The sequence below is a fragment of the Chitinophaga sp. genome (genome assembly GCF_039596135.1).
GTDB lineage: Bacteria > Bacteroidota > Bacteroidia > Chitinophagales > Chitinophagaceae > Chitinophaga.
Window position 1 is genome coordinate 115344 of sequence record NZ_JBCNKH010000004.1, and the last position, 109741, is coordinate 225084.

The 109741-nt window shown below is 45.8% G+C and carries 88 protein-coding genes (1 of these 88 running past the window's edge); 29 read left to right on the forward strand and 59 right to left on the reverse strand.

Translation table 11 applies throughout. The annotated features are described in order from the left end of the window. A protein-coding gene (locus tag ABDW16_RS04790; protein WP_343668080.1) for a response regulator transcription factor crosses the window boundary here: on the forward strand, positions 1-513 show its 3' portion. Its footprint begins 165 nt before the window's first position; the window shows 513 of its 678 coding nt (coding positions 166-678); its start codon lies beyond the left edge, outside the window; it ends in the stop codon at positions 511-513. 14 nt (positions 514-527) lie between these two features. Here the strand turns inward: ABDW16_RS04790 and ABDW16_RS04795 are convergent, their stop codons facing one another. The 5 genes from ABDW16_RS04795 to kduI are packed head-to-tail and all read right to left on the reverse strand — an operon-like array spanning position 528 to position 5641. Further along, positions 528-1778, reverse strand: a complete 1251-nt coding sequence (locus tag ABDW16_RS04795) for a DUF2264 domain-containing protein (RefSeq protein ID WP_343668082.1) — start codon at positions 1776-1778, stop codon at positions 528-530. Continuing rightward, positions 1775-2923 (reverse strand): glucuronyl hydrolase, encoded by a 1149-nt coding sequence (locus tag ABDW16_RS04800; RefSeq protein ID WP_343668083.1) that lies wholly within the window; start codon positions 2921-2923, stop codon positions 1775-1777. The genes ABDW16_RS04795 and ABDW16_RS04800 overlap by 4 nt, the downstream gene beginning before the upstream one ends. 25 nt (positions 2924-2948) lie before the next feature. Next, complete coding sequence (locus ABDW16_RS04805; protein WP_343668084.1) at positions 2949-3998, reverse strand: LacI family DNA-binding transcriptional regulator; 1050 nt, start codon at positions 3996-3998, stop codon at positions 2949-2951. A gap of 20 nt (positions 3999-4018) precedes the next feature. After that, a complete protein-coding gene (locus ABDW16_RS04810; protein ID WP_343668201.1) occupies positions 4019-4783 on the reverse strand; it encodes an SDR family oxidoreductase in 765 nt (254 codons plus the stop codon). A 21-nt stretch (positions 4784-4804) separates the two neighbouring features. Continuing rightward, positions 4805-5641 (reverse strand): 5-dehydro-4-deoxy-D-glucuronate isomerase, encoded by an 837-nt coding sequence (kduI, locus tag ABDW16_RS04815; RefSeq protein WP_343668086.1) that lies wholly within the window; start codon positions 5639-5641, stop codon positions 4805-4807. A gap of 412 nt (positions 5642-6053) precedes the next feature. Here kduI and ABDW16_RS04820 point away from each other — a divergent pair, with 412 nt between their 5' ends. Continuing rightward, positions 6054-7700 carry an altronate dehydratase family protein gene (locus ABDW16_RS04820; protein WP_343668088.1) on the forward strand — a complete coding sequence of 549 codons (1647 nt, stop codon included), beginning with the start codon at positions 6054-6056 and terminating at the stop codon, positions 7698-7700. Between the two features lie 50 nt (positions 7701-7750). Here the strand turns inward: ABDW16_RS04820 and ABDW16_RS04825 are convergent, their stop codons facing one another. The 5 genes from ABDW16_RS04825 to ABDW16_RS04845 form a co-directional block, all read right to left on the reverse strand. Beyond that, positions 7751-9055: an MFS transporter gene (locus ABDW16_RS04825; RefSeq protein WP_343668090.1), complete on the reverse strand. Its 1305-nt coding sequence runs from the start codon at positions 9053-9055 to the stop codon at positions 7751-7753. A gap of 101 nt (positions 9056-9156) precedes the next feature. Beyond that, positions 9157-9816, reverse strand: coding sequence for a bifunctional 4-hydroxy-2-oxoglutarate aldolase/2-dehydro-3-deoxy-phosphogluconate aldolase (gene eda / locus ABDW16_RS04830; protein ID WP_343668091.1), 660 nt, complete (start codon positions 9814-9816; stop codon positions 9157-9159). A 1-nt stretch (position 9817) separates the two neighbouring features. Continuing rightward, positions 9818-10816: a sugar kinase gene (locus ABDW16_RS04835; protein WP_343668092.1), complete on the reverse strand. Its 999-nt coding sequence runs from the start codon at positions 10814-10816 to the stop codon at positions 9818-9820. 13 nt (positions 10817-10829) lie between these two features. Then, the gene (gene uxaC / locus ABDW16_RS04840; protein ID WP_343668093.1) at positions 10830-12224 is read right to left on the reverse strand and encodes a glucuronate isomerase; all 1395 of its coding nucleotides are present in this window, start codon (positions 12222-12224) and stop codon (positions 10830-10832) included. 8 nt (positions 12225-12232) lie between these two features. Continuing rightward, on the reverse strand, positions 12233-13693 hold the full coding sequence (locus ABDW16_RS04845) for a tagaturonate reductase (protein WP_343668095.1): 1461 nt from the start codon (positions 13691-13693) through the stop codon (positions 12233-12235). Positions 13694-13828: 135 nt separating this feature from the next. On the opposite strand from ABDW16_RS04845, the gene mnmA reads away from it, so the two are divergent. After that, the gene (gene mnmA, locus ABDW16_RS04850) at positions 13829-14923 is read left to right on the forward strand and encodes a tRNA 2-thiouridine(34) synthase MnmA (RefSeq protein ID WP_343668097.1); all 1095 of its coding nucleotides are present in this window, start codon (positions 13829-13831) and stop codon (positions 14921-14923) included. Positions 14924-15092: 169 nt separating this feature from the next. Here mnmA and ABDW16_RS04855 read toward each other — a convergent pair whose 3' ends face one another. The 3 genes from ABDW16_RS04855 to ABDW16_RS04865 form a co-directional block, all read right to left on the reverse strand. After that, positions 15093-16184 (reverse strand): Fmu (Sun) domain-containing protein, encoded by a 1092-nt coding sequence (locus tag ABDW16_RS04855; RefSeq protein ID WP_343668099.1) that lies wholly within the window; start codon positions 16182-16184, stop codon positions 15093-15095. An 83-nt stretch (positions 16185-16267) separates the two neighbouring features. Next, the gene (odhB, locus tag ABDW16_RS04860; protein ID WP_343668100.1) at positions 16268-17827 is read right to left on the reverse strand and encodes a 2-oxoglutarate dehydrogenase complex dihydrolipoyllysine-residue succinyltransferase; all 1560 of its coding nucleotides are present in this window, start codon (positions 17825-17827) and stop codon (positions 16268-16270) included. A gap of 60 nt (positions 17828-17887) precedes the next feature. Beyond that, positions 17888-20623 (reverse strand): 2-oxoglutarate dehydrogenase E1 component, encoded by a 2736-nt coding sequence (locus tag ABDW16_RS04865; RefSeq protein ID WP_343668102.1) that lies wholly within the window; start codon positions 20621-20623, stop codon positions 17888-17890. Between the two features lie 290 nt (positions 20624-20913). On the opposite strand from ABDW16_RS04865, the gene rpsT reads away from it, so the two are divergent. After that, positions 20914-21168 (forward strand): 30S ribosomal protein S20, encoded by a 255-nt coding sequence (gene rpsT / locus ABDW16_RS04870; protein ID WP_343668103.1) that lies wholly within the window; start codon positions 20914-20916, stop codon positions 21166-21168. A gap of 90 nt (positions 21169-21258) precedes the next feature. Next, positions 21259-22989, forward strand: a complete 1731-nt coding sequence (locus tag ABDW16_RS04875) for a M14 family zinc carboxypeptidase (RefSeq protein WP_343668104.1) — start codon at positions 21259-21261, stop codon at positions 22987-22989. On the opposite strand, the gene ABDW16_RS04880 is transcribed toward ABDW16_RS04875, so the two are convergent. From ABDW16_RS04880 to ABDW16_RS04925, 10 genes are all read right to left on the reverse strand, one after another. Continuing rightward, complete coding sequence (locus ABDW16_RS04880; protein ID WP_343668105.1) at positions 22950-23963, reverse strand: beta-ketoacyl synthase chain length factor; 1014 nt, start codon at positions 23961-23963, stop codon at positions 22950-22952. The genes ABDW16_RS04875 and ABDW16_RS04880 overlap by 40 nt on opposite strands. A 16-nt stretch (positions 23964-23979) precedes the next feature. Further along, entirely contained in the window at positions 23980-25194 is a 1215-nt protein-coding gene (locus tag ABDW16_RS04885) for a beta-ketoacyl-[acyl-carrier-protein] synthase family protein (protein WP_343668106.1), read from the reverse strand. A gap of 6 nt (positions 25195-25200) precedes the next feature. Beyond that, on the reverse strand, positions 25201-25458 hold the full coding sequence (locus tag ABDW16_RS04890; protein WP_343668107.1) for a phosphopantetheine-binding protein: 258 nt from the start codon (positions 25456-25458) through the stop codon (positions 25201-25203). Between the two features lie 107 nt (positions 25459-25565). Further along, on the reverse strand, positions 25566-26852 hold the full coding sequence (locus tag ABDW16_RS04895) for an ABC transporter permease (protein WP_343668109.1): 1287 nt from the start codon (positions 26850-26852) through the stop codon (positions 25566-25568). Positions 26853-26861: 9 nt separating this feature from the next. Then, positions 26862-27608, reverse strand: coding sequence for an ABC transporter ATP-binding protein (locus ABDW16_RS04900; RefSeq protein ID WP_343668111.1), 747 nt, complete (start codon positions 27606-27608; stop codon positions 26862-26864). Positions 27609-27616: 8 nt separating this feature from the next. Further along, positions 27617-28621, reverse strand: a complete 1005-nt coding sequence (locus ABDW16_RS04905) for a BtrH N-terminal domain-containing protein (protein ID WP_343668113.1) — start codon at positions 28619-28621, stop codon at positions 27617-27619. Positions 28622-28636: 15 nt separating this feature from the next. Continuing rightward, positions 28637-29038 carry a hypothetical protein gene (locus ABDW16_RS04910; RefSeq protein WP_343668114.1) on the reverse strand — a complete coding sequence of 134 codons (402 nt, stop codon included), beginning with the start codon at positions 29036-29038 and terminating at the stop codon, positions 28637-28639. Positions 29039-29120: 82 nt separating this feature from the next. Next, positions 29121-30257 carry a beta-ketoacyl-ACP synthase III gene (locus ABDW16_RS04915; RefSeq protein ID WP_343668115.1) on the reverse strand — a complete coding sequence of 379 codons (1137 nt, stop codon included), beginning with the start codon at positions 30255-30257 and terminating at the stop codon, positions 29121-29123. 331 nt (positions 30258-30588) lie between these two features. Beyond that, on the reverse strand, positions 30589-31509 hold the full coding sequence (locus ABDW16_RS04920; RefSeq protein WP_343668116.1) for a hypothetical protein: 921 nt from the start codon (positions 31507-31509) through the stop codon (positions 30589-30591). 325 nt (positions 31510-31834) lie between these two features. Beyond that, complete coding sequence (locus ABDW16_RS04925) at positions 31835-32554, reverse strand: DUF2807 domain-containing protein (protein WP_343668117.1); 720 nt, start codon at positions 32552-32554, stop codon at positions 31835-31837. Between the two features lie 98 nt (positions 32555-32652). Between ABDW16_RS04925 and guaA the strand changes: the two genes are divergently transcribed. The 11 genes from guaA to ABDW16_RS04980 all read left to right on the forward strand — a co-directional run bounded on the left by guaA (position 32653) and on the right by ABDW16_RS04980 (position 45251). Continuing rightward, positions 32653-34191 (forward strand): glutamine-hydrolyzing GMP synthase, encoded by a 1539-nt coding sequence (guaA, locus tag ABDW16_RS04930; RefSeq protein WP_343668118.1) that lies wholly within the window; start codon positions 32653-32655, stop codon positions 34189-34191. A 136-nt stretch (positions 34192-34327) separates the two neighbouring features. Continuing rightward, complete coding sequence (locus tag ABDW16_RS04935) at positions 34328-35623, forward strand: ABC transporter substrate-binding protein (protein ID WP_343668119.1); 1296 nt, start codon at positions 34328-34330, stop codon at positions 35621-35623. 66 nt (positions 35624-35689) lie between these two features. Then, the gene (locus ABDW16_RS04940; RefSeq protein ID WP_343668120.1) at positions 35690-36697 is read left to right on the forward strand and encodes a ligase-associated DNA damage response exonuclease; all 1008 of its coding nucleotides are present in this window, start codon (positions 35690-35692) and stop codon (positions 36695-36697) included. After that, positions 36694-38283 (forward strand): ATP-dependent DNA ligase, encoded by a 1590-nt coding sequence (locus tag ABDW16_RS04945; RefSeq protein ID WP_343668121.1) that lies wholly within the window; start codon positions 36694-36696, stop codon positions 38281-38283. Before ABDW16_RS04940 ends, ABDW16_RS04945 begins: the two co-directional genes overlap by 4 nt. A 60-nt stretch (positions 38284-38343) precedes the next feature. After that, positions 38344-38847 (forward strand): Lrp/AsnC family transcriptional regulator, encoded by a 504-nt coding sequence (locus ABDW16_RS04950; RefSeq protein WP_343668122.1) that lies wholly within the window; start codon positions 38344-38346, stop codon positions 38845-38847. Positions 38848-38856: 9 nt separating this feature from the next. After that, complete coding sequence (locus tag ABDW16_RS04955) at positions 38857-39723, forward strand: AraC family transcriptional regulator (protein ID WP_343668123.1); 867 nt, start codon at positions 38857-38859, stop codon at positions 39721-39723. A 62-nt stretch (positions 39724-39785) separates the two neighbouring features. Further along, entirely contained in the window at positions 39786-40166 is a 381-nt protein-coding gene (locus ABDW16_RS04960; protein WP_343668125.1) for an ester cyclase, read from the forward strand. A 16-nt stretch (positions 40167-40182) separates the two neighbouring features. Next, positions 40183-41217, forward strand: coding sequence for an LD-carboxypeptidase (locus ABDW16_RS04965; protein WP_343668127.1), 1035 nt, complete (start codon positions 40183-40185; stop codon positions 41215-41217). Continuing rightward, positions 41214-43676, forward strand: a complete 2463-nt coding sequence (locus tag ABDW16_RS04970; RefSeq protein WP_343668128.1) for a ligase-associated DNA damage response DEXH box helicase — start codon at positions 41214-41216, stop codon at positions 43674-43676. The genes ABDW16_RS04965 and ABDW16_RS04970 overlap by 4 nt, the downstream gene beginning before the upstream one ends. 12 nt (positions 43677-43688) lie before the next feature. Next, entirely contained in the window at positions 43689-44348 is a 660-nt protein-coding gene (gene pdeM / locus ABDW16_RS04975) for a ligase-associated DNA damage response endonuclease PdeM (protein ID WP_343668129.1), read from the forward strand. A 6-nt stretch (positions 44349-44354) separates the two neighbouring features. Continuing rightward, the gene (locus ABDW16_RS04980; RefSeq protein ID WP_343668131.1) at positions 44355-45251 is read left to right on the forward strand and encodes a histone deacetylase; all 897 of its coding nucleotides are present in this window, start codon (positions 44355-44357) and stop codon (positions 45249-45251) included. 22 nt (positions 45252-45273) lie between these two features. On the opposite strand, the gene ABDW16_RS04985 is transcribed toward ABDW16_RS04980, so the two are convergent. After that, the gene (locus ABDW16_RS04985) at positions 45274-45570 is read right to left on the reverse strand and encodes a cupin domain-containing protein (RefSeq protein WP_343668132.1); all 297 of its coding nucleotides are present in this window, start codon (positions 45568-45570) and stop codon (positions 45274-45276) included. Between the two features lie 218 nt (positions 45571-45788). Further along, positions 45789-46541 (reverse strand): LexA family transcriptional regulator, encoded by a 753-nt coding sequence (locus ABDW16_RS04990; RefSeq protein ID WP_343668134.1) that lies wholly within the window; start codon positions 46539-46541, stop codon positions 45789-45791. 113 nt (positions 46542-46654) lie between these two features. Here ABDW16_RS04990 and ABDW16_RS04995 point away from each other — a divergent pair, with 113 nt between their 5' ends. Then, positions 46655-47119: a hypothetical protein gene (locus tag ABDW16_RS04995; RefSeq protein WP_343668136.1), complete on the forward strand. Its 465-nt coding sequence runs from the start codon at positions 46655-46657 to the stop codon at positions 47117-47119. An 82-nt stretch (positions 47120-47201) separates the two neighbouring features. Here ABDW16_RS04995 and ABDW16_RS05000 read toward each other — a convergent pair whose 3' ends face one another. From ABDW16_RS05000 to trpS, 12 genes are all read right to left on the reverse strand, one after another. Further along, positions 47202-47876, reverse strand: a complete 675-nt coding sequence (locus ABDW16_RS05000; RefSeq protein ID WP_343668137.1) for an SdpI family protein — start codon at positions 47874-47876, stop codon at positions 47202-47204. Positions 47877-48127: 251 nt separating this feature from the next. Beyond that, a complete protein-coding gene (locus tag ABDW16_RS05005; protein ID WP_343668138.1) occupies positions 48128-49450 on the reverse strand; it encodes an aspartate kinase in 1323 nt (440 codons plus the stop codon). A 70-nt stretch (positions 49451-49520) separates the two neighbouring features. After that, on the reverse strand, positions 49521-50594 hold the full coding sequence (locus tag ABDW16_RS05010; RefSeq protein WP_343668140.1) for an Ldh family oxidoreductase: 1074 nt from the start codon (positions 50592-50594) through the stop codon (positions 49521-49523). 49 nt (positions 50595-50643) lie between these two features. After that, positions 50644-50958: a DUF3467 domain-containing protein gene (locus ABDW16_RS05015; protein WP_343668142.1), complete on the reverse strand. Its 315-nt coding sequence runs from the start codon at positions 50956-50958 to the stop codon at positions 50644-50646. Between the two features lie 164 nt (positions 50959-51122). Next, entirely contained in the window at positions 51123-52463 is a 1341-nt protein-coding gene (locus ABDW16_RS05020) for a SusD/RagB family nutrient-binding outer membrane lipoprotein (protein ID WP_343668144.1), read from the reverse strand. Positions 52464-52482: 19 nt separating this feature from the next. Further along, positions 52483-55713 (reverse strand): SusC/RagA family TonB-linked outer membrane protein, encoded by a 3231-nt coding sequence (locus tag ABDW16_RS05025; RefSeq protein ID WP_343668146.1) that lies wholly within the window; start codon positions 55711-55713, stop codon positions 52483-52485. Positions 55714-56051: 338 nt separating this feature from the next. Then, on the reverse strand, positions 56052-57488 hold the full coding sequence (locus tag ABDW16_RS05030) for a SusD/RagB family nutrient-binding outer membrane lipoprotein (protein WP_343668147.1): 1437 nt from the start codon (positions 57486-57488) through the stop codon (positions 56052-56054). Between the two features lie 39 nt (positions 57489-57527). Then, positions 57528-60725 (reverse strand): SusC/RagA family TonB-linked outer membrane protein, encoded by a 3198-nt coding sequence (locus tag ABDW16_RS05035; protein WP_343668148.1) that lies wholly within the window; start codon positions 60723-60725, stop codon positions 57528-57530. A gap of 628 nt (positions 60726-61353) precedes the next feature. Further along, positions 61354-62883 (reverse strand): helix-hairpin-helix domain-containing protein, encoded by a 1530-nt coding sequence (locus tag ABDW16_RS05040; RefSeq protein ID WP_343668149.1) that lies wholly within the window; start codon positions 62881-62883, stop codon positions 61354-61356. Positions 62884-62903: 20 nt separating this feature from the next. Beyond that, positions 62904-63662, reverse strand: a complete 759-nt coding sequence (locus tag ABDW16_RS05045) for a hypothetical protein (RefSeq protein WP_343668151.1) — start codon at positions 63660-63662, stop codon at positions 62904-62906. A gap of 102 nt (positions 63663-63764) precedes the next feature. Further along, on the reverse strand, positions 63765-64400 hold the full coding sequence (locus ABDW16_RS05050) for a deoxynucleoside kinase (RefSeq protein WP_343668152.1): 636 nt from the start codon (positions 64398-64400) through the stop codon (positions 63765-63767). 125 nt (positions 64401-64525) lie between these two features. Then, positions 64526-65524, reverse strand: a complete 999-nt coding sequence (gene trpS / locus ABDW16_RS05055) for a tryptophan--tRNA ligase (protein WP_343668153.1) — start codon at positions 65522-65524, stop codon at positions 64526-64528. Between the two features lie 177 nt (positions 65525-65701). Between trpS and gatC the strand changes: the two genes are divergently transcribed. Both gatC and ABDW16_RS05065 read left to right on the forward strand, forming a co-directional pair. Then, positions 65702-65992 (forward strand): Asp-tRNA(Asn)/Glu-tRNA(Gln) amidotransferase subunit GatC, encoded by a 291-nt coding sequence (gene gatC, locus ABDW16_RS05060; protein ID WP_343668154.1) that lies wholly within the window; start codon positions 65702-65704, stop codon positions 65990-65992. A 55-nt stretch (positions 65993-66047) separates the two neighbouring features. Then, positions 66048-66761, forward strand: coding sequence for an ABC transporter ATP-binding protein (locus ABDW16_RS05065; RefSeq protein WP_343668156.1), 714 nt, complete (start codon positions 66048-66050; stop codon positions 66759-66761). Here the strand turns inward: ABDW16_RS05065 and ABDW16_RS05070 are convergent. Further along, positions 66758-67321, reverse strand: a complete 564-nt coding sequence (locus ABDW16_RS05070) for a cob(I)yrinic acid a,c-diamide adenosyltransferase (protein ID WP_343668158.1) — start codon at positions 67319-67321, stop codon at positions 66758-66760. The two genes, ABDW16_RS05065 and ABDW16_RS05070, sit on opposite strands and share 4 nt — an antisense overlap. A gap of 11 nt (positions 67322-67332) precedes the next feature. Continuing rightward, complete coding sequence (locus ABDW16_RS05075; RefSeq protein ID WP_343668159.1) at positions 67333-67983, reverse strand: ABC transporter ATP-binding protein; 651 nt, start codon at positions 67981-67983, stop codon at positions 67333-67335. Between the two features lie 100 nt (positions 67984-68083). Between ABDW16_RS05075 and ABDW16_RS05080 the strand changes: the two genes are divergently transcribed. Beyond that, entirely contained in the window at positions 68084-68305 is a 222-nt protein-coding gene (locus ABDW16_RS05080; protein WP_012794455.1) for a DUF2795 domain-containing protein, read from the forward strand. A gap of 238 nt (positions 68306-68543) precedes the next feature. On the opposite strand, the gene ABDW16_RS05085 is transcribed toward ABDW16_RS05080, so the two are convergent. The 5 genes from ABDW16_RS05085 to ABDW16_RS05105 form a co-directional block, all read right to left on the reverse strand. Then, the gene (locus ABDW16_RS05085) at positions 68544-69356 is read right to left on the reverse strand and encodes an SDR family oxidoreductase (protein ID WP_343668160.1); all 813 of its coding nucleotides are present in this window, start codon (positions 69354-69356) and stop codon (positions 68544-68546) included. 156 nt (positions 69357-69512) lie between these two features. After that, positions 69513-71162 carry a DNA repair protein RecN gene (recN, locus tag ABDW16_RS05090; RefSeq protein WP_343668161.1) on the reverse strand — a complete coding sequence of 550 codons (1650 nt, stop codon included), beginning with the start codon at positions 71160-71162 and terminating at the stop codon, positions 69513-69515. Positions 71163-71224: 62 nt separating this feature from the next. Beyond that, a complete protein-coding gene (locus tag ABDW16_RS05095) occupies positions 71225-72712 on the reverse strand; it encodes a hypothetical protein (protein WP_343668163.1) in 1488 nt (495 codons plus the stop codon). A 125-nt stretch (positions 72713-72837) separates the two neighbouring features. Next, a complete protein-coding gene (locus ABDW16_RS05100; RefSeq protein WP_343668164.1) occupies positions 72838-73593 on the reverse strand; it encodes a C4-type zinc ribbon domain-containing protein in 756 nt (251 codons plus the stop codon). 9 nt (positions 73594-73602) lie between these two features. Next, entirely contained in the window at positions 73603-74697 is a 1095-nt protein-coding gene (locus ABDW16_RS05105; protein ID WP_343668165.1) for a Nif3-like dinuclear metal center hexameric protein, read from the reverse strand. Between the two features lie 50 nt (positions 74698-74747). Between ABDW16_RS05105 and ABDW16_RS05110 the strand changes: the two genes are divergently transcribed. Beyond that, positions 74748-76256 carry a carboxypeptidase M32 gene (locus ABDW16_RS05110; protein WP_343668167.1) on the forward strand — a complete coding sequence of 503 codons (1509 nt, stop codon included), beginning with the start codon at positions 74748-74750 and terminating at the stop codon, positions 76254-76256. A 127-nt stretch (positions 76257-76383) separates the two neighbouring features. Here the strand turns inward: ABDW16_RS05110 and ABDW16_RS05115 are convergent, their stop codons facing one another. Then, positions 76384-77010, reverse strand: a complete 627-nt coding sequence (locus tag ABDW16_RS05115) for a rhodanese-like domain-containing protein (protein ID WP_343668169.1) — start codon at positions 77008-77010, stop codon at positions 76384-76386. A gap of 246 nt (positions 77011-77256) precedes the next feature. On the opposite strand from ABDW16_RS05115, the gene ABDW16_RS05120 reads away from it, so the two are divergent. From ABDW16_RS05120 to ABDW16_RS05135, 4 genes are all read left to right on the forward strand, one after another. After that, the gene (locus ABDW16_RS05120; RefSeq protein WP_343668171.1) at positions 77257-82128 is read left to right on the forward strand and encodes a PKD domain-containing protein; all 4872 of its coding nucleotides are present in this window, start codon (positions 77257-77259) and stop codon (positions 82126-82128) included. Positions 82129-82165: 37 nt separating this feature from the next. Then, a complete protein-coding gene (locus ABDW16_RS05125) occupies positions 82166-83197 on the forward strand; it encodes a PorP/SprF family type IX secretion system membrane protein (protein WP_343668173.1) in 1032 nt (343 codons plus the stop codon). A gap of 49 nt (positions 83198-83246) precedes the next feature. Beyond that, a complete protein-coding gene (locus tag ABDW16_RS05130; RefSeq protein ID WP_343668174.1) occupies positions 83247-83717 on the forward strand; it encodes a redoxin domain-containing protein in 471 nt (156 codons plus the stop codon). A 213-nt stretch (positions 83718-83930) separates the two neighbouring features. Beyond that, positions 83931-84284 (forward strand): T9SS type A sorting domain-containing protein, encoded by a 354-nt coding sequence (locus tag ABDW16_RS05135; RefSeq protein ID WP_343668175.1) that lies wholly within the window; start codon positions 83931-83933, stop codon positions 84282-84284. A gap of 48 nt (positions 84285-84332) precedes the next feature. Here the strand turns inward: ABDW16_RS05135 and ABDW16_RS05140 are convergent, their stop codons facing one another. After that, on the reverse strand, positions 84333-85505 hold the full coding sequence (locus tag ABDW16_RS05140; RefSeq protein ID WP_343668176.1) for a class I SAM-dependent rRNA methyltransferase: 1173 nt from the start codon (positions 85503-85505) through the stop codon (positions 84333-84335). 310 nt (positions 85506-85815) lie between these two features. Between ABDW16_RS05140 and ABDW16_RS05145 the strand changes: the two genes are divergently transcribed. From ABDW16_RS05145 to ABDW16_RS05160, 4 genes are all read left to right on the forward strand, one after another. After that, entirely contained in the window at positions 85816-86373 is a 558-nt protein-coding gene (locus tag ABDW16_RS05145) for a nucleotide exchange factor GrpE (protein ID WP_343668178.1), read from the forward strand. A gap of 66 nt (positions 86374-86439) precedes the next feature. Next, complete coding sequence (gene dnaJ / locus ABDW16_RS05150; protein ID WP_343668180.1) at positions 86440-87600, forward strand: molecular chaperone DnaJ; 1161 nt, start codon at positions 86440-86442, stop codon at positions 87598-87600. Positions 87601-87690: 90 nt separating this feature from the next. Further along, positions 87691-88635: a class I SAM-dependent methyltransferase gene (locus tag ABDW16_RS05155; protein ID WP_343668181.1), complete on the forward strand. Its 945-nt coding sequence runs from the start codon at positions 87691-87693 to the stop codon at positions 88633-88635. After that, on the forward strand, positions 88632-89678 hold the full coding sequence (locus ABDW16_RS05160) for a glycosyltransferase (RefSeq protein ID WP_343668182.1): 1047 nt from the start codon (positions 88632-88634) through the stop codon (positions 89676-89678). The genes ABDW16_RS05155 and ABDW16_RS05160 overlap by 4 nt, the downstream gene beginning before the upstream one ends. 112 nt (positions 89679-89790) lie before the next feature. On the opposite strand, the gene ABDW16_RS05165 is transcribed toward ABDW16_RS05160, so the two are convergent. From ABDW16_RS05165 to ABDW16_RS05225, 13 genes are all read right to left on the reverse strand, one after another. Next, the gene (locus ABDW16_RS05165; RefSeq protein ID WP_343668184.1) at positions 89791-90912 is read right to left on the reverse strand and encodes a glycosyltransferase family 4 protein; all 1122 of its coding nucleotides are present in this window, start codon (positions 90910-90912) and stop codon (positions 89791-89793) included. A 188-nt stretch (positions 90913-91100) separates the two neighbouring features. Then, positions 91101-93062 (reverse strand): von Willebrand factor type A domain-containing protein, encoded by a 1962-nt coding sequence (locus ABDW16_RS05170; protein ID WP_343668186.1) that lies wholly within the window; start codon positions 93060-93062, stop codon positions 91101-91103. A 409-nt stretch (positions 93063-93471) separates the two neighbouring features. Then, complete coding sequence (gene hpt / locus ABDW16_RS05175) at positions 93472-94014, reverse strand: hypoxanthine phosphoribosyltransferase (protein WP_343668187.1); 543 nt, start codon at positions 94012-94014, stop codon at positions 93472-93474. 22 nt (positions 94015-94036) lie between these two features. Beyond that, positions 94037-95911: a glucosaminidase domain-containing protein gene (locus ABDW16_RS05180; RefSeq protein ID WP_343668188.1), complete on the reverse strand. Its 1875-nt coding sequence runs from the start codon at positions 95909-95911 to the stop codon at positions 94037-94039. A 134-nt stretch (positions 95912-96045) separates the two neighbouring features. After that, positions 96046-96690 carry an O-methyltransferase gene (locus ABDW16_RS05185; protein ID WP_343668189.1) on the reverse strand — a complete coding sequence of 215 codons (645 nt, stop codon included), beginning with the start codon at positions 96688-96690 and terminating at the stop codon, positions 96046-96048. 50 nt (positions 96691-96740) lie between these two features. Further along, positions 96741-97439, reverse strand: coding sequence for a TIGR00730 family Rossman fold protein (locus ABDW16_RS05190; RefSeq protein WP_343668190.1), 699 nt, complete (start codon positions 97437-97439; stop codon positions 96741-96743). A 997-nt stretch (positions 97440-98436) separates the two neighbouring features. Further along, positions 98437-99015, reverse strand: coding sequence for a hypothetical protein (locus ABDW16_RS05195; RefSeq protein ID WP_343668191.1), 579 nt, complete (start codon positions 99013-99015; stop codon positions 98437-98439). A gap of 491 nt (positions 99016-99506) precedes the next feature. Beyond that, entirely contained in the window at positions 99507-100529 is a 1023-nt protein-coding gene (locus ABDW16_RS05200; RefSeq protein WP_343668193.1) for a PorP/SprF family type IX secretion system membrane protein, read from the reverse strand. A gap of 5 nt (positions 100530-100534) precedes the next feature. Continuing rightward, positions 100535-104203, reverse strand: a complete 3669-nt coding sequence (locus ABDW16_RS05205) for a PKD domain-containing protein (RefSeq protein ID WP_343668195.1) — start codon at positions 104201-104203, stop codon at positions 100535-100537. Positions 104204-104500: 297 nt separating this feature from the next. Then, positions 104501-106618, reverse strand: a complete 2118-nt coding sequence (gene recG, locus ABDW16_RS05210; RefSeq protein ID WP_343668196.1) for an ATP-dependent DNA helicase RecG — start codon at positions 106616-106618, stop codon at positions 104501-104503. Between the two features lie 186 nt (positions 106619-106804). Beyond that, positions 106805-108124: a citrate (Si)-synthase, eukaryotic gene (locus tag ABDW16_RS05215; RefSeq protein ID WP_343668197.1), complete on the reverse strand. Its 1320-nt coding sequence runs from the start codon at positions 108122-108124 to the stop codon at positions 106805-106807. A gap of 196 nt (positions 108125-108320) precedes the next feature. Beyond that, positions 108321-109403 (reverse strand): LptF/LptG family permease, encoded by a 1083-nt coding sequence (locus ABDW16_RS05220; RefSeq protein WP_343668199.1) that lies wholly within the window; start codon positions 109401-109403, stop codon positions 108321-108323. 21 nt (positions 109404-109424) lie between these two features. Continuing rightward, a partial coding sequence (locus ABDW16_RS05225; RefSeq protein WP_343668200.1) for a tRNA-guanine transglycosylase occupies positions 109425-109741 on the reverse strand: 317 nt, incomplete at its 5' end.

Below are 109741 nucleotides of genomic sequence, written 5' to 3' on the forward strand. Positions count from 1 at the left end.
CAGCTTCCTGATATCCTCATTCTCGACGTGAATATGCCGGGTATGAACGGATATGAGACTGCCACCTGGATCAATAACCATTTTCCCCAGATCAAGGTATTGGCCCTCTCCATGCTGAACGATGAATCGGTGATTATTAAAATGCTGAAATCGGGTGCGAAAGGATACATTATGAAGAATGTAGAACCAGATGACCTGAAAGAAGCCTTTGATTCCATCATCAAAAAAGACTTCTACCTGCCCGATTATATCTCTGGCAAGGTGATTTCCGGTCTGCAAAAAGATGTACTGTCGCTCAGCGAAAAAATCGAACTCACGCCCAAGGAAAAAACCTTCCTGCAATACCTCTGTACAGAACTGTCTTACAAAGAAATTGCACAAAAGATGTTCGTGAGCCCGCGCACCATCGACGACTACAAAAGCAGCCTTTGCGATAAGCTGAAAGTAAAAACCAGGGTAGGTTTAGTGATCTTTGGCATCAGGTACGGCCTGATCGATATCAACACTGATTGATGATTCAATAACCATTATAAGGCATGGTCCTTCATGACCGGCTTCCCTTTCCAGGCTTTTTGCGCTGTCCATTCTTCCGGGGCCCCGGTCCAGAAAGTGTGTTCCGGAGGCAACCCTAATGCGAGAAATGCTACCGTACACAGGTAGGAACTACCTGTAGAGGTATACACATCTGCTATTTCCGGCTGATGGCCACAAAAGCCCAGTTGCATCCAGCCCTTTTGATCAAAGGTATCCGGCGCTTCGAAAATGCGCTTCTTAACCGCTGTCAATGCACACCGCACCTGTGCAGGTGTGAGACTGGCCGGCAGCTGATCGTATAGTGCCAGTTGTACAAGGGGCTGGAAACCTGCATTTCTATAAGCCATAGAACGACCTACTACAGGAAATGTACCTTCGGGAGAGATCAGTCTTTCCTGGATTACTGCATAGCGCTGCATGCGCTGCAGTGCCTGGTCGTATTCTGATTTACCGGCTTTGCCTTTGGCGACCAGTACTTTTAATATATCGACCAGCATGGGCTGTATCACAAAGCCATTGTAATAGTCAAAGTGAAAGTCAGCGCCATCGCCATACATGCCATCTCCTTTGTACCACTCCTGGTGTTTCTTTATGGCAAAGTCCACCCGCATGGGATCCCAGTCTTCGCCGAATTGCAGTAAGGCGGTTTCTATCATGGCAGCGAAGAGCAACCAGTTATTATAACCCGGTTTAATGCTGCGCAGGCTTTTGAATGCGGCTACCACCTGGTGTTTGACTTTGTCTGACAGGGGCTCCCACAGCTGTTTGGGTGCACGGATAAATCCATGGGCAAGGAAAGCTCCGTCTACCAAAGGCTGCCCATCGTACTTGCCGGTGAAGTTCATGTAGTCAGAGCCGGAAGGGTTCACAGCCTGTGCGGTAGCTAGCTGCGCCAATTTGATCATACGGCCCCGAATTTTGCCTTCTTCTGTTTTGTCAGCACCGAGTTCCAGCCAGGGGGCGATACCCGCCATAGTACGGCCAAAAGCCTCGAGGTAAGTGACTTTTTCTACCGGCTTGCTGTAGGCAGGGGCCACTTCCAAGGGCATTGTCTTTTTTAACTGTCCTTTGCTCAGGTTGTACAATACGGGCTCGGCGATGCGTACCATCAGCGAGGACCAGTATTCCCTGTCATTCAGGGTTGCTGTAGGGGTTGTAATGGATGAGGGTAACATATCACTTGCTTTTACGGCGGTGGCCAATCCGGCTAAGGGTACTGCCTGTATGAAACGCCGCCTGTTCATTTGTTATATTTTTTATAACGGAGTAATGCTTCTACAAAGTAATAATCTGCATAGGTCAGTGGCACGTCTACTTCTGAATTGGCGGGCAGGTGGCCTACGCTGTGTTTGAGTATAAAGTTATTGTTGGTGCCTGCTTTGGCCAGGTATTCGTCGCTGCAGAGTGTGTGTAAGATCTGTACTGCCGTTTGCCAATAAGCCTGGTTCTTTGTATACTGACTCAGTTCCAGCAATGCGGAGGCCATTACGGCACCTGCAGATGCATCACGTTTTGCATCTGGAATACCTGGTGCATCAAAATCCCAGTAAGGTACTTTATCTGCCGGCAGGTGAGGAATGATATAGTTTGCAATTTGCTTAGCCTGTTCCAGGTAGGCTTTATCTTTTGTTTCCCGGAACATCATGGTGTAGCCATATAAGCCCCATGCCTGACCACGTGCCCATGCAGAACTGTCTGCAAATCCCTGTGCAGTGTTTTTTGCCACGACGGCACCTGTTTCGGGATCGTACCCGATTACATGATAAGAGCTGTAATCAGGTCTGAAGTGGTTTTTCATGGTGGTGTTTGCATGTGTGCGGGCGATGTGTGCAAAGGAGGTATCACCTGTTTCTTTAGTGGCCCAGGTGAGCAGTTCCAGGTTCATCATATTGTCGATGATGACAGGGAATTTCCATTTACCATGATCCCATGATTTGATGCAACCTACTACCGGGTTGAAACGGGTAGTGAGGGTACGGGCACTGGTAATAAGGACCTGTTTATCTTTTGGATTTTTAGTGAGGCGATATGCATTGCCAAAGCTGCAATACATCATGAATCCAAGGTCGTGGGTCGTTTTGTTATATTGCTCTTTTTCCACCTCAGTGGTGCGTTTGCGCGCTTCTTTGAGGATGGTTTTATCTTTTGAATATTCATAAAGGTACCACAGTGTACCGGGGTAAAATCCGGATGTCCACCAGTCGGTGCCGGCGGTGACCAGTTTACCTGTTTTATTGTCGGTCGTGCGGGGCAGCAGGCTATCCGGCACGTGGGTCATCATTTGTTTGTATTGCTGAATAGCCAGATTCAGGGCTTTGTCTGCCGGTACCTGGGCACTTACGGGAATTATGAGCAGTACGCTGCCCAAAAGGAAGAGTAATCTTTTCATACGTGACTAACTTTCTTTTATACTATTAACTCTTTTTTCGCCTTGTTGCTTTTACTTCGGATGAAGCACGTTTGATTAACTGAATAGGTACCATCTCAGCGGCATGTCGCTGAGGGGTTCGCCTGGGTTGTTGCATCAGATCCAGCAGTGCTGCGGCTACCCGTTCTCCCATCATAGCGGGGAACTGGTCTACTGATGTGATGCCCGGGTTGATAATCTCTGCTCTCGGGTCGTTGGAGTAGCCGACTATCTTCAGGTCTTCCGGCACCCTGACATTGATCATCCTGCAATATTCCAGGATGGTAATAGCAGTTGTATCGTTGGCAGCAAAGATGCCGTCCGGGTAAGGTCTTTGTGCAAAGATCTTTTCGCATGCCTGCCATGCATTGTCACGGGTTAACTCCTGGTAAAAAATCCTTGATTTCTTAAAAGGAATTTTGTGTTGCTTTAAGGCATGTTTGAACCCCGCTACTCTTTCCACATACAAGCTGCAGGTAAGCGGGCCGGAGATGTGCACAATATCTTTACAACCCTGTTCGATCAGGTGCCGGGTCACGGTCAGTCCACCCAGGTAATCGTCGCCTTTTACTACGGTGACATCGTAGTCCTTTGGCACCCTGTCGAAGAATACCAATGGTATATTGTTATCCTTGAAGATATCGAAGTGAGAGAAATCGGTGGTATATAATGTAGTGGATACCGCCAGTGCATCTATTCTTGCTGAATACAGGGTATTGGTCAGGGCGACTTCCTGTTCATAAGAATCGTTGGACTGACAGATGATCACATTATAACCATGTTCCTGTAGTTTGTTTTGTACAACGGTACTGATAGTAGCAGGGAAGAACATGGAGATACGCGGCACGAGTAAACCGATGGTTTTACTCCGGTTGTTGCGCAGACCAGCAGCCATCGCATTTGGGCGGTAGCCCAGTTTGCGTGCCATCTTCTTCACTTTCTCTTTGGTGCGTGCGCTGATATTGGGGTGGTCATTCAATGCCCTGGACACAGTAGACACGGAGAGTCCCAGTTCTTCCGCAATATCAACGATCGTTTTTTCTGTTCTTTTACTCATATATCAGTATGTAGCCAATACTATCGCCCCATCCAACCTCCATCTACAGTCAGGATGGTACCATGCACATAGTCCGAAGCCGCGGAGGCCAGGAATACGGCGGGTCCCTGAAAGTCTTCAGGAGTGCCCCAACGGCCGGCGGGGATACGTGATAAGATAGCCGTACTGCGTTCTTCATCTGCACGGAGGGCGGCGGTATTGTCTGTAGCGATGTACCCTGGGGCAATGGCATTGACATGTATCCCTTTTCCTGCCCATTCGTTGGCAAATGCTTTCACCAGTGATCCTACGGCGCCTTTGCTGGCAGCATATCCCGGCACATTGATGCCTCCCTGGAAGGTGAGCAGCGATGCTGTAAAGATAATCTTTCCACGGCCCCGTGAAAGCATCTGTTTACCAATTTCGCGGGTGAGTATAAATGGTGCATCGAGGTTAATGCCCAGTACTTCGTCCCAATATTCATCCGGATGCGTGGCTGCCGGTGCACGGAGGATGGTACCTGCATTGTTGACCAATATATCAATAACTGGAAAACGGGTGGTGACTTCTTTGATAAATGTATAGAGCGATTCCCGGTTCCCCATATCGCAGGTGTAGCCATAGAATTTTTTGCCTGCTGCCTGCACTGCTTTTTCCACTTCGCTACCAGTAGGTTCCAGGGAGGCAGATACACCTATTATATCTGCCCCAGCTTCGGCCAGTGCTACGGCAATACCTTTGCCAATGCCTCGTTTGGCACCGGTTACCAATGCCACCTTGCCTGTGAGATCAAATGATTGCAGTATCATAATGAGTTATTTTTCTGGTTAACGTAAATCGGGTACTGCACATACATCCATGTCTCCATAGTCAAGGTTTTCACCGGCCATGCCCCAGATAAATGTATAGTTGCTGGTACCGGCGCCGGAGTGAATAGACCAGGGTGGTGATATCACCGCCTGTTCATTCTGCATCCAGATATGGCGGGTTTCCTGTGGCTGGCCCCAGAAGTGACAAACGGATTGGCCCTCGGGTACTTCAAAATAGAAGTATACTTCCATACGCCTGTCGTGCGTATGTGCAGGAATGGTATTCCAGATACTACCTGTTTTGAGCTCGGTCATGCCCATCTGCAACTGGCAGGTAGGCAATACGGAGGCCACGAGCAGTTTATTGATAGTACGGTGATTGGCGGTTTCGGGGCTACCCAGGGTAACTATTTCTGCCTCCTTCTTAGTGACCAGGCGGGTAGGATAGGTTTGGTGAGCCGGGGTAGAGTTGATATAAAACTTAGCCGGCTGTTCGCTGTCGTTGCTGCTGAACAGTACTGCCTGTTTACCTCTGCCTATATATAATGCTTCTTTGAAGCCTACTTCAAATATCTCTCCGTCTATCTGAACTTTGCCGGGAGCGCCTACATTGATAATACCCAGTTCTCTGCGTTCCAGGAAGTAAGTTGCTTTCAGCTGATCGGGAGCTTCCAGTTTCACAGTTTTATTCACAGGCATGATTCCACCTGTGATAAAGCGATCATAATGACTATAGACCAATACTGCATCGTCGGCAATGAAGAGTTTTTCAATGAGCAGTTCTGTCCTGGTTTCGTCTGTCGTCCAGCGCAACACGGAGGATGGGCTGGTGGCATATCTCGTTTCGGCAGTCATATGGCTGACAATTAGTTTTTAGAAATGATAATAAATAGAGGGTGATGCGTATCAGTGCATCTTTTCATAACTGAATGGAAAGATAGTGCTTAATGGCCAAAAATGCAAACGTTTGCATAACCTACATACTGATACTTTTTTAGCACCAACCACTTGTTTTTTGGCCAATCAGCCTAATTCAGGGTGTTTGGGGGGTGTTAACAGCGTTATATCACATTATAAATATTTGCATTAACAGAGGAGTGACTATCTTTGGGTTCCCTTTTCTGACAAGGATTTGGGAGGCACAGGTTGGCTAAAAGGTTTTAGCCAACCTGTCAAGTGATTTAGCATCATTCTAAAGTCAAAATCGCATCAATGATTAAGATTTTAGTATTAACAGGGGGTAAGGGAATTTTATACTTTAGCTTATATGAATAAGTATCTGCAAATACATCCCGGCGACAACGTACTTGTTGCTTTACAAGACCTTCAACAAGGTACGGAAATCGGGTTCAATGGTTCCACTATAACCTTATTAAAAGATGTTCCCGCTAAACATAAATTCATGATCGCTGATGTTCAGGAAGGCGATCCTATCACTATGTATGGTGTACTGGTTGGTAAAGCCAATGCCGCTATTGCCAGGGGAGAACTGATTACTATTACAAATGTAAAACACGATGCCAGCTCTTTCCACGAAAAAGAAGGGACCATAGAATGGAAACAGCCTGATGTGAGTAAGTGGGCGAACCGTACCTTTATGGGATATCCCCGTAATGATGGCCAGGTAGGTACCCGTAATTACTGGCTGGTAATTCCGATGGTGTTTTGCGAGAACCGTAATGTGAGTGTAATCAAGACTGCCTTTGAAAAAGGATTGGGGTTTGCACCGGCAGAAGTATATAATGAGCAGGTGCAGGATCTCGTGTCTTTATATAAGAAGGGAGATCTGAATGCGATCAGGACTTACACGGCAGAGGCAGTAACACTGAGTAATAAACGTCATACCGTATTTAACAATATAGATGGTATCAAGTTTTTGATGCACGAAGGTGGTTGTGGTGGTACAAGGCAGGATTCTGATGCACTGTGTGCACTGCTGGCTGGTTACATTCACCATCCGAATGTAGCAGGGGCTACTGTACTGAGTCTGGGTTGTCAGCATGCGCAGGTATCCATTCTGCAGGAAGCATTAAAGAAACTGAACCCAGATTTTAATAAACCAGTGTTGGTGTATGAACAGCAGAAGAGCGCTTCTGAATTCTCTATGCTGTCTACTGCTATTAAAGATACTTTCCTGGCGCTGATTGAGGCGGATAAGGAAGAGCGTAAGCCTAGTCCGCTTTCCAAGCTGGTGATTGGTTTGGAGTGCGGTGGTTCTGATGGGTTCTCTGGTATTTCTGCAAATCCGGCGGTGGGTCATACTTCTGATTTGCTGGTGGCACTGGGTGGTACTTCTATCCTGTCTGAGTTCCCGGAATTGTGCGGAGTGGAGCAGGAGTTGATTAACCGTTGTGTAGAGAAAGACGTGTCTGATAAGTTCATTCGTATTATGCGTGCGTATGAGAGCCAGGCAGAGTCTGTTGGTTCTGGTTTTTATATGAACCCTTCTCCGGGGAATATTAAAGATGGTTTGATTACAGATGCGATCAAGTCAGCAGGTGCGGCGAAGAAAGGCGGAATTTCTCCGGTGCGGGATGTGCTGGATTATACGGAGTATGTGAAGAAACCGGGGTTGAACTTGCTGTGTACACCGGGGAATGATGTGGAGTCTACCTCGGCAGAAGTCGGGTCGGGTGCGAATATCGTGTTGTTCACGACTGGCTTGGGTACGCCGACAGGGAACCCGATTGCGCCGGTGGTGAAACTGGCAACGAATACAAAGCTGGCTCAGAGAATGCCGGATATTATTGATATTAATACGGGTACAATTATTAGTGGAGAGGTGAGTATCGAAGAGATGGGTGAAGAGATATTAGAGTATGTGATAAAGGCAGCGAGTGGGGAGGTGCATACGAAGGCAGAGTTGTTGCACCAGGATGATTTTATACCGTGGAAGAGAGGAGTTAGTTTATAAATAAAACAAAAACGCTTTTGCCTTCGGCAAAAGCGTTTTTGTTTTGGGTGTTATTCGAAGGTAACCCGTTCCATTTTGGGGGCGAAGATGTGCATCATCAGCCAGGCTACGAGGTAGATACAACCACATATAACAAAGAGGATGTTATAACCCACTGTGATGTTGCCCATTAGTTTATAATGATCTAATAAATATCCTACTATAAAGGGGAAGAAACTCCCTCCTACTGATCCCGCCATTCCTCCTAATCCAACTACAGAACTCACTGCATACTTCGGGAACATGTCAGATGCTGTTGTAAAGATATTGGCAGACCATGCCTGGTGTGCCGCGGCTGCGAGTGCAATGAGGCCCACTACTACCCATATACTGGTGGCATATTGTATAAAAATAATCGGTGTAACTGCTACCGCGAAGATGAACATGGATGTCTTCCTCGCTTTGAATACAGGCCAACCACTTTTTATCAGCCATGAAGACAAATAACCTCCGCCTATACTACCTATTGTAGTAGCGGTATATATCAGCATCAGCTGCGGATTAGGCTTGGTAAAATCAAGATGATAGGTGTCTGCAAAATAAGAAGGTAACCAGAAGAGGAAGAACCACCATATAGGGTCTGTGAGCAGCTTTCCGAATACAAATGCCCAGGTCTGACGTATTCTTAACAGCTTACCCCAGGATACACTTTTAGGATGAGGATCTACATCTTTCACGGGTGCTTCTACAGCATCGTCGCTATGAATGTAATCGTACTCTGCCTGCGTGAGTTGTTTGTGACGTGCAGGAATTTCATACATAATCACCCAGAAGATGAGCCATATAAAACCAATCACCCCTGTCCATATAAATGCCTGTTGCCAGCCATACCTACCATTTAACCAGGGTACTACTATGGGTGCTAATACCGCACCGATATTGGCTCCCGAATTGAAGATACCAGTAGCCAGCGCCCTTTCTTTTTTAGGGAACCACTCTGCCACTGTTTTGATGGCTACGGGGAAGTTGCCGGATTCTCCCAATCCCAGGAAAACCCTTGCAAAGCCGAAGCCCAGCGTTGTTTTGGCCAGTGCGTGTAAGATGGCAGCTATACTCCATACTACAATGGAAAGAATGTACCCCATCTTTGTTCCAATCTTATCTACCAGGCGGCCAAAGAACAACAATCCTACAGCATAGGCAGCAGAAAAGGCGGTCATGATATGGGCAAAGTCAGTTTCAGTCCAGTTAAAAGACGCAGATAATGTGGGCTTGAGCAGACCAATCACCTGACGGTCTATATAGTTGATAGTGGTAGCAAAAAACAATAACGCACAAATGCGCCAGCGATACCTACCTATTGTTGTGGAATCCATGCCTGTTATTTTGGAATTTATAAAGTGGACTTAAGATACAAAACCGGCGCGAATAATGCAAACGTTTGCACAAAATTGACGGTAATTTAGCCGATGCCTGGTTACAGGCTTTTTACGATGTCGACTACTTTGGACAACTGGGCTTTCAGTCCGTCCCAATCCTTTTTCGCGATCAGGTCTTTGTTCAATAAGTTTGAACCCATGCCTACACATACCACGCCTGCATTCAGCCAGGTTTGTATACTTTCTTTGGTAGGTGCTACACCACCTGTTGGCATAAACTTCATGTCAGGGAAAAGAGGCTTGATGGTGGTAACATAATCAGGGCCCAGCAGGCTACCTGGAAACAGCTTTACAAAACGCGCCCCTGTTTTTTCTGCGGTAGCTATTTCGGAAGGTGTCATACAACCCGGCACCCATACAATATCTTCCGCCTTGCAGGCATCTGCAATACTGACATCAGTAATGGGACTGATAATAAAATCAGCGCCGGCGCCGGCAAATGTCTTTGCATCTTCTGCATTCTTGATAGTACCAATGCCCAGGTACAGATCAGGCATATCTACCAGCTTCCTGTCGCGCATGGTGGCAAAGTTGCGACGGGCATGCGCTCCCCTGTTGGTGAACTCGAACACCCTGATGCCAGCGGCATAACAGGCGGCCATGACCTGGCAACAAACTTCTTCATCATCATGATAAAAAACCGGGATGATTTTGCTTTTCTCGAAAGCTGAGACGATGGTAGATGCGGCTATTGCCATATTAAATCAGTTTTAGGATATCTGCTTTGTCTGTTAAATTGAAATCTCCTTTCAGGAAGAGTTTTGACCATGCTGCAGCTGCTGCAAATGAAATGGTTTCCTGTGCACCCATACCACTCAGGCGGGCATGAATCAACCCTGCCATAAAACTATCTCCACTACCGACCCTGTCTACCACTGCGTTGGTTTCATATTGTTTGGATACACTCAGCGTACCATTCTCATACCAGGTAGCGTAGTAAAGATTATGGGTAGGGGCATGTGAGAAACGGTAGGTAAATGCCACCTGCCTGCAACGGGGAAACTTCTCTGTAATTTCCATGGCGACTGCATGGGCCTGTTGCAGGTATGCTTCCCTGGTGTTGGCTTCGAGCGCTACGGTATCCAGGTTTGTATCCAGCATGGTATGTGCCGCCCAGATATTGCCCATTACCAGGTCGCAATGTGCCACCAGTTCAGGCATTACAGCAAAGGGTTGTTTACCATATTGCCATAGCCTGCTGCGATAGTTGAGATCTGTGGAGATGAACAATCCTTTGCGGGTAGCTGCTTCCAGTACTTCTTTGCAGATGATGGCCGTATCTTCATTCAGTGCCGGTGTGAGGGCACTCCAGTGGAACCATTCTGCATCGCCCAAGAGGCTATCCCAATCTACCGTTCCCGGCTGTAACTGGCTGAAGGAAGAATATTTACGGTCATATACGACGCCTGCATTTTTCAGGTCCTTGCCCTGTTCCAGGTAATAGATACCAATGCGATCCCCACCTCTTAACATACGATCGGTGGTGACACCTAATGATTGCAATTGTTGTTCTACTTCGTGTGCAATACCATTGTCTGGCATACAGCTGATATATGCTACAGGTGTGCCCCATTTGGCCAGGGCTGCTGCTACATTGGCTTCCGCACCGCCCACATAAAGAGCAGTGTTGTGCTGTTCCCATTGTGGTGACAGGCGGAGCAATATTTCTCCAAAGGAAATGACTTTAACTGGTTTCATATTGTTCGGTTAACTAAAATCCAAAATACGTCCTGGCATTGTTATAACAAATATCCTGCACCATTTTTCCTAACCAGTTGATATCGCCGGGCAACTCTCCATTTTCCACATCATCGCCCAGAAGGTTGCACAAAATACGGCGAAAATATTCATGTCGTGACCAGGAGAGGAAACTTCTTGAATCCGTAAGCATACCTACGAAACGACTCAGCAGGCCCATATTGCTCAGGGTGTTCATTTGTTTTTCCATACCATCTTTCTGATCCAGGAACCACCAGCCGGAGCCAAATTGCATTTTTCCGGGCACAGTGCCATCCTGGAAGTTGCCGGCCATGGTAGCAAACACTTCATTATAAGAAGGGTTCAGGTTGTATACGACGGTTTTAGCCAATTTATTTTTCTTATCAAGGCCATCCAGGAAACCAGACATTGCGATCGCTACCTGCCAGTCGCCGATGGAATCCACACCTGCATCTGCCCCAATTTGCTGTAAGAGACGGCTGTTGTTGTTACGGATAGCGCCTACGTGAAATTGCTGCACCCAACCTTTTTCATGATTCCATTCACAGATTAAATGAAGGGTACCGGTTTTGAACTGCAGGGCTTCTTCTGTGGTGATTTCTTTGCCAGCCCGCAGTTTGGCGTAGATAGTTTCAAGACCAGTGGCGGTAAATGCTGCGCTGTAGAAGGTACTGATACCATGATCAGACAAGCGCCCGCCGGCTTCATGAAAATAATCATGCCTGCTGCGCAATGCCTCCATAAACTGTTGATAGCTGCCTGTGGGCATATTAGCCACCATTCCCAGCTTATCTGCATATGCATTGAATGCTTGCGTATCTTCAACTGCTATCGCCTTATCGGGGCGGAAAGTAGGCAATACGCGGATATCGAAACCAGATTGCCTGATAGCTGCATGATGTTCCAGGTTATCGCAGGGATCATCGGTGGTGCAGAGGGTCGTTACTTTAAAATGTTTGAGCAGGGTCTGCGTACGCCAGTGCGGCAATTGTTCATTGCAGTGGTTGTACACCCAGTCAGCATTGGAGGCATCCAGTAACTGCTTTACGCCAAACGGGTTTTGTAGCTCCATATGCGTCCAGTGGTACAAAGGATTGCGCATGGTATAGGGTACTGTTGCTGCCCAATGTCTGAATTTGGTCAGGTCATCTGCATCGCCGGTCACGAATTGCTCTGCCACGCCATTGGCGCGCATGGCTCTCCATTTGTAATGATCGCCTTTCAGCCAGATGGCTGTCAGGTTTTCAAACTGCCGGTTATTTGCTATTTCATCGGGTGGTAAGTGATTATGATAATCGATGATAGGCATCTCTTTTGCATAATCGTGGAATAACCGCTTAGCTGTTTCCGTTTTCAACAGGAAATCAGCATCCATAAAAGCCTTCATAACTTGAATTACTTAATTAACGCTGCTTGATTCTCCAACATTTCCTGTAAATGCCCTGCCACAGTTGCTGTGAACCCGGACAATGCTGACAGGTCAGCTTCCCATAATGTGGTATCGGCACTGATGGCTTTTACCAGTTGTGGTATATCCCTATACTGTTCCCAATAGCCGGCAAAGATGGCGGCGCGGTCATCGGTAATAGGGTATAATTCTGTACCTCTTGCGCCAAAGTACTGGCCATTTTCATTTTTCACAGGGCGCAGGAACAGGATCATGGCGGCAAAGCCCTGGCACATGGCGGGGGGAACTTTGCCTTGCTGTTCATAATACCTTACAAAGGTGCGCACATTGCGGGCATTCATCTTGCTGCTCTCCTGGAAGGTAATGCTCAGGAGCTTATGTGCAATGGATGGATTGGCAAACCTGTCCAGTACATCTTCTGCAAATGAGGGTGCCTGCGGGCATGTGTCCTTAATAGTAGGCAGAATCTCGTCGATGACTACAGTTCTAAAGAATGCACGCATGTAAGGGTCTTCCATACATTCATATACGGTATTCAGGCCTCTCAGGTAACCTAGCGGCACAGATGCTGTGTGACTACCATTGAGGATGCGCAGCTTCTGTTCCCGGTAAGGCGTGATATCCGGGGTAATGAGCATGCGGGCATCGGTCTTGTGGAAGTTCAGGACCTTGCTGATTTGCTCATCGCCTTCAATGGCCCAGAGCAGGAAAGGTTCTGCATTGATCCAGAGCTGATCGGTGTACCCGGCAGGTGGCAGTTCCTTTGGTTTGCCAGGAACGATTCTGTCTACCAGGGAGTTGCAGAATGTGTTATCCTGTGAGATCCAGGTCTGGAATTCAGCCGGCATGTCGTTGTAAGCAGCCAGTTTCAGGACGGTTTCTTTTAATAAGTTTCCATTGTTCACCACGAGTTCGGTAGGTACGATAACAAAACCGGTATGGGAGGCACCTTTGAAACAGCGGTAGCGTTCCCAGAGTACGGCGAGTAACTTGCCAGGATAGGATACGGGGACAACGCCTTCAATCTTTTCAGGAACGTACTGAATGCCTACTTCGGTGGTATTGGAGATAATGATCTGTAATGCAGGCTGGTGGACGGTTTTGAGCACTTCGCTCCACTCTGCATTCGATTGCAAAACGCGACTAATAGAAGCGTTTATTAGCTGTTGATCCACCAATTCCCCCTGGGCTACGCCCTTGATGTGGGTAGTGAAGAGATTGTCCTGGGAGGTAAATTCGGTAGTTTCTCCATCCGTGGATTTTACGACTACGATTCTTCCTTCGAACTGACCGGCTTTGTTGGCTTTGTCAACAAGGTAGTCGACAAGGCCACGCAGCAGTACGCCGGTACCGAACTGGAGGATTTTCTCCGGGAAGGTAAAGTAGCGTTCGGTGACACCCAGCTCGGGGTGTTGCAGCAGATATGCTTTATTTAATGTTGGTAACATGTTTAAATTTAGCTAAATCCGGGAATTTGTTTTAATTTTTTTACATAACTGAGACAGGTAATTTACAAATCGAAAAAATTCGATCTATCAGGTCCCCCTCTTTTTCTGTAATTTTGCATTCTTAAATTAACAAAAATGAGCAGACATGGCAAAGTGCTGGTAGCAATGAGCGGCGGTATTGATAGTACTGTGACCGCGCTGATGCTGCACGAGCAGGGTTATGAAGTGGTGGGGATCACCATGAAGACCTGGGATTACGCTTCTGCCGGCTCCAGTAAGAAAGAAACCGGGTGTTGTAACCTGGATTCTTTTAATGACGCACGGGCTGCGGCTGTACATCACGGCTTCCCCCATTTCGTCCTGGACATCCGGGAAGAATTTGGCGACTTCGTAATTAACAACTTCGTCGAGGAATATATGGCTGGGCGCACACCAAATCCGTGCGTGCTGTGCAATACGCATATTAAATGGCGGGCGCTTATGAAACGGGCGGATGCGATGGATTGCGCTTTTATTGCTACGGGGCATTATGCACAGATTCGTGAAGAGAATAGCCGGTGGGTGTTGAGTAAGGGGCTGGATGAGCTGAAGGACCAGAGTTATGTGCTGTGGGGGTTGGAGCAGGATGTGTTGGCACGTACTATTTTGCCTTTAGGCAGATACAGGAAGACGGAGATTCGGAAGATGGCGGAGGATTTTGGGTATCCTGAGCTGGCGAAGAAGGCGGAGAGTTATGAGATTTGTTTTGTACCGGATAATGATTATCGGGGGTTTTTGAAGCGGAGAGTGGAGGGATTGGAAGAGCAGGTGAATGGGGGGAATTTTGTGTTGAGTGATGGGACGATTGTGGGGCATCATAAGGGGTATCCTTTTTATACGATTGGACAGCGGAAGGGTTTGGATATTGCGCTGGGAAGGCCGATTTATGTGACGGAGATTATACCTGAAACTAATACGGTTGTGTTGGGGGATGAGGAGGAGTTGAATAGGACGGAGACGACGGTAGCGGGGATTAATTTTATTAAATACGATCATATTCCCGAGGGGATGGAGGCGATTACTAAGATTAGGTATAAGGATAAAGGGGCGTTGAGTAATTTGTATAATGTGGAGGGGAAGGTGAAGGTGAATTTTTATGGGAATGTGAAGGGGATAGCGCCGGGGCAGTCGGCGGTGTTTTATGAGGGGGATGATGTGATTGCAGGAGGGATTATACAGAGGAGTATATAATTTTTTAAAAAAGGGTTTTGCCTGGTGGCAAAACCCTTTTTTATTTAAGCGAAGTTGGCCTGCGGCAGCAAGGAAGAATTTTTCTTTTTTTGGCTGGCGCCATTGGGACGGGATTTTGGATGGCGCTATTGTTTTTCTTGGAACGGCGCCATTGGGATGTCTTTTAGCCTTAGGCCATTCTTACTGCGAACATACTGTCTGCACCTTTTTCGTAGCCGGGGATTATGCCTCCCTCCTGCTTTTTTAAGCTGGTTGTATTCTCTAAATGAGCGACTACGTCTTCATTTTCCCCACGAAATACGGAGCAGGTAATATAAATTAAGGACCCACCTGGCTTCAATAGCTTTACTACATTGCCGGCAATGGTTTGCTGTAAATATTGGTATTCTTTGATCTGCTCTTCTTTGAAGAAAGAGAGGTTTTCCGGCGTACGGCCCCAGGTACCAGCGCCAGAGCAGGGTGCATCTAAAATGATATTATCAAAGCGACGCTCAAGGGCAATAGGCGCAGTCAGGTCCATGACCATACTGGTGTAGTCCCTGATGCCTGCTTCCTTAAAACGCATGTGCAGATTAGAGATGATAGATGGACGAACATCACTGACAAGGAGTTTTACCTTTGGTTCCTTGTCCAATAGCAAGATAGATTTTCCCCCGCTGGCAGCACAACTATCCCACCACTGTTCTCCTGGTTTAGGATTGAACAAATTACCTACCTGCTGGGAAGAAGCATCCTGAATTTCGTACCAGCTCTTATCTGTTACGATGGTATCGATCTTCGTACTATTGGGCAATGCGAGTGTGGTTGGGCCCCACTCTTCGAAAGTGATTTCTGCACGCTGCAGGAGTTTTTTGATCGCTTCCTGCTTGCCTTTGCGGGTACGAATAAATAAGTAGGGTTGCCTGAGGAATGATTGTGAAAAACTAATGGGATCTATTTCATCTGATAAGTATTTTTTAAAAGGGAAAATACTATCCAATGGTATTTCTTCAGGAGGGGTTATTGCAAAATTCTCCGCTTCTTCTGCTTTGCACAAATAGCTGCCTAACAGGATACGTTCCTGCACGGATTTTTCTTCTTTATACAGGTACCCCAACCGGTAATAGGAATACACCAGCTGCGAAATATGCCGCCTATCCCGGCTTCCCATATACGGGTGCTGCTTAAAAAAACCTTTCAGGAAATGATGCAAAGGCAAACCGCCATCATATTCCGCTATTACTTTTTCTGCAGCCGCTAAATAATTCTCCCATCGGGTCATATCACATTATGTAAAAAAGCAAAACGCTCAATGCCCTTAAAAGCAGCATTGAGCGTTGAGCCAAAGGTTTATTAAAAATCTGATTAGAGTTTCAGTAATGCTTTCAGCGGATCTTTACCGAACAGCAGTTGCTCAGGATTTTCCAGCATTTCCTTTACACGCACCAGGAAGCTTACAGACTCACGACCATCGATGATACGGTGATCGTAGCTCAGCGCAATGTACATCATCGGACGGATTACTACCTGACCGTTTACTGCCATTGGACGATCCTGGATCTTGTGCATACCCAGGATGGCAGACTGAGGAATGTTGATGATTGGTGTAGACATCAGGGAGCCAAACACACCACCATTGGTGATGGTGAAAGTACCACCGGTCATTTCATCCATTGTCAGTTTGCTGTCGCGGGCTTTGGTAGCCAGTTCCACTACTTTCTTCTCAATCTGCGCCATATCCAGGCTCTCTGCATTGCGGATCACCGGTACTACCAGGCCCTTAGGTGCAGATACCGCGATAGAGATATCACAGTATTCGTGGTACACCAGCTCTTCCCCATCGATGTAAGCATTTACAGCAGGGAATTCTTTCAGTGCAAAGCAACAAGCTTTGGTGAAGAAGCTCATAAAGCCCAGGTTCACCTCATGTTGTTTCTTGAACACTTCTTTGTATTTAGCACGCAGCTCCATGATATTGGTCATGTCCACTTCGTTGAAAGTGGTGAGCATAGCGGTGGTATTCTTAGCTTCTACCAGGCGGCGGGAAACTGTTTTGCGCAGGTTGCTCATCTTTTCACGACGCTCGCCGCGGGTGAAGAGTTCCTGGTCCAGTGCTACGCCCGGGTTTTGTAATGCAGCCAGTACATCGCCTTTTTTGATCTTGCCATGAGCGCCGGTACCCTTGATGGTAGCCGGATCTACATGTGTGTCTGCAATAACAGCGGCAGCTACAGGTGTAGTTTTCACATCGTTAGGAATAGCGGTTACAGGTGCATTCTGCACCTGTGGGGCGGCTTTAGGTGCTGGTGTAGCAGCAGCTGGTTGTGCTTTGCCTGCAGGGCGGCCTACGCTGGTATCGATTTTAGCGATTGGATCGCCTACTTTCAGCACATCGCCTTCTTTGCCCAGGGTGATCAGCGCACCTGCTTCTTCTGCATTCAGTTCGAAAGTAGCTTTCTCTGATTCCAGTTCGCAGATCACTTCATCCCGCTCTACATATTCACCTTCTTTCTTTATCCATTTGATCAAAGTAACCTCACTGATAGATTCTCCCACAGTTGGCACCTTCATCTCAATCGTTCCTTTATTTACAGCCGGAGCAGCAGGTGCAGCTTCCGCTACAGGTGCCGCAGGGGCTTCAGGAGCCGGCGCTGCCGCAGCAGCTGGTGCAGTGGCCGCAGGGGCAGCTGCATCTGTATCAATTGTACAGGCCACATCTCCAATTTTTAATGTAGCACCTTCAGGAGCAGCTATCTTCAGGATACCTGCCTTCTCTGCGTTTAATTCAAAGGTGGCTTTTTCAGATTCCATTTCACAGATCACCTCATCCTGTTGCACATAATCTCCGTCTTTCTTCAACCACTTTGCAATTGTTACCTCGCTAATAGATTCTCCTACCGTAGGAACTTTGATTTCGATAGCCATATTTCTAATTTCTGTGTGCGATTTGTATAAAGTGGATTTCTCCACTTGTTCTAAACTTCCCTATATGTTAAATGCTGTTTCAATTATCTCGAGCTGTTCGCGGGCATGCACCTTTGCATAACCAGTAGCGGTAGCAGCGCTTGGATTGCGGCTGATCACGCCATAGTTGATCTGCTTCAGGTTCATTTGCAGGTAAGAAGCAGCACCCATGTTCAGTGGCTCTTCCTGTACCCAGAACCAGGTAGCAGCTTTGTACTTCTGGTTCAATGCTTCCAGCTGAATTGCTGGCAGCGGATACAATTGTTCCAGGCGAACGATCGCTACATCTTTACGGTTATCTTTCGCCTGCTTTTCAGCCAGTTCGAAGTAGATTTTACCGGTACACAGCAATACTTTCTTCACTTTTGATGCATCGTCTACATATTCATCGTCCAGTACTTCCTTAAAACCACCTTCTGTAAATGCGGAGATTGGGGAGTAAGAACCTACGTGCCTCAGGTTAGCTTTTGGTGAGAAGTTCACCAGTGGCTTGCGGAACGGCCAGGTCAGCTGACGGCGCAGCGCATGGAAGAAGTTTGCCGCAGTAGTGATATTGGTAACGATGATGTTGTATTCAGCACATGACTGCAGGAAACGCTCAGGACGTGCATTGGAGTGGTCTGGTCCACCGCCCTCATAACCATGAGGCAGCAACATGACCATACCATTCTGGTTTGTCCATTTTTGCTCTGCGCTGGTGATATACTGGTCGATTACAGTTTGCGCACCGTTGGCAAAGTCACCATATTGCGCTTCCCAGATAACCAGTGATTTTGGATTGGCCATTGCGTAGCCATATTCAAATCCCAGTACAGCAAATTCGCTCAGCAGGGAGTTATAGATACGGAATTGACCCTGTTTTTCCTGTAAGTCACCCAGGCGGCTGTAAGTAGCGTTGGTATTCTCGTCGAACAGGATGGCATGACGGTGAGAGAATGTACCTCTCTTCACGTCTTCACCGCTCATACGCACGTCTTTACCTTCGCTCAGCAGCGAGGCGTATGCCAGCAATTCGCCGGTTGCCCAGTCTACCTTACCTTCTGTTTCATACAGTTTGATCTTATCCTGCAGCAGTTTTTCTACTTTACGCAGTGGCACAAACTCTTTTGGCCAGGTCATGAGGCGGCCGATCAGCCTTCTCACATCTTCTTCTTTTACTGCTGTAACCGGTGAAGCCTCGAAGTCTTCCGGTTTGGATTTGCGGAGTTCCTGCCACCATTGTTCAGGTGTCTGGTAAGTGTAAGGCAGCGGGTTCTGTCTTACCTCGTCCAGGCGTTCCTGCAATTGTGCCCAGAAAGTCTTTTCCATTTCCTTTGCCAGGTCCTGTACTTCAGATTCTCCGTTTTGCAGGAGGTACTGGGTGTACACTTCGCGGGGGTTAGGATGCTTATCGATCAGTGCATACAGGCTTGGCTGGGTAAACTTAGGCTCATCGCCTTCGTTATGGCCATGCCTGCGGTAGCACAACAGGTCTATGAAAATATCGGAATTGAACTCCTGACGGTAGCGGGCAGCAATTTCTGCTACTTTCACCACAGCTTCTGCATCGTCTCCATTCACGTGGAATACAGGAGCCTGTACGGTAGCAGCGATAGAAGTACAGTAGTCAGAAGAGCGGGCATCGTCAAAGTCGGTAGTGAAACCAATCTGGTTGTTGATAACCAGGTGCATGGTACCACCGGTATAATACCCTTTCAGGTTGCTCATCTGGATGAGCTCATATATAACACCCTGACCAGCTACCGCAGCATCGCCGTGGATGAGGATAGGCAGGATCTTGTCATAATCGCTGTTGTAAATTACATCTGCCTTACTACGGGCGAAACCTGTTACCAGCGGGTCTACCACTTCCAGGTGAGAAGGGTTGGGCAGCAACTGCAGGTTTACCTTTGCACCACCCGGGGTGTCCACGATGGAGCGGAAGCCCAGGTGGTACTTCACGTCGCCGCTGCCCATGGTCAGATCTGGTACGGCATGGCCTTCAAACTCGTTGAAGATCTGCTCATACGTTTTACCTAAGATATTGGCCAGTACATTCAAACGGCCCCTGTGTGCCATACCGATCACTGCTTCCTGAACACCTTCGCCGGCAGCAGTATTGATGATGGCATCCAGTGCAGGGATGGTGTTTTCACCACCTTCCAGACCGAAACGCTTTTGACCTATGTATTTTGTATGAAGGAATTTTTCGAAGATAACGCCCTGGTTCAGCTTGTTGAGAACGCGTTTGCGCTGTTCCAGTGTGAGGGTTCTTTGCAGGGTGGTTTCCATTTCACGCTGTAACCACTCTACTTTTTTTGCATCATTAACGTAAGCATATTCCAGGCCTACTGCCGCAGTATAGACCTGTTTTAACCGGCTGACAATATTTTCAAGGCTGGTTTTTCCCAAACCTAATTCCTGGCCGATGTAGAATTCAGTCTTCAGGTCGGCTTCGGTGAGTCCGAAAAAAGAGATGTCTAAGTTGGCCTGACGATCTTTGCGCTCCCGGATCGGATTAGTTTTCGAAATAAGGTGACCTTTTTTGCGATACGCCTGTATCAGCCTGTAAACGTTCAGCTCTTTTGTTAACTGATCACTGCTAACCGGTGCCCCGGCACCTGCCGCCTTACCATTTACATTGTTTACCGCGAAGTCAAACCCCTCAAAAAACTTGCCCCATTCCGGGTCAACAGCACCAGGGTCTTTTCGGTAATCCTGGTATAAAGATTCAATGTAGGCAGGATGTGAGTTGGTAACAAATGAGAAGTCCTTCATTTACAACGAGTTTTGCTAAAGCTTCGATTCAAATTGCTATTCTGTTGAATGCACCCATATATAATATATGGGTTTGCAAATATCGTTCTTCTTTTGTGAAAAAAAATGGAAAAATGATATACGTAAGAAAGAATAATGAAGCAACGGAACTACCTTTGGCGGGTGCCCCTCCGGGGGCTCTCCGGAGCAGGAACGGAAATTCATTTTGAATTAAAAAGATTCATTTCGAATTATTTTGTTTGTAAAAAAGTAATCCCTACCTTTGCAGTCCGAAACTTGAAATTAGAAAAATGGCAAACCATAAAGCAACGAAAAAAGACGTTCGTCAGAGCAAAGCGAGAAATGAGCGTAACCGTTACTACGGTAAGACTACCCGTAACGCGATCCGTGATCTGAAGAAATTGACTGACAAGGCTGCTGCTGGCGAGAAACTGTCTGACGTGATCTCTATGATCGACAAGTTGGCTAAACGCAATATTATTCACAAAAATAAAGCAGCCAACCTGAAGAGCAAACTTTCTAAGAAAGTGAATACACTGGCTTAAGCTTCTTCAGATTAAAATATTCATGAACAGCTCTTCCTGCAAACAGGAAGGGCTGTTTGTTTTGCATTCAAGTCAACCAAAGTCGTCCTTATGAGAATAATCCTTGCCCTGATGGCCATGATCTGGGCTTCTCCCCTTTCTGCCCAGGATCTTACCTCCCGCTATGAACGTACCCAGGGAAAAGAAACTGCCACCTACACGGAGTGCATTGCCTATTATAAACAGCTGGATAAGCGTTATCCACAGATTAGTATGCTGGAAATGGGGCATACAGATGCCGGATTTCCGCTTCATCTGGTGATTTACTCTACCGATGGCGACTTCAATTTTCCCAGCCTGCATCGAAAAAACAAGCGTATTATATTGATTAATAATGGAATACATCCCGGCGAGCCGGATGGCGTGGATGCCAGTATGCTGCTGCTAAGAGACCTGGCCCAGGGAAAAAAGAAACTACCTGCCAATGTTGTACTCGCTGTTATTCCGCTTTATAATATTGGCGGCGCGCTAAACCGTAGTGAATATTTCAGGGTAGACCAGAATGGGCCCGATGCCTTTGGCTCACGTGGTAATGCCCGGAACCTGGACCTGAACAGGGATTTTATTAAAACTGATTCTAAGAACAGCTTCACCTTCCAGACTATTTACCAGCTGACCGATCCGGATGTGTTTATTGACAACCATGTGAGTAATGGCGCAGATTACCAGCATATCATGACATTGCTCAGTACAGAGTATAATAAACTGGGTGGCCCGATGGGTGAGTTTATGCACAATACCTTTGAACCTGGGTTGTACAAACTGATGCAGGAAAAAGGGTATGACCTGGTGCCTTATGTGAACCATTTTGGAGAAACACCTGAAAATGGCTGGATGACTTTTGCAGATGTGCCCCGGTTTTCCAGTGGGTATACTACCCTCTTTTCCACATTTGGGTTTGTGCCGGAAACACATATGCTGAAACCTTATCCGCAGCGGGTAGCGGCGACTTATGCACTGATGGAATCTTTTATCAGTTTTGTGGGTGCACATGGTGAGGAAATTCATTTGCTAAGGGAAAAAACCAAGGAGTCAGTAAAAACGCAACAAGCGTTTGCACTGGAATGGAATGTGGATACAACCCGGTTTTCTTATATCAATTTCAAGGGATACGAGGCTGGTCATAAATCCAGTGGGGTTTCCGGCTTGCCAAGATTGTATTATGATCGCTCTAAGCCTTTTGAAAAACAGGTGAAGTTCTACAACTACATGACTGCCGGCAACTTTGTGAATAAGCCGACGGCTTATATCATACCGCAGGGTTGGTGGAATGTGCTGAATATTTTGAAGAACAATAAAGTCATCATGCACCCGCTTGTACATGATACGACTATTGATGTGGAGGTTTATCACATTGCTGATTTCAAAACTGCATTAAGACCTTTCGAAGGGCATTACCTGCACAACCATGTGCAGGTAACAACTACACATGATAGCATTCATTTCAGGAAAGGAGATTACTTTATTCCTATGAACCAATCTGCCAATCGTTACCTGATAGAAACATTAGAACCTACAGGTGGTGATTCTTTCTTTGCATGGAATTTCTTTGATGCGATTCTCACACCCAAGGAGGGTTATTCTGCTTATGTGTTTGAAGATACTGCGGCAGCTTATGTGCAAAGACATCCGGAATTGCGGGCTATGATTGATGAAAAGAAAAAAGCAGACAGCACATTTGCCAACAGTGCAGACGCGCAATTACATTTTGTATATGAACATTCGATTTATGGGGAACCGGGTTATTTGAGATACCCGGTATTCAGGGTCAGCAACATGTAAACATGTTGCTCGCCAAAGAAGTGATTGTAAATAAGAATATTCTTATAAGGTCCGGTCGGCACCTGCATCATGGGAAACCATTGTGCTGGTATCTGCTGGGCCTTTAATATTTGTGCGCCCAGCCAGAGTGCAAATGCGCCAGCGGTATCGTATTCTCCGCAGAGATGTTTGAATGGCAGCTCTTTGGGCAGACCTTCGTAATAATGATCGAAATTGCTGTCTCCATTACGCCCGCTGATCACCAGATCAATATCTTCGAGGCGTACATCATGAGCTGCTAAAAACTTTTGGAGGTAAGATTCCTTAGGTTTATACACCATCTTCAGTCCTGCTAATTGCACAGCACCGGGTGTATCAGACAAGACAAAGAATGTAGCTCCTTCGCCTGATATTGTACCCGGTGTAGAATGTTTATACAGTTCATTGCTGGAGATCTTTTCTTTCTTCCAGAAACCTATTCTGCTTTTGATATAAAAATGCTCCGCCGTAATTTCTTCAAATGCACCCACCAGTATATCCTTATTACCTTCTGCTATTAACAACATAGCATCGAGTAGTGCATTCTCAAATGAAAAACCACGGTGTACAAATGTATTGTTGTACTGCGTACATTTTTGTTGCAATGCGATCAATCCATTTACTGCATTGTAAGTAGACTGTATGAATGGCGTTGCATTCAATGCAGTTTCCTGGTACTCCCTGATCTCTTTCAGGAAACGTTCTGTATCAGACAGACTTCCTTTTCCAGTACCCGTTACAATCGCGCCAGGCACGGTGATACCTGCGTTCTGCATGCATTGCAGCGCAGCTGTTAATCCTACTTTCAATATACGCGTCATGCGGCGTATACTATTTGGTGGCATGTAAGCACGATAATCTGGCTCTACACAGGCAAATACATTCTCCTGCACCGTTACCAGTGGCTGAGAAAATATATCCTCTCCAAAAGAGTGTTGCGGCGAAATAGCCGACATGCCTTGTATGTAGTATTTACCCTTCATATTTGCTGATGAGCAGGGAAGCATTGTTGCCTCCGAAACCGAATGAGTTGGAAATAACGTTGGATACCGGTACTCCTTCTTTCAACTGAGTTTCCGGTGTGATATACAATTCCTCCATTTTCTCTGAGAAATGAAGGTTGGGAAAAATTGTAGCATGCTGAATAGCCAGTACCGCATAGATGGCCTCAATACCACCAGCTGCCGCCAAAGCATGTCCTGTAAAGGGTTTCGTGCTACTGAACGGGGGTACTTTATTGCCAAACAGTCTTTGCAGGGCATGGCCTTCAGCGAGATCATTGCTCAGGGTAGCGGTACCATGTACATTCACGTATTGCACATTCTCTGGCGCGACGCCCCCCATGGCCAATGCCTGCTGCATGGCAGCAAAAGCACCATCCCCTTCCGGCGAAGGCGCTGTAGGGTGGAAAGCTTCGTTGGTATTGGCATACCCTTTCAGCTCTGCTTTTACACCCGCGTTGCGTTCTTTGACAAGTGACTCACTTTCGAGTACCAAATAGGCGGCTCCTTCGCCCAGGTTTAGCCCACTACGCTGCTGATCGAAAGGACGGCAATGTTGCCTGTCAATATTCTTGAGTGAATTGAAACCATTCAGGGTAAAGCGGGTCAGGGCTTCTGTACCCCCACATATTACACGACGTACCAGCCCTGCTTTGATGAGGCGTGCGCCAAACATCAGTGCATTGGCAGAGGAAGAACAGGCAGTACTGATGGTAGCGATGTATTCACTGATACCAACAGCGTCTGCTATGCGCTGTGTACAATCTGCACAATCCAGCGTATCGATATACTGTAAAAAGTCTCCTTCTTTTTCAGGATTGATTACATCGAAATATACTTTTTCTGTATCACACATCCCGCCTACGGTCGACGCATTGATAAAACCGGTTGGTTCATTGCCGGCATCTGCAATGCCTGCGTCTGCCAGTGCTTCGCGCATTGCGATCAGGCCCAGCAGGGTAGTACGGGTATACCCTTCCTTACCTGCCATACCTGCCATTTGCTGCAAGGTCGCTGTTGAATGCTTTACCTCTGCTGCTGGCAGCACATCCTTGTAAATAGTGTCTATATGTTGTGTAAAACCAACACCACTCCGCTGCATGCGCAGGCTTTCCAGGTTGCCCGCTACATCATCGCCAATGGCTGTCACCATTCCAAGGCCCGTTATCAATACGCGTTCTGCCATACCTGCTTACGCCGGTTGTTTGGATTGAATGAATTCAGCCATAGATTGTACAGACTGCAGAATTTTTCTGCCTTCACGTGGATCTTCCACCTTGATGTGATAGTATCTTTCCAGCAATACCATCAGCTCCAGTGAATCAATACTGTCCAGTCCCAAACCCTCTCCGAACAATGGTGCATTGTCATCAATATCTTCAGGATGGGTATCCTGCAGGTTCAGTGCCTCAATAATCTGTACTTTCAATTTCTGTTTTAAATCTTCCATAGTAGTCGTAGGTTTATACTCTCTATTTTATTGGGAAAGCTAAGCCTCTAAAGCAATTTTGTTGCCAAGTGGCCGTAAAAATACTGTTTTACATTTAATTATCGCCATCAGCTCATCCTTCTTTGCTCCACACCTGCTGCTATACACAGCATGAGCACGGCGCAACCAACCAGTTTGCCTACATGTAACCAGATGTGTTGTACACCACGATTACGCAGGTAGATATCATTGATGGCATCCAATCCCCAACTGAGCGGAGATAAATGCCCGATCAGCTGCATTTTTGCAGGCATGATTTCCAGTGGGATCCAGATGCCGCCTATTGCTGATAAAATTACAATAGAGATAGCGCCGAAATTCAGTGCCTGGTTAGGTGTTTTAAACACTGTACCTACCAGTATACCATATGCAGTGGCGGCCAGACCAATGCTCACTGCGATGATGAAGGTAGCCAGGTAGCTATTGCCCAGCGCCAGTTTTGGTAATCCCAATAGTGGCAGTAAATAAATACCTACCATCATCATCAGGTAAAACTGCACCACGGTCACTGCCATAAAGAACAGCAGTTTACCAGCCAGGATATCCAGGAACGAGCCAGATATGAGCCGGACACGTACCAGGCTTCCTTCTTCCCGCTCGCGTATCATATGCCCACCTATTGGTATGGCGATAAAGAACATGGCGAAAATGCTCCATGCCGGCACATTGTGCTGCACAGAATTCGAGATCACATCCAGTTGTTGCGAAGGCCCTGTGAGCTGCTCTTTCAGCCCTACCGCCTTCAGCTGAATCACCATCGAATCCTGTTGGGGAAGATCTTTATTTTTCAATTGCTGTTTGATCCGTTCTAACAGCAAATCTGTTTCTACCTGTGTGAGAAAGTTATCGATGGCCTGGTGGATGGCGCCCTTGAATGCCTTCTTGGAAGCAGGGTCAAAATATACCAATACATTCAGTGAATCTTTGCGCTGGCTCACCGGTAGTATAGCAGGTACCCCCATTCTTTTGGACAGGTCATTTACTATACGATTGGCGTTGCTTACAATTGCACCGGTAGCCCCCTGTGGTATGATGATACAGATTTTATAATCACCTGCATTCACCATTTCGAGTGCCTGTGTTTCCTGCACCGGTTGTCCTTTCAAGGTATCGATAATGTTGAACTGCCCGGTATACTCCAGGCCTTCCCTGATATATTTGCCTAAGCGGCCATGATCGTTATCTACTGTCAGTACATCGAACTTCAGTTCCTGGTAGTCTCTGAAGGGGGCATCTTCTATCAGGGCCATTACCGTAATGAGCACTACAGGCATGGCAAATAGCAGGGTCAAACCTGTTCTGTCACGCAGCAGCAACAGCCATTCTTTCTTTATGGTAGCTAATAGCCTTAACATCAAATTCTATTAATCTCTTACCGCATGACCGGTATAATGTAAAAAAACATCTTCCAGGTGCTGACAATTGGTGTGTTGTGCCACCAGGTGTGCTGGTGTTCCCTGTACAATCAGCCTGCCTTCGTCGATGATTGCCACTTCCTGGCAGATGGTCTGTGCTTCATCCAGCAGGTGCGAGGTATATACTATGCTTGCACCCTGTGCATTGAAGTCGCGCAGGAATTGCAGGATCATGCTTCTCGACTGTACATCCACACCGGCAGTCGGTTCATCGAGTATCAGCAGTTGTGGCTGATGCAGGATGGATGCGATGATGTTGGCACGTCTTTTCATACCACCGGAATAGCGGTGTACGGCTTTGTTTCCGTTCTGTTCGAGGCCGAAGATCTGGAGGTATTCATCGATACGGTTGCGCAGCGGTTTTCCTTTCATTCCATACAGGTTACCGAAGTATTCCAGGTTTTCAATAGCTGTTAGTTGGGGAAACAGGGCAATCTGCTGTGGTACGATACCGATTAGTTTCTTTATCTCCTCTCTGTGGGCAGCAGTCTGGGGCAGATCGAAGATCTTAACCAGTCCGCTGTCAGCACTTACCAGTCCGCATAATATTGAGATGGTCGTTGTTTTGCCGGCACCATTAGGGCCTAAGAGGCCGGTGATCATACCTTTTTCAAAGCTGAATGATAACCCTTTCAATGATGGTTCCAACGCACCTTTATAGGTTTTATGCAGATCCTGTACAAGTATGCTGGTCATAATTTCAATTAAAGTTTCAAGGCCGCCAGTTTCCTGAAAAACACTTCTTCCGAGGCCGCACATTGCATCATCAGGTCACTCAGTTCGGCATAGCCATTGCCGCTGGAAGTTCTGCTTTTACACACTCTGCCGGCAGTAAAGGCAAAGTTTCTCCAGATGTCGCCTACAGCAGTCAGTTCCTGTGCCAGCTGGCCCAGGTCATCTCTTTTCAGAATGTCTGCTGCCTCCTGCAGGAAAGCAGCGTACATGAACCGGAAGCCGGCGCCACCGGTACCGATTTCTTCCTGCATACGAATGATGTTTCCGAGGTACAGTGTGGCTCTTCTATCGCCTACTTTCTCCGGATAATGACGCAATCTTTTTGCCAGGAAGCGAATGCCTTTTACTCCAAACCAGGGCAAAGGTATATTGAGCATATCGCTGCAGGTTTGTTTGATACCTGCTTTGATGGGGGCTGCAAAGTCTACCTCCCCGGGTATTACCACTGGGTAATACATTTTTCCTTTTGGCGCCGGAAAGCCTTTTGCAAAGCGGGCTTCTGCCAGGCTGGCCGGATCTATTTCCGTTACGTGTTCCATGATAGGATCGCTTACGAGATAGTTCCCGTCTTTTTTTCCATAGATCACGAGGTTATGTGCATTGAAATGAAAACGGTAGGATGGAGGAAAGTAGGGCAGGTAATATACGCTGCTCTGCAAGCCTACGGGCATGCCTTTCTCCAATACCCTATCCAGTTCAGCCGTTGCTTTTTCCACGCTGGAAAAAGTATGTGATTCCATTTTCACACCCAGTCTTTTACATACTCTGCTGAAGATGGCGCCGGGCACTACGCGGTAAGTGGTACCGGGTACACCGTTTACCTTTACGAAAGGCAGGTGTCCGAAAAAGAGGCCGGCACCGATGCCCAGTGCCATGGGTTCACTGATTTCGAGACCATAGAACCTGAAAATATTTGAAATCACCCCACACTCACAATGTGCTGTCTGCACGTGATTGAACTGAATGTCGCTCATGTTGTTTGGTATATATTACTTGCCAGCCTTTTTAAGTTCTTCAAGACTGATTTTGAAAGCAGCTGCGTATCTTCTTAAAGTATCGTCACCCAGTTTCCTGAATACGGAGGGTTTAAGGTGACGTTTCACCTGCCATTGGAACTTATTCACATAACTGGCTAAAAGGGGCAGATCCATAATAGTCTTTTCCATATAGTACAAAATAGGGCTGGCCTCTCCAGCCTGCATACGCTTGCGGGCGTCTTCTATTTTTGCATTCACTTCGTCCCATGCCTGTTGCATGGCAATGTTTTCGGGTTCCCAGCCTACGCTGGTTACTGGTACATATGCGCCTGCATCATCTGTTGCGTAAAAAAGCTGTTTGAATTTCCCATCATGCATGTTATTGCCATCCTGGGGAACTTCTTCTTTTTTCATTTGACAGGTGTTTGATTATTGAAAAAATCGCTTCTGCCGCTGGCGGAAGCGATTTTTTCAATGGCTTTTATGAAAATGAAATTTAAACAACAGTCAGGTGCGCATATGCATAAGAGAATCGCGCACTCTCCGGCACCATCATCACGATTGTCTGTCCTTTTTTCAGCATGCCGGTGTTCATCAGTTCTTCCAGCATGAAGTAAGGAGAAGCGGTACCTACGTTTCCTACTTTCACCAGGTTGGTAAACCATTTTTCCTGTGGAATAGGTACGCCCAGACGGGTAATTTCTTCATCTATTTTAAAGCGGAAAAATTCAGAAGACAGGTGAGGCAGGAAGTAATCCAGCTTATCCAGGTCTAAATTGTATTTTTCCACCAGTTCTTTCCACATTTGTGCACCGGATGGTACGATGTTTTTACCCAGCAGGCGGGTATCCTGTTTGAAGGAGAACACGCTATCCTGGGCCCATTCTTCAGGCGTCATATCGATCCAGCCTTTGGTAGTACCGTCTTCGTTTTTAACAGCCCCTGCATACATACAGGTTTCCAGTTCATTTGCGTAAGAAGCAATCTCCACCCAGTCTACGCGAAGGGAGAGGCCGGTTTCATTCGGTTTGTTCTGGAACAGGGCAGCACTGGCACCATCGGAGAGCATCCAGCGGAGGAAGTCCTTTTCAAATGCGATGATCGGGTTATCTTCCAGCAGTTTTACGCGGTCAGTTTCAGGCTCGAATTTCTCTGCCAGCATCCAGCTGGAGAATTTTTCGGAACCGGTGCTCACAGCGTTTGCACTGTTGCCACATTTAATGGACATCCAGGCATATTTGAAGGCCTGCATACCGGCAGCACAAGCGCCAGTAGCAGCGATCAGTTCTACCGGCTGACATTTGAGCAGGCCATGTACCATGGCAGCATGGTTAGGCAGCAGCTGGTCAGGAGAGGTAGTACCACAAGCTAACAGTTGCAGCTTGCCGATCGGAAATTTATCATCAAAAAGACCTTTTACAGCTTCGGCCGTCATTTCAGCGTTGGAATGGGTCGATTTACCATCCTTATCCAACGAATAGTAACGGGTTTTGATTTTGTTATTCCCCAGGATTCTCAGTCTGGCACGGGAAGGCTTTCCATCCACCAGGCCCAGAATGCTTTCCATTTCATCATTCCCAACAGGCTCATTCGGCAGAAATTTAGAGAGCCTTGTAATATAAACTTCGTTCATTTGAAATATGGTTCCTGTTTTTTGTTATAAGTTGATGACCTTCCGTCTCTGACGGCAGGTATTGTGTACCTCCTGGCTTGCAGTCATTGCTCTCTTTCTTGTCCCATTTTTCGCTTGCTATATGCTCAAAGACAAATAAAAGCGCCCGTAAATATAGAATATAAAATGCTATGCTATTGCTTATCCCTGATTGAAAATAGTATCTGCCTGTGGCAGAAGACTTTCCGGGGGAGGACCTGCAGCCTGTTGCCTGCAAGCTTATTTGTTAAACAAACACAATAACAATGCCTTTTATTCTGATTATCCGGTATTTAGCTGTTATTCCCCCCTTTTAGCGCAGGTGTATGCCTTTATAATATTCCACCCTTTCGGCCAGTTCCTTTTTCTTAAAAGTCAGCTTGATTAGTGAAGAAATCTTGGCGATAGGCGATAAAACGAATATTCCTATTAGCAGCAATCCCCTGTACATGCTCACCCTACCCTGACGCTCAGGAGCACCTGGCCCCCCTTTGGCACTGATAAATTTAGACCAGTAGCGGAAGGCTTTAATCCCCCTGTCTTCCAGCAGAATGAGAGCGGGTACTAATTCCACAGCTTTCAGGTCAATCAGTTCCGGTTGCAGTGCATCCCAGGAACGGGAAGTTAACACTTTACGGATTGGGTTAGCAAATCTTGCTGATGCCACGATGTCTGCTTCCTGTACGCCGGCTGGTGGCAGTAAGGCTGTCGCTTCCTTTTTACCTTTGAACTGCCAGCGCAGTACAGTAATCAGGGCTATCAGGTTCGGTGATTTGTCTACCAATACGATATTTCCTACCAGGTGCGCGCCCGCAGCCTGTAAGTAGCCTTTTACGGTTTCCTGGGCACTCAGCCACATGTTGCGGCAGCCCATCAGGGTAATTACCGGTTTGCCACTGAGCAACCGTTTTCCCTGCTCGCTTTGCAGAAAAGCCGCTGTAGGCTGGGATGGAGACAGGAACCAGGGTTGATAAGCCAGTACTACCAGGTCAAAATGCGCATTCACATCCACATTCAGGGCCTGTATAGCTCTGGGCCTGCCTAATACAGTCTCCGGCATTGTATCATAGAAGGTTTGCTTCTTCCAGGGGAATGCAAATGGCTGCACAGGTTTCAATTCTTCGTATACTATATCTGCCGTATCCTGCAATGGGCCAATTACAGTATCTACTATCCGCTTTAGTTGTCCGGTCTGCGTAAAATATATAACCAGGATTTTAGGTCTTTCGTTCATATTCAGGAATAGGAGTTAGAACAATTGAAATCGTAAACTTACGAAAAACAACCGTAGAGTAAAGATATATTTTTATTATATGACGGGAAAGGGGAAAGAGAGGGGGGATGTAATTGTGCCTTAGCCAGGTACTGCCATAACCTCTGCATTTGTTTACAGCAGTACCGTGGCCAAAGGACTTAATGAGTTGTTTTACAGGTGCAAATATGAGGTAAGTACTATAAAGAAAGTGTTAAATACTACTTAAATTTTTTAACGTCGCCCATACAAACGTTCTCCTACTCACGTCAGCAGCGGCTTTCGGTAGTTAATTTGTTTGTTTCAATTAATCTCTTTTATGTACGGAACCTGAACCGGACGTGCTGGAATTTACCTGTGGGTTACCATGGTAATCTACACTGCCGGAACCTGCTACATGTACATCCAGTTTTACACTGGCATGCACCTTTGCATCGCCGCTACCGCCTACATGTACATTTGTAGTTTCTGTGTGCAGGTTATAGCCGTCGAACGAGCCGCTGCCTGCGATATCCACATTCAGGTCTTTGGTTTCACCTTTCAGTTTTACATCGCCGGATCCTGCTATGGCTACGCTCACCTGGGGGCTGTTTACAGCACCAATTACATCGCCGCTACCGGTCAGGGATAACTTCACCGGGTCATCCTGCTCCCAGTCATTCATGAGGCGAATGGTGCCGGAGCCGGAAAGACTCAGTTCTTCTACATCGGGAGCAGTCACCTTTACCTTTATTTTTTTATGCAGGTTAATAGAGGTATTTGATTTCTGCTTCACGATAAGCTCCCCCTCCTTCACTTCTGTGACAATCAGGGGCAGGATATTGTCTTCTGCTTCTATGACTACGTCTTCGGCCGGGCCGTCGGTATACTCAATATCCATAGAGCCACGTAAGGATACTGCATGAAAATCGCCCAGTTTCCTGGATTCTGAACTGAGGGTACCACTCCCGTTTATTCCATGATGGTCACATCCGGTGTGGGTAAGCACTAACAAGACAAGGGCTGCGGAGCCAAGAATTTGTTTCATAAGGTAATTGTTTAAATGGCGGAATTATCAATTGGGTTCTGAACGAAAATACCATAATAACTTGGGATTTGCTCCAAGCCCTTTATCTTTGCACCACCATGACAGAAAAGATTCTTATCCTCGACTTCGGTTCCCAGTATACGCAACTGATCGCGCGCAGCATCAGGGAACTGAATATTTATTGTGAAATCAAACCTTGTCTGCAACCAGTACAATGGGATGATACAGTTAAAGGCATTATTCTTTCCGGCAGCCCGTTTTCAGTAAACGAGCCAAACGCACCATCCGTAGATATCGCTGCCATGGCGGCAAAGGTGCCTGTGCTCGGTGTTTGCTACGGCGCCCAGCTGATGGCTAAGAACTTTGGTGGTGAAGTAGCTAAAAGTAACATCCGGGAATATGGCCGTGCCTTTATGGTACACGATAATAAAGAAGAAAAGGCCCTCTTCGACATCTCAGGCCGCAGCCAGGTATGGATGAGCCACTCTGATACTATCGTACGTATGCCAGAAGGCTTCCAGGTCATTGCACAGACAGACAGCATCCCGGTAGCCGCTTTTAAATGCGACACCAGGACCCCGTTCCCCATGGTAGGGTTCCAGTTCCACCCTGAAGTAACCCACTCCCTGGAGGGTAAGACAATGCTCCGCAACTTCCTCGTACACATTTGCGGTTGCAAACAGGATTGGACACCTGCGGCTTTTGTACATGAAACTGTAGAAAAAATCAAGGCACAGGTAGGTGATAAAAAAGTGGTAATGGCCCTCAGCGGTGGGGTTGACTCCACTGTAGCTGCAGAGCTGATTCATAAAGCGATTGGCAGCAACCTCTACTGCATTTTCGTAGATAATGGTTTGCTCCGCAAAGACGAGTTTGAAACCGTACTGGATTCATATAAACATATGGGCCTCAACGTGAAGGGGGTGAATGCAAAAGACCTCTTCTACGGCGAACTGGCAGGTGTAACTGATCCTGAAAAGAAACGTAAGATCATCGGTCGTCTCTTCATCGAAGTATTCCAGCAGGAAGCTACCCTGTTGCAGAACATCTCCTTCCTTGGTCAGGGTACCATTTATCCTGATGTGATTGAGTCTGTATCTGTAAACGGGCCTTCTGTGACCATTAAGTCGCACCACAACGTAGGTGGTCTGCCTGAGAAGATGAATATGGGCCTGGTTGAACCCCTCCGTTTCCTTTTCAAAGACGAAGTAAGACGTGTAGGACGTGAAATTGGTATCAGTGAGATCTTCCTGGGTCGTCATCCTTTCCCGGGTCCTGGTCTGGCTATCCGTATTCTCGGTGATATCACCGCCGATAAAGTAGCTATGCTGCAGGAAGCTGATGCTATTTATATTGAAGGTCTGCGTGAACATGGGCTCTACGACAAAGTATGGCAGGCAGGTACCATCCTCCTTCCGGTACAGAGTGTAGGTGTAATGGGTGATGAAAGAACTTACGAATTCACCGTGGCCCTGAGGGCAGTCACCTCCGTGGATGGTATGACTGCAGATTGGGCACACCTCCCTTACGAATTCCTGGCTCAAATGTCTAACGACATCATTAATAAGGTAAAAGGTATCAACCGCGTGGTATACGACATCAGTTCCAAGCCGCCGGCTACCATCGAATGGGAATAATTCCAGGCAGGCTGTAAGTGTAATACTATTTTAACTTACAGCCTGTTCCTTTTTTAGGAGGGCTGACCAACATCATTTGCCATAGGAACCATATCTCCTGGTGCATTTGCATGATTTTTGTATTTTAACGATCGCTATGAGTAAATCCATTCTATGCAGGCCATTGATCACTGCATCCATCGTGGTTATACTGCTGTCTGCCTGTACTACTTCTAAGAAGAGTAGTTCAAAGACGGCTACACCACCGCCAACAACTGCGAAACCTGTAAAAGACGAAAAACCTAAGGATGACGCTAAATCTCCCAGGGAAATTCCGTTTAATGTACCAGCTTTTGCCCGGGAAATAAAAAAGGACACCTATAATATAGCGTTGTATGCCCCACTTTACCTGGATTCGGTTAGTACAGATATGCCCACCCGCTCCCTGCCCCGCTATATTCTGCCGGGCCTGGATTTCTATGAAGGTGCGCAACTGGCACTGGACAGCCTGCAGAACCAGGGTGTAAAACTGAATGTAACTGTCTATGACAGTAAGAATAAGCAGAACCTGTCGGGTGCAAACCTGATTAATACAGACCTGATCATAGCTGCCGTAGGTACGCCGGAGATCAAGGACCTGAGCGATATAGCCAAAAACAAACAGATTAACCTGGTGTCGGCTACTTATCCAAATGATGCTGGTGTAAGCGGCAACCCGTTTTTCATCATCACCAACAGTTTGCTGAAAACACATAGCGAAGCCCTACAGCGCTACCTGCAGGAAGGCTTTGCGACCAAGAATATCCTTGTGATCCACCGCGATACCCCTTTCGAAAAACGTATTGCTGCAGATATCAAGGCTGAATATGAAAAGATGCAGAGCAGTAAAAAGACCAGACCTAAAGATGTAGTATGGGATGATAATATCACTGACCTGGCACTTTCTCAGTACCTGCTGAATGACCGTCCGAACCTGGTGATCGTGACTTCGCTGGATGAAGCGAATGCAAAGGCCATCATCCGCAGGCTGAGCACTCAGATGGCTACTTATCCTATCCAGGTGTATGGCATGCCTACATGGGATGTGATGAAGTTTAAAGAACCTGAATTCAAAGGACTACCTATTTATTATACCACTCCTTACTTTAATGATAAGACGGATGCTTACAGCCGTTATATTACAGATTACTGGAAACGTATCTATAAGTCGCGTCCGTCTGACATGGCGTTCAAAGGATTTGAGCTGACCTGGTACTTTGTGAAACAACTGAGCACAAATGGTGTGTACTTTAACAAGGATATCAATGATCCGAATAAGAAAGTATTCAGCAGCTTCAATTACCAGCCTATTTACCTGAAGGAAGGGGATAAGGAACCTGATTATTTCGAAAACAAGAATATTTATATCATACAGAAGGGAGATTCGAGTGATATAAAAATGAATTTTCAATAAGTTTTAAAAAGCCTTGCATGAGCGCAAGGCTTTTTTTCTGTGCATGATAATTGTACATACTCTTTCATGCAGTTACTTCAATTCACAGATAAGGGCATTTATTGTCCGGCAGGCGATTTCTACATAGACCCCTGGCTGCCTGTGCAAAAGGCTGTTATTACCCATGCACATTCCGACCATGCCCGCGGGGGCAACCAATCTTACCTTTGTCATCATGATAGTGTACCTATATTGAAACTCCGGCTGGGAGCAGATATCAGTGTGCAGGGAGTGGGGTATGGAGAAAAGGTGCTCCTGAATGGGGTGACGATTTCCCTGCATCCTGCCGGGCATGTGATTGGTTCTGCACAGGTTAGAGTAGAGCATGCCGGTGCCGTATGGGTAGTGAGCGGAGATTATAAAACTGAGCATGATGGCATCTCTGCCCCTTTTGAACCAGTGCCTTGTCAAACTTTTATTACGGAGTGTACTTTCGGCCTGCCTATTTATAACTGGCAACCCCAGCAAGTTGTATTTGATAACATCCGGAAATGGGTATATGAAAACCAGCAGGCAGGCAAAACAAGTGTACTGTTAGGTTATAGCCTGGGAAAAGCACAACGGTTATTGTATCATTTAAGGGATATCAGTACTGAGATCTGGGCGCATGGCGCGATCTATATTACCAATCAGCTATTGCGGGATAATGGATGGGACTTGCCTGAATTGCACCGTATTACACCTGATACACCCCATAGCGTGTTTAAAAACAATTTAGTGATTGGCCCTCCCTCTGCTGCAGATACCACGTGGATGCGACGGTTCAATCCTTATTCACTAGGTGTGTGTAGTGGCTGGATGCAGGTGCGGGGACATATGCGAAGAAGGAATGCAGATGCAGGATTTATTTTGTCGGACCATGCAGACTGGAATGGATTGTTAGCTGCCGTGAAAGCGACAGGCGCGGAAAAAGTGTATGCAACGCATGGTTTCAGTAGTGCATTTGCACGATACCTGCAGGAGAACGGCATTCCTGCAGAAGAAGTAAAAACTGAATATGGTGCCACCGAAGAAGAAGAAATGAATCCATCATGAAAGCATTTGCAGACCTGGTAAAATTGCTGGCCAACAGCACGAAAACGAATGAAAAACTGGATGCGCTGAGTCAATACTTTGCAAGTGCAGATCCAAAGGATAGTATATGGGTGCTGGCATTGTTTACCGGCCGGCGGCCAAAGAGAACGGTGAATGCCACACAACTGGCTACGTGGTGTTTGCAGATGACTCATTTGCCGGGGTGGTTGTTTGAAGAATGTTATCATACGGTAGGTGACCTGGCAGAGACGATTGCACTGTTATTGCCACCGGGGAAAAATGTTGCTACGCATCCCCTGCATTATTGGCTGGAACAGTTGATAGGGTTGGAAAAAGCACCTGAAGAGGAGAAGCAAAAATTCATTCTCAATGCATGGGATGAACTGGATACCAGCGAGCGGTTTGTGTTTAATAAACTGATAACGGGTAGTTTCAGGATTGGGGTATCGCAAAAGATGATGGTGAATGCATTGGCAAATACCCATGCTATTCCGGCCCCTACCCTGTCGCATATGATCAGTGGGAACTGGGATCCCAGGCTGATCACACTGGATACGTTATTGAATGAAGATGTGACGGGGGCGGACGCGTCGAAGCCTTTTCCTTTTTATCTCGCCTATCCATTGGAGACAGCGCCGGATGTACTTGGAAAACCGGAAGAATGGCAGGCAGAGTGGAAATGGGATGGCATACGCGGGCAGGTTATAAAGCGACAGGGACAATTGTTTGTGTGGTCGAGAGGAGAAGAACTGATTACAGAAAAGTTTCCGGAATATGGGCCTTTGCTGGACCATCTGCCCGAAGGGATGGTGATTGATGGGGAGATACTGACTTATGCGAATGATTTTCCGTTACCTTTTCAGACTTTGCAGACAAGGATCGGGAGGAAGAATGTGACGAAGAAACAATTGCAGGAGGCCCCGGTGGTGTTTTTGAGTTATGATTTGCTGGAATGGGAAGGAAAGGATATCAGGACTGCTCCTTTGTCTGAACGGCGGCAGTTGTTAGAACAGGTAGTGGAGCAGGTGAACCACCCTGCATTGAGATTATCGCCGGTGATTACTTTTCATAGCTGGTCAGCGTTGATTGAGTTCAGAACGCAATCGCGTGAAATGGGGAGTGAAGGCTTAATGCTGAAAAGGCGGGATTCCCCCTACCAGGTGGGCCGAAAAAGGGGCGATTGGTGGAAATGGAAGATAGATCCATTTACAATAGATGCGGTGATGATTTATGCGCAAAAAGGACATGGCCGGCGATCAAATTTGTATACTGATTACACATTTGCGGTCAGGGATGGGGATCAGTTGGTATCGTTTACCAAAGCGTATTCCGGGTTGACGGATAAGGAGATCAATGAAGTGGATAACTGGGTGAAAAGGAACAGTATAGAAAAATTCGGGCCTGTGCGGACAGTGAAGCCGGAACTGGTATTTGAGATTGCTTTTGAGGGCATTGCGGCTTCTAACAGGCATAAGTCAGGGGTGGCATTACGCTTTCCCCGGATTAACAGGTGGAGGAAGGACAAGCCCCCTGAGGAGATTAATACCCTGGAAGATCTTCAATTATTATTAAAAATGCATCGGTAGGGAAAATTTAGTATATTGTACTTATTTTCGTAGGTTAATTGGAATATTATTCTATACAATATGAACCCGGGTAACAACACAATTAAAAAAGATATCGCAACCGAAATTGCGCTGGACGAAAAAGACATCGCCATCCTCCAACTGCTGGAAGAAGATGCCAAGATGACCATCCGCGACCTGGCAGCGCGTCTTAACCTGAGCGCTACCCCGGTTTACGAACGCATCCGTAAGATGGAACAGGCCGGCGTTATTCGTCAGTATGCTGCCATCGTAGACCCCAGTAAGATCGATAAGGGCCTTACCGTATTATGCTACATCTCTCTCAAAGAACATGGTAAAAAAGCGGGTAGCAAATTCATCAAGGAAATCACTTCCTTTCCGGAGGTGCTGGAATGCCTGAATATCTCCGGCCAGTTTGACTTTATGCTGAAAGTACAGGTAAAAGATATGATCGCTTACCACGACTTCAATGTGAACAAACTGGGTGAGCTGGATAATATCGGCCACATGGAAAGCGTGTTCGTAATGTCTGTGATTAAAGCAACGCATCGTGTTGTATATTAATTCAGCACCATGATTATCCGTTATCCGGAATATACTAAAGACTTTAACTGGACTGTATTACAATCCGATACTTACACCTATGCCAAATACAAGAAGGCGATTGGTGCACATAAGCGGATCATCTTCCTAAAAGAACATACTATTCTGTTTGCGCTTGCGGGAAATAAAAATATCTTTCTTGGAGATGAAGTGCTGCATGTAAATCCATCCAGTATTGTTCTGTTGAAACGGGGCCTCTATGGTATGACAGAGGTGGTGCCGGACGGGTTTGAATACGAAGCCCTGCTTCTCTTCTTCCCGGATAATATTCTGCAAAATTTTCTTCGTCAGCACCAGCTACAACCTGATAAAGTTATCTCCGATCCACGATCGTATGTAATGCTGCCTACCAGCGATCTGCTGCATAGTTTCAGAGAGCAATATATGCTGTTCTTTCAGCATCGTGCGGAGAACATGGAGGCCATTTTACAACTGAAAATACAGGAAGCGTTTTTATTGTTGCTGGCGGGAGAGCACAGAAATACCATCCTGAATTTCTTTCACAGCATCACGCATGCACAGCCTGCAAATATAGAATACATCGTTAATACCCACCTGTTACAGCCCCTTACATTAGCAGAACTGGCGCAGCTTTCAGGCCGTAGCCTCGCCTCTTTCAAGCGTGATTTCCAGCAATATTTCAATTGCTCCCCCAAGAAATGGATCAATGAAAAAAGATTGGCCCATGCCCGTATGCTACTGCTCAATGATGATATGAATGTATCCGAAGTAGCATTGGCCTGTGGCTTTGAAAATGTACCGCATTTTATAAAGATCTTCAAACAGGAATTTGGAGATACCCCACACTCCCTCCGAGCTAAAAAAGCAATAATCTGAGCTTTTAACGTTATTCCTTCCCTCCTCTTCCGGACTAATTTTGCTGATATAAATTAAACATTATGTCAAAAGCAGTCGTATTAAGATTCAATGAAGAAGTCCTTGTAAAAGGCAATATGCAGGTATTTGAAGAAATAGTGTCTCCGTCATTTACCAATCATACCGCTCCTGCAGGTACAGACAAAGGGAAAGCCGGTCTGCTGGCTTTTTATCACAATGTGATGAAGCCTGCATTTCCAGATATGACGATAGAGATTCATGAGATGTTTGAAGAAGGTGATACCGTTATTACAAGAAAAACTATTCGCGGCACGCTGGGTATTCCTTTTATGGGTTTTGAAGCTGGTAAAAAAGTAGAGATGCCGACTATCGATATTGTGAAAATAAAGAATGGTCAATATGTAGACCATTGGGCAGAAAGGCATATTCAAATTGCAGATTAATGCTTACATTAATAACATGAATCGTAAGCATTTTCTTTCTTCTCTTGCCATCACATCGCTGGGGCTTTCCGCATTTTCTCATCTTCCTGCTGCTGTTGAGGAAGATGAGAATCTTACTATACTGCCACCCTATCTCAAACCCGGTGATACTATTGGTATTACCTGCCCGGCGGGGCACATTACGCAGGAAGAAATTATACCTGCTATCCGCATTATGCAAAGCTGGGGGTTCAAAATCCGGATAGGAAATACGGTTGGGAAAAGTGATTTTAGTTTTGGTGGTACAGATGCGGAGCGGTTACAGGATTTGCAGGAGATGCTGGATGATTCTTCCATCCACGCGATCATGTGTGCGAGAGGTGGGTATGGCTGCGCCCGTATTATCGACCAGGTTAATTTTAATAATTTCCGGCAGCATCCAAAATGGGTGATTGGATTTAGTGATATCACTGTATTGCACTGCCATATCAATCGCCTGTTTGGTATTGCATCTTTGCATTCTAAAATGTGTAATAGTTTTCCCGATGATTTTGCAAAGGCAGAAGCTGTGGTACAGGAAACGATTCTTTCTATTCAGCAGGCGCTTACAGGTAAACCTATGCAATACCTGACACCTGCGGATGCGAATAATCGCATTGGTACAGCAAAAGGGGTGCTGATTGGCGGCAATCTATCTATGCTGGCAAGTGTATTGGGGACCAATTCAGAGCCCAATACGATTGGTAAAATTCTCTTTGTGGAAGAGGTGAGTGAATACCTCTATTCCATTGACCGTTATTTCAATAGTTTGCAGCGTGCGCATAAGTTGGATAACCTGGCAGGGCTTGTTATCGGTGGATTTAATAAGCTAAAGCCGGATGATCCGGGAGAGGAATTTGGGAGAACTGTATATGATATTGTGAAAGAGAAGGTGAAGGATTTTCCTTATCCTGTTTGCTTCAATTTTCCGGTAGGGCATCAAAGAGGGAATTATGCGTTGAAGTGTGGGGTGATGCATCAATTGGAGGTACAGAATAACCGGGTATCTTTGAAGGAGATTGTTAGTGCATGAAAAATACAACGAGTGGATGGAAAGTGATTACAGACTGGCTCGCCGCCAGAGACCGGCAGCCTTTTGCTTTCCAGGAAGAAGCCTGGACTTATTACCTGCAAGGCAAATCCGGCCTTGTCAACGCCCCTACCGGCTACGGTAAAACATTTTCTCTTTTCCTGGGTGTGGTGATCGACTGGATCAACCGCCACCCGAAAGACTACTCATCCAAATCTAAAAACGGGCTGCAACTACTATGGATCACGCCGCTACGGGCGCTGGCCAAAGACATTGCGCGTGCTATGGAAGAGGTTTTACAGGAGCTGAACATACCCTGGCAGGTAGGTATCCGGAGCGGTGATACACCTGTATCTGCCCGCGCTGCTCAGAAAAAGAATATGCCTGAAGTACTGCTGATCACCCCTGAAAGCCTGCATTTGCTGATGGGACAAAAAGAATATCCAAAAGTCTTTACCTCCCTCACTACTGTGGTGGCAGATGAATGGCATGAATTGCTGGGCAGCAAACGTGGCGTGATGATAGAATTAGGTCTCAGCCGGTTGAAAGGATTAGCGAAAAAAGAAGGACGTGGGCCATTGAGGATCTGGGGTATTTCGGCCACTATTGGTAACCTGGAAGAAGCCATGGATGTGCTGCTCGGTACGCCTGATCCGGAGGCGGTCATTGTACGCGCAAAACTGGGTAAGAAAATAGAGCTGCAAAGTATTCTCCCCGATGAGATAGAGAAATATCCCTGGGCAGGGCATTTGGGTACCAGGCTGCTCTACAAGGCACTGCCCATTGTCAATGAGAGCCGTACTACTCTGATCTTTACAAACGTACGTTCACAAACGGAGATCTGGTACCAGGAGATATTGCGACAATGTCCTGATCTCGCTGGTGCACTGGCACTTCATCATGGCTCTATTGACATGGAGTTGCGTATCTGGGTAGAAGAAGCTCTTCATACGGGTACGCTCAAAGCTGTGGTATGTACTTCCAGCCTGGATTTAGGAGTAGACTTTCGGCCTGTAGATACGGTGATCCAGGTAGGAAGCCCCAAAGGCGTAGCCCGCTTTTTACAACGCGCAGGCCGTAGCGGACACCAACCCGGTGCTACCAGCAAAATATGGTTTCTACCCACACATAGCCTTGAGCTGGTAGAAGCTGCAGCCCTTAAGTCAGCCATCGCACAACAGGTGGTAGAAAGCCGAATGCCTGTTATTCTTGCCTACGATGTATTGCTACAATACCTGATGACGCTGGCTATTTCTGACGGCTTCCATGCGCCTGAAATATGGGAAGAAGTGACGGGCACCTTTTGTTTTCGGGATATTACGGCGGATGAGTGGGAATGGATCCTGGCATTTTTGAATACTGGTGGTGAAGCGCTTTACAGTTATGACGAGTTTAAAAAACTGGATAGAGAGGGTGACTTTTTTATTTGTCGTAGTCGTATGCAGGCCATGCGTCACCGTTTACATATTGGGGTCATCGTCAGCGATGCTATGTTGAAAGTAAAGTTCATGGGTGGCGGGTTTATTGGCATGATTGAGGAATGGTTTATTGCACGCCTTACGGCCGGCGATACTTTCAGTTTGGGTGGGCGTATCCTGGAGTTTGTTATGATCAAGGATATGACTGTATTGGTACGCAAGTCCAATGCGAAAAAAGCAATTGTACCCAGCTGGATGGGAGGACGACTGCCCCTTTCGCCCAGCCTGGGGAAAATATTGCGGGAAACTTTTAACGAAGCACTTTCTGGTAATACAACTGAGCCTGAATTACAGGTATTACAACCCCTTTTCAATCTACAGGAATATCTCTCACATGTGCCCAGGGCCAATGAGCTGCTGATAGAAATGATTCATACAAAAGATGGTTATCATCTGTTCGCCTATCCGTTTGAAGGAAGACTGGTGAATGAGGTAATGGCTACATTGCTGGCTTACAGGCTGAGTAAACGTACCCCGATTACTTTTTCCATTGCTATGAATGATTATGGTTTTGAATTATTGTCTGACCAGCCTATCCCTCTTACTCCGGATGATGTATATGAATTGTTTTCGTTAGATAACCTGAACATCGATTTGCAGGCCAGCGTGAACTCTACCGAGATGGCCCGTCGCAAATTCAGGGATATTGCGGTGATAGCAGGACTAATATTCCAGGGGTACCCGGGCAAACATAAACAAAGCCGGCATCTGCAATCGTCGGCTTCTTTGCTGTTCAATGTATTTACGGAATACGATCCACAGAACCTCTTGCTGAGACAGGCTTTCAATGAAGCCTTTTTTTACCAGATGGAAGAAGCCCGATTAAGAGAATGCCTCGACAGGATAAATAACAGTAAAATTGTGATCACTTACCCGGAAGAGCTGACGCCTTTTTGTTTTCCAATAAAGGTGGATAGTTTGCGTGAACAACTGACCAGTGAAAAACTGGAAGACAGGATAAAAAAAATGCGCCCGGAATTTTAATAAAATCGGAACTTGCAAAGATCTATGGACGAAGTGATTTATAATTTCAGGAATCAGACGTGGCTGTTATCGGCCCACCGCGCTGTTTTCTGGAAAGAAGAGCGGGCTTTGATCGTATCAGATCTGCACCTTGGTAAGTCCGCACATTTCAGGAAGGCAGGTATTGCCGTTCCTTCCAATATCGGGCAGGAGGACCTGTACCGTTTACAAAAACTCATTACTGTTTATCATCCTGCACAGGTGATTATTGTGGGCGATATGTTTCACAGTAGTCATAATAACGATGTGCCTTTGTTCAAGTTGTGGAGACAGCAGTTTCCGCATATCCGGTTTAAGCTGGTGAAAGGGAATCACGATATCATGGCGGAGCAGGTGTATACAGATATTGATGTGGAGGTGTATGATGAATTGCAGATCAATGAAATTCATTTTGCGCATGAGCCATGTGCGGAAGGAGATGATTCGAAATATACTTTTTCCGGTCACATTCATCCGGGTGTGGCGGTGTCAGGTGCTGGCAGGCAACGGCTCCGTTTGCCTTGTTTTTATTTTGGGCGTAATTGCAGTATTCTGCCTGCATTCGGGCGGTTCACAGGCTTAGCAATGCTGGATGCGGAGGAGGCTGATGCTGTATTTGTTATTGCCAATAACAGTGTTCTAAAGATTAGTTAAAACAACATGCTGATTGCTTACGATCCCATATTTGCACACCCATTACCTGAAGGCCACCGTTTTCCTATGGCAAAGTATGAACTGATTCCTGCACAGTTGTTGCGCGAAGGTGTTGTTACTGCAGGTCAGTTTCATCAACCTGCGCCTGTGAGTGAAGAGACGATCCTTTTAACACATACTGCTGCATACTGGGATAAGTTGAAAAATCAGCGATTGAGTGAAAAAGAAGTACGTCGTATAGGTTTGCCGCAATCACCGGAGCTCGTGATGCGGGAGCGGGTGATTTGCCAGGGAACGATTGACTGTGCACTGCATGCGCTGGATCATGGCATTGGTCTGAATGTGGCGGGTGGTACGCATCATGCATTTGCGGATCATGGAGAAGGATTTTGCCTGATGAATGATTTTGCGGTAGCTGCCAACTACCTGTTACATCACAAACTGGCAGGTTATGTGATGATCATAGACCTCGATGTACACCAGGGGAATGGCACTGCTGCTATATTTAAGGGCAATAAAAGGGTGTTTACATTTAGTATGCATGGCGAGCATAATTATCCATTTCATAAAGAAGAATCTGTATGGGATGTAGGGTTGCCTGACGGCACTACAGATGAAATATATCTTCGAAAATTGGCTGATTGTTTGTCATTTTTATTCGCCAGAGAAAGGCCTGATTTTGTTTTTTATTTATCTGGTGTGGATATCCTGGCGACGGACCGTTATGGCAGGATGAAAGTAACCGAAGATGGATGCCGCTGCAGAGATGAATTGGTCTTAAATACGGTAAAACATTATGGAATTCCCTGTGCGGTTGCAATGGGGGGAGGGTATTCACCGCAGCTGAGGCATATTGTAAATGCGCATTGTAATACATTCAAAACAGCGGCAGCCATCTTCTGATATTCTCTAAGAACGGCGGTATTTAGCTTACGATCTTCCAAAGCATAAAGTCCTGGGTGGCGTTGATGAACCTATGCCACGTTCCTGCGGGTACAAAGAGATAATCACCTGAGTCGATGTCTATGACGCTATCCTTGTACTGTACTTCTGCACATCCTGACATGACGATGTACGTTTCATTTTGTGAATCCGCCTCCTGTGTGTAAACATCCTCAGGCGATAACAATACTACCCTCATTGTATTGTGTTCCCATAGGGTCACAGCTGCTTCTCCACTGTTTTCCAGTTGGCGCAATGCGTCAACGAATGCTATACGCATAGTTCAATCTTTGAGATAATTAAGAAAAGGGGGTTGGAGTAAGTAGTTATTTAAAATTCTTTACCTGGTTATTTTGATATCCTTTTTAAGTTGATTGGATTGGATTTGCTTTGTTAGTTTGATTCATTTGGCAGCGACATGCGTCTTCCTGTGCATAGCCTTCCCAATGCTTAGAAGTCTATGCATGTTATTTTTGAAAAAGTAAATAGCGGTTGTAATTAATTCCGGGCCTTTTTCTTCAGCAAGTTCACCTGGTCCTGGAGATGGCTCACCATATCTGCGAGGTGGTTCACGCTCAGCCGGCTTTGTGGAGCGGCTTTGCTGATCACTGCGTCGGACTGCCAGAGTTCCAGCACTTCTTCCATTCCTACGGAATAGGGTTCAAATTGCGGGTTATCAGATACCAATGTCAGTTTGCCTTTATTGCGGTTGCTCTTCAACAAACGTTTATACACAATTCCTTCCCTGCTTGTCACCACAATATAGGCTTCATTGTTACGGATATCTTCCCAACCGTCTACTTTGTGGCATACGATAACGGATCCGGAGGGTGTAGGTAACATAGAGTCACCAGCGATTTCGAAAGCCCTGTAGCTACCGGCGCCCATCATAGGGAGGGTAAAGGTGTTCAGTTCTTCGATGAATTCATCATCATTATACCCCGCCAGGTAACCGGCTGCTGCTTTTACAGGTACAAATTCAATGACCTGGCGGCTATTGCCCAGTTTTTGCTGGCGGCGCTTTTCGAGGAATGTATCTTTTTGGGAGCCAACATCACGGCGGAGCAGATCGTCAATAGACACCCGGAACATATCGCTGACCAGTTCCAGCACTTCTGTACGGGGCTCTGCACGCTCTTCTTCATAAGCTCCCAGGAGGGAACGTTTGATCCCTAATTTATCAGCAAACTCCTGCTGCGTCCATCCTTTCTGCTTACGCAGAAACTTTAAATTGCGGCATACAACTGACATAATCTAAATTATTTAGTAGAATTACTAACAAATTTAGTATATAATTTTTGGAATAACCAAATAAATCCGGTGATTCTCACTTATTTTTGTCAGGAAAATCCAACTCAAGATTTATGTATACCACATTGCTGATTATTCACTCGCTGTTAAGGTGGGCAATTTTACTGGCTGGCATTTGGGCCGTGTTCCGTTCATGGAAGGGCGTTAGTGGCAAAACACCTTTTACAGGTGCCGACAATAAGGCTGGTTTATTTTTTATGATTTTCTTTGATTTGCAGTTACTGGTAGGTCTCGTGCTGTATTTTGCAGCCAGTCCGCTGGTGAAAACGGCCCTTTCTAACATGGGTGCTGCAATGAAAGACAGTGTTCTTCGCTTTTATGCTGTTGAGCACATTACCATGGGAATATTAGCATTTGTGCTGGTACACATTGGTCGTGCAAAAGTAAAGAAAGCATCAACTGATGCACAGAAACACAAGAAAGGATTGATCTTCTTTGGTATCGTGCTGGTTTTGGTATTGCTCCTTACTCCATGGCCTTTCCGCCAGGTATTCACAGGTCAGGGATGGTTGTATTAACCGATACGATTCTTTCAAAAAATACAGAGGGGCTGATGTGATTACATCAGCCCCTTTTACTTTCGTCGTTTTTTCATCATTGTCACCCCTGATCCGTATGATATAAACGGAATGAATAGATATACGGCAATGCTGCCAGTATAGCTCCTATAAAAAGCAATAAAAATACCCCCGTTACGACAGGTAAAAAGAACCCCATCCCGAAGGTGGCGATACCCGTCCACATCCATAGATTGCCCGCCATCAGATGCGTTTGCTGCCATATTTCCGTGTTTTGCAGCGTCCACGGTGTACGTACCCCCACAAAATAATTCGGTTGTAATCTGCGTAAATAGACCCCAATTATGGCGATTAATATACCCACTCCTGTAAACACCCAACGCTCCATTATAAATGACCTGCCCTGGCTGACCATCCAGATAATTGCTCCGGTGAATACTGCGAGGTATATGTGAATAGAGAAGCGGATACGATAGTATTGTTGTCGCTGCAGGCGCTCATTTGCTTCAGGAAAATCTGCATGATCCACGTGGGGTAAATAACGAAATAGGAAGTATAACATGAGATTGGTGAGGAAAAGGAAGGTCATCAGCAACAAGAAATCACTTTTAGATCCTAGCCGTTCCGGTACGCCTGTGATGCTGTAGTTGTTAGGAAAGAAGTCTGGCAATGAGGGCCAGATGATTCCCAGGTATGCCATCGGCATCAATAGTAAGAGTAACAATAATAGTTCCTGTCCTAAATCCGTCTTTTTCATAACAACATGGATTTGGTGTAAATGAAATGCGACAAATACTATACCGTTGACATATATATTACAACTGTAAAGAGCGATTGTTGTATTTGCTGTTGAAAAACTCATTCGCTTTCGGCAAATGAGTTTTTCAACAGGACGGAGCTCCTGCGGAGACCTGAATTTACCACCGGGGCTTTCCCCTCACAATCACCATAAAAAAAGGTCGTCCCCTTGGCTGGAGACGACCTGTTCCTTTATAATTCTTTCTAAGACTATTCCAGATCAAACAAACCTTTGTTCAGCAATTGGAGTGTTTTCTCCTTATGCTGACCACCAATCAGGATCGAAATATTATGACGGCTACCGCCATAAGATATCATTCTCAAAGGCACTTCATTCAGCGCTTCGAACAGTCTCTTCAGGATAGAAGGCGTTGCTGCTACTTCATTACCCACGATAGAAACGATGGTCTGATGGTGATCCAGTTCCACAGAACCAAACGGCTGCAGTTCTTTCAGCAGCTGATCCAGCTGTGGTGTATTTTCTATAGTAAGGGAAACTGCTACCTCTGAAGTGGTGATCATATCAATAGGTACACGGTATTTCTCAAATACTTCGAAGATTTTACGCAGGAAACCATATGCCAGCAGCATGCGGCTGGATTTGATCTTGATCGCGATGATACCATCCTTGGCTGCTACCGCTTTCACCCCATCGCCACTTGGTAACTCGGTGATGATAGTACCATGTGCCTCTGGCTGCATAGTGTTCAGCAACTTCACCGGAATGTTGAAGTGCTGTGCAGGCCAGATGGAGGCAGGATGCAGAATCTTGGCGCCAAAGTATGCCAGCTCCGCAGCCTCGTCAAATGACAGCTGATCGATCGGGAAAGTTTTCTTTACTACACGTGGGTCGTTATTGTGCATACCGTCGATATCTGTCCAGATCTGTACTTCTTCTGCCTGAATAGCAGCACCGATCAAAGATGCAGAATAGTCACTACCACCACGTTTCAGGTTATCTATCTCCCCTCTGTGATTACGGCAGATATAACCCTGTGTAACGAATACCTTTTCTCCTTTATATTTATCCAACAGGTTGCCCAGGCGGATCTTGATCTTTGGAATTTCCGGCTCTTCATACTCGTCAATACTCATGAAATCCAGCGCTGGCAGCAATACGGATTGAATACCCGCTTCTTCCAGATATACACTGAACAGTTTGGTAGAGAGTAATTCACCCTGCGCCAGGATATCCTTATTCAAAGCCTCGTTGAAGCTAATCTTCAGGATGATGTTCAGGAACTCAAAATGCTCGTCAATAACAGCACCAGCCTTTGCGCGTGCTTCAGGCTGCTTCACCAGCGCCTCAATAAATGAGCGGTAGTGAGCTTCCAGCTTATCTATCTGCCCCTTAGCCTGCTCCTTTTTACCTTCAGACAAGGATTGTCCTATCTCAACCAAGGAATTGGTGGTACCGGATAATGCAGACAACACCACGATTTTGGGAGCGTCATCAGCAGTCACCAGTTGGGCCACGGCATGCATGCGTTCAGGTTTACCTACCGACGTGCCGCCAAATTTTAAGATCTTCATTACTGTTGTATTGTTATGTGTTTGACGTAACTCTTATAAAAAAGCGCAAGTTCGCGCTTAATTCCTGACTTTAAAAGCTCAATTTAAATTTCCCCCCAACTTCTCTCAGATCTTTTACCACCGGATCCAGCAATGGAATACCTCCCTGGCGGCGATGTGCTTCCATTTCACGTTCAGGATCGCCAGGAATCAATACCTGCTCTCCTGCTACCGGTTTTGCATTTCTGAAGCGGGTAATCCACTTGTCCATATGCTCCTTGAACTCGTCTGCAGGCCGGAATGCGTCGATGCGCATGGCCCCCAGGAAGTGGCCCAGCCCCTCTCCTACAGGATCAGGTGCCAGTGGCAGGAAACTTACGAACGGTGGCGCCCAGGGACCATAATTGGCACCTGACAGCACTGCTGAAAATATATCTACGATTGCTCCCAGGCAATATCCCTTATGGCTACCGTGTTCACGGTCGCCCCCCAGTGGCAGCAGGGCACCGCCATCTTTGAGTTCATGTGGATTGGTGCTGGAATGACCTTCTTTGTCCTGGATCCATCCGGTTGGTGCCTCCTGGCTTTTGCGTTGCAAAATTTCCAGTTTGCCATTGGCTGCCGTAGTAGTGGCGAAATCCGCTACAAAGGCAGGCTGAGTTTTGGCAGGGATCGCCACGGCGATAGGGTTGGTACCCAGCATACGCTCTGTGGCAAAAGTTGGCGCTACCAATGGACTGGCATTGGTCATAGCCATGCCAATCATATCTTTATCCAGCGCCATCATGGCATGCTGGCCGGCGATGCCGAAATGGTTGGAGTTTTTTACGCTCACCCAGCCACTACCCACATTGGCAGCTTTGGCAATCGCTACTTCCATGGCGTAAGGGGCTACGACCAGGCCAAGGCCACGGTCGCCATCAACTACAGCGGTACTGGGGGTTTCATGCACTACCCGGATGTTTGGAGTAGCATTTACACGACCATTTTCCCATAGGCGTACATAACCGATCAGGCGTGCTACCCCATGAGAGTCAATCCCCCTGAGATCTGCTGACAATAAAACTTCACTGGCTGTAGCTGCATGTTCGTCTGAACAGCCCATGCGTTTAAAAACTTCCTGGGTAAATTCCCTTAAATGAGGATAGGAGAAAATCTGGCTCATGATGGATTTCCGTGCTATTGATTTTTGTATCAGTTGACCTGGTCCTGTTTTATGCCTGGGCGGTAGGGCCTCCAAAGTTCATAGGGAGGGATACCGGCTCCTGGTCCTGGATAGGGCCGTGAATCGATTCGTATTTCTTGATATTATCCAACATTGCCTTCATAAAGCGTTTTGCGTGCTGAGGGGTAAGGATAATGCGGGATTTTACCTTTGCCTTGGGCATTCCGGGCATTACATTCACAAAATCGACTACAAATTCCGCATTGGAGTGGGTGATGATCGCCAGGTTTGCGTATACACCTTCTGCAATTTCCTCGGTCAATTCTATGTTGAGCTGGGCTTGTTCGTCCTGCTGATTTTCCATGTTCAGTTAAATTTTCGGTACAAATGTAAAAAAGAGGATGTAAAATAAATTCTAAAAAAGAAATTGGCCGGGGAGGTGGCCTGCGGCAGCACGGATTTCTCTAACAAAAAAACCGGTGACTACCGTTCGGTAGCCACCGGTTTTGCCAGATAATTATTTCCCAATTACTGTGCATCCCACCAGACTCTCCTCGTCAAAGTCGTATTGGATGGGGTATTTGTATTATACCTCACCTCACTGCTCGGATAAAACAGTGACCTTGGCAGTGCGCCATTCAGCACATTCCCGGTAGGGGCAGTCAGCGCAGGATAACCGGTTCTGCGCCAATCTGTCCAGGTTTCGGGGCTTAAGAACAATGCAATGTACTTTTGTACCATAATATCCTGCAGGGTAATATTTGCAGCTGTCTTTTGCACATTTGCCAGATAATCTGTACTATCTACCGTTCTCAACAGGTTTGCTGCCACCGCATCATTGTAAGCCGTAGCTGCGGCGGCCTTGTTGCCATTACGGAATTGTGCCTCCGCCTCGATGAACTTCAACTCATCATATGACATAAAATACACAGGAGAACTCTCAGAACCATATAGTGCCCCCAACAACGTACTGTCTGATGTATCAAAATACACCCCATACCTGTCGTCTTCCGCGGCATACATGAGATCATTCAGGTAACCATCAAATGTGATATCCGCACGCTGGTCATTGAACTGAAACCAGGGACTCTGTGTCGTTACCGCATTACTACCCACAAATGTGATATTGGCCCCCTCACCTGCCGCAAAACCACTAGAGATCTGCGCCAGGCAATTAGTCAGCGCTGATGTATTCACTTTTACCGTATGCAGGTAAAACTTTGCTTTCAGTGAATGCGCGAATTTAACCCACAAAGTCAGATCACCTTCATACATCAGGTCATCCGATTTGCTGGGTTGAAATTCTGAACCATCGTCTGCACTTAAATAGGTGATGGCCCTGTCCAGCAAACTCTGAAGCGTATCATACAGCTGCTGCTGTGAATCGTATTTAGGTGAGGTATTACTCAATCCCTTAAACGCCTCCGTATAAGGTACATCTCCCCAGAAATCAGTTACCTGGCCCAGATTCACTGCCATCATGATCATCCCGATTCCTGCATAGTGCAATTGCCCATCTGTCAGCGCAATTTTGATCAGGGTATCAGTATTCGACATGATACTAGCATAAAATCCTGCGTTCCACATATTGTCCACATCATCTGGTGTCAGGTTGTAAAGACTGTAATTCGCAGATTGGTTGGCGGCACCTGTCGTTTGCTGCATAAAGAGAGAAGCAAACCTGGAAGGATCGCCGCCCCAGTTATACGCGGAGGCCAGTTCCACACCCGCTAAAATGGAAGAAGGGGTGGGATCGTGCAGCTGGGAAGGATCTTCATTGATTCCATTATAAAAATATGCCCGTTTACAGCCTCCCGCCACTATTATCAATATCAATGCAGGTATGATAAAGTTTATTGTACGTAACATGATCTTACTTTTTTTCGGTTTAGAAATGGAACTTCAAATTCAGACCAAAACTGGCTGTACCAGGCATATTGAAGTAATCAATACCCTGTGCATTTGTAGCACCTGTCAAACTTGTTTCCGGGTCAATTCCCTTATAGGGTGTCCATAAAATGATGTTACGTGCAAACGTACTTACCGTGATACCCCTGATAAATTTCGATTCCCTGAATCCTTTGAAATCATAGGATAAGGTCACTTCGCGCAGTTTTACATAAGAACCGTCATCGATGAAGGTTTCTGTCTGTGCACCGAATCCACCGCCATTCCCCAGGTACCAGTTTTGATCCAGTGGTACAGCTGTGGTATTGACTGCACCTGCACCCGCTACCTCTGAACCACCTTCTGTATGCACTAATTCACCTGCATCATTCAGGTGGCCCATCACGCCGCCAAATGTATGTTCAGTCTCCCTGTTCAAGGTATATTTGGATGTGCCTATTGCCATGAGTGATCCACGGGTACCGTCCCAAATGTCACCCTTGCATTTCCAGTCAATCAGGGTATACAGTGTAAATCCTTTATAGCTGAAGGTATTGCCCCACCCCATCAGGAATTTAGGGTTAGGATTACCGACTGCCTTTTGTTCTGTAGATACTACCGGGTAACCGAAGTCATCACTCTTATCGCTGATTACCACACGTCCCTGGCTATCCCTGAGCCATCCATATGCATAGATGATACCTGCAGGTTGATCAGGCAGGTGTGCGATCACGGTACCGGTAAAACCATTGACGGTTATCTGGCTGATGCCGGGCGCCAGTTTCAGTACTTTACTCCGGTTCATGGAGTAGTTAATGTTCATATCCCAGGTAAAGGGCCTGTCTGCAAGGATCTTACCGTTTAATGTAACTTCCACTCCATTGTTCCGGATACTGCCCGCATTCAGGGTCACGAACTGGAAACCGGAGGTACCTGCAATCGGTGATTGTACAATCAGGTCAGTACCTTTTGAATAATAATAGGTCGCATCCAGCCCCAACCTGTTGTGGAAAAACTGCAATTGTAAACCAGCTTCGTAGGATGTTGTTTTCTCTGGCTTCAGATCTGGGTTGCCCAATACATTGTCAAGGAAGAAACTACCTTTACTATCATAGGGGAAAGAGATACCTGATGTATAACCATCTGCAAATGTAGTAGGTGCAAAGAACGACCGGGTACGGAACTCACCGGGGTCTTTACCTACCTGCGCTACTGATACACGGACCTTACCAAAATTCAATACATCATTATCCTTCAGCCCTTCCAGCTCTGTGAATACCCAACCTAAGCTGGCAGAGGGATAGAAGAAGGAATTACTATTTTTGGGCAATGTAGAAGACCAGTCATTACGTCCTGTTATTTCCAGGAACAACATAGATTTGTAATCCAGGTTGATATCAAAATAACCGGAGACCCTTCTATAGGGCGTCACGAAATTATATGACTTCTGTACGGTGGCATTGCTGATATTGTCATACCCCGGGGCTGTCAGCCCATCGCCTTGTGTATACAACTCATCCAGCTTACGGGAGTAATAGTTGTTACCCAGCTTTACATCGAGCCTGAAGTCTTTGGAGAGTTGTTTTGCCCATGTCAGGATCGCATCTGAGTTCACACTCCTGTAAGTATACCTGTCGTCAAATACACGACCGCCGGAATAGGCACCAGATTGTATTTCATAATACTGGTGACGGTTATCCTGGTATACGTCCGTACCTACCCTATAAGTAAGAGAGAGGTCTTTCCAGATATTCCAGTCTACCTGTGTACTACCTATGAGACGATTGACTGATGTGGTATATGGGTTTTTATTGATGGTCCAGTATGGATTATCATATATGCCATTCCTATATGATCTGACTAACCCGTTTGACAATAAATAGGTCTTAGGATCATCCGCTTTTAGTCCGCCATTGGAGTTATCAAAATCGATAGGTGTTCTGGTCAGACCCAGCATAATACCAGAGGTGTTACTACCGTTCTGTGGCATATTACCCCCATCGTTTGTGTAGTTCAGGTTGCCGGATACTTTCACCCTGTCAGATATCTTCAAAGTACCTGCCATGGCGATGGAAGTACGGGAATAGCTTTGGACTGGCACGATAGAATTCTGGTACATGTGAGAAACAGACATGCGGTAAGTAGCTGCATCTGTACCACCTGTAAAGGAAAGCGAATTGTTGTAAGTCGCCCCCGTACGCCAGAAATCTTTGGTATTATCATAAGGCACGAACTTCGTTTTTGCAGCAGCATTAGATGCACCTACCACATTACCATGTCTATCAAATTCGTTTGCATTACCATCCCAGAAAAGTGTATCGATATTGGCGCCCCAGGAATAACGGGTGGAAGAAGAGAACGGTGCAATGGCGCCACTTAATCCTTTTACATATTGCTTTTGAATACCCGGCAGGCGGTTCACTACATCAAAGGAAACCCCTGTGCTGAAATCAACCTGCATCCTGCCGGCCTTTCCTTTTTTAGTAGTGATGATAATAGCACCGTTCGCTGCATCTATACCATACAAGGCAGCAGCGGCAGGACCTTTCAGCACAGAGATGCTTTCGATATCTTCAGGGTTGATATCTGCACCACGGTTCGTATTGGTAGCACCCTGCAATAGATTGTTTGTACCGTCAGACGGGTCACCGGAATAGTTTTGCCCGTTATCCACAGGAATACCATCTACTACAAAGAGTGGTTGGTTGTTACCTGTGAGGGAGTTTGTACCTCTTAGTTTGATGAAGGTAGCGGCGCCGGGTGTACCACCAGAACCGATGACCTGCATACCGGCTACTTTGCCTGACATTGCCCTGAGTGCGTCACCCTGGCTGGCTTTGGTGAGTTCATCTCCTTTTACATCCTGTACAGCATAGCCGAGTGCTTTCTTTTCACGCCTGATGCCGAGACCTGTAACGACTACTTCCTGCAGATTCTGATTGTCCTGTGCCAGGGAAACGTTGATGACCCCGCCACTACCTGCGGGAACTTCTTTCGAGGAATAGCCGACGCTTCTTATTTGAAGTATCGCATTGTCCGTGTTGAGGGTTAACCTGAAATTACCTGACTGGTCGGCGGTAGTCCCCTGGTTGGTTCCCTTTACCTGGATGGTGGCAAAGGGGACGGGGCCTCCATCAGGACCGGTGATTTTACCGGTTACCACACGTTGTTGTGCATGCAGTCCTGTGGTGAGAGAAAAAATAATGAACAAGGTCAGTAAGTGTTTTAACATAACGATGCAGATTTATTATGTTCACCATATGGCATGAAGAGGACGCATACCGCATAGCGGTATGGGTTCACACGGTATGGCCTAATGAAAAACTTACAAGTACAAGTACAAATAGAAGTATCCTGACGGCTTTGTATCAGAATATGGTCGTTCCTTTAGATTTTTAGTTTCCGTAAAGCATTAAATTACTATTATAACATACGGTAATTATAAATGGTTCAATTGCGGGGATTGCCGGGTCGGTTGAGGAGATGATTTGCCTGGGGCAGGGCGCTTTAAGCAAAAAAAGGTTACCGGTAAAAACCGGCAACCTTTTCTTATTATTAGGGTATTGCTTATTAATATAAATCCCAGAACAACTTCGTCTCAACCACATCACCACCAATGGCAGAAGCTGCCTGGTTATAGTTCGTGGTGTTCAGGTTCTGCTCTGCAATCGGATATGTGAAACGCACAGGATATCCGGACTGTGCCTTTGGCGGAGGATTCAGTTGCGGGTAATCCAGGTGACGCTGTGCAGTCCATGCATCGAACCCACGATTGTACAATGCAATCCATTCCTGCATACCAATCTTCTGCTTCCAGTCACCCGCAGCAGTCAGATAATTTACGTCTGTTCTTAACAGGTAGGTCGTAGCATCCTCTTCTGTACCACCCCAGTAAAGGATAGAATTGGTAATCGCATTGTTATAATGTGTAATTGCGGTGCCACCCACAGCCCAGCCTCTTTCCACAGCTTCTGCCCGGATGAATTCTACCTCTGAGTAATCAATGAATACACCAGGCAGATCTTTCTTTTCCATCAGCTCACCGGGATGTGAATAGTTTGCATAAGGGCTCTTCACACCATTGGTACCCCCTTTATAAATACCACCAATTGTAGTGAAATAGAATGGTCTTCTTGGATCTTCTACTGAGTTGATATAATCAACAAAGGTATTTGAACCTACGAAGTCCTGACGTCCGCTCTGCACCAGGTCTTCCCACAGTGGGTTGGTATTTGGGGGAACCGTTGAATAAGGGAATTTTGCATATTCACCCTGTGTATCAAATGCACCTGCAGATGCTGCTGTTACAACAGTCTGTGCTGTAGCAGGATCGATATCTGCCAGCAAAATACCCAGGCGTAGTTTCAATGAGTTTGTAAACTTTTTCCAGTTTGCAATCTCATCGCTGCTGAACAGCATATTAGATGTACCCATACCTTCTGCACTTTCATCGAAAGCAGCCAAATCTGCATCCAGACGGGCTAACAGGTCAGTATAGATGGTATGTGCATCATCGTATTTGTTGAAAATATTATCAGAGTTCAGTGATTCTGAATAAGGCACATTACCAAATGTATTTACCAACACCGAAGTACCATATACTGACATCACATCAATCTGTGCCAGCATATTTTTCTTCACGGCAGCATCGGTACTTTCATCAGCTTCCAGGATAGTTTTGGCTTCTTTCAGATCCATGAGTGCATCTGTGTAGAAAGCATCCCAGAAGTTATCAGGAATGGTCCTGGTTACAAGGTTATAGTTACTCTCATCGATGTAAGTCGTTTCTGTCCATTGCTGCACAATCAGCCTGAAGATGCCCAGGTTTACGTTTGTGCTGGTGATCGCATCTGCCATTTCTTTGGTCGCACTGGCATACAGGGCAGATGCACTCACGGTGCTGGGTTTATTTGGGTTTGTATTTAAGTCGGTAATGTTCTTTGTACAGGATACCGTAGACAGTATACCCATTGCAGCAAAGGAACCGTATATGATATATTTTTTCATGATTGCTTTTTTACTTTTTTTAAACATCTGATCTCACTGTTAGAAACGTAATCTCAGGTTAGCACCAAAAGTTCTTACAGAAGGGTAGCTACCCACCATAAAGCCCTGTGCGTTACCGGAGCTCATTGCATCATCAGGATCTGCGTAAGGCATGTTCTTGTGGATAATCCACAGGTTACGACCTGTCAGTGAAAGATCTACTCCTTTGAAAGGATTGATGTGCCTGATTACAGATGTTGGTAAAGAGTATGTCAGCGATACTTCACGCAGTTTTACATAGCTCGCGTCGTATACGAATGCTTTGTCAGGATTGTAGTAGTAACCATAAGTACCGTATTCGTTTGCAATACGTGTAGCATTTGGTTTACCATCTTCAGTTACACCAGGCAGGATCACACCACCACCTTCGCTGAGTGGTGCTCTCGACTCATTGCCCAGATCGTTGAGTTGTGCGGTTTCAGGAAAGAGACCTGTAGCCAGACCGTAGTACATATCCATATTGAACATGTCGCCACCATGACGTACATCTATCAGGAAGCTCAGTGCTATATTCTTATACTTGAGTGTGTTGGAGATACTACCAATCCAGTCAGGGTTTACGTTACCGATGGTGTGGTTGGACGTACCAGTTATTTCATAGTAACCATCTGCATCTACTACCTTCTGACCATCTTTGTAAATGAAGTCAGAACCAGTGATGGTACCGTAAGGTTGACCTACTACTGCATTCACAGTAATACCGCCCTGGAAGTCACCCAGCTGCAGCTTGTCAATACCAGGCAATGATACCACCTTGTTGCGGTTGCGGGACCAGTTTACATTAACTGTCCAGGAGAAGTCTTTTGTTTTTACAGGTGTACCGAATACAGACAATTCAATACCCTGGTTCTGGATGTCGCCGGCGTTGATTACTTTATAATCATAACCAGTAGATGTGGATACTGGTAATGGTACGATCTGGTCAACAGTATTTTGTTTATAGTATGTTGCATCGAAACCTAAACGGTTATTCAGGAAAGACATTTCCAGACCGGCTTCGAAGCTCCTTGTTTTTTCTGGTTTCAGATCAGGATTGTACTTGGTACCACCTACTGAACCTAATGCTACCCCATCGATACCGGTTGGTACGTCGTAATAGTTTTTAGTATACAGTGGAGGTGCGGTGTTACCCACTTCTGCCCAGTTTACCCTCACTTTACCATTGGATAACCAGGTAGCTTCAGGGATCAGCTTGGAGAATACAAAACCAAGAGAGGCAGAGGGATAATAGTAACTGTTGTTGCCTTTAGGGAGTGTGGAAGACTGGTCTCTTCTCAGTGTCAGATCCAGAAATAATAATTCTTTCAGACCGAAGTTAGCCGCAGCATAAATACCATCTACTTCTTCCCTGGTAGAGATTTCGGTAGGTGCTTCCATCGGGTTAGCAGTATTCAGCAGGGCATACAGACGAGGGATGAGGAGACCGCCGTTAGTAGAAGATAAGATAGAGCTGATATTAGTCTGTCTTACGTTTCCACCCAATATACCTTTGAAGGTCAGGTCCTGGGTGATATTTTTATTAAAGTTCAGCATCAGGTCGTAGTTATACTCGCTGAATGTACGTTTGAATTCGCTGAATTTGGATACGTCGATAGAACCGATGGCAGATCTTTCTTCCTGGTGTTCATTGTAGTTATCCAGTGATACACGACCAACGATGTCTAACCAGTCAGCTGCTTTATAGTTCAGACTGATGTTGCCGAAGTTACGGGTACGACCATCAGTTTCATAGTTTTCATACCTGGTCCAGTAAGGGTTATCCCAGAAGATAGGATTCAGCGCACCTACATCTGCCTGGTTCCAGGTGATGTTGCGCTTTTCAATAAAGTACATGTCTTTTTGTTCCTTCACATCTACGTTGGTTTCCCACCATTCCCTCACGTTTGTCATCAGGTTTTTGGAATCATAACCTGTACCGTAGCGGCCCAGACCATCGATGATAGAAGAGTTGACAGAAGCGCTGGCGGTTAACTTGTTGGAGATGTTGTAAGATGCACCGAAGTTGATGAGATCTTTTGCGATACGGCTATTAGGCATAATACCTTTGTCTATGAATTTGGTATAGCCGAGTTTGAAATAACCTTTATCGCTGGCACCATCTACAGTGATACTGTTGTTAGTACCTACTGCTGTTTCGAACAGTGCGCTTGGATTGTTGCTGGCAGCAACCCATGGACGGGTCTGCATGTAGTAAGGAGACTTGTTATAGAAAGCATCCCAGTGGTACACCTGTAAGTTCGGATCGAACTTACCACCATAGGAAGCATCTTCTGTAACGGGTACTACGCGGTCATCTACACCATCACCGTTTACATCGGTGTAGTAGAAGTAACCATCAGGAGAACCGTAACCAGAGCCATAACCCGCACCATATTTATTTTGATATTTTGCAAAAGTAGAAGGGTCGTATTTGCCTATATTCACCCCACTGTTGAGGGTGACACCCAATCCTCTTGTACCTTTTTTGGTAGTGATCATTACCACACCATTTGATGCACGGGAACCGTACAATGCAGTAGCAGCAGCACCTTTCAGTACGCTCACTGATTCTACGTCGTCAGGGTTGATGTCTGCAGCAGCGTTACCATAGTCATAACCACCAGCACCTTCTTTCTGATCGGTAGTGTTGGTATTAGAGTTATCGACAGGTACACCGTCTACCACGAAGAGGGCCTGGTTGTTGCCCGTAAGGGATTTGGCGCCACGCAGTACGATATTGGTGGAACCGCCCAGGGTGTTATTTTTACGGATTTCAAGACCTGAAACTTTACCTGCCAAGGAGGTGGTAATGTTTACATCTCTTGTCCTGTTTAATTCTTCAGGAGCAACTGTCTGTGCAGAGTAAGGCAGTTCGTTTTTGTTTCTCTTTACGTTGAGGGCGGTTACTACTACTTCCTGGAGGTTCTGGTCATCAGATTTCAATGCGACGTTGACAGTACCGGATGAACCTACCGGAATGTTCTGTGCTACATACCCTACGCTGCGCACAATCAATACGGCATCTGGTTTTGCGTTCAGTTTGAAAAATCCATCCTGATCTGTAGTTGTCCCAGTGTTTGTTCCTTTGATTTGTACAGTAGCAAAAGGTACAGGTGAACCGTCCGGGCCGGTGACTTTTCCTGTAACCTGGCGCTGTTGCGCATACGTCAGGGTTACACTCACCATGAGCATGGTGAAAAAGAGTAACGCTCTTTTCATAAACGATTTAGATTTTAGTTGACAATAAAATTTTTATATAGGTACCCCTAGTTCAATGAGTTTTTCAAATCAATAAGTTTTTTCAGAATACAGTTTAGCTGTTGTTATTACGATTTAGTTGTTATTACGATTTAGTTTTTGTTTTAAAAATACCATCCGGGATGAAGGCGGCAAGAACCTGGATGGTAGTTTGAAGCGTAGCGATCAGATTATCCTTGTTTCATAAGCAAAAGCGTACTGTCGTATGCTATACCACTGTACACAGGTTGACAAATTATTCTCAAAATATAAACAGGATAAAGAGTTACTGGCCTCTTTCATGATTACGATTTAGATTTTGGTTGAAGAGCACAATTTAGAGAAAATTTTTACTCACCACCAAGAAAAATTTAACCTTTTTTTAAGAGGGTAATTTTTTTTCATATGTATACAAATTATTTGCAATATTCTATAGACGAAAATTTAACATTCAATAACACTTCTGTTTCTGCAATATTTTAGCGTTTTAATGCAAATTTTTTGATTTTATAATCAGATTTTGGTCGTTTTTTAAAACATTATGAAACTTTTTCCTTGATAAGAAGGTGATATCTTTTTGTTCTCACCAGATGATATATGTCATGTTATACTATACAGTATAGACAACCTGTATAGTCACAGGCCCCTTTATTTCAATTCTTGCCCATGCCTGCCAATGTTTCTTTTGTTTCCACCTGATTGTACAACTTTGCTTCGCTCCTTTGCCATATAGTTGTGATAAATTAAAATCGTATAGCACGCTTCTGTCAGGAATGTAAAAACGGGTAGCTGTACCTCCGGTGCTGTACCAGGTGTAATTCAGTGTGCAGCGTAGTGGCCATTGGGGTAGTTGCCAGATCATTTCCTGCTGATAGAGTCCTCCATACTGGTTACCGCTATCATCCTGCCAGGTGTTTGCTTCTATGCGTGTTTTCCAGGTCCAGCCTTTGGCTGGAGACAGGGAGAGTTGAAAACGGTAGTTTTCATGGCGGGTTTGAATCATGGGGGGAATAAATGCATCGCCTTTGGATTGCTGATATTTTTGTTTGTATTGGTACCTGAAGAAGAGTCGTGTTTCTTTGTCAGGCGTATATGTCAGGGATGCAAATAATTCCTGTCCATCTGCTGATGCGGTGGTTTTATATTGCAACCAGGGAAAGTGGAAGATGTCTGCATAGGCATCCAGTTGCCAATGTTTTATAGTATGGATGCTGATGCCTGTGTATAGTCCTTCTTCATTGACAGGGTTTGAGTTTTCGCCCATGGCACTGGCGTGAATGGATTGATAGGCAGTGTTGTATTTTCTGTAAAACAGGGCAAGGTCTGCGATCTTACCAACACTTGCCAGCATGCCAAGGATTGTAGATGTGCTGTGATTGATAGCAAGCTCGCCGAATAGATGATAGTTACGCAAAGAAATGGCATAATCCATGCCGATATTATGATTTAACCAATTAATACCAACGTGGGCTTGTGGCAAAACGTAAGATATATTTCCGCCATGCTGCTGTAAAGAAAGGATAGCTGTGGTTTCCCAATGGCCTTGTTGCAAAGTAATAGCCGCACCTCTGTTGTCAGTAACAGAGGTGGATGGCCTGATTATTTCTCCTTCTCTTTTGATGTGTGTAATCAGGCTGCTTTTGCCTGGTGCGTAGGCTTGCCAGTTAATCAATCCCTGCCCCATGTTTATAGTGAAGTCACCAATAGCTAATGCTTTTATTTTTTTATAATTCTTAATGAAATAGTAAGCACCATAACTATCTTTTTTCACCTGTATGCCTATGGTGGAACTACGGTATCGCAACAGATCATTTCTTACTAAGCATGTCATTGAACTTTTGTCTGTCTGGCTGCTTTCCGCTACCGTTATATAAGGTAATATCAGCTGAATAGTCGCTTCATCAAACCCAGGCACCGCCTGCAATTCATAGATACTTAACAACTTCCCGAATTGCTTTTTATAATTGATCAACTCATCAATTTGCAGGGTCGTCAACAACCCTAATGAAGTCAGTTGAGCTACATCTGCATTGTTCAATGACAAAGGATGTTTTCGGTATACTTCCAGCTGCTGCCACTGCATATCATCATTCACAATATCATCTTCCTGTCTTGCATATATTGACAATGGTATGCACATTAATATCAATGTAATTATTTTCACACTTGCCATATGATCGTTGTTCCGGGTGAAAAACCTAATTGCGGATGATGGGCTGCATATACTTTTACAAATAGTTTCTTTAGTTCAAATGACACTGCCATATTCCTTTGCATGGGGTCACTACACCAGTCTAATTCCATCAGGAACCGGGGGATAAACGCGTACTCGCACATTACCTTCAATGCAGGTGGTAGTCCATTCTGTTGGATCATAGCCGTGCTTAGTAAGAAGCTTTCACTGGCTTCATAGCCTAATCCTGCGGAGAAGATGACAGGTACATCAGGTGTATTGACCGGGTTAAATGCATGGAGCCCTAAAAATAACCGGGGCATAATTTGCAGCAATGTACCTGTTTCTGCCGTCAGCGCGTGGGTACTGCCATAACCCATCGTCGTAGTATTCAGGTAATTCACCTGCATCCCTACACTACACTTCTCTCCCATATTGTGACTGTAAGCCAGGCCGAATAATTGTTCATGATAAGCACGAAATCCGGTCTGCTTCAGCATGCCTGCAAAGGTGCCGGAATGGGTAGGCCACGCGCCAGCGAGCGTGTGAATACTGAGTGCATTTAGTAAAAAACGCCTTTCCGTATTCACCCCGATAGCAGCGCCCTTCAGCCAGGTAAGCCCCGCCTGGTTTTGTAGTGCTGTAAAGAGTTGTTGATGGTGTTTACTATAAGTACCTGCAATAGGTTGGGCACAAATGGTGAGCATGCACCAGGTGCAAACAATGGTAACAACAATGGATTTCATATATAGAAGTTACAAAAAAAATGTCTCACACTTTCGGTATGAGACATTTTTTTTTGCAAAGCCCGCGGTGCTGAAATTGTAAATCAGCCTGCAGCTTTCTTATCAAAACAGCCCGTGTAGCTGTGAATCTATCTTTGATATAATCTCTCCTAAATCTTCATCACTCTCCGGAAACTTATTCTTATCGATATCAATGATCAACAAAGGTCCTTCGGTATATCTCTCTATCCAGTTATTATAATATTCATTTAGTCGCTTCAGATAGTCCAGCCGGATATTCTCCTCATATTCCCTACCTCTCTTTTGAATCTGGGCTACCAGGGTAGGTACAGAAGCTTTGAGATAGATCAGCAAATCTGGTGGTTTCACCATCGATTTCAGCGTCTCGAAGAAATTAAAATAGTTGTCAAAGTCGCGCTTTGTCATCAATCCCATTTCATAAAGGTTAGGGGCAAAGATGTGCGCATCTTCATATATGGTACGATCCTGGATCACAATGTTATTGCCATTCTGAATATCCAGTAGTTGTTTCAATCTTCCGTGCAGAAAATATACCTGCAGGTTGAAGGACCAGCGGGGCATATCTTCATAGAAATCATTAAGATATGGATTATGCTCTACATCTTCAAACTGGGGGTCCCATTTGTAGTGCTTTGCCAGCATTTCAGTAAGTGTGGTCTTACCGGCACCAATGTTCCCGGCTATCGCTATGTGTTTGAGCTTGTTATTTTTTGCCATGATGTATCGAGGTCACTAATCATTTATTTGAAGGCAGCGAGCAGCAACTACCATTAGATGATATCCCATTAATTTACAATTTTATCCGGTTATCACCCTAAAAATGTTGCCGTTCCTTCTTTTGATCAGTAGTAGTTAATGCCGATGAGTTTTCTCGCTTGCTGCAAAGTCTGTGCCGCACTTTCTCTTGCCTTCTCAGCTCCATGGCGCATAATTTTGTTCAGATAGGCCGAATCGTCCTGCAATGATTTAGCTTTTTCGCGGATGGGAGCTATAAATTTCACCATATCCTCGCCCAATTGCTTTTTCATGTCGCCGTAACGGATGCTGCCATCCTCGAATGTTTTCTTAAAGTGCTCGATTACGTCCGGGGTAGATACCTGCTGCATAAGGTCGAAAAGGTTTTTCACGGCTTCCGGCATGCCTTCTCCTTCATTTGCACCAGTGGCTGACTTGGCCGCCTTTAGTTTCTTCATGATCAGCTCATCGCTGTCAGACAGGTACAAAGTAGCCATCTGGTTCTCGCTCTTACTCATTTTACCATTGCCATCCAGGCTTGGGATCCTGATCAGGTCATCGCCGAAGTTAAATGGAAACGGCTCAGGGAATAGCTGGCCATAGCGTTTGTTAAAACGCTGTGCATAATTGCGGGCCATTTCCAGGTGTTGCTCCTGATCTTTGCCCACAGGTACCTTTACAGCGCGATGTACGAGGATATCGGCACTCATGAGCACAGGGTAAGTGAGCAGGCCGGCATTGACGTTGTCCGGGTTCAAACGTACCTTATCTTTGAATGTAGGTACTTTTTCCAGCTCGCCTTTGTAGGCCAACATATTGAGCAGCAGGTATAATTCTGCAATCTCAGGGATATCGCTCTGTACATAGAGCGCTACCTTTTCCGGGTCGAGGCCCGAAGCTATATTTTCAGCCAGTACGCGGTAAACGTTGCCACGCAGGTCTTTGGGATCAGGATGGGTGGTCAGGGAGTGCCAGTCTGCTACGAAAAAATAACAGTTATAGGCTTCCTGCATCTTTACATAATTGCGGATCGCGCCGAAATAATTACCTAAGTGTAAAAAACCGGTAGAGCGGATTCCGCTTACTACTATCTCTTTGTTTGCCATAATGGGGTGCAATTTAGGAAATTCTTAGGAGCTACCTTGCCCGGGAATCGCATTTTTCGAGGTGGGAATGGACCTGCGGCCGGCTTAAAGTGACCGATAGCAATACTCTCTTCAGTATTTAGTAACTTTAACGCCGGTTTAATAAATATTTTATTATCTTTTCATCTAATTTGACTTATGGAAGTGAACGAACAACTGGTAGATCAGTTAGCAGACCTGGCAAGACTTGAATTTACCCCGGCGGAAAAAACATCCATCCAGGGAGATCTTCAGAGAATGATCACCTTCGTGGAAAAACTGAATGAACTGGACACCACCGAGGTCAAGCCATTATTGCACATGACTGCCGACCGTAATGTGTACCGGGAGGATAAAGTTGTTGCTTCCATTTCCAGGGAAGAAGGCTTACAAAACGCACCTGCTGCTAATGATCAATACTTTAAAGTTCCTAAAGTGATCAAAAAGTAATCCTTATACCAGACCTGCAGAAAGGCATTCACCTTGTTTTTAATACTGTTTGCGTATGCGCCCACAATCCGTCATCCATTTAGAAGAAATCCGTAAAAGCTATTTCATTGGAGCCAATGAATTGCCTGTGCTGAAAGGTATTAATATGGACATTTTAAAAAATGAATATGTAGCCCTCATGGGGCCTTCCGGCTCCGGAAAGTCTACGCTCATGAATATGCTGGGGGCATTGGATACCCCTACCAGCGGAAAATATATTCTGAATGGCCATGATGTGAGCACGATGGAAGATGACGACCTGGCCAGGGTGCGGAACAAAGAAATAGGCTTCGTATTCCAGCAGTTTAACCTTATGCCCCGCCTCACTGCCTATGAAAACGTGGCTGTGCCACTGATCTATGCAGGTATCGGCAAAAAGGAAAGAGAGGAAAAAGCCATATATATGCTGGAAAAAGTAGGGCTGGGCCAGCGCTACAAACATAAACCCAACGAGCTCTCCGGTGGTCAGTGCCAGCGTGTGGCTATTGCCCGCGCCCTGGTAAATGATCCCTCCCTGATCCTGGCGGATGAGCCTACTGGTAACCTTGATACCAAAACCTCTGTGGAAATCATGGAGATTTTCGGGCAGATTCATGCCTCCGGCAATACGGTTGTACTCGTCACCCACGAAGAAGACATCGCCGCTCACGCTAAGAGAATTATCCGCCTCAGGGATGGCCTGATCGAGTCAGACAGGACTGTAGAAGAAAGTGTATTGGTAAAAGCCTAAACCCTCGGCGTCCACTTAATCTCCTCCACCTTCAACCGGTGACCTATCCATCTTGTCAATACGAAAAGATGATCGCTCAGCCGGTTCAGATATTGTAGCACCAATGGTGCTATAAATTCCTCGTTTTCCTGCAATCCCACACATAACCGTTCTGCCCTGCGGCATACACAACGGGCCACATGTGTCGTAGAAACCGCCACATGCCCTCCCGGCAGAATAAAGGACTTCATTTCGGGCAGCTCTTCGTTCATAGTATCAATGCTGGTTTCCAGGGCCTGCACGTCTTTTTCATACAGGTCCGGAATACGCATTTTTATATCCTTTTCGGGATCACAGGCCAGCGAAGCACCGATGGTAAACAAACGATCCTGTATTTCGCGCATAAAAGCGACCATATTTCCATCGAAGGTAAGGTGATCACTCACCAGGCCAATGTAAGAATTGAGCTCGTCTACAGTGCCATACGCATCTATGCGCAGGCTGCTTTTGGATACTTTAGTCCCCCCTATCAGGGAGGTCTGTCCTTTGTCGCCGGTTTTGGTGTAAATCTTAAATGACATAAGATGGGGTTTTAGAGCATCTTCCCGTCTTTCATGACCAGCTGCCTGTCACTCAATGGCGCCAGCTCTTCATTGTGGGTAACGATGATAAACGTTTGCTTAAACTGGTCCCTTAACTGGAAAAACAGCTGGTGTAGCTCCCGGGCATTGTGCGAATCCAGGTTACCGGTTGGCTCATCGGCCATCACGATATCCGGGTTATTGATCAGCGCCCTGGCTACTGCCACCCTTTGCTGTTCCCCGCCCGACAATTCGTTGGGTTTATGATCCATCCTCTCGGCAAGGCCCAAAGTTTCCAGCAAAAAAGCGGCCCTCTTTTTGACCTCGTTTTTATTGTGACCGGCTATAAAACCCGGTACACAAACATTTTCTATCGCGGTAAATTCCGGTAAAAGATGGTGGAACTGGAAAATAAAGCCCATGTGCCGGTTACGGAAATCAGCCAGTGCATTGCCTTTGAGTGCTGTCAGGTTCACGTCCTTCAGCCATACCTCCCCGGAGGTAGGCGTATCCAGGGTACCCAGAATGTGCAGCAGGGTGCTTTTCCCGGCTCCGGAAGATCCTACTATGGTAACGATCTCCCCTTTGTTCACAGTTACATCCACTCCCTTCAAAACGGGTAAGTTGGAATAATTTTTGGTAAGATTGCGTGCGGTCAGCATACTTGAATAAAAGTAATTCACCGTTAAGATAGTAATAGTTGTTTATTTCAAATTAAATAATACTTTTGCCAAAATTTAAGACAGTAAAAATTTCAATAACATGTACTGGACCTTAGAATTAGCTTCATACCTGGAGGATGCTCCATGGCCAGCTACTAAAGACGAATTAATTGATTACGCCATCCGTTCCGGTGCACCGATTGAAGTGATAGAGAATCTTCAGGAACTGGAAGACGAAGGTGAAATTTATGAGGGAATAGAAGATATCTGGTCTGATTATCCGTCTCAGGATGATTTCTTCTTTAATGAAGACGAATATTAGCGCATAGATATTCCATTATTGTTGCCTCAGCAAATTTGCCTATGCTAAAAAATTTCAAGCCGCTCCTTCACTGAAGGACCGGCTTTTTTTGTGTAAAACTTCCGGAAAAAATCGGCGCAAACCCACGCCAGTTAAAGCAAATGATATTTTTGTGGGATACCCCTGCCGAAAATGGAAAGCCGTGAAAATGAATAGTTAATATTCACTTTCACGGCTAATTATTTTGGATTGTACGATCTTATTTTTCCATCTGCAGCATCACGTCCATTGTTACACCGGTAGATGAGAAACCACCGTCATGGAACAGGTTCTGCATAGTCACCATTCTTGTCAGGTCAGAGAACAGGGTTACTGTATAATCAGCACATTGTTTTGCACTTGCATTGCCCAATGGACTCATTTTCTCAGCGTAGTTGATGAAACCATCAAAACCTTTCACACCGCTACCGGCAGTGGTACGGGTAGGTGACTGAGAGATCGTGTTGATACGTACTTTCTTGCTGACACCATAGTGGTAACCGAAGCTGCGCGCTACTGATTCAAGCAGTGCTTTTGCATCGGCCATTTCGCTGTAGTCAGGAAATACACGCTGTGCGGCGATGTAAGTGAGTGCTACTACTGATGCCCACTCATTCAGTGCATCCAGTTTGTAAGCTGTTTGCAACACACGGTGAAGAGACATCGCTGAGATATCGAAAGTTTTATGGGAGAAGTCGTAGTCGAGGTCAGTATAAGGCTTTCCTTTACGCACGTTGAGGCTCATACCTACAGAGTGCAGTACGAAGTCGATTTTACCGCCAAAATGCTCCATGGATTTAGTGAACAGATTGTTCAGGTCTTCAAGGTTGGTCACATCTGCTGGTATTACAGGGGCGTTCGTAATTTCTGCCAACTTGTTGATCTCCCCCATACGTAAAGCGATAGGTGCATTTGTCAGTACGATTTCAGCGCCCTCTTCCACACAGCGAAGTGCGGTAGCCCAGGCAATGGAATTTTCATCCAATGCACCAAATATGATACCCTTCTTTCCTTTTAATAAGTTATAAGCCATTGGGTTGATAATTATTTTGGGCAAAAATAGGCGTTATAGTTGAAAAAAAAAGATTAATTGAAAGTGGCCTGCGGCAGCATGGAAAATGCTTTTTTCTTTTTGATTGGCTATCCGATAGCAACAACCATTTTGCAGCATGAGCCCCCCTTATTCCACTTACTTCACCAACTCCCGCGCATTCTCCAGCGCTGCCGCTGTCGGCTTTTCCCCACTCATCATCTGTGCTATGTGGTTAATCCTTTCCTCCCGCGTGAGCAACCGTACATTCGTTTGCACCTTGCCTGACCTCATATCTTTATACACAAAGTAATGCGCGTCGGCCTTGCCCGCAATCTGCGGCTGGTGTGTGATACAGATGATCTGATGCCCTTTGGCCATACCTTCCATAATAAAGCTTACCTGGCGGGCTGCCTCCCCAGAAATACCTGTATCTATCTCATCAAAAATCAACGTAGGCAATGCTACTGACTGTGCTACCAGCGATTTGATACACAGCATCAGCCTACTCAGTTCACCACCAGACGCCACCTTCCGGATAGGGGCAAAGTTGCCGCTCTTATTTGCATCAAATAAAAACTCAATGGTATCCTGCCCAAAGGCGTTCAGGGCACCTTTTACAATCGATGCCTTTAATCTTGCATTCGGCATACCTACCTGTGCCAGCAAGGCATTTACAGATTTTTCAAATGGTCCTGCCGCCTTTTCACGGGCAGCGGTGATACCTGCCGCCTGTGTTTGTAACTTACCCGTTAAGGTTTCCAGTTCCTTTTCTAACCCTTCTAATTGCTCATCGAGGTTTAGCACGCCTTCTACCTTGCCGGTCAGTTCTTCCTGGATCTTCAGCAACCCGGAGGTATTCTGCACCGCATGTTTTTTCATCAACCGGTACCCGAGAGATAAACGTTCATTCAGCTGTTCCAGCCTGGCGCCATCCGTCTGTACCTGGTCGTTCATGTGACCGATCTCCCCGGTTATATCCTGCAGCTCTACATAGGCTGATTGTAAGCGTGCAGCAATTGCCGGCGCCTCTTTATGAAAATTAGCCAGTCCCTGTACAGACGATTGAATCTGCTTCAGTTGCTGCAGTAAAGGCTGTTCATCTTCTTTTAACTGGAAATACGCCCTGCTCAGGGTATTCCTGATTTCCTCCGCATGGCTGAGTACTTTCAACTCTGCATCCAGCTCCTCTATTTCATTGTCCTTAAAGCTGGCCTCTGCCAGTTCATCCAGCAGAAATTTATTATAATCCAGTTCCTTGTTTGCATTGTTGCGCATGTCGTGCAACTGCCTGAGTTCCCGCTGCACAGCTATATACCTGCCATACCCCTGCTGGTATTGCTGCAGGGCTGCCGGTTGGTTCACCAGGGCATCCAGTACTTCGCGCTGAAAATCGGACTTTTCCAGTTCCAGGGTATCGAACTGCTGATGCAGGTCTACCAGGTACTGGCTCAGTTCGTGGAGTTGGGACAGGTTCACCGGGGTATCATTGATGAATGCACGGGATTTACCAGCGGTACTGATCTCACGACGAATGATCAGCTGATCTTCGAGGTCCAGTTCATGCTGCTGGAAAAATGCTGCCACCTGCGATTTCTTCACCTTAAAATTCCCCTCTATCACACATTTATTATCCTTGTTGTGCAATACCCCCGGATCTGCACGCTCCCCAAGAATCAATGACAATGCGCCCAGCAGAATAGATTTACCTGCACCTGTTTCGCCCGTGATCACGTTCAGGTTCCCGGAAAAATCTACTTCCAGCTGTTCAATAATAGCGTAGTTCTTAATTGTTAGTTTTTGTAGCATATGGGAAAAATATTCCGCAAATTAAATTTCACATTACGAACTGTATCTGCGTAGCGACTACCTCAACCTCCGTTCAATCGCTGAATGCCGGCCTTTGCACGCTGATCCAGTGAGTTTTTATAGTCATGCCCCTTCATATCCAGACAAGTCTGATAACATTGTTGTGCTTTCGCCCTGTCATTTCTCTTTTCATAAATATAACCCATTTGCAGGGATGCTCTGGCTGCAAAATATTCAGGTCTGTTCGCGCCTGCTTTTACGGTTACTTCGTACATGGCAATGGCACTATCATCCATACCCATTTCATCGTAAATTCTTCCCAGCCGATAGGCATATTCCAATTTATCTTCCATGCGGGCATAGTCTGCCGCCTTTCTCGTTTGCAACATTTTCAGGGCTTCACCGAAGAAACCACCGTCACTGAGCAGGCGTGCCTTTAGCAGCACTGCATCCGGCCATTTACCACTCTTTGCATCTTTAAGTGCCTGCTTATCTGCATCGGTTTCGGTATTGCCCCGGGTCAGAATCTGCGCCCGGTACTTATTGGCAGCATCCATATTGCCATGCAGGTAATAGTACCAGCTCAAGCGCTGAAGGCATTCCTTGAGATAGAATTTGCCCCTGAAGTTGTCAGTAAATCGCTGCAGGTACACATTTGCATCTTCATCCTGCCTGTCCAGCTTCAAAACCCCGAGCAGGTAATTGCTGTATTTTATATCCAGGTACCCACCACTGTCACTTCTGTCGGAGAGTGTTTTGATACCTAGTGCCGCTTTCTGGTTGTTCATAGCGATATTCGCCACCATGAGGGCAAAGAGGTAATTATTTTTTGTGTCCAGCTGATGTTTCTGAACGAATGCCCATACATCGTCCGGCTTATTTTCAATGAACAGTTTCAGGTAGCAAAAGTAATAAGAAGCTTCGGCCCGGAATATTAACGCTACGTCATTATTACTTTCTGCCGACTGATGTACCTGGCGCATACCTTCACGAATATTTCCTTTCATGCCCAGGATATTGGAAATCCAGCGATAGCCTTCGGGGATGGTACCGAATACGGCCTGCAAAGCGCCAATCATCATAGTGTTTGGCTGGAACTGCGGAAACCTGCGCTGGTTGTCTTTGAACTGTACAAATGCTTTCCGGATTTCCCACACGGCATCCCACTTTTCGCTGAACTTGATGCGGATCATAGCCCACTGAAAACGAATGGCTGCCTGGGTATACAGGTAGTAAGGACTATTCTCCGGACCCGAAGCCATCATATCCAGTCGCTGATCCCGAAGGTCCTTTCGTTTAGCATATACAGCAGGATCTTCGTTGAAAAAAAGGTTGAAAAAGTCGATATAGTTTTCGAGAAAGTAAGGTATCAGGTTATCGGGATGCTCTTTCTTTTCGGCCTCCAGCAGGGCGGTACCTGTGGTGACCTTCAATTGCATAATGGCATCATAGGCTTGCTGGCAGCGGGGATTAAAGTCATATACTTTTTGCCTGGCTACAGCAGGGGAAAAAAGGGCGAGAAATAATCCCAACAGGAATACGGTACGCATGGAAACAAATATATTTACAACTGCCGGCTTTACGTCAAATTCCAAACCAAAAACGCCTGCAATGAAAAAAGGTTGTACCATAAACGATACAACCCTTTTCAAAATTATTCCTGGACTTATACTAATTAAATAGTAACTGTTGCTTCCAGATCATTGTCTACCAGCACGCGACCGCAATGCTCGCAAATGATGATCTTCTTGCGCTGACGGATTTCTGCCTGACGCTGAGGAGGAATAGCGTTAAAGCAACCACCGCAGGAGTCACGCACTACAGTAGCTACAGCCAGACCGTTACGGTAGTTCTTACGGATTTTTTCGTAAGCTGCCAGCAGGCGAGGCTCTACTTTTGCACGTGCTTCTTCGCTCTGTTTGTAGAAAGCTTTCTCTTCTTTTTCAGTTTCACTGATGATCTTTTCCAGCTCTCCTTTCTTGTGTTTCAGGTTCGCTTCCTTTTCAGCAATCGTTCTCTTTGCAGATTCCAGGGTACGGCTCTTGTCCTTTACCTCGTCATTTGCATCGCGAATGTGTTTCTCAGCCAGCTTGATTTCCAGGGACTGCATTTCCAGTTCCTTGGTGATAGCTTCGAATTCACGGTTATTCTTTACGTTATCCTGTTGCTTCTCGTATTTCTTAATCAGGGCTTCTGATTCCTTGATCGCTGCTTTCTTGTTGGATATGAAGTCCTGAATGCCACGGATTTCGTCTTCCACATGGGCCAGACGTGTGTTTAACCCTTCGATCTCGTCTTCCAGATCTTTAACTTCCATCGGCAACTCCCCCTTCAACACCTGGATCTCGTCCAGTCTGGAGTCCATCTTCTGTAGTCTAAGTACAGACACCAATTTTTCCTCTACGGAGTAATCTTTATTTACAGTAGCCATGTAATGTGTTTATAAATAATTTACCGGGTTTGTTCGAATGGTAGATTTAAGAGGCGCAAAATTAGGAAATTTTTCAGTCAATATATGAAAAAATAAGTCAACCGTAAACTGCTCGCTCTCGAAATGTCCAACATCCGCTATAACTATTTGATTTTCAGCATCAAAAAACTCATGGTATTTAAAGTCTGCCGAAATATATGCATCGGCTCCAGCGCCAATTGCCCTTTTTAAGAGGAAACTTCCGGCCCCACCGCACAGCGCCACCCGTTTTATGGGCTTTCCCCTAAGCGGGGTATACCGAACGCAACCGGTATCGAACTGCTGCTTCACGAACTTCAAAAATGCCATCTCGTCCATCGGCGCTTCCAGCTCCCCTATGAGACCAGATCCTACCTGTGCATACTCATTTTCCAGTTTCACCACGTCGTAGGCCACTTCTTCATAAGGATGACTGGCTAATAACGCCTTGATCACATATTGTTCCAAATATAAGGGAAAAATAACCTCCAGTTTCGTTTCTGCTTCCAAATGACGGTTGCCGATCTCCCCAACATAAGGCTGGGTGCCCGCTCCGGCTTTAAAAGTTCCCTCTCCTGCCGCATTAAAGCTACATTCACTATATGCGCCAATATGTCCGGCACCAGCTGCAAATAATGCAGACCTGACATTTTCGGCAGATTCATGCGGTACAAAGGTGTATAATTTCCTTAATAATTCCTTTTTAGGGGCCAATACCCTGGTATTTTTCAGGCTCAGCCGCTGCCCCATCATTTCGCACACCCCATTTCTCACATTATCCAGGTTGGTATGGGCTGCATATATAGCGATGTCATGCTTGATAGCTTTAATAGCTACCCGTTCTACATAATTATTACCATTGATCTTCTTCAAACCGCCAAATACAATAGGATGATGCGCCACAATCAGGTTACACCCCCTGCTGATCGCTTCGTCTACCACCGCTTCTGTCGTATCCAGGGAGAGCAGTACCCCCCTCACTTTCCAGTCGCCACTGCCGAACAGTAAGCCGGCATTGTCATAGCTTTCCTGGTATTGTAATGGTGCAAATGCGGCAATAGCCGCTGTGATATCTTTGATTTTCATGACAAGCAAATATGATGGGAATTATTTAAAATTGCAAAAAACTAACTGGCATGACGACACAATCCCCGGGAGAATTGTACGCTTCTTACAAAACGAAAATGCAGCAGATCGCCGATATACGCAATGCTATTGCTGTGTTGGGATGGGACCAGGAAACTTACCTGCCCGAAAAAGGTGCTGCCTTTCGCGGGCAACAGATTACTACCCTCAGTACCCTGGCCCATGAGCTATTTACTGATAATCAGCTGGGCGAATTATTGACGACCCTGCATACCCGGCAGGATCTGGACATCATCGCTACCAAAAATATCGCCCTCTCCCTGGAGGACTATCAAAAGAATAAAAAATACCCTGCCAGTTTCGTAGCCGAACTGTCTACCACGACCAACGAATGCTATCATGCATGGATCAAAGCCAGGAAAGCGAATGACTACAGCGTATTCGAACCTGTGCTGGCGAAAATGGTCGCACTCAAAAAACAGGAGGCAGACATACTTGGGTATAACGGGCATCCCTACAATGCCTTGCTAAACGAATATGAAAAAGGCGCGAATACCGCTATGCTGGATACCATCTTTGCTGATGTGAAGGCTGCACTGGCTCCTTTGTTAAAGAACATCGAATCCAAACCACAGGTCAATAAAGATTTCCTGCACCTGCATTACGACAGGAATGCACAGTGGGAGTTTGGTATTGAACTCCTGAAAGCCATGGGGTATGATATGAACGCCGGCAGACAGGATATTTCAGAACATCCGTTTACTACCAGCTTCAATCCACAGGATGTAAGGGTCACTACCCGCATTGATGAAAAGGATTTTGGCAATATGACCTGGAGCTGTATCCACGAAGGCGGCCATGCCCTGTATGAACAGGGACTGCCCGTAGATGGATATGGGTTACCATCCGGCGAAGCGGCGAGTTTAGGTATCCATGAATCCCAGTCAAGACTGTGGGAAAACAATGTAGGCCGTAGCCTTCCTTTCTGGCAGCACCACTATGCAGCTTTGCAGGCACGCTTTCCTGACAACCTGCAACAGGTAGCGCTGGATGATTTCTATAAAGCCATCAACCAGGTAAAGCCGTCCCTGATCCGTACAGAAGCAGATGAGCTGACTTATCACTTCCATGTGATGATCAGGTATGAAATTGAAAAGGGATTGCTGGATGGAACCTATTCTACCAAAGACCTGAATGAAGTCTGGAATAGGTACTACCGGGAATACCTGCACGTACACGTACCTGATGATAATCAGGGAGTACTGCAGGATATTCACTGGTCGCATGGCAGTTTCGGTTACTTCCCCACCTATTCATTGGGTAGTTTTTATGCTGCACAGTTTTTCAACGCTGCACAAAAACAGATACCGGGGTTGATAGCGCAGATTACCAAAGGAGATTATCGCCAGCTACTCACCTGGTTACGGGATGAGATTCATCACCATGGCAGGTATTATACCAGTAATGAATTGTGTGCAAAGGTAACAGGAGAACCATTGGTGTTTAAGTATTTCCTGGATTACGCCACAGAAAAATACCATCACATTTACAATGTATAGTAAAAAACAAAAAAGCTTTTGCAGATTGCAAAAGCTTTTTTGTTTGGATAATGGCTTGCTGGTATAGGGATAAGGTCCAGCTAATAGCAAAATAAATTTAATTGGCCTCGGCTTGCCATAGATGACGTTAGTTTAATTCAACGACGCCTGTTTTTCTCCAGACTTCTTTCCCCTCTTTGTAAAGGATAAATGTAGGTAAGGCAGTAGCACCCAGCGTTTTAATGACGTTAGTATCCTTGCTGGCATCTACTTTCAACAGCTTTACAGTTGGATTGGCTTTTAAAAATGCAGCTACCACTGGCTCCATCTTTTTACAGGGAGGGCACCAATCAGCACCTACATCGATCAGTACATCTCCATCAGCAATCTTGCCTGTAAAGTCAATTAGTGTAAGCTGCGGCGTATTTGCGCCTCCTTCCACTTCGAGACCCGCCTGTTTCCAGGCATTCAGCCCTCCTTCCAGTTCCACTACATTTTTGAATCCATCCTCACGCATGCGCTTTGCTGCCGCAGCACTACGGCCACCACTCAGGCAATACACATACACTGGCTGCTCCTTATTCAAGTATTTTATTCTCTCATTAAATTCTTCATCATGTGTAAAGTCAGCTTGCAGGGCATGCGGCAGGTGCCCGCTGCTATACTCTGCCAGGGTACGCACATCAAATACCTGAACGCCCGATTGTTTAATTCCAGTCTGAAATACATCAGGTTTTACCACATTGTTATTTTGGGCATATACAGCTGTACTCACACATAAAATGAAAATGCATATAATATACTTACACATCGTAAATTTGCTGTATATTGTTGAGCTTGTGCCAACAGGTATAGATGGAATAACTTTTGTGTGATTTTCTTTTCTACTCTGAACCATTAATAATTTGTTTACGTTAAATTAACGTTACACCTATACCGGTTTAACGTTATAAAATTGAATCTTTAATTTTTATAACCTATGCTATTGTCGAGCCGAAACGACATTAGCCATATCCGGAGAATGAAACACCAACGCCTAAGCCTTCATGTCCGCACCTGCTATGCTGTTGCATATACATGTGTGATGATCCTGCTCTCTGCCTTTAGAGTCCAGGCACAAAACACGGCAGCATTTACTGCTGATAACTTTACGGGATGTGGGACTGCCTATGTACAATTCATTAATCAGTCAACTACAGGAGGCACTGCTTCCTGGGACTTCGGGGATGGAGGCGCCAAATCGACCCTTTGGAATCCTACCCGATCCTTTACTAAACCTGGTACATACACTGTAACTCTTACAGTTACGTTTGCAGATGGTACTAAAGGTACCGCTACCCATACTGTAAATGTATACAAAAAACCGACAGCACAATTTACCACTGATGTAACCAGTGGTTGTACACCCCTGCCGGTTAATTTTACAGATCAATCTACCGCTGGTGATGGTACGATCAGCAGTATCAACTGGGACTTCGGGGATGGTAACGGGACTTCGGGAAGCACGGCTAACTATACTTATACAGTAGGGGGTGACTATGCTGCTACGACTATCGTGACCAACAGTTATGGCTGTACCAACAGCTCTTCACAAATTATTCATGCAAATGCTACCCCTAACCCGGCGTTTACCAGCAATACACAAGGCAGTTGTAAAGCACCCCTGACTGTGAACTTTACCAATAATACGACGATCAATACAACTGGTAACCCGGCAGTTACGTACCTATGGGACTTTGGAGACGGCAGCACAAGCAGTGACCTGAACCCCATTCATACGTACACAGCAGAGGGGAAATATACCGTTTCACTAACCGCCACTTCCGCTGATGGGTGTACTAAAACGCTCACACAAACGGAGTACATTCAGATTGCCACTATCGCAGCAGACTTTGCCATTGCAGAGAGCCTTTGTAGAGGAACTACCCTTCATTTTACCAACACTACTCAGCCGGCTCCGCAAACCGCCACCTGGACGTTTAGTGATGGCGATGTGCAAAATACAATTGACGCCGTCAAGACTTTTAATACTGTAGGTAACTATTCTGTCACTTTGCAGGCATTGACACAGGATGGTTGTCAGGCAAATGTGACAAAGACCTTCACCATTTCTGATATTCCAACTGCCTCGGTTACAGCATCTCCGACTACTGCATGTAGCGTTCCTGCAAATGTGAACTTCACAGGGGTAACCACCGGAGCTACCAGCTGGGCATGGAATTTCGGTGACGGCAGCACTTCTACTTTACAAAATCCTACACATACCTTCAACTCCGAAGGCACGTTTACAGTGGTACTGCAAGCCACCAATGCTGCAGGTTGTACAGCAACTGCGAACAACACCGTCACTATACAGAAACCTATTCTAAGTATCGATGGTACACCCAATGGTTGCGTGCCGCTGGTAGATGCCTTCACTCCTATCGTTGCTTCTGCCGATCCGGTGGTAAGCTGGGCATGGAACTTTGGTGATGGCAGCACTTCCACTCAAAAAGCACCGACACATACTTTCACCACACAAGGTGATTTTATCGTGACCTTAACAATAACCACCCAGGGTGGTTGTACACAAACTGCTACCTTTCCTGTAGAAGTAGGCGATCCGGTAAATGTAGATTTCACAGTAGACCAGACAACCGGTTGCCAGCCTACTATTTTCCATTTCACCAATACATCTACCCCTGCGGGTACTGGCTGGCAATGGACTTTCGAAGAATCCGGCACCACCGGTAATGGTTCTTCTTCCCTGGAAAATCCAACTTATGTATGGACAAGTATTGGTACACATACTGTGATTCTAACGGTAATCAATAATGGTTGCCGGCAAACACTTACCAAAACTGATCTGATTACCATCTATCCACCATCTGCTGCATTTATAGTAGGCACCGTGGATTGTGCTAACATCTATCAGCGTTCTTTCACCGACAGGTCTGACTTCGGTTCCAGCACCACTAAATTATGGAACTGGGATTTTGGTGATGGGACCACTTCTACCGCTCAGAACCCAACACACGTATATACTGCAGGGGGTACTTATACAGTGACACTTACTGTAGACAATGGTAACTGTCAGTCTGTATACAAAACAACTGTCACTATCATTGACGAAACACCAAAGATCTATTCTGATGTAACCACCATTTGTAAAAACGGTACGGTGAATTTTTCGATGGATCCGGTGACCGCCAGCCACTTCGCCAGCTACCTCTGGAACTTTGGCGATGGTAATACTTACAGTGCACCTGCACCAGGGCCTATCGGATATGTATATCCTACTCCCGGCGATTATACTGCCAGCCTGGTACTGACAGATGTTTATGGCTGTCTGCATACGTCCAACACGATTCCGATTTCAGTAAATGGCGCCAATGCAAATTTCAGCATCGATACCAAACAGTGTAAGAACGTACCGGTGAGCTTTACTGATCAATCTACCACCAGGGCAGGCAATACCATTGTATCCTGGACATGGGACTATGGAGATGGCAGCACACCGGAAACGTACACCACCGCACCTACCAATATTACGCATACCTATACAGCTATCAACAACTATCCTGTAACACTTACCGTGAAAGACAATACCGGTTGTGAAGACAGTTATACAGCCACCGTGCGTATTGCAAATATGATTGCGGCATTTGGTGGTCCGGATAGCATTGCGTGTCTGAATACACCTTACCAGTTCTCTAACTCTTCGATCACGACGCCACTCACTTACCAGTGGGACTTTGGGGATGGTACTACCAGCACAGATGCAACGCCTGGACATACTTATACTACGCCAGGCAAGTATACTGTATCGCTGATCATTGCCAACACTACTGGTTGTAGCGATACGATTACCACTGTCGACTACCTGCGTGTACCTAACCCGATAGCTGACTTCAGCTTTCCACCGGTAGCGGCAGATGTATGTCCGCCAGTAAAAATTCAGTTTACCAACCTGTCATCTGACTACGTAAGTTCAGCATGGAGTTTTGGTGACAACAGTTCTTCTACTGAACAGGATCCGCTGCACAACTATATCAAGGCGGGTACTTTTGGTATTACCCTCACTGTTTATTCACAGGGTGGTTGTGCAAGTGCGGTGGCCGGACCTAAAAATATTTCTATTGATGGCCCGACGGGTAGCTTCACGGTGACACCTGAAACAGGTTGTTATCCACTGACGGTGAGTATGAGCGCCTCCTCTACAGCTGCTATTAAATATATCTGGGACTTTGGGGATGGTCATTCCGCAACTACGACTACACCTACATCTCCATCTTATACTTATCCACAGGAAGGTGTGTACTACCCGGTGGTGTTGCTGGAAGATGACAGAGGTTGTCGTGTGGCAGCAGATGGTACTTCCAAAGTGATTGCTGATAAAGTAACTGCTAATTTTGGTACGGATGTAACCCAGGCTTGTGATGGCGGAACAGTATTCTTCACTGATTCATCTACCAGCGTATCTGCAGAACTGGGCATGGATATGACCTATGCATGGGATTTTGGTGTCACTACCAAAACAGATGATGTAGGCACCGGTCAGACGCCTACTTATATATACGATGCACCAGGTACTTACAATGTGACGCTGACTACCACCAGTACTTATGGTTGTGTGAACACCATTCAAAAACAAATTGTTGTAGAACCCAAACCAGTAGCTGTGATCGATACACTGGGCCCATTGTGTACAGGTGCTACCGTGCAGATAGTGGGGCATGAAACGAAGAACATTCCGGATACTAAATGGAGCTGGCAGATACTGGGACAAAACTATTTAGTACAATCACCACCGGCTACTACCTTCAACCAGGCAGGCGACCAGGTAATTACATTAACTATCTCTACCGCCAGCGGTATTTGTAGCAGCACGGCAACCAGAACGGTGAGTGTAGTAGATTACCCAGCACTGAATCCGAACCCGGCGAGCGCCAGCATATGCCGTGGTGCTTCTATTACACTCAATGCCAATACAGATGCCGATGTGACCATCAACTGGACAGATTATAAGATCAATGATATTCATAGTGCAAGCCCGGTAGTGAGCCCTGACATAGATACTACCTATCATGTAAAAGTGGAAAACGCTGCAGGTTGTGCACGGGAAGCAGATATACCGGTGATGGTATCTCAGCCATTCCAGGTAGCAGCTTCAGATACTTTTATCTGTAAAGGTGGTTCTGCACAGCTGCATGCTTCCGGAGCAGTTACCTATTCCTGGTCTCCTGCTACAGGTCTGAGCAATGCTTCGGGTCAGAACCCGATGGCTTTCCCGGATACGACTACTACTTATACGGTAACAGGGTATGGCAAGGATGCCTGCTTTACTTCTCAGGCAACTGCATTGGTAACCGTACATGCACTGCCGGTAGTGAATGCAGGTCCGGATCTCACATTGGCTACAGGCACCAGTTACCTGATTCCTACCACAGGCAGTGATGATATTACAGACATTGAATGGTGGCCGGTGAACTACCTGGATTGTGTAGATTGCCTGCAACCTACTGCCACGCCTAAAACCACAACTACTTATACAGTAACGGCTACCAATGCGTATGGCTGTAAGGGGGTGGATGAGATCACGATCAAGATGGTATGTGAATCGGGCAATACCTGGCTGCCAAATACATTTACGCCTAACAATGATGGACAGAATGATGTATTCTACATCAGGGGTCGTGGTATTAAAACTGTAAAATCATGGAGAATATATAACCGTTGGGGACAACTGGTATTTGAAAGGACAAACTTTAGTGTGGAAGACCCTACGAGCGGATGGGATGGAAAAGTAAGAGGGGTGCCTGTAAACCCGGATGTGTTTGTATATGTAGCAGAAGTAGTGTGCGATACAAATGAGGACTTTACCCTGAAAGGTAACGTGATGCTGTTACGATAAACAGCGATTACCATACTCTTTTTAAAATCTGCCAAGCATGAGAAGGAATTGTAGAAAACTGTTTGTGGCACTTTGTTTATGTCTGGGCTCCAGACTGATGGCACAGGATATTCACCTGTCGCAATTTTACGAAACGCCCATTCTGCGCAACCCTGCGCTGATAGGGATTTTTAACGGAGACTACCGGGTACAGGCGGTGTACAGGAACCAGTGGAATAGTGTGACCATTCCCTACCAGACCGGGGCTGTGAGTGGAGAACTGAAATTTCCGGTAGGCCGTGGGGAGGACTTCCTCACAACTGGTGCACAGTTCACTTATGACAGGGCGGGTACAGCCAGGTTACAGGCCGTACAGATTCTGCCGGCGATTAACTATCATAAATCGCTGAGTGAAGTGAAGAACATGTTTCTCTCGGTGGGTTTCATGGGGGGATTTGTGCAAAGGCAGTTCGATGCTACCAAGCTGACTTTCAATAACCAGTATACCAGTGGGCGCTATGACCCTACAATTGCCAGTGGTGAAGAAGGCAGACTGGCGCTTCGTGGATATGGTTACTGGGATGCTGGTGCAGGTATTAGTTTCAACAGTACGATCGGTGAAGACATTAATTATTATATAGGAGCGGCGTTGTTTCACTTTACCCGTCCCCGGGTTTCCTTTTATAAAGACAACAGTATTGTGATGGATCCAAAGTATACATTCAACGCAGGTATTACCATTCCGATGGAAGACAGGCTGAAGCTGATAGCACAATACAACCAGATTCATGAGGGAGCATATGCAGAGTATAATGGTGGCGCGATTTTAGGGTATATGTTATACAACGAGGGGCTGGAAAGTACCAGGGGAATATATGGCGGTTTGTTTGTGCGCTGGGGAGATGCCATCATCCCTACCATGCGCCTGGATATGGACAAGTACGAGATTAGTATGACATACGACTGTAATATTTCAAAACTGAAGACGGCGAGCCAGAGTTTTGGAGGGTTTGAACTGGCATTGGTATTCAAAGGGTTCCTGAACAGCCGGAACAGTACTTTGGATGCAGTGCATTGTCCAAGATTTTAATTCCCTTATTAATCCTTTACTATATTTGCCCGTCTAAAAAAATATAACAATGAGCATTGCAATCGGCACAAAAGCACCAGCATTTTCTCTGTATGACACTGAGAAGAATAAAGTAAACCTGGAAGATTTCAAAGGACAAAACCTGGTCATCCTTTTCTTTCCATTGGCATTTACCAGTGTATGTACAGCAGAACTGTGCAGTGTAAGGGATAGCCTGGCTACATATAACAGTTTGAATACTGCGGTAGTAGGTATTTCTGTAGATACTCCGTTCACACTGGGTAAATTTAAGGCAGAGCAGCACCTGAACTTCCCATTGCTGTCTGACTTCAATAAGGAAGCATCTCAGGCTTATGGTGCATATTATGACACATTTGTACTGGACCTGAAAGGGGTATCCAAGAGAGCGGCTTTCGTAGTAGATAAGGAAGGTATTGTGAAATATGCACAGGTACTGGAGTCTGCCGGCGATCTACCTGATTTTGAAGCAATTAAGAAAACACTGGCTGATTTGCAATAAAAGCTGCCAAAAAGCGTTAATTTTTTTCAAAAACTAATGGCAGTGCTTCCTTTTTGGCCTGCCATTTGTTATTTTTACAGTAGAAAGATTTGTAAAAACGGGTCTCGATGTAATAATTTATTATCTAATATGAAAGATAATTTTTATTGTGCCGCCCTGCTATTTTAGAACGAAAAATTATAGATATTCGAAAAAATCTTTATCTTTACGGGTATGTTGAAAACCTTTACTCTTTTACTTACATGCCTTATACTCCTGACGACCTTAGTTTCTAAGGCGCAGACGTATAAACCTGCTTCATCAGGCACTGATGGAGGGAGTAAAATTGTGAAGTTGTACCCTAACCCGGCATCCTCGAGAATTAATTTTGAATTACAGCATAATAACGAGCAGGTTTATGATCTTATTGTATTCAATTTTCTCGGAAAGATGGTAGACCAGGTAAGGAATGTGAGCAGTAAGACTACAGTGGAGCTGGACAACTATTATAGCGGGTTATATATTTTCCAGTTGAGGGATAGGCAGGGAAACCTGATAGAGTCGGGGAAGTTCAATGTCGTCAAGTAGTGAAAGATATTATATTAAAAAAGGCTGTCTTACGACAGCCTTTTTTATTTATTGTACTTCTACGATTAAGAACTTCAGATACGTTGTATTCTCGATATTCCATAAAATCGGGTGATCCTGTGCCTGTGTCTGGAAGGTGACCTGTCTCAGTTTCTTCTTGGCATCTTTGGCAGCCATATCAATGATTTCCAGGAACATAGATGGTGGCACCAGGTTGGTGCAGGACGCTGTTACCAGGAACCCACCTGGTTTCAGCAACTTCATTCCCCGCAGGTTGATTTCTTTATAACCGGTAATTGCCTTCTGGATGTTCTCACGGCTCTTGGTAAAGGCTGGCGGATCCAGAATCACCACATCAAATTTCTTTTCTTCCCTTGTCCACTGTTTCAGCACATCAAATGCATTGACAGCCTGAAACTTACATTTATCTTCGAGGTTATTCAGCTGGGCGTTTCTGCGTGCTGTATTTACCGCATGCTCGGAAATATCCAGGCCTAATACGCTCTTTGCGCCATAGTGCCCTGCGTGGCAGGAGAAAGTACCTGTGTAACAGAAGGCTTCCAGCACATCGGCATCTTTTACAATATGTTGTATTGCCCTGCGGTTATCCTGCTGATCCAGGAAATAGCCGGTTTTCTGACCATTTTCGATATCCACATGGAATTTTAATCCATTCTCATTCAGGATGATGTTCGTATCAAAAGGTGCACTCAGGAAACCTTTTTGCTGTTGCATACCTTCCAGTTCCCTCACCGGCACATCGTTTCTTTCATAAATTCCTTTAGGAGAGAAAATCCTGTTCAGGGCATCTACAATAGCGCCCTTCCACTTATCCATACCCAGTGCCAGGGTCTGCAATACGAAGTAATCATTGAACTTATCTATGACAAGCGCCGGCATTTCGTCAGCTTCCCCAAATACCAGCCGGCAGTTTTCTACATAACCCAGTTGCTGGCGGTATTTCCATGCCTTGAGCAGACGGCGGTAAAAGAATTCTGCATCGATCGTCTCTTCTTTGTCACGGGTCAGCAGGCGAACCAGGATCTGAGATTGGGGGTTGATGTATCCCCTGCCCAGAAAGAAGCCCTGATGTGTGAATACGTCTACAATATCCCCTGCATCTACCGGTCCCTGGATTTCTCCGACTTCATTTCCGAAAATCCATGGATGTCCTTGTAGTACGCGATTCTGTATTTTTTTCTTTAAAAAAACTTTGGTCATTATCAATAGTTCGAAGGCGCAAAGGTAAAGAAAAGGGGGATTATAAGTATCGAAGCAGCGAACTAGCGGCGAACTAGCAGTATAGAAAGAGTATAGAAGAAGTATCCAACAAGTATAGAACGAGTATCGAAGAAGTATCGAAGAAGCGTCGAAGACAACGTGGACCTGGAATATTATAAAACGGGCTCAACTTGCAAAATGGCACCTTTGGGGTTAGTGTTTGTCATTTTGGCGGCATTTCAACGCTTGGCAAGTAAATTGTCTGACGTACCTTTGTAAATTTACAATTAATAAACGAAAACACTACCATATGCAGACAAACGGACAGGACACCGAAAACGGTAAAGGCATGCCAGATATTAATGCAGATGAGAACATGGCCGGCACTACCCACCTTAACGATGCCTTGGCGGATGAAAGCGAATTCGACAAGAAACAACAGGAGCTGGATGAGATGAAAGACAAGTATCTTCGTCTGGTTGCTGAGTTTGATAACTTCAGAAAGCGCAGTGCCAAAGAAAGGATCGAGTTGATGCAGACTGCCAACAAGGAAACAATCATCGCCCTGCTGGACGTGCTGGATGACAGTGACCGGGCGGCCAAACAGCTGGAAAACACCACTGACATTAATGCCATTAAAGAAGGCGTTATGCTGGTTTTTAATAAACTGAAATCAACACTACAAGCCAAAGGCCTGAAACCTATGGAGAATTTGCATACCGAATTTAATGCGGATCTTCACGACGCTATCACAGAAATTCCTGCACCCACAGAGGAACTGAAGGGGAAAGTACTGGATGAGCTGCAAAAAGGCTACATGCTGAATGACAAATTGATCCGTCATGCCAGGGTTGTAGTAGGGAAATAAAGTGACTTTCTGACAGAATAGTTTTTCTTTAACCATGCCGGCGCAATGCCGGCTTTAGTGCGATATATGTCTACCAAAAGAGATTATTACGAAATACTGGGCGTCGCTAAGTCTGCCTCCCAGGATGAAATTAAAAAAGCATACCGTAAGGTAGCTATGCAGTACCATCCTGACCGCAATCCCAACAATAAGGAAGCAGAAGAAAAATTCAAGGAGGCAGCTGAGGCCTACGAGGTATTGAGCGATGCGGATAAACGTGCCCAGTATGACCGTTTTGGTCACGCAGGTATGGGTAACCGTGGTGGTTACGGTGGCGGTAACATGAACATGGATGATATCTTCTCCAACTTTGGAGACATTTTCGGAGACGATATCTTCGGCAGTTTCTTTGGTGGTAACCGTGGCGGCGGCGGTGGTGGCAGGCGTGGCAGAGGTACACGTGGCTCCAATCTCCGTATTAAGATCCGCATGACCTATGAAGAGATCGCCAAAGGTGCCAATAAAAAGATCAAGGTTAAAAAACATGTACCCTGTCAGCATTGTGGCGGATTGGGTGCGAAAGATAAAAATGCTTTCCAGACCTGTAATACCTGTCATGGTTCCGGTCAGGTAAGGAAAGTAACCCAGACTTTCCTGGGTCAGATGCAGACAGTAGCCACCTGTCCAACCTGTCATGGTGAAGGCCAGATCATTACCAGCAAGTGCGGCCACTGTAAAGGCGAAGGCCGTATGTATGGAGAAGAAATGGTAAGCATCGACATACCAGCAGGTGTTCAGGAAGGTATGCAGCTGAGCATGAGCGGTAAGGGGAATGCCGGCGAAAGAGGCGGTGCTCCCGGAGATCTGCTGATCCTCATAGAAGAGGAACCACATCCGGAACTGCAGCGGGATGGGCTGAATGTAGCCTATGACCTGTACATCTCCTTCCCCGATGCGGTATTTGGTACTTCGGTAGAGGTGCCGACAATCGACGGGAAGGCAAAGATCAAAATCCCTGCAGGAACACAATCCGGGAAGATCTTCAGACTGAAAGGCAAAGGTTTCCCTTCCGTGAATTCTTATGAAAAAGGTGATCAGCTGATCCATGTGAATGTATGGACACCGCAGCAGGTGAACAGCGAAGAGAAGTCCTTCCTGGAAAAGGTGCAGAGTTCAGACAACTTCCAGCCAAAGCCGGAAAAGTCTGAGAAAGGCTTCTTTGAAAAAGTAAGAGATATTTTTAGCTAAGCTATAGCCGTGATTTATCCGGCCCGAAAAATCCGTTGACCACTATGCGGTCAACGGATTTTTCGCTTTTTAGCCATAATTTTACTCCCCATGTTCGATCCTTCCAAATTACAAATGCTAGAAAACCGGCTGGTAAAGGTTTACCGTCATATTGGTAAAATGGCCCGCCGCCAGAACATCACCTGCTTCAGGGTGTATGATGACGATATCAATGAATTTCCATTCAGTATTGACCGCTATGACGACCACATCTATGTGGCTGAATATAACCGCCCGCATGGTATGGACGAGGAAACCCATGAAGCGTGGCTGGATAGCTCACTGGAAGTAGTAGGCAAAGTACTGGATGTGCCACTGAACAAGATCTGGGTAAAGCAAAGACAACGAAAAGCCAGCAGACAGGAACAGTATGAGAAGCTTTCTTTTGAAAGCCATGAAGTAGTGGTGCATGAAGCCGGACTCAAATTCAAGGTGAACCTTTCTGATTACCTGGATACAGGGCTTTTCCTGGATCACCGCATTACCAGGGGGATGGTTCGTGATAGCGCTAAGGACATGAAAGTGTTGAACCTCTTTTGCTATACAGGTTCGTTCTCTGTGTATGCAGCTGCCGGCGGTGCCAGTGAAGTAGTGTCTGTAGATTTGTCTAAAACCTATCTGGCATGGGCGGAAGAGAATATGCAACTCAATGATCTGAAAGGGAATTTCCAGTTTGTGCATGCTGATGTATTGCAATACCTGGATACCCTGCCTGCTGATTATTTTGATTTGGTAGTACTGGATCCCCCTACTTTTTCCAATAGTAAGCGTATGAAGGAATTTCTGGATATCCAGCGGGATCATGTTTCTATTCTGAACAAAGTATTGCATGCTATCAAGCCCGGTGGTGTGGTGTACTTTAGTAATAACTATCGTAAATTCCAGCTGGATACGGAACAGATACAGGCGAGTGCCATTAAGGATATTACCGGACAGACAATGCCGTTTGATTTTCAGCAGAAGCTGATTAGAAAATGTTACAAGATCACCAAATGAGAATATTGGTAGCTGGAGATTTCGAGCCGGATTATAACCGTACGAAAATTATCCTGGATGGATTACGTACCATTCCTGCTGTATCCCTTTCTTTTTACAATTACAAGGAAAAGAGCAAATGGAACTTTGCAGCCCTGCGCAAAGCGTGCAGGGATGCAGATGTCATTTTTCTGCCTGCTTTTACACACCAGGATGTAGCGATGGTGAAAATCCTATCCGGCAAACCTATATTATTTGATCCACTTATTTCCCGTTATCTGTCTAAGGTATTTGACTATAAGAAGGTGAACAGGTATTCTCCGAGAGCATTGAAGAACTACCTGAAAGATAAGGTGTCTATGAGTATAGCGGACCTTGTTATTTGCGATACAGCGGGGCATCGGGATTATTATCACAGAACTTTCAACATTCCATTCAGGAAACTGCATGTAGTACCTGTAGGGGTAAATACAGATGAATTTCCGCCGGCGCCTTCATTACCTGGTAGTGCAACGTTTGTAGTTGGGTTTTATGGTGGTTTTATTCCTTTGCAGGGCACCCGTATGATCGTGGAAGCCGCTAATGTGTTAAAAGACTATGCAGACATTCATTTCAGGTTGATTGGAAATGGATTTGAGTATAAAGTAATACAGCAGCTGGTAGCGCAATATCAATTGAATAATATTAGTTTACCTGGTTGGGTGGCTTATGATCAACTGGCTGGGGAGATGAATAATTTTGATATCTGTTTAGGGATATTTGGGGAGACTTTGAAGGCGGACCTGGTGATACCTAATAAGATATTTCATTATGCTGCTCTGGAGAAGGCAATTATTAGTAAAGCATCGCCTGCTATTAAGGAAGTGTTTGAAGATGGAAAGGATATTTTGTTGACAGTAAATACACCGGAGGCAATTGCTGAGAAGATTTTGTTATTAAAAGAGGATGTAGTGCTGAGAAAGAAACTGGCGCAAGGTGCTTACGAGGCTGTTTGTACAAAGTATAATCATCGGGCAATTGGGCAGATGGTATATTCATTAGCGAAACAGCTGATGCATGGGTAGATTGTATTGAGATGAATAAAATTATGCTTGCGTAACTGCATTGAGAGAAATTATATCTGCGTAGATTGCATTGAGATGAACTAAGATTACATGACTGTATTGAGATGAATATTTATGCTTGCGTTGTCTGCATTTTCGGTGCTATTTTTTCAACAACATTCAGATCAATCCGGGTTCCCATTTCATGCAGGAGTTCTAAGTAAGAACGGGTAATACAAGTGAGGCTATGTCTTTCAGTTGTATATGCAAATGCGCGTCTGGCCACTGACTCTCTCTTTAAAGGCTCTTCCAGTAGCGACTGTATTCCTGCAGCCAGCTGTTCAGGTTGATGGATTTCGCAGGAAACAGCTCTCCCACCCTGTACCAGGTCCGACAAGCCACCTGCATTAGTAGAAACAACCGGCACCCTATACATAAAAGCATCCAACACACTACTACCCAATCCCTCCTGTTCCGAGCTCATAGTAAAGATATCCAGCACAGAGAAAATATCCTCTACATTTTCATAAAAACCCATCAGTTTGTATACATCTTCTAGTCCGTATTCCGCAATTTTATCACGCATTTGTTGTTCCAGTTCTCCTTTTCCAAAGTGCAGAAATACAAAGTCACGACGCACAGTAGCCAGCTCACGGATAGCTTCGATCATAGTGAGTGGATCTTTGTGTTGTACGAGCGCAGCAGTGGTACCGATCAGGTGTAACTCCGGGTTGACGCCTGCATCTCTTAAGATTTCCTCTGCCCGGGCTTTATCCAGCTTTTTAGCCATAATGGCGCTGGATATAAGACGCACATCTTTAGCACCAAAATCTGTCAATATACGTTTGATCGCGTTGCTGATAGCAACGACCTGGTCAGTAAGTTTATATTTGAACAAGGTCATTTTGCCGTGGGGAACAAAATCCACGCGACGGGTGAAAATGATCTTTGCCCTGTGGAAGGGCTTGGAAAGAATAGCATAAGTCAGGATATGGGAAGATTGCGCATGAAGTACATCATAACGGTTTCCCTTGAAGATCAGGAAGAAAAGTGCGCCAAAAATATTTGCAAATGATTGCGTTTTAAAACCCTTTTCATTTGCCTTCTTTTCCAGCGGGTAGTTTTTTCTACAAAGCAGTTCTACATTAAGGCCCGCATCTCTGAATCCGGACATGGTATACATAGTCTGCCGCTCTCCACCACGCCATCCACGCTCGAAGTTTAGTTCAAGAATCCTAACTGACTTGCTATGCATAGGTTTCCAAATTTTTTTAGTTCGATTCCACAATAGGTTGCATTTCTAGAAGGTTAGATGCACATAACGTGCAAAGTTTAAACCGATATATACACTCTTAACACTAAATAACAGTTGAGGCAATAATCCCCCTTTTAACTGACACGATAAGTCAATATAAATCAATCAGATATCAGTAGAATGCGGGGCTAATTGATGTTTTTGTTCTTTTTCAGGTCTTTTACCAGCCTGATGAATTCTTTTCGATAGTTATCCGGATCATTCCCTATTGCTTTTTTTGCAATCTCTAATACCATTTTGCTGTCACCGTCTCCCTTGTATGCAGAATGCCTTAAAAGCATGCCACATAATGCGACTGAGGACGCAAAACGAAAATCTTCATCTGTATCCTGGAAGTCGACACAGAAATTGGATACCTGGTGCCAGATGGTATGGAAGGAGGAATCGGTGGGGATTTGGTAATTGATCCTGATTTTGGCTAATAAGCTGTCCTGGGGGTTAAAGACGACATCAGTGTCGCGGAGGGGCAGGGCTTCTGTATTGAGAAAAGCGGAGGTATCCGTATTGGGGATGGAGTAGCTTTTAGTGTTGAAAACGGATTGGCTTTCAGTATTGAGAACGGGGCGGCCTTCAGTGTTGACAACGGACTTATTTTCGGTATTGAGCAGGGAGTGGTCCGCAGTGCTATAGAGATTGCGGAGTTCGGTACCGGGAACTATTTCATACATAGCGAGGGCACAATGCCCGGCGCCGACGATACCTCCGGAAACACGGCCGCCGGTGGTATCTGCATTACTAATTACTTTATTTTCATACCCAATCAGGCGGTAAGACTTAACCATAGCTGGGTTGAAGTAGACTTCTGCCTGAACATCTTTGGCCACGGTAAATAAAGTACCGCCAAATTCCTTGGCGAAGATTTTACTGGCTTCTTCCAGGTTATCAATGTAGGCGAAGTTGCCATTTCCTTTGCTGGAAAGCGTTTGGAGTTTACTGTCTTTGTAATCGCGCATACCGAACCCCAGGCAGGTGAGCAATACGCCACTTTCTTTTTTGCTGACGATGAGTTGTTCCATATCCAGGTCGCTGGTCTGGCCTACGTTAAAATCACCGTCGGTGGCCATGATGACGCGGTTGTTGCCACCCTTGATAAAGTTGTCCTGTGCTAACTGGTAGGCGAGTTTGATGGCGGCTTCTCCTGCGGTGGCGCCTCCGGCGCTGAGGTTGTCGATGGCATTGAGGATTTTATCTTTCTGATCGCCGGGAGTGCTGGGTAGGATAATGCCCGGAGCGCCTGCATAAGCGACGATGGCAACATGGTCGTTCTTTCTCAAGTTATTGACGAGAATGCGGAAGGCAGCTTGTAGTAAGGGCAGTTTATTGGCAGGAGCCATGGAACCGGAGGCATCGATGAGGAAAACGAGATTGCTGGGAGGCAGAGAATCTGTGTCTATCACTTCACCTCTGACAACGATTTGCAATAAGCGGTGTTCCGGTTTCCAGGGGCAGGTGGCGTAACTGCTGTAGACGGCGAGTGTCTGATCTTTTTTGGGAGGGGGATAGTGATAGTTGAAGTAGTTAAGCATTTCTTCAATGCGAACGGCATCCACCGGGATCTTTTCTTTGAGGTGGATAAAGCGGCGGATATTGCTATAAGCGGCCCTGTCTACATCTACGGCAAAGGTAGAGTGGCTGCGGATCAGGGTTTTCATGAATTGATTTTCGTAGAGGGCGCCGTAGGTCTCATCGAAGAATACGCGGGTGCCCATGCTGGTGTTGCCATAGTTTGGATTGGAGCCGCTTGAAGAGCGGTCACGGGCAATGGCTTTGGCTTTGGCGATGGCGTCCTGGGGGTTGTCTAAAGCGTCGAGTTGAACGAGGATACGGTTGTACACACCAACGGGAACTCTTTTAGGACGGTATTTGTCCAGTTGGAAGAGTAATATAGCGTCCTGGGAAGGCACCGCAATCCGAAAAAGACCGTACTGATTGGTAGCGACTTTTGCGGTATCATTGATCACTGAGATTAATACACCGGGTAAGGGATTGTGTGAAATACTGTCCTCTACGGCTCCGGTGACGTAAATTTTCTGTGCATTCGCAGGTACAAGGAGTAGCAGGCTGGCGAGCAGCATGAGGAGCTTTTCCATGTGGATCTTGCATCAGTTAGTGTAATATAAGCAAAAAATCTCTTCTGTTTTTTAGTCCGGAAGAGATTTTTGCTTTATTATTTGGCCTGCGGCAGCATGGAAGTGCTCTTTTTTATTTGGCTGACGCCTTGAGGGCGAACTTTTTTGCTGCAAGGAATGTGTTCCTTTGGAATTTCTTAAGCTTGTTATGGCTGAAAGGAATTTTGCTCCCTTGGATTGTCTTTAAGCTTGTTATAGCTGAAAGAAATTTTGTTTCCTTGGATTGTCTTTAAGCTTGTTATAACTGAAAGGAATTTTGTTTCCTTGGATTGTCTTTAAGCTTGTTATAGCTGAAAGGAATTTTGTTTCCTTGAATTGTCTTCAAGCTTGTTATAAGATAACTGAAGGAATTTTGCTCCTTTGAATTGCCTTAAGCTTGTTCTACTAGCTGATAGATTTCAGGTAAGTTTCTGCCTAAGCCATCGTAGTCTAAGCCATAACCGAGGAGGAACTTGTTAGGCACGCTAAAACCCAGGTAATCAATTTTTATGGGATACTTCATCGCCTCTGGTTTAGTGAGGAGAGAGGTTACCAACAGTTTCTTAGGTTGCTGATGTTCTAATTGCGGGAGGAACTGACTCAAGGTCTTTCCTGTATCTACAATATCTTCCAGGATCACAACCGTACGACCAAACAGATCTTCATCCAGACCTATTGCCTGCACTACATTTCCGGTCGATTTCATGCCTTTGTAAGAAGCGAGTTTGATAAACGAGATCTCCGCTTCTATGGTCAGGTATTTAAACATATCAGCGGCAAACATGAAGGAGCCGTTGAGAATTGCTATGAATAATGGTTTTTCACCTTCCAGGTCTTTGCTGATAGCATTTGCTAATTCCTGAATACGCGCCTGTAGCTTTTCTGCGTTGATGTAAGGTGTGAATTGTTTGTCATGAACCTGTATAACAGACATGTGTTTCCTTATTTACGATTATTTAAATTTTTCCTACTAAAAGCCTTTGACCGATTTTGATATCATAGGCTTCCAGGTGATTCCATTCCTGTAATTGTTCTACGGATACGTTATAGCGTTTGGCTATGCCATATAGTGTTTCTTTGGAAGTGACGTCGTGATATAACAAATTGCCCACCTGGATAGTTCCTTCAGGTAATGCGCCTGTATTTGGGGTGGTGGCTACTGGCTGCGCAGGTGTCTGCGTGGCGGGTGTAGCGGGGGCCCCAGCAGGTGTAGTAGCTACCGGCGGTGCTGGTGTGGTGGCTACAGGTGGTGCCGGCGTAGTGGCTACCGGAGCCGCTGGTGTGGTGGCTACTGGCGGTGCCGGATTGTATGTTGGTGTAGTCGTCTGGACAGTTGGTGCTGAAGCAGATGTGCCTACATTTGCTGATGCATTTACCGCAGGTGCTGACGGTGCTGTAGCTGTAACTGTACCTGTTGCTGCCGGTGCCGAATTGTAAGTCGGCGTTGTTTTAGCTGGTGCTGAAGCAGATGTACCTACACTTGTTGATGCATTTACCGCAGGTGCTGTTGGAGCAGTAGCAGTACCTGTGCCTGTTGCAGCCGGTGCCGGATTGTAAGTCGGTGTTGTTTTAGCTGGTGCTGAAGCAGATGTACCTACACTGGCAGATGCATTTACCGCAGGTGCAGCCGGTGCCGTAGCTTTTACTGTACCTGTTGCTGCCGGTGCCGGATTATAAGTTGGCGTTGTTTTAGTTGCTGTCGTTGCGGGCTTTGATGATGTACTGGTCCCTGCTGGTGTCACTTCTCCAATCTTTTTCAAATCATCCACCATTCCATCTGGCAGTTTATTCACCTGCTGTTGTTGTGCCTGTTGCTGTTGCTGACGTTCCATTTCAGTTTTCACATCATCTACTATCTGCTTTGGATTCAGGTCTCCTTCAGTCGGATCTTCCACAGGTGCATTCTTCGCCAGCTCAGGCTTTACACTTGCATACCCCTGCAGCGCCAGTCTTTGACCTGCTGCCGGCTCCTCTCCTTCCTTCATCTTGTTTCGACGGCGTAGCCAACGAAGCTGTATACCTTCTGCCTGAGAAATATCATACATGGTTTCGCCCTGTTTCACCACGTGATAATCATTCTTCCCTGACTTTCCTTTCTTCTCCAAAAAGATATAATTACTCTTTGGCAAAGGGTCATCATTTTGCAGGTCATTATACTTTACAAGATTACGCAGCTTCACATCTTTTTCACTCGCGAGTTGAATCAATGCAGTTCCTGCCTGCGCATAAATTACTTTGCGACCATTGATTTCAAAGATACCAGATGGAATAGGTTTATCAGCGGCTGCTGTATTGCCTTTTCCGGTGGTAGTGGAAGGTTTCGTGGTGGTATAGGTAGACGGCGCTGATCTTGGTACCAGCCCCTCTCCTTCCATCGTATATTTCTGTAAGTTATAATCTTCTATTACCTTGATCAGCTGCTGCGGATAAGTTTTACTTGTTGCATAACCTGCCTGTTTCAAACCATATGCCCATGACTTATAGTCTTCCATCTGAAATTGGAAGAGGAAAGAATAGCGGGGGTTATTCTTCAGGAAGTCAGAGTGATCCTTATAAGATTCAGCTGCTGTATTGTATTTACGAAAACACTCCTGGCGGGCGTCGTCGTCATAGTTCACTGTAGCACCAGTCCAGTTGTTTTTACACTTGATACCAAAGTGATTGTTGGAATTCTGTACCAGCCAGCTGTTGCCTGACTGAGTTTCCAATACGCCCTGTGCAAGGGTGATGGAAGCCGGAATTCCACTCCGCTTCATTTCATCGATCGCGATATCCTTATACATCGCAATGTACTGCGGTGTCGACGTGGTCTGTGCTTTCACCAATGGCATGCAGCCAATTAGAAAACTGACCGTGAAAAAGCATCTCCTTAGTTGCATGTATATGAATTTAATGGGTTAGTCTTTGTCTTAACTGCGTTTCCTGATGATCAGCAAACCCGATTTCAGGGAAAGGAATGTTTGCTTTAGTTCTTTTTCCTGATGATTAGCAAACCGTCTCTCAGAGTGAGCAATAACTGTTCCGAACGCCCATCTGCAGCCACTTTCTCACAAAATTTCACCATCGCCTTTGCATTATTGCTCTGCTGTGAATTCTCCAGCAAGGTCTCTCCATGAAATAGCACATTATCTGCTAAAATGATCCCGCCGGGACGTAATTTTTCCCACACGAGATCATAATACTTCTCATACCCTACTTTATCTGCATCTATAAATACCAGGTCAAACACATCGTCAAACTGCGCAATAATATCCGCAGCTTTGCCTATATGCATTTTGATCTTATCTGAAAGACCTGCCTTCTCAAAGTAACGCAGGCACATATCTTCCCTTTCTTCGTTAATGTCAATTGTATGCAATATACCCGCAGGTGTAAGGCCCTGCGCCAGGCAAATGGCGGAATACCCGGTATATGTCCCTAGTTCCAGTATCCTTTCCGGGCGCAGCATATGGCTGACCAGGCTAAGGAACTGACCCTGCAGGTGACCGCTCAGCATATGTGGCTGTTCTACCTTCAGGTTTGTTTCCCTGTTCAACTGTCGTAACACCTCACTTTCCGGTGTGGTGTACTTCTCTGCAAACGCTTCGACATTGGCTGGAATTATATCCATTACGCTTAATTTTTGCAAACCTACAGAAAATACCGGGAAGGATAGCGCTTTTAGAAGTTCGGCCGCAGCTTGTTGGTAGTGTAGAATACCCTAAAATACTCCACTACCTCGTCGGCTGTGTCGAATAACTTCAAAAGCCCCAGGTCGTCAGGTGATATATTGCTTTCCTTTTCCATCATTGTAGTACGGATCCATTCGAGGAGCCCACTCCAATATTCCTTACCTACCAGTACCATTGGCGTTTCTGTCATCTTTTTGGTCTGGATGAGGGTTGCTACTTCAAAGAATTCGTCCATGGTACCGAAACCGCCTGGCATCATGACAAACCCCTGGGAGTATTTGGTAAACATGACTTTACGAACAAAGAAGTAGTCGAAATGGAGATTTTTGTCGTGGTCTACGTATGGGTTGGGGAACTGTTCGTGCGGCAGCGTGATGTTCGCGCCTACGGATTTACCTTTGACCTCCTGGGCACCGCGGTTGGCGGCTTCCATTACGCCGGGGCCACCGCCGGTGATTATACCAAAGCCTTCGTCGGCAAGGCGACGGCCTATTTCGTGGGCGAGTTCATAGTATTTGTTGCCTGGTTTGGTTCTGGCGGAACCGAAGATGGAGATGCATGGGCCCATTTTTGCCATGGCTTCGAAGCCTTCTACGAATTCGGCCATGATCTTGAAGATCTGCCAGCTGGAATGTGCTTTGGTTTCTGTCCAGTCCCTTTCTTTCAAATTCATTAAACGATCGTTCATTATAGCTATGGATTTTTTTATATAAGCTAAAGTACGGAGAATTGGCCTGCGGCAGCAAGGAAGAGGGCATTTTTTTGGGCTGACGTCCGAGATGGGAACCTACTTTGGCAGGATAGCCTACGGCAGCTAGGAAGAGTTTTTTGCTGACGCCTGACGAAGGGAACCTATTTTGGCAGAGCGGCCCACGGCAGCATGGAAGAGTTTTTTAGGCTGACGCCCGGAGATGGGAACCTACTTTGGCAGGATAGCCTGCGGCAGCTAGGAAGAGTTTTTTGCTGACGCCTGACGAAGGGAACCTATTTTGGCAGAGCGGCCCGCGGCAGCTGGGAAGGGCTTTTTTAGGCTAACGCCCGGAGATGGGAACCTACTTTGGCAGGATAGCCTACGGCAGCGTAAAGATCTTTCCTGTTTAAATGAAGATCTTGGCTTACATGAAGATCTTCCGGCTTAAATAACCTACCCAGGAAAAATAACAACAAACTTAAAGAAGCAGGTAACTTGAAAGAAACCCGCTTAACATTTAACACGTTATGAACATGCAGCAGCCATAAGGCCCACCGCATTATCTTAAATATCTTTATGCTGGATTGACACATTAACTAGTTATATAGCATAGCAAAAAAACAGCACAGGTGCTGGTCACTTCAGGTTTTCATCATATAGTAATTTGCTCTCTGCCGCAGCAGCTTTGTGCACAGTACAATGCCTTCATCTAACGTGGTTTATCCTTTTGGCCAGGCAACGTGGAAGGCCAATTTTTACAAAAATTACAGATAATAACCCATAAAAACAATTATGACACTGAAATATTCATGATAGCTGTGGTAACAAATTTAACAACCGTGTCAATTTTACAATTTATATACGTTAAAACACAGCTGGTAAAGGGAAATAATACAATTACGAAAGAAAAAATTCACCAACGGGGATGAAATCTATTGTCAAAAAAAAAGGCTGACCAGAAAACCGGCCAGCCCTTCTTAAGAAACTAATAGGATTAAAACCCTAACGTAGCACCTACGCGCAGGATCAAACCATTTGAATAAGGTGATTGCCTATCCTGAATAACATCATACAACGCCATTATATTGATCGCCGCCCTGTCACTGATCGGTTGTACATAACCACCCCCCATCAGCAAACTCATTACGCCATAATGGTCTGAGTATGTCTCCTTCGGATCACTATACATGGTAGTCTTTACATTGATAAAGTTATATTCCGGCTGCACATGGATAAACATAAAGTCAAAAGGATAAAAACGCCCCCAGAGCCCGCCACCTAATATAGAATATTGGTTACGCTGGGAAGTAGTACCATCGTAATACCTGAAGCGCTCTGAACCATACTGGGCATTAATAGCGACACCTGCTGCAAACATCTGGTTGATGCGGAGACCAATCAATGGAGAAAAATCAATATTGGTATAATCCCCAAAAGCAAGGCCTATCGAACCACCGATCATGAGACGGGATGCGTCGAATTCTTTCTTTCTTGCGGTGTCTGTTTTGTAGTACTGTGCCTGCGTGAGGTGCACGGTGCCTAACAGGAATAAGCAAAACAATAATCGTTTCATAGTATACTTTGAGTATTATTTGATTGTTGAAACCACCAATAGTTTAACGTTGGTGGTATGCAGCAAGTTACAGATTTTTGGGCCTGCGGCAGCAAGGAAGAGGGCATTTTTTTAGGCTGACGCCATATAGAAGAATACCCCGGGAATAAATAGATTAAAATGGCCTGCGGCTGCAAAGAAGTATCCATTTTTTAGGCTGACGCCATATAGAGGAATACCCCGGGAATAAATAGATTAAAATGGCCTGCGGCTGCAAGGAAGTATCTATTTTTTAAGCTGACGCCATACAGAAGAATACCCTGGGAGTAAACAGATTAGAATGACCCATGGCGACAAGGAAATATCCATTTTTTTAAGCTGATGCCATATAGAAGAATACCCCGGGAATAAATAGAACGACCCACAGCAGCAGGGAAGAAAGCTTTCCTTCAAGCCTGTTTTCAAAAACACTGGTTTGGCCTGATAATGGCCAAACCAATATTAAAATATCATTAGAAACTAGGGCAGATCGTCATGCGCTTCGCATTATTAAATGACCTGTTCGGATACAATCCCGTATATACTATCCCTATCTCATACGCTCCCCTATGGCTATTCGCCGCTGACAGCGACGACATCGTCGCATCATAACTAAACATCAACTTCACCCCTTTCAACTGATACCCTACCAGCAATACCGCCGCATCCTTTACACGATAATACACTCCACCATACAACTGTGTTTCTCCATGCTCTGAAAGATTATACGCCAGGTTCCCCCCCATCACCACCTCATTCGATCCCGCCTGCCTTGCATAATAAGCAGAAGGATTTATTATCACCTTATCGCTCATCTTGATACTCGCATTGATAAAACCTGTATAGAGCCTTGGAATGACTGTATTACCCTCATAAAAAGTCTCCCGAGGTTTATTTATATGCTGTGCAGATACACCCGCATTGATGTAGATATTTTCTGTAGGAAAATAGGCATAATTCATACCCACCTGCATATCATAGTACGTCACACTCGTTGCACTGAAAGGCTCTGCTGTAGGCACCTGTGCATCAAAGAACTTTCCATTCCACTGATCACCAAATGTCAGCTTGGTTACATCCACTCTCTTGTTTGCACTTCCCACATTAAAACCCAATGACAACAAACTACTCTGCCCCAACAACTGGTGATACGCTATAGACGCGTACGCCTTGGTAGAGGTCAGATTGCCCGACCCTGCCACATCACGGAGAATTACACCCCCTACACCTACCCAACCATACTCCAGCTTGTCACGAAACAACTGAAAGTCGCCAAATGCTGACATGGTCCGGTATGGCACAGGTATACTCGCCCACTGATCACGGTAAGTAACTCCTAACCGGTAGTTACCATCGGGAATAAAACCCGTATTAGCCGGGTTAGTCAGCAACGGCGCATTGAAATACTGTGAGAAGTGCATGTCCTGCGCATTTCCCTCTAATGCTGTTCCTAACAGCATTGTACAACCCGCGATAAATTTTACAAACTGCTTCATGTACGTCATCTTAACAAGGTTACACTACCGTTCTTTGTTGCCGATGTGCCATCGCTGAACTGCACATTGATGACATAGGCATAGGCATCCATTGGCTGAATTGTTCCAGCGTATACCCCGTTCCAGCCAGTATTCGCATCGTTCGTTTCGAATACCAACCGGCCAACGCGGTTATAAATTTTCATGTTAAACTTAGCTATACCAAAACCCTTCACCAGGAACACATCATTCACACCATCTCCATTCGGAGAGAAAGCTGAAGGAATATCAAATAATGGTATCACGATCGCACTTACCTGCTTCACAGCTGTATCCTTACACCCCGCTGCATTGATAGCAATCAGGGATACATCATACACACCTGTTGCATTATACTGATGCACCGGGTTTGCCAAAGTAGAACCACTGCCATCCCCATATTCCCAGTCAAAATTAATCGCGTCTGCAGAGGACTGATTTGTAAACGTAATCGGTGTGTTCTCTATTGGCGTTGTGGGTGAATAAGTGAAGTCTGCCGTCGGTGCATCGAATACGTGAATTGTAATGGTCGTATCGTCCTGCTTGTTACAGGTGTTGTTATCTACTGCATGCAGATCGATGATATAATCACCTGCTGTATAGTAAGTGTGTGTCGGATTTACATCTGTCGATGTACTGCCATCACCAAAATCCCAGGTGAATGATTCCCCACCGGCACTTGTATTATTAAATTCAAGTGTTGCTGGTACACAACTACTGTCTGGTACAATGAATGAAGCTTTTACATTCGCAGCTACGCGCAATGTCACGGTATCGATATCCGGTGCATTACAATAGTTCGTATCTACGAGCGTCAGCGTTGCATTGTACACACCTTCTGCTGCATACGAATGCGCATAAGGGAAATCTGATGGGCCGACAGTCACCGCAGCCGTACCATCACCAAAATCTAATTTAAATGAATTGCTCTGGTAAGGTTTAGGCGGTGTGCTCACCAGGTCAAACAGGTAACTCAGCGATTCACAGGGTGGCTGCCTTGTTGCTGTCATGCTGAATACGGCTTCGTCCGTTCTGATACGCAGATCCAGCGTTGACGTATCACAACCATTACAACTGGCCGGATCACATTTAATCAGCGTCACGGTATAGTTACCTGAATTATTGTAAGTATGTGTAACGGTATCATCTGTACCGGTAACGGTTGTACCATCCCCAAAGTTCCATGTCCAGGTCACTGCATTTGTACCTGTAGTATCCACAAATGTAATGGTAGCCGGTACGCAATAATTTGTTTTTCTGTCTTCTGTTTTGATACCTGCTCTTACACCATCGAGGTTGAATGCGATTTTCAGACAACCCAGGTTACACTTGTCATCCGGTGGCGCTGTCGTAGCATATGCTCCAGGTGTAGTAGGATACCTGGGTCTGTAGCCGGTACCTGTACCACACCATGCACAGATACCCTGGTAGATCACCCCATTTCTGTCGAAACGGCTGGTACCACCATCTACGTGCTCATATGTACCATTTCCCCCAAAGTAACTACCGAAGAGGATACCTAATGCATTTTTTTCCAACACGAAGAAGTAAAAATCCTGGCTATCCGTAGTACGCTGCAATGCGTCTTTGATCGGCATGCCACTCGTATTCGAGTTGGGATAACGCAGACTCACATCGATACCACCACCCCATCCGGATACATACACATTCTCACACCGGTCTACCAGGAAGGCTACCGGCGAAATGCTTGGTGTGGAAGCTGCTTTACCAAATGTGGTACTGTATACAAATGCCGACAGATCTGGCTGCAGCTTTGCAATGAACTGCCTGGAATTATCATTGTAAAAAGTGGCCGTACCTGTAGGTTGTACTATCGGCCAGGTACCTTCTGTAGTACCCATGATGTACACAAAACCGTTGCCATCCATCTGTACACCATACACCTGGTCGGCAGCAGCTGTTGTAGCACCCATGTAGGTACTTTGCATGATGGTCTTACCATCTGTTGAGATGTGTGCGATCCAGCCATCACATGCACCACCTTTGTAGGAAGTGTACAGTGTACTTCCCCTGATTGGAAAATCGTTGCTGGCTGTACCACCGGCCACATACAGGCTGCTTGTACCATTCAATGCCAGTACGTATGCTGCATCTTCATTACTACCCCCTATATATGTAGCCCATACCAGGTCAGTACAGGTAGGGTTTATTTTCATAATCACACCATCCTGTTTACCACCAAAACTGGGCTGAAGTACACCTGATGTAACCGGAAAATTACTGCCACGGGTACAGCTGGCTACATAGATATAACCCGCATCATCAATCACAACTTCACTACGTGCATCATCACCATAGTTACGCAGCAGTAAACTGGCACCCTGTGTTCTGTCTTCACGGATATTCACACCATCATCTGAAGATGATCCGATCATGAGGGAACCGATGTAAGCAGAACCATCTGCATTTAGCTTTGTCACTACGATATCCCAGCCACCCTGTGTGCCAATCAGTTTGGAATAAGGATAATCCGGCGAGGTCGTTCTGCCTGAAATGACGAGGTTATTATTTGCATCTACGAATAAGCTATGTGGTTGTTCCTTGCCGCTGCCACCAATATATGTGGCATATATTAACTGACGGCCATTGGAAGAGAATTTACTGATACCAATGTCAAAGGCACCGTTATGGTTATATTGTGTCTGGAATGCACCGGTAGTAACAGGATATCCTGTTCCGAATACGATACCACCGCCATAGAAATTGCCCGCACCATCGTAGGTAGCAGTAAAGCCCCAGTTGTCAGCAGTAGAACCGGATACAGTAGAGAAGATATAACTCGGATCGATGATGAGTGGATAAGCGGTATTGTAGTCACCGTTGATTTTATATTTCAGCTTATTGCCACTCAGGGAGTAAGATACTTTTACGGTTACACGTTCGTTATCAATGTATTGGTAAGCTAGTGGCATCTGTTCTGTCACGGTACCTACAGAGGTGGTGATGATCAGGTTGCCTTTCTTTACTTCCACTTTATTGGCACCTGTATATTGCAACTGCACCTGTGAAGGATCGGCACCTGGTTGCACAATCAGGTCATATTTCAAAACGCCTGCATCTGAATATACCTGCATATCAATACCGGTGTACAGGGATTTGTAATTCACCAGTCCATAAGATTTAACATGAGAGGCCCATTTGGACTTATCATTTCCGATCAGGTAATTGGAGTAGGTGTCTGCTGCTTTATCTGCGGAGATCTCAGGATTATTGGCATTTAAGAAGGTCACTTCGTAGGCATGGCTCCTGATTGCCGGGAGGGAATCGGGGGTACTGCCGGAAGAAGATGAGGAGGAGCGGGATACGGAGTTGGTGCCGGTAGTCACAGTACCCGGAACGAACTGCCAGGTGGTATCGTTGGTGCGGGAGTGACCATGCATTTTTTCAGCCAGGGCAAACATGTCATCTTTGTTCTGTAATAAGAACATAAAGCTGGTGCGCTTCAGGAATACGGCGCCACCACCCATATCTGCCTTGTATAGGAAATCGCCCGTCCATTGCCCTTTATTCTCAGTGAATTGCAGGGCTCTGCTATAATACATTTCCTGCGTTGTCGCCGTCTGTGCCATTACACGTCCGCCTGCAAAAAGCGAAATTATAAAAGCTAAGCAGCCTATAGGGAAACTACATTTCATCCGTGTTGTATATTTCTTGTTTTTATCCACTGGGATATCAATGGATAAGGAGTATTGTTTCTGATCAATGTCACTAAACTTTAACGCAGACGTCGGTAAATATGTTACCGCAATAACAGCGCCAACCTTTAGCATAGTATTATCCCAACCTGCCTGCTACGGGAATTAGATTAAGAAATCCCGAGGGAGTTTAAGTTGCCCCTTCTTTTATACCAGTAAACCGGGGCGCATCTATAGTTAAACGTAAAACCCCGGCAGGAAATTTTGCATTCTCAAGTTATTTTCCCGGGTAACGATTCAGGAGATTTTACTCCACTGTGATTTCCCTTGCTGCACGGCCAGATAATGCTGTAATGGCTGATTTTCAGGCAATGTGAGGTCGGGATCCTCCTGTAAAATTTTCTCTGCGCTGGCACGGGCGGCTTCGAGGATGGCTTTGTCAGCTACTATATCAGCCAGTTTCAGGTCCAGTATCCCACTCTGGCGGGTACCTTCTATATCACCGGGTCCTCTCAGTTCCATATCTTTTTCTGAAATAATGAAACCATCGTTGGTCTGTACCATTACATTGATACGTTCTTTTGAGTCAGCCCCCAGTTTATTGCCTGTCATCAGGATACAGTAGGACTGCTCTGCGCCTCTTCCCACACGGCCTCTCAACTGGTGTAGCTGGGAAAGACCGAATCTTTCTGTGCTTTCTATGACCATTACCGAGGCATTGGGTACGTTTACCCCTACTTCTATCACGGTGGTAGCCACCATGATATGGGTGTCGCCGGTTACGAAACGCTGCATATTGGCTTCCTTCATATCCACCGGTTGCTTGCCGTGTACCATGCTGATATAGTACTGTGGCTCGGGGAAGAAAGCTTTGACCTCTTCATACCCTTTCATGAGGTTCTCATAATCAAGGGTTTCGGAGTCTTCGATCAATGGGTACACGATGTACGCCTGGCGGCCTTTTTTTATTTCATCTTTGATGAAATTCATGACTGAAGGGCGCTGCCATTCTGTACGATGTACAGTGGTGATAGGCTTACGGCCAGGAGGTAGCTCATCGATGACAGACACATCCAGGTCACCGTAAACTGTCATGGCCAGTGTACGGGGGATGGGTGTCGCTGTCATGACAAGGATGTGCGGCGGCATGCTGTTCTTTTGCCATAGCCTTGCGCGCTGTGCTACCCCAAAACGATGTTGCTCATCTACAATAGCGAGTCCCAGGTTACGGAAAACCACCTGGTTTTCCAGCAGGGCATGGGTGCCGATGAGGATTTGCAAGTTTCCTTCTTCTGCATCTTTTAAGATCTGCTTCCGGGCTTTGCCTTTTACATTGCCGGTGAGCAGCGCCACTTTCAGGTCCATTTTTTCAAGGAGGGCAGCGATACTTTTGTAGTGCTGCTGCGACAGTATTTCGGTAGGCGCCATGAGGCAGGCCTGAAATCCATTGTCGATGGCGAGGAGCATGGTGAGCAGGGCTACCATGGTTTTGCCGCTACCTACATCTCCCTGCACTAAGCGGTTCATTTGCCGGCCGGTGGCGGTGTCCTGCCTTATTTCCTTAAGTACTCTTTTTTGTGCGCCGGTGAGGGCGAAAGGCAGGTGTTCGTTGTAAAAAGTATTAAACGTATCACCTACGCTTGTGAACAAAAACCCGTGTGAGGCGGCTTGCCTCCTGATTTTGAGCCGGCAGATGCGGATCTGGGCCAGGAACAGTTCTTCAAATTTCAGTCTTCTCCTGGCTTGTGCCGCATCGTCTTCGCTGGCAGGGAAGTGAATTTTGAAGAAGGATTTTGCCCTGTCCATCAGCCGGTATTGTTGAAGGACCGGGACCGGGATATTTTCAGGTATTTCCTGCGGAGACAGTTGTTCAAGCAGGTTTTTAGTGAGCTTGCCAATAGCCTTTGCAGTTAACCCCCTGGCTTTCAATTTTTCGGTGGTGGAATAGACTGGTTCCAGTGTAGCTTTGCCGGTGGCAGTTTCTTCTGTGACCAGGTCCATTTCCGGGTGAGACATTTGCAGGTAGCCGTTGAATACGGAGAGACGTCCGAATACAAGGTAATTGGCATGTTGCTGAAGGGATTTTTCCATCCATTGGTGTCCCTGAAACCAGACGAGCGGTATTTCGCCGGTGTCGTCGCGGAGTGTGGCGACGAGGCGTTTTGCACGTTTTTCGCCTACGGTTTCTATCCTGGTGATGCGGCCCCTGATCTGCACAAAATCCATTTGAGCGTGGAGACTGATGATCTTTTCCACTTTGGTACGGTCTACGTATCGGAAGGGGAAATAGTTCAGCAGGTCCCTGAAGGTGTGGATGCCGGTTTCTTTGCGCAGGAGTTCCCCCCTTTGAGGGCCGACACCTTTCAGGTACTCTATTGGATTGGATAATATGGCAGTTCGAATGGAGGCTTCCATGATGAAATACAAAAATAGCGGAAGTCCCTGATTTCTGTTGCCGAAAATCTTGCATTTGCCTTCGGCAAATGCAAGATTTTCGGGGGGCGAGCAATTGGCCTGCGGCCGGCTTTAATAAAAATAAAAAGCGAACTAATTGAAGTGTGACCTTCATTAGTTCGCTCCTTAAAAAAAGATATATGCCTATTACTCAGCTTCTACTTTACCTTCTACAAACTGCTTCATCCACTCAGTTGTAACACTCTTCGGTCTTTCGAGAGACAATCCAAGTGCACGATCCCAACACAGCGAGGCTAATACACCCAGTGCGCGGGATACACCGAACAATACAGTATAGAATTCGTATTCAACCAAACCATAATGTACCAGCAGTGCACCAGAATGTGCATCTACGTTAGGCCATGGGTTCTTTACCTTACCCAGGTCTTCTAAGATGGGCGGTACAGTTTCATATACATTCCATACGATGTTCACCAGTTCATCATCAGCCAGGTGTTTCTTTGCGAATTCCATCTGGGCAGTAAAGCGAGGATCTGTTTTGCGCAGTACGGCATGACCATAGCCTGGTACTACCTTACCATCGGCAAGGGTCTTGCGTACATACTCTTCAATCTGCTGTTTGGAAGGATTGGTTGTACCCAGTTCCTCCCGCATATTCAGAATCCATTTAATTACTTCCTGGTTAGCCAGACCATGCAGCGGACCAGCCAGACCATTCATACCAGCTGCAAATGACAGATACGCATCGCTCAGTGCACTACCTACCAGGTGGGTAGTATGCGCACTTACGTTACCACCTTCGTGGTCAGCGTGTATCACCATGTACAAACGCATCAGCTCACGGAAAGCCTCATCTTCATAACCCAGCATGTGAGCGAAGTTTCCAGCCCAGTCCAACAGACCGTTTGGCTGAATATGTACATTGTTTTTGTATTTACGACGGTATATATAAGCAGCTATACGAGGCAGACGGGCAATGAGATCCATTGCATCGTCATACATATAGCTCCAGTAATCTTTTTTATTAATGCCCTCTGCATATGCTTTGGCAAAGGCAGATTCTGTCTGCAATGCCATCACCCCAACAGTGAACATGGTCATTGGGTGGGTGCTTACCGGCAGGGCATCGATCGCAGCAAATACATGGGTCGGCACATGCGAACGACGTGCAAACAGGCTGGATAAATACTGTACATCTGCTTCGGACGGCAACTCCCCTATTAACATCAAATAAAACAGTCCTTCCGGTAATGGTTCCTCTCCACCTTTCACTTTTGGCAGTTTGTCGCGCAGCTCAGGAATGCTGAAGCCGCGGAAGCGGATACCTTCATTTGCATCCAGTAATGAAGTTTCTGTAACTAAACCAGTGATACCGCGTTGCCCCTGGTATACCTGTGCTACTGTTACATCCTCAATCTTTCTGGTTCCGTGGTTTTTAACAAGGTCTTTAATTTCAACATTCAGCTCATCGGCCTTGACCTTAAATTTTTCTTTTATATGACCCATTTTAAACTGTTAATTGGTAATGATAACAAAAAGACGATCAATTGTCAAAAGTAATGATTTGTTAATGAACTTAACACTAATATGATCTGCCTGGGACAGGCGTAAATTCATGCGCAAGAATGTAACCTACTGGCTATCAAAATACTAATAAGTAAAGATTACTAAATTCACTAAATATTAAAGAAATGTGAATTTTTTACTTCGGCGCTCTCAGATACAGGTAGAATCCCAGCGCCCCGAATGCGAAATTTGGAATCCATACTGCCAGTAAAGGGTTCAGGTTCGCTTTAATTGAGAATACGGTCGAAAACTGCAACATAATAATGTAGGTAGCACTGATTACGATACCTACAGCCAGGTGCAATCCACTCCCGCCACGAACTTTTTTGGACGCAATGATGCCCCCGATCAGGGAAAGGATCACCACTGCTGCGGATGATGCGGTACGACGATACTTTTCCACGTAGAATACGTTCAATCCTTCAGCCCCGCGCAGGTTTTCCCTGTCAATGTACCGGGAAAGCTCCGGGGTGGTCATCGCTTCCTGCATGTTCTTTTCTTCATGCATTTCAGCGGGATTCAGGGCTAGCTTGAGCGTGGTATCCCTGGTTTTCATCCAGGTCTCGCGGAGGCCATCAATTTTACGAATCGTTACAAGGTTAAGTTTCCACACTTTATTAATGGAGTCCCATTCTACCCGTTCAGACCTCAGTTTCATACGCAGGTCCTGGCCGTGGATATCTTCGAGTTCAAAGTTACCGCCAGTCTTGTAATTAGGGTCATAAGATCCGAAGGTGACGTAAGTAAAGCTATCAATACGAATGCTCTTGTCGTACATGCTTTCTGACGCCTTCTTTTTGTCTACGTACGTGTTTTCAAACTTGGTACGGATCTTATTCGCAATGGGTACGGTCCAGAAGTTACCCAGCCAGAGGATGCCACCGAACAGGAATGCCCCTATCCAGTATGGGCGGAGGAAACGTCGGAAACTCACACCACTGCTCAGGATGGCTATGATCTCTGTACGATACGCCATCTTGGACGTGAAGAAAATTACGGAAATAAATATAAAAAGTGGGAATAAGAGTGCTGCAATGTGGGGAATAAAGCCAAAATAGTAGTCGACAATGATCCTGTAAACAGATAAGTTACTGTTCATGAAGTCGTCCACCTTCTCAGTAATATCTATCACAACAGATATTACGAGCAGGATACTGAGGGAATAAATGAAGGTACCTATGAACTTACGTAGTATATACCAATCTATTTTAGTAATCATATGGCGGCAAAATAATAAATTCTAAAGTCTTTGTTTCAGCTGCGGCACCATTCTATTCTTCCACTGGGCATAATTTCCTGTTAAAATTTGCTTCCGGGCTTCTTTCACCAGCTCCAGGTAAAAGGCCAGGTTGTGGATACTGGCCAGGGTCATACCCAGTATCTCTCCGGCTACGAACAGGTGGCGGAGGTATGCTTTGCTATATTGGCTGGAAGCAATGCAGGGACTGTTTTCGTCGATTGGCGAAAAATCGTCTGCCCACTTTTTGTTTTTGATATTGATGACACCGTTCCAGGTGAAAAGCATGCCGTTACGCCCATTGCGGGTTGGCATCACAC

Bases quoted from the DNA above. Each gene is read 5' to 3' on its own strand.
- ABDW16_RS04795 (WP_343668082.1), bottom strand. From the start codon at position 1,778: ATGAACAGGCGGCGTTTCATACAGGCAGTACCCTTAGCCGGATTGGCC.
- ABDW16_RS04800 (WP_343668083.1), bottom strand. From the start codon at position 2,923: ATGAAAAGATTACTCTTCCTTTTGGGCAGCGTACTGCTCATAATTCCC.
- ABDW16_RS04805 (WP_343668084.1), bottom strand. From the start codon at position 3,998: ATGAGTAAAAGAACAGAAAAAACGATCGTTGATATTGCGGAAGAACTG.
- kduI (WP_343668086.1), bottom strand. From the start codon at position 5,641: ATGACTGCCGAAACGAGATATGCCACCAGCCCATCCTCCGTGTTGCGC.
- ABDW16_RS04820 (WP_343668088.1), top strand. From the start codon at position 6,054: ATGAATAAGTATCTGCAAATACATCCCGGCGACAACGTACTTGTTGCT.
- ABDW16_RS04825 (WP_343668090.1), bottom strand. From the start codon at position 9,055: ATGGATTCCACAACAATAGGTAGGTATCGCTGGCGCATTTGTGCGTTA.
- eda (WP_343668091.1), bottom strand. From the start codon at position 9,816: ATGGCAATAGCCGCATCTACCATCGTCTCAGCTTTCGAGAAAAGCAAA.
- ABDW16_RS04835 (WP_343668092.1), bottom strand. From the start codon at position 10,816: ATGAAACCAGTTAAAGTCATTTCCTTTGGAGAAATATTGCTCCGCCTG.
- uxaC (WP_343668093.1), bottom strand. From the start codon at position 12,224: ATGAAGGCTTTTATGGATGCTGATTTCCTGTTGAAAACGGAAACAGCT.
- ABDW16_RS04845 (WP_343668095.1), bottom strand. From the start codon at position 13,693: ATGTTACCAACATTAAATAAAGCATATCTGCTGCAACACCCCGAGCTG.
- mnmA (WP_343668097.1), top strand. From the start codon at position 13,829: ATGAGCAGACATGGCAAAGTGCTGGTAGCAATGAGCGGCGGTATTGAT.
- ABDW16_RS04855 (WP_343668099.1), bottom strand. From the start codon at position 16,184: ATGACCCGATGGGAGAATTATTTAGCGGCTGCAGAAAAAGTAATAGCG.
- odhB (WP_343668100.1), bottom strand. From the start codon at position 17,827: ATGGCTATCGAAATCAAAGTTCCTACGGTAGGAGAATCTATTAGCGAG.
- ABDW16_RS04865 (WP_343668102.1), bottom strand. From the start codon at position 20,623: ATGAAGGACTTCTCATTTGTTACCAACTCACATCCTGCCTACATTGAA.
- rpsT (WP_343668103.1), top strand. From the start codon at position 20,914: ATGGCAAACCATAAAGCAACGAAAAAAGACGTTCGTCAGAGCAAAGCG.
- ABDW16_RS04875 (WP_343668104.1), top strand. From the start codon at position 21,259: ATGAGAATAATCCTTGCCCTGATGGCCATGATCTGGGCTTCTCCCCTT.
- ABDW16_RS04880 (WP_343668105.1), bottom strand. From the start codon at position 23,963: ATGTCGGCTATTTCGCCGCAACACTCTTTTGGAGAGGATATATTTTCT.
- ABDW16_RS04885 (WP_343668106.1), bottom strand. From the start codon at position 25,194: ATGGCAGAACGCGTATTGATAACGGGCCTTGGAATGGTGACAGCCATT.
- ABDW16_RS04890 (WP_343668107.1), bottom strand. From the start codon at position 25,458: ATGGAAGATTTAAAACAGAAATTGAAAGTACAGATTATTGAGGCACTG.
- ABDW16_RS04895 (WP_343668109.1), bottom strand. From the start codon at position 26,852: ATGTTAAGGCTATTAGCTACCATAAAGAAAGAATGGCTGTTGCTGCTG.
- ABDW16_RS04900 (WP_343668111.1), bottom strand. From the start codon at position 27,608: ATGACCAGCATACTTGTACAGGATCTGCATAAAACCTATAAAGGTGCG.
- ABDW16_RS04905 (WP_343668113.1), bottom strand. From the start codon at position 28,621: ATGAGCGACATTCAGTTCAATCACGTGCAGACAGCACATTGTGAGTGT.
- ABDW16_RS04910 (WP_343668114.1), bottom strand. From the start codon at position 29,038: ATGAAAAAAGAAGAAGTTCCCCAGGATGGCAATAACATGCATGATGGG.
- ABDW16_RS04915 (WP_343668115.1), bottom strand. From the start codon at position 30,257: ATGAACGAAGTTTATATTACAAGGCTCTCTAAATTTCTGCCGAATGAG.
- ABDW16_RS04920 (WP_343668116.1), bottom strand. From the start codon at position 31,509: ATGAACGAAAGACCTAAAATCCTGGTTATATATTTTACGCAGACCGGA.
- ABDW16_RS04925 (WP_343668117.1), bottom strand. From the start codon at position 32,554: ATGAAACAAATTCTTGGCTCCGCAGCCCTTGTCTTGTTAGTGCTTACC.
- guaA (WP_343668118.1), top strand. From the start codon at position 32,653: ATGACAGAAAAGATTCTTATCCTCGACTTCGGTTCCCAGTATACGCAA.
- ABDW16_RS04935 (WP_343668119.1), top strand. From the start codon at position 34,328: ATGAGTAAATCCATTCTATGCAGGCCATTGATCACTGCATCCATCGTG.
- ABDW16_RS04940 (WP_343668120.1), top strand. From the start codon at position 35,690: ATGCAGTTACTTCAATTCACAGATAAGGGCATTTATTGTCCGGCAGGC.
- ABDW16_RS04945 (WP_343668121.1), top strand. From the start codon at position 36,694: ATGAAAGCATTTGCAGACCTGGTAAAATTGCTGGCCAACAGCACGAAA.
- ABDW16_RS04950 (WP_343668122.1), top strand. From the start codon at position 38,344: ATGAACCCGGGTAACAACACAATTAAAAAAGATATCGCAACCGAAATT.
- ABDW16_RS04955 (WP_343668123.1), top strand. From the start codon at position 38,857: ATGATTATCCGTTATCCGGAATATACTAAAGACTTTAACTGGACTGTA.
- ABDW16_RS04960 (WP_343668125.1), top strand. From the start codon at position 39,786: ATGTCAAAAGCAGTCGTATTAAGATTCAATGAAGAAGTCCTTGTAAAA.
- ABDW16_RS04965 (WP_343668127.1), top strand. From the start codon at position 40,183: ATGAATCGTAAGCATTTTCTTTCTTCTCTTGCCATCACATCGCTGGGG.
- ABDW16_RS04970 (WP_343668128.1), top strand. From the start codon at position 41,214: ATGAAAAATACAACGAGTGGATGGAAAGTGATTACAGACTGGCTCGCC.
- ABDW16_RS04980 (WP_343668131.1), top strand. From the start codon at position 44,355: ATGCTGATTGCTTACGATCCCATATTTGCACACCCATTACCTGAAGGC.
- ABDW16_RS04985 (WP_343668132.1), bottom strand. From the start codon at position 45,570: ATGCGTATAGCATTCGTTGACGCATTGCGCCAACTGGAAAACAGTGGA.
- ABDW16_RS04990 (WP_343668134.1), bottom strand. From the start codon at position 46,541: ATGTCAGTTGTATGCCGCAATTTAAAGTTTCTGCGTAAGCAGAAAGGA.
- ABDW16_RS04995 (WP_343668136.1), top strand. From the start codon at position 46,655: ATGTATACCACATTGCTGATTATTCACTCGCTGTTAAGGTGGGCAATT.
- ABDW16_RS05000 (WP_343668137.1), bottom strand. From the start codon at position 47,876: ATGAAAAAGACGGATTTAGGACAGGAACTATTATTGTTACTCTTACTA.
- ABDW16_RS05005 (WP_343668138.1), bottom strand. From the start codon at position 49,450: ATGAAGATCTTAAAATTTGGCGGCACGTCGGTAGGTAAACCTGAACGC.
- ABDW16_RS05010 (WP_343668140.1), bottom strand. From the start codon at position 50,594: ATGAGCCAGATTTTCTCCTATCCTCATTTAAGGGAATTTACCCAGGAA.
- ABDW16_RS05015 (WP_343668142.1), bottom strand. From the start codon at position 50,958: ATGGAAAATCAGCAGGACGAACAAGCCCAGCTCAACATAGAATTGACC.
- ABDW16_RS05020 (WP_343668144.1), bottom strand. From the start codon at position 52,463: ATGTTACGTACAATAAACTTTATCATACCTGCATTGATATTGATAATA.
- ABDW16_RS05025 (WP_343668146.1), bottom strand. From the start codon at position 55,713: ATGTTAAAACACTTACTGACCTTGTTCATTATTTTTTCTCTCACCACA.
- ABDW16_RS05030 (WP_343668147.1), bottom strand. From the start codon at position 57,488: ATGAAAAAATATATCATATACGGTTCCTTTGCTGCAATGGGTATACTG.
- ABDW16_RS05035 (WP_343668148.1), bottom strand. From the start codon at position 60,725: ATGAAAAGAGCGTTACTCTTTTTCACCATGCTCATGGTGAGTGTAACC.
- ABDW16_RS05040 (WP_343668149.1), bottom strand. From the start codon at position 62,883: ATGTGCATACCATTGTCAATATATGCAAGACAGGAAGATGATATTGTG.
- ABDW16_RS05045 (WP_343668151.1), bottom strand. From the start codon at position 63,662: ATGAAATCCATTGTTGTTACCATTGTTTGCACCTGGTGCATGCTCACC.
- ABDW16_RS05050 (WP_343668152.1), bottom strand. From the start codon at position 64,400: ATGGCAAAAAATAACAAGCTCAAACACATAGCGATAGCCGGGAACATT.
- trpS (WP_343668153.1), bottom strand. From the start codon at position 65,524: ATGGCAAACAAAGAGATAGTAGTAAGCGGAATCCGCTCTACCGGTTTT.
- gatC (WP_343668154.1), top strand. From the start codon at position 65,702: ATGGAAGTGAACGAACAACTGGTAGATCAGTTAGCAGACCTGGCAAGA.
- ABDW16_RS05065 (WP_343668156.1), top strand. From the start codon at position 66,048: ATGCGCCCACAATCCGTCATCCATTTAGAAGAAATCCGTAAAAGCTAT.
- ABDW16_RS05070 (WP_343668158.1), bottom strand. From the start codon at position 67,321: ATGTCATTTAAGATTTACACCAAAACCGGCGACAAAGGACAGACCTCC.
- ABDW16_RS05075 (WP_343668159.1), bottom strand. From the start codon at position 67,983: ATGCTGACCGCACGCAATCTTACCAAAAATTATTCCAACTTACCCGTT.
- ABDW16_RS05080 (WP_012794455.1), top strand. From the start codon at position 68,084: ATGTACTGGACCTTAGAATTAGCTTCATACCTGGAGGATGCTCCATGG.
- ABDW16_RS05085 (WP_343668160.1), bottom strand. From the start codon at position 69,356: ATGGCTTATAACTTATTAAAAGGAAAGAAGGGTATCATATTTGGTGCA.
- recN (WP_343668161.1), bottom strand. From the start codon at position 71,162: ATGCTACAAAAACTAACAATTAAGAACTACGCTATTATTGAACAGCTG.
- ABDW16_RS05095 (WP_343668163.1), bottom strand. From the start codon at position 72,712: ATGCGTACCGTATTCCTGTTGGGATTATTTCTCGCCCTTTTTTCCCCT.
- ABDW16_RS05100 (WP_343668164.1), bottom strand. From the start codon at position 73,593: ATGGCTACTGTAAATAAAGATTACTCCGTAGAGGAAAAATTGGTGTCT.
- ABDW16_RS05105 (WP_343668165.1), bottom strand. From the start codon at position 74,697: ATGAAAATCAAAGATATCACAGCGGCTATTGCCGCATTTGCACCATTA.
- ABDW16_RS05110 (WP_343668167.1), top strand. From the start codon at position 74,748: ATGACGACACAATCCCCGGGAGAATTGTACGCTTCTTACAAAACGAAA.
- ABDW16_RS05120 (WP_343668171.1), top strand. From the start codon at position 77,257: ATGAAACACCAACGCCTAAGCCTTCATGTCCGCACCTGCTATGCTGTT.
- ABDW16_RS05125 (WP_343668173.1), top strand. From the start codon at position 82,166: ATGAGAAGGAATTGTAGAAAACTGTTTGTGGCACTTTGTTTATGTCTG.
- ABDW16_RS05130 (WP_343668174.1), top strand. From the start codon at position 83,247: ATGAGCATTGCAATCGGCACAAAAGCACCAGCATTTTCTCTGTATGAC.
- ABDW16_RS05135 (WP_343668175.1), top strand. From the start codon at position 83,931: ATGTTGAAAACCTTTACTCTTTTACTTACATGCCTTATACTCCTGACG.
- ABDW16_RS05140 (WP_343668176.1), bottom strand. From the start codon at position 85,505: ATGACCAAAGTTTTTTTAAAGAAAAAAATACAGAATCGCGTACTACAA.
- ABDW16_RS05145 (WP_343668178.1), top strand. From the start codon at position 85,816: ATGCAGACAAACGGACAGGACACCGAAAACGGTAAAGGCATGCCAGAT.
- dnaJ (WP_343668180.1), top strand. From the start codon at position 86,440: ATGTCTACCAAAAGAGATTATTACGAAATACTGGGCGTCGCTAAGTCT.
- ABDW16_RS05155 (WP_343668181.1), top strand. From the start codon at position 87,691: ATGTTCGATCCTTCCAAATTACAAATGCTAGAAAACCGGCTGGTAAAG.
- ABDW16_RS05160 (WP_343668182.1), top strand. From the start codon at position 88,632: ATGAGAATATTGGTAGCTGGAGATTTCGAGCCGGATTATAACCGTACG.
- ABDW16_RS05165 (WP_343668184.1), bottom strand. From the start codon at position 90,912: ATGCATAGCAAGTCAGTTAGGATTCTTGAACTAAACTTCGAGCGTGGA.
- ABDW16_RS05170 (WP_343668186.1), bottom strand. From the start codon at position 93,062: ATGGAAAAGCTCCTCATGCTGCTCGCCAGCCTGCTACTCCTTGTACCT.
- hpt (WP_343668187.1), bottom strand. From the start codon at position 94,014: ATGTCTGTTATACAGGTTCATGACAAACAATTCACACCTTACATCAAC.
- ABDW16_RS05180 (WP_343668188.1), bottom strand. From the start codon at position 95,911: ATGCCATTGGTGAAAGCACAGACCACGTCGACACCGCAGTACATTGCG.
- ABDW16_RS05185 (WP_343668189.1), bottom strand. From the start codon at position 96,690: ATGGATATAATTCCAGCCAATGTCGAAGCGTTTGCAGAGAAGTACACC.
- ABDW16_RS05190 (WP_343668190.1), bottom strand. From the start codon at position 97,439: ATGAACGATCGTTTAATGAATTTGAAAGAAAGGGACTGGACAGAAACC.
- ABDW16_RS05195 (WP_343668191.1), bottom strand. From the start codon at position 99,015: ATGAAACGATTATTGTTTTGCTTATTCCTGTTAGGCACCGTGCACCTC.
- ABDW16_RS05200 (WP_343668193.1), bottom strand. From the start codon at position 100,529: ATGAAGCAGTTTGTAAAATTTATCGCGGGTTGTACAATGCTGTTAGGA.
- ABDW16_RS05205 (WP_343668195.1), bottom strand. From the start codon at position 104,203: ATGAAATGTAGTTTCCCTATAGGCTGCTTAGCTTTTATAATTTCGCTT.
- recG (WP_343668196.1), bottom strand. From the start codon at position 106,618: ATGGAAGCCTCCATTCGAACTGCCATATTATCCAATCCAATAGAGTAC.
- ABDW16_RS05215 (WP_343668197.1), bottom strand. From the start codon at position 108,124: ATGGGTCATATAAAAGAAAAATTTAAGGTCAAGGCCGATGAGCTGAAT.
- ABDW16_RS05220 (WP_343668199.1), bottom strand. From the start codon at position 109,403: ATGATTACTAAAATAGATTGGTATATACTACGTAAGTTCATAGGTACC.